Raw genomic sequence first — 109,766 nt, 5'->3', positions numbered from 1 at the left:
GTCCTTGAAGGACTTCACCCAGTCGCGGGCAGCCGAGGCGCCCTCCCCGTCGGTGTAGAACTCCAGGGCGGGCAGTTGTGGGTCGCCGGCCGTGATGGCCATGGTGAGCGCGCGGATCATGTCGGCGTTGTCCCGCAGGACCGCGTCCTTCTCGGGGTCTCCGGCCCGCTCCGGAGCGAAGGTGAGGGTCACGTCCGACGGGAGCTCGATTTTCGGGCGGCCCGTCCTGGCCCGTGGGGGCGGCGGTGGGGGCGTCGGGTTTGCTCTGCTCGTGTCCGCGCCCGCGATCTTGTCGTTGTCCGCGGGCGTGCCGTCGTCCGGGCCGCCGCAAGCGGTCAGTATCAGGGCCGTGGAAGCGGTGAAAGTGGCCATGACGAGGCGGGCAGGGCGGCGGTCCACGGGGGCTCCTGGGGGCGTGGGGGCGCTAGAGCGGGGCCACGCTATCCATCGGGGCGGGGGCTCCTGGGACGTTGTGAGGGCGTCGGAGCCGCCCCCGTGGGGCGTGCGCGGTGGCTCACGGGGGCTCCACCGGGGACGGAGCCGTTCCGGTGGGCGGCAACCGCCCCTGGCATACGCCGAGACTCATCATCAATACGTGTGATGAGCCGAGTGGACGCCGCTCATCCCCCTGCCGCGGGTCCACTGCCCCGCGCCCCGCCCACCCTCGACGGAGTCTCAGCCGACCTCGTTCTCCGCGACCGCCCGGCCCCTCACCGTCACGTCGCCGCCGTAGAACAGGCCGGTGAAGACGGGGCTGTAGGTCATCTGCACCTCGACCTCGACCTGCTGCGGATTGGCCCGTACGCAGTGCGTGTTGGCGACGTCCGCGCCCTTGAGGCCGGCCTCCTCGACGTAGGCCTTGACCCGGGCACCGCAGTTCTCGAAGTTGATGGGCGCGCCCTTGGCGCCCTCGTAGATGTCTTCGAGTTCGAGGTCCTGCGCGGCGTACCGCGCGGCCTGTTCCGCGATGTCCGCGGCCCGCTCCCGCTTGGAGATGGAGAGCCCGCCGTCGATGACGAACGCGGCCAGGGCGATGAAGACGAGCGCGAAGATGATGACCGCGCCGGCGCCCGAGCCCCGGTCGTCGAGGCGTGCGCGGCGGGACGCGATCCAGTCCCGTACGACGGGGTGAGGTGTCACGCCGACCTCCGGTACGGGTCGAGCGGCGAGCTGAAGGAGGCTTCGAGCCGGGTCGGGATGTCGAGACCGAGCATGGCGAGGCCCCTGACCTCGCAGCTGACCTCGACGGTGAAGAACGGGTCGACCTTCTCGTCGAAGCCGTCGCTCTTCTGGACGACGGAGACCGGGCCCGAGCAGACGTCGGCCAGGTCCGCCCGCGCGGCCTTGCGTGCCTCGGAGAGCGCGGTGCCGTGGTTCTTCTGGATCGAGCCCGCGCGCGCCGCGTCGCGCGCCGCGCCGTCGATGGCGCCGCGGCCGTCGACGAGCTGGCCGAAGGCGACGAGGACCAGGATGAAGAGGATCATCACCGGCGCGAGGATCACCACTTCGACGGTGGACAGACCACGATCGTCCCGCAGGCCGTGATCGTCTCGCAGGCCGCGGTCATCCCGCAGCCCGCGACCGTCCCGCACGCCGCGGTTATCCCGCAGGCCGTGACCGCCCCGCAGGCCGCGATCGTCCCGCACACCACGGTCATCCCGCAGCCCACGACCATCCCGTCCCCGTCGCACAGCCGCCCCCACCGAGCGGGCCACCCGCGCCCACTCCAGCGGCAACCCCGCCGTGCGACCCCAGCCCGCCGTCCCGCGCGGTCCCGCCTCCGCGTCCCGTATGTTCCGCATCAGTCGGCGTCCTCCACGAACCGTTCCACCGGTCCCGACGACCGTGCGTGCACCGTCAGATCGAGTCCCGGGAAGACCGTGGGGACCCTGGCCGTGATGTCCACGCCCACCGTGTCCTGCTCAGGCTGGATGGTCTTCACGTCCGGGCCGAGCACCAGCTTCGGGCCGAGCTGGCGGATGTACGCGTCGGCCACGTCGTTGGCCTCGCCCCGCCATCCGCCGGGGTTCTCGTCGGCCGTGGCCCGGGCCTTGCGCGCGCCCGCCTGCGCCGCCGCCTGGGCGACGTGATCCGCGAAGAAGTACAGCGCGAACTGCACCGTCGCGAAGATCATGAAGAAGAGCACCGGGGTGAGCAGCACGAACTCGATCGCGGTCATGCCGGATTCGCCGCGGGTGGAGGCGGCCTCCACCCTGCGGCGTACGAATCCACGCATTCCCCGCACTCGAACCCCGTCGCCCTTCACGATGCCGCGAGCTGCCCGTCGTCAGTGATCAGTGGTTAGTGATCAGTGATCAGTAGTCAGTGGTCAGTTACCTGTACTCAGGTGCCGGACGTCGGTCGTCCGGGCCGGCCCGGCGTCAGCAGGTGCTGCCGGCGTCCGCACCCTCGATGCAGTCGCTCACCTTGTCGGCACCGCCCTTCAGGGCGGCGTTGATGACGGCCGCCACGACCCCCACGATCGCCACCACGACCGCGGAGATGATCACCCACTCCACCGCGGACGCGCCGCGGTCCAGTTCGCCGGAGCGGGCCCGCTGGACGCGGCCCTTCAGGAAGGTCACGAGGAAGTCGACAGCCGGGTGACCGAAGTTCCGTCCGTTCATGATGAGTTGTCCTCTCATAAGTGGTGGGGGGAGGAGGCGCCGGGCCCCGTTCTGCCGGCGCCGTCGTCTGGGGGGCTCGCCGCACCTGGATCAGGCGCGGCGCCGCTAGACCTGGAACACGCGCATCGCCGCCGGGAAGATGAGGAAGACCAGAAAGCCCGCGCACAGCAGGAGCTGCGCGACCAGCATCGACTGGGATTTCTCGCCCGCGCTGCCCTCGATCTCGGCCAGTTCGCGGTGGCGCATCGTCTCCGCGCGGGAGGCGAGCGACTCGCGCACCTTCGCGCCGTCGTCCGCGACCAGCGCCAGGGACGCCGACAGGTCCTTCAGCTCTTCCACGCCCAGTTCCTCGCCGAGCGAGCCGAGGGCCTGCCACTGGCTGACGCCGGTGATGCGGGCGTCGGCCAGCGCGCTGCGGATGCGTTGTGTCGCCCATCCGTCGGAGACTTCCGCCGCCGCCATGAGCGCCTCGGGCAGACCGCGGCCGCCCGCGAGGCTCATCGACACCAGGTCCAGATAGGCGCCGATGACGCGGCGCAGGTCGCGCCGCTTCTCCGCCGCGTCCCTGCGTACTTCCAGGTCGGGCAGGAAGAAGAAGAGCGCGCCGAACATCAGCGCGAGCCACACCGGGATGATCGGGCTGCGGCCGACGCCGAGCGTGTAGATGACGGCGAAGAGGAATGGGCCGAAGAACACGCCCGCCGCGGCCAGCAGCACCTTCGTCGCCAGGAACTTCTCCCAGCTGCGGTCGAGGACCGCCAGGTCCGCCCGGAGCGAGCGCTGCTCCCAGCCCTGCTGGAGGTAGAAATCGGCGACCCGCGCGCCCACCCGCGAGCGCATCGTGCCGAAGCGGCCGGGGCTCTCGGTGTCCGCGATCGCCCGGTGCGACTCGTACGCCGCGCCGCGCGCCCGCATCGCGTCGATGCGGGCGACCGTCGCGACGGCGCTGCGCTTGGACGGCATCAGGGCGCGTACGAGGACGAAGACGCCGAGGCCGAGGATGGCGCCGATCAGTACCGGCATGGTCAGGTTCATCGCCGTACCCCCTCGGACGGGTTGGTGTAGCCCGGCAGGACCTGCTGGGCCGCGCCCGGCCTGCCGAACTGCGGCGCCTGCCGCGGGTCACCCGCCACGGGCGCGCCGCCGGGACCCCGGGGACGTACGAACTGCACGCCCGGCTCGTCCCTGACCAGGAAGCGGTCCGGCGTCTCGACCGTCGACAGCTTCCGCAGCCACCAGAAGCCCAGCGCGAACAGGGCGCAGACCATGGCGAGGACGAGCTGGCCGACGGGCGTGCCGTACGGCTCGACGAACTCGCGGTTGAAGATGGAAAGGCCGAGGACGAACGCGATCGAGACGGCCACCACGATCTGCACCGAGCGGCGGGTCGAGGCGCGCTGCGCCATGACGCGCTGGCGCATGTCGACCTCCTCGCGCGCCGACTTGGCGAGCGCGCCGAGGACCTGGCGCAGGCCGGGGCCGCGCAGCTTGGCGTTGAGGATGAGCGCCGCGACGATGATGTCCGCCGAGGCGTCGTCGATCTCGTCGGCCAGCACCTGGAGGGCCTCGGGGAGCGGGGTGCGCGCACGGAGACGGTCCACGAGCGCGTCCAGGTGGGGGCGGAGCACCGGGGCGGCGGCCCGCGCGGAGGCGGGGATCGCCTGCTCCAGGCCGACGGCTCCCGCGATGGTGTCGCGCAGCGACTCCGTCCAGGCGGCGAGCGCCTCGACGCGCTTCATCTGCGCGCGTTCCTCCGCCGCGCCGCCGAAGAGCTTGTCCCAGAAGAAGACGAGGATGCCGGAGGCGAGTCCGGCCACCGCCCAGCGGGTGAGGAGCAGGACGACGAGGCCGACGCCGATCGCCGCCGAGCCGCGCCGGCCGATGAAGCGGATCAGTTCGTTGGCGCGCTCGCTCGCCCTGTGCTTCTCGTGCTCGGGCTTGACCGGCATGCCGCGCAGGGCGACGGCGAGCAGCGCGAGGCCGCCGCCGGCGGCGACACCGCAGGCCAGCGCGTACAGGACGGGCAGCGAGAAGAGGCCGCCCATGGAGCCGAGTGCGTTCATGTCGTGCTCACCCCCATTGCCCGGCGGGGCGGTAGCCGAACGCGGCCAGGTCGTCCATGCAGGCGATCGGCGCGTGCGCGACGACGCGGCCGTCGGGGGCCTCCGCGAAGACCTCGCTGGACAGGACGCGGCCGTCGACGCCGTTGACCTCGCGGATCGAGGTCACCATGCGCTGGAGCTTGCCGCCGGACTGGTAGTTGTTGCGCCGCTGGATGAAGACGACGAAGTTGACCGCGCCCGCGACCAGCATCTGGCTCGCCTCGATGGGCAGGCGTTCGGAGGCCTGGAGGGCGTACGTGGAAATACGGTTGAAGACCTCGCTGGAGCTGTTGGCGTGGATCGTGGAGAGCGAACCGTCGTTGCCCTGCGACATCGCGTTCAGCATCGTCACGATCTCGTCGCCGAGGACCTCGCCGACGATGACGCGGGAGGGGTTCATGCGCAGCGAGCGGCGGACCAGCTCCGCCATCGAGATCTCGCCCTGGCCCTCGGAGTTGGGCAGGCGCTCCTCGAAGGCGACGACGTTCGGGTGGAGGTCGGCGAACTGGTCGAGGCCGAGCTCCAGGGCGCGCTCGACGGTCACCAGGCGCTCGTGCGGCGGGATCTCGTTGGCGAGCGCGCGCAGGAGCGTGGTCTTTCCGGCGTTGGTCGCGCCCGCGATCATGATGTTCTTGCGGGCCCGGACCGCGCAGGCGAGGAAGTGGCCGATCTCCGGCGTCAGCGTGCCGTTGCCCACCAGGTCCGACATGAAGACCTTGCCCATACGGGCGCGGCGGATGGAGAGCGCGGGGCGCCGCGTGACGTCCATGACCGCCGACAGACGCGAACCGTCGGGCAGGCGCAGGTCGAGCTGCGGGTTGGCGGAGTCGAAGGGACGCGACGACAGGCCGGAGTACGCGCCGAGGACCTGGATGAGCTCGACGAGCTCCTCGTCGGTCTCGGCGACGGGGTCGGCCTTGGTCTCGCGGCCGTCGGCGTATCCGACGAAGACCTGGTCGCAGCCGTTGATGTCGATGTTCTCGACCTCGGGGTCGTCGAGCAGCGGCTGCAGCCGTCCGACGCCGAAGAGCGCGGCGTGCACGGCGGCCGCGTACTGCTCCTCGGTCTCCGCGTCGAGGGGGGTGCGCCCGGCGTTGATCTCCGCGCGCGCGTACTCCTCCAGGATCTGCGCGATGACGGCGCGGGCGTAGTGCCGCTCGTCCTCGCCCGACATCGGGGTGACGCCGGAGACCTGGTCGATGCGGCGCTGCTCGGCGATGCGGTCACCGGCCTCCTGCCGGAACCGCTTGACGAGCTGGTGATCGACGGCTGTGCTCATCGGCCCGTCCCCGGCTGCTGGGCCACGGGGTTGGTCCAGGCGGCGCCGTACTGCTGGTACAGGTCGACGGTCACCTTGCGGGCGGAGCGGATGAGCAGCGACTTGTCGAGGCGGCCGCGCCTGCGCCCGGCCAGCTGGTCGGCGCCCGCCGGGTCGTCGGCGAGGGTGCCCACGACGCGGGCGCCGGTCTGCGCGGCCATCAGCATGTCGTTGACCTGGTGGACGAGTTTCGCGGAGGTCGCGGGGTCCGCGATCAGGAGGACGCCGATGAGGGGCTGGGCCAGCGAGGCGGCGCCGCGCGAGCCGCCGTGCAGCTTGGCCGCGAGGGCGGCGGCGCGGTCCCGGACGCGGGCGATGGCCTCGGGTTCGGTGCGCGAGACGAGCAGGACGAGGGCGGCCTGCGGGAACAGCTCGACGGCCGGGGTGTCGCCGCTGATCCGGCCGCAGTCCGCTATGACGTCGGCGGGCGCGTGCGGCGAGTCGGCGAGCTGCGAGAAGGCACGGCCGAGCGTCGGCCAGAGACCGGCGAGTCCGGCGGCCTGCTCGGCGATGCCGAGCCCGACGAGGACCTCGAGGCCGCCGCTCAACGGCTGGGTGTGGTCCCAGAGTTGGTCGGGCACGAGGCCGCGGCGGGCGGTCGCGGCGATGGAGAGCATGCCGGTGTTGGGGTTGAGCGGGCCGCCGTGCGCGGCGGCACTGCGGTAGACCAGGTCACCGCCGGCGGGGTCGGTCTCCGCCACCAGGACGCGGCGCGGCCAGACGGCGGCGAGCGCGACGGCGGCGGTGGTGACGCCGGGAGAGCCCTTGTCGGCTGCGAGGGCGATGAGCGCCATGTCTCTTCTACTCGCTTCTAGTTGCCGTCGGACGGGACGCGGACGATGACGACCTTGCCCTCGGAAGCGGCGCTGGCGAGGGCCGCGACCTCTTCCTGCGGGACGAGCAGGGTGATGTTCTGGTTGCCGGTGCTCACGGTGGCGTCGCTCTTGGAGATGACCTTGCTGACCTGGGCGTTGGCGACCAGGGGCGTGCCGCCGGTGGAGCCGCCGTTGCCGGACGAGCCCTTGCCGGTGGAGGTGCCGGAGAGGACGGGGTAGGCGGCGACGGTGTCGTGGGCCTTCAGGTCGGAGGGGTACTGGCCCTCCTTCAGGGAGAGGCCGACGGAGGCCTTGCCCGCGGGGAGTTCGGCCTTCTTGCCGAACATCTCGCCGACGACGACGGTGCCCTTGTAGAGGGTGCTCTTGGCCTTGAGGGCCTTGAGCGCGCCGATCTGCTCCTTCTTGACGAAGTGGGCGCCGCTGTCGTCGTTGACCATCACGGTCGTGTAGTTGCCGTTCTTGAGGGCCTCTCCTGCGGGCAGGTCGGCGGTGAGCTTGACGACCTCGATCCGGTCACCGGCGCGCAGCACGAGCACGGTGGCGCCGAGGGCGCCGACGAGGATGAGGAGGACGGCGAGTGCGGCGAGGGCCGGTTTGCGCTCGCGAGGCGGCGAGGGAAGTCGTTCACCGACGCCTGGCTGAACCGGCGCGGCAGAACGGTTGTTGCCCGCCCCCGTACGCTCCTGGATCTTCACGCAACTGCTCCCCGCACACCCAAGAAGATTCGGTCAATTTCGATCATTTGTGACACTTTCGCCCCTCTCGCCCTTCTCAGGCGGGGTATTCAGCCCCAGGGTCAGTGTCAAGCCATCGCACCGTATCAGCAGCACATAAGCCCCTCAAGGCGCGTTAAAGATCGCGAAGCTCACACCTCTCATCGTTATCCACGCGCAATCCGCACCCTCTGGTTCCGATGCCGTCCCCGGATCTCGCGGAGACGCAATCGTGTGCGCAAGCGAATAGGCATGCTTTGCACAACTGCCCGCGGGCAGACCGCTGATGGCTTCTTCCACACGGTCCCCACACGGACGGCACGAGGCCTCACCGGACGCGTGCCATGATCCGTCGGCCACAGGGTGGACGCCGGCGGGGGCCGGGCCGGTTCCCGTCCATACGCCTCACCTGCCCCACGCCTCACGAAGGGAATCGGCTCCCCCATGAGCACCCCCACCGAACGCCCGCCACTCCTCCCCATGACCCACGCAACTCTCGCCTCCGACCCGCGCCTTCTCGCGGCCGTACGGGAGACCGGCGCGCGGCACGGCTTCGACTACACCGACGACGCGGCGACGGCGGCCCTCCTGGCGGAACGCCGGAAGGTCTTGCGCCGGGTGGCCAACAGCACCCCGGGATGGCTCGGCGCGCTCCTCGTCGTCGCGGGTGTCTGCTGGCCGCTGTTCTCCCCCACGGTGCCCGCCCTGGCCGGCCGGCCACGGGCCGTGCTGTTCGGCCCTGCGGTTCCGCTCCTCGCCCTGGGGGCGTGGCTCTGGGTGGTCGTACGGCGGCGCTGGAAGCGGGAGTTGCTCCACCCGCTGCTCGCGGGATACCGCGAGGTGATCGGCCTCGCGCGGGCGCACGGGGTGCCGGTGACCCACGTACCGGACTGGCTGGTGGGCCGGTCGGAGAACGGCAGCGGGGAGGGGGTGGCGCCGATCCCGGCGTATGAGGCGTACGAGGGGGCGGGGCCGGTGGCGTACGCGCCGGGCGCGGGGCCGGTGCCGGCGCCGGTGCCGTACGCGCCGGGCGCGGAGGGTGCCCCACCCCTCCACGGACCGACCCCCGGCGTACCGGTCAAAACCGCCATGATCTCCGCATACGAGGCGCGGGCGGACGAGGGTGGCTGGCATGACGAGGCGGGCTGCCTGATGGTGTTCGCGGGGGTGATCGGTGTGGGGTGGGGTGCCACACAGGACGCTCCGGCCGGGTATCTGGCGGGCCTGCTGATCCTGCCGGCGATCGTCACGTGGGTGGCCGGTCACCGCCAAGGCAAGGAGAAGCGGAGGCTGCGCGAGGAAGCGGTCGCGTACGTACGGGCGCTCGCGGCGGCACAGGCGGCGGGAGCGCGCGTACCGGAACTCTCCCCCGTACTACAGAAGTTGCTCGCCGAAGAAACCGAGGACTCCACGGGGTGAACCAGCCCCGCGCAATTCCCCTCTCTCTTTCCGGCGCGAGGGGAACCGGGCGAGTTCGTTGAACCGCTGGGCAAATGCCGTACGGCTCGGCGGTGTTGACGCATCCTGGTCCGGACCTTTCGCGCCCAGGTATCCCTGAAGAACGAACCAGGCATCCCTGAAGAACGAACCGGATATTCCTGACGCACGAAAGAGAAACAACCCCCCATGAGTGCCAAGAGAATCCCCACCCGCGCCCGCAGGACCTCCGCGGCCGCGGCCCTCGGCGCGACGACCGCCGCGCTCGCGATGGTCGCCACCTCCGCGCCGGCCGCCCACGCGATCATCGGCGGCACCGCGGTGCCGAACGACGCCTACCCCTTCATGACGGCCGTCATGGAGAAGGGCCCGGGCAGCGCACGCGACCGCCAGTTCTGCGGCGCGAGCCTCGTCACGCCGGACACCGTCGTGACCGCGGCGCACTGCCTGGTCGACGACGCGGGCAAGCCCGTCAAGCCGAAGAGCCTCCAGGTCGCGGTCGGCCGCACCGTGCTCTCCGCCAGGCAGGGCCAGATACGCGACATCGCCAAGGGCGGCGTGGTCGTGCACCCGCGCTACCTCAAGGGCAAGGAGGCGTACGACGTCGCCTTCCTCAAGCTGGCGAAGCCCGTCCGCGGCATCGTCCCCGTCGCCCTCCCCACGCAGGGCACCGACGCGCTGATCCGCCCGGGCCAGAAGGCGACAGTCGCGGGCTGGGGCAACACCGACACGGAGATGACCCACACGCCGGACCGCCTGCGCGAGGTGAAGGTCCCGATCCTCTCCCACGCGGAGTGCCGCACGAGCTACAAGGAGTACGACGCGAAGGTCAACTTCTGCGCCGGCGTGGAGACGAAGGACTCCTGCCAGGGCGACAGCGGCGGCCCGATCTTCCGCAAGGTGCCGGGCCGCGAGGCCCCGATCCTGATCGGCGTCGTCTCGTACGGCGACGGCTGCGGGGCGCAGGGCGCACCAGGCGTCTACACGTCGCTGAGCTCGGCGGAGCTGTGGAAGACGCTGGACGAGTCGCCGGCAGGCAAGAAGGTCAAGCGGGCGATGAACCGCCGCTGACGGCAGGGTGATTCCGGGGGCGGCCCGGAGGCGTGAGGTCCCACACCTCCGGGCCGTCTTCCCGGGACGGACAATCGGTCCCGGGCCGCCCTCCCGGGACGGACAATCGGGTCCCGGGCCGCCCTCCCGGGACGGACAATCGGGTCCCGGGCCGCCCTCCCGGGGACGACGACCCGGTTCAGCGAATGCCCTCGATGAGTTTCTCCAGTGCCTCGTCACCCGTATCCGCGAGCAGCGTGACACTGTCCATGCCGATGTAGACCTTGCCGTCCGGCGCGATCCCCAGATAGCTGTTGCGGCGGTCGGCTTCACCGACGGGATACAGATACGCGCCCGCTTCCTCGCTGAGCACGTCGAAGATCTCGTCATCCCATTCGGCCGCGAGAGGGTCGAGCCGGAAGCCCATGCGAGCCATCGTCCGCCCCGGGCCCCGCTCCTCGCACGCCAGACCGCCGAACTCGGCGAGGAAGAGCCGTGCCGCCTCGTGGATCTCGAAACCGCCGTGTTCGCGCAGGACTCTCTCCCACCCGGCCGTGGGCACGGTTCGCCCGGGCTGCCAGCCGGCCGCCCGCAGGACGCGGTCGGACTCCGCGGACCAACGCCCGGGTGATTCATGCAGGTTCTTCGCCAACGACTGCTTCAGTGCTCCAGTGCTCCAGTGACCGTATGCGGAAGCGAAGTCACTGGCCGCCCTCCTCGAAGCGGAACGTGGAGGTCACCGCGTCGAAGATGTCGAAGAAGGAGTCCGCGAGGCCGAGGATCTGGCTGCTGCCCGAGACCAGGGCGACCTTGCCCTCCTGGCCCGGGACCGGGATGAAGGTCTGCATCAGGACGACGCGGATCGTGCGCTCGTCGCCGTCCACGGAGATGTCCTCGATGCCGTGGGTGCGGGCCGCGAGGCCGACGCCCGGGATGTCGACCGTGGTCACCTTCCGCCACGCGTCGCCCTCCCGCCTGGCCTCGCGCACGCCGAGCTGGGCGACGATGCGCTCCGGGTCGGTGGGGAGCACGTCGCCGTCCGGGGTGCGGGCGCCGACCAGGGAGACGGTGACCGAGCCGGTGACCGGCGTATCGCCGCCGAAGCTCTCCGCCATGCAGCCGCAGTACAGCGCGCCGGACTGCCAGGCGTCCTTCGCCGCCTTGCGCAGGAACGTCTCGAAGGTCTCCCGGTGCGGGGCCAGCTCCGGACGGGCGCGGACGCGGTCGTTGATCATCTGCCGGATGGCGGCGTCGCGCGACTCGGGCCGCACGTCGAACTCCCACCACGTCTCCGGCACCTTGATGCTGAATCCGCCGCGCGCGATGGTCTGCGGTGGTGTGTAGCGGGCCATGGCTGGCACTCTCCCCGTCCCGTTCCCGGTGCTTCTCCGGTCTCCCGGCCGCCCGGTCCCCGGGCCGCCCGCAAGCCTACGGGGCCTACTCCCCGGTGACTCCGTCGATCCGCTCCCTGAGCAGGTCGGCGTGGCCGTTGTGGCGGGCGTACTCCTCGATCATGTGCGTGAGGACGTAACGGAGCGAGTACGTCTCGTCGCGGAAGTCGACCGTGAAGTCGAGGGAGTCCAGGGCGTCCACGATGGCACGGGAACGGGCACACTCCGCGTGCCAGATCTCGAACGCCTCGTCAGGATCGGCGTCCGCCACGTCGAAGTCGGCGTGCTCACCGGGGACGCGCCCCTGCCAGTTGGCCTTGAGGGCCTCACGGTTCAGGACATTGCGGAACCAACTGCGCTCGACCTCGGCCAGATGCCGCACCAACCCGAGCAGCGACATCTCGGAGGGCGGCACGGCCCGCTCCTTGAGCTGATCGCCGGTGAGCCCGGCGCACTTCATGGCGAGGGTCTCGCGCTGGTACTGAAGAAACCCGGTAAGCGACGCCCGCTCGCCGGCGGCGGAGTGTGGGGGGTGAGTGCGGTGGGGGGTGGGGGGTTGAGGGTTGGTCTGAGGTTGGGAGTGGGGCTGGGGAGCACGGGAGTCTTTGTCGGGCATCGGGCCATGATGGCGAGTACGGGCGCGGATTCGCACGTAATTACGAGTGTGGCGTGGCGTCCATCCCCGCTGCACGTCCCCAGGGCCGACGACTTGGGTGGTGGCCCGGCGCGGTTTCGACCGTCAACCGGTGCACCGAGACCGGTCCGGCGACCGGGGCCAGCAGTAACCACCCCGCCCCCGCGGCTCACAGGCCTCACGAATATCGTGAATATCGTTGGCCAGGCCACGCATATCCGAGCACCACCGTGAGTGCCCGGGTATCGCGGGCGGGCCACCGGAACACCGCATGCGGCGCCGCGACCGCCCCGGCGGAGCGCCGGCCACCGAACTCCCCTGAGGAACTGGAACACGACATGAGCGACCTCCGGCTCGACGGCACTGTCTTCGAGGACCTCAAGAGAACGTTCTCCGGAGTCAGCGACCGCATGGACGCCGCCCGCCGGACCCTCAAGGGAACCGACGGTTCGGTCGTCGGTGCCGAGAAGCTCATCGAGGACGTCCACGAGTTCGCGGACGAGTGGGGATACGGCGTCAAGCAGCTCGGGAAGCACACCCAGGGCGCCGTCAAGATGATCAACAAGATCGACGAGGAGTTCAGCAAGCTGGACCAGGCACTGGCCGAGTCGCTCAAGTCGGCCCACGAGAAGGGCAAATGACGTGACGGGCAAGCGTCCTGCCTTTCCCCACATCGGCTGGGACCCGACCCCTGGTGACGTGGAGGACACACGCGACCTGGCGAAGAAACTCGGCGGCCTCGCGTCCGAGCTGGGGGCGGCGGCCCGCGACCTGGAGCGAATAGAGTGCGGCGCCTGGAAGGGCAAGGCCGCACTCGCCTTCTCCGAGTACATCGGTGAGGACGTCACCCCGCTCATCCGCAAGAGCCACGAGTCCTTCGACAAGGCCTCGCGCGCGCTGCACCGGTGGTCCCGGGAGCTGAAGGATTTCCAGGACGAGGCCGACCGGCTGGAGAAGCGGGCCGGCGAGAAGCTGGAAGCGCGGTCGGAGGCGAAGCTCGGCACCAAGGAAATGGGCAAGGCCTCGGGGGAGGTCACCACGGTCATCGCCGATGTCCATGCCCTGGAGGACCGCTACCGCAAGGCAGCCGGGGCGATCAGCAAGGAGCTCGACAAGGCGGGTGACATCGCACCGAACGAGCCCGGCTTCTGGGACAAGCTCGGCAAGTCCCTCGCGGACGCCTGGGACGCCACCGGCGAGTGGATCCATGACCACGCCGACGTGATCAAACTGGTCGGCGACCTGCTCAGCGACCTCAGCGGCGTGCTGGGCATGATCGCGATCATCGCCGCGCCCTTCGAGCCGATAGGCGCGATCTTCGCCACGGCCGCGGTACTGACCAGCGGACTGGCCCTCGCCACGCATCTCGTCGCCAAGGCGGCGGGGGCGGACGTGAGCTGGGTCTCCGTCGGATTCGACGCACTGGGGTCTCTGCCGGGCATCGGCGCCTTCAGCAAGGGTGTCAAGGTCGCGGACGGAGGCGTGGCGGCTGCCCGGGCGGCTCGGCTCGGCAAGGGCTTCAAGGGGGTGACCACGTTGGAGAGGAACATCGTCGGCGTGGGTGACAACGTCGCCGGCGCGGTGAGCCGGACCATCAAGGGCAGGAAGATCGGTCTCGGCGGCCTGAAGGCAGGGGGTCACATCTCGACCGAGGGCGGCCTCATGAACCGTATGAGCCTCGTCGCCGAACAGACCGTCCGCAACGGGCAATGGATCGGGACCCGCGGCATTCCGGGACTGAAGAACATCGACTCGATGAGCAACCTGGGGCGCGGCATCGACGCCGCGATCAAGATCGCGCCGAAGGCGTTCACCATTCCTGGCCACATCGGAGAGATGACCAGCCCCGGTGACCGCCTCCAGCAATCCGCGGCAGCGCACTGAGAGGGAACGAGAGCTGTGGACTGGTATCCGCTCCAGGACGAAGAACTGCTGCTGCGAGTCAATGCCTCCTTCGCCACCGGACGAGCACCGGCGGTCGCGGGACTCCGGTCTTTCCGCGACACCGGACGCCGGGACATCGAGGAACGGCTGATCGCCGGAGGGTGGCCGCCGGGCCCCGGATTCAGTCCTCGGGGAAAAGCGGACAGAGCGGGCGTGCGCCTGCTCGACGTGGTCCTGCTGGGTCTCCCCCGCCTGCTCAACATGGCGGCGAACGCCGCCGCTCCCAGCGGCGCCCCCTTCGGAGACCCTCAAGGCCCGGGAAAACCGCGGGAACCGGAGAACGAGGTGGACGACTTTCCCGTCATCTGGGCATCCCCGGGCACCGTCGCGCTCTCTCTGCCCTGGCAGCTGGACCCGGCGCGACAGCCCGAGGGATACCGCACCGAGCTCGTGCTGACCGACCGCCGACTGGTGATCCTCGGTGTCGAGTCAGGGGCCGGCCTGGCGCCCGCCCGGGAACTGTGGGAACTGCCGCGGACGCAGGTGGCCGACGCCGAGCGGATGCAGTTCTCCGAAAGGGCGTCCGACGTCAGGATCCGCTTCGTGGACGGCTCCTGGACGCGGCTGAAGACCGGTGACGCCGCCAGACTCACGGACCTGCTTCGCGACGAGCCCGAAAGGCGGAACCGATGAGCGACCTGGCTCAGTTGATCAGCGACCGGGCGGCACGGATCATCCCGCCCGTGGACTTCGTCGTGCCGGACGGGTTCCACGCCCTGCCGGTGGACGCGTCGGCCGAGGAACGATCCGCCGCGGCCCAGGAATTCGTACGTGAGCTCTATCCCGCTGGAGACGCCGAGCTCTGGGAATCCGCGGCTCCGTACTACGAGCACGTCACGGCGGCCATGGCCACGGCCGGACTCGCCTTCTCCGCACTGGGCATCTTCGGCCTGGAGGACGGCCCGGAGGGAGAAGGGGTCACCCATTGCTCTCTCACCGTGGCCTTCCTCCAGTCCGGTCACAGGGACACCGAGGTGGCCGCTCAGGGCACCCTGGCGACCCTGGCCAACGACCCCTTGAACGACGCACGCCGACTCGACCTGCCATGCGGCCCGGCGATCTCCTGCGTCACACTGCGCGAACTCCCCCTGGACGTACAGCAGGACCCGCCGCCCGACGAACAGCCCCGACTCGTCATCGGTCAGATACAGGTCTACGTTCCCTTCCCCACGGGCGCCTACATGGCGGTCTTCACACTCGACACCGCGTCGATGCGGTACTGGGGCCAGTTCTGCGACATGGTCACGGCCATCCTCCAGACAGTGGATTTCACGTCCGAGGAAACGGCGTAGCACGGCTGGGCCGCCTGCTCCTTCACCCCCTGGACGGCGCGCGGCCTGTCTCACCCGCCGGTCCGGCCCGGCGGAAGGTGGCGCACGGCGGCCAAGGTTTGAATCAGCTGTCCAAGCTGCGGCACGGCGCAAGAAAGCCGCCGCCGAGGTGCGCGATGCCGAGATGCCGAGATGCCCCAGACCAGCGCAGAGGAAAAGGCCGATGCGCTCGGAGACGCGGAGCTCGGCAAGCAGATCAAGGAGAGCCCATGACGGCCGAAACCTCGAGCCCCGAGGGCCGTGACCACCAGCGGGTCCGGCGTCTGCGACTTGGCGTGGTCGCCTTTCGAGTGATCTTTGTGCTGGGCCTGGCCCGCATGTTCGCGCCGTTCCTCACGGAAGATCTCACCGGGGAGGCATGGCTGCCGCCCGCAACCTGGGAATGGACCCTGTGTGCGCTCTCTCCGGTGATCCTGATCTGTCTGGCCCGGCGCCCCGAGGACTGGGCGAAGCTCGCCGACGAGCGCAGCATGATCAAGTGGGCGCTCGTGATCTACCTCTTCTACGCCTTGCTGGTCGCCATCGGCAAGGGGCATCTGTCGCTCTGGATCGCCGTGGTCGTCAGCCTCTCCGGTTTCGCCGGTATGGCGCATCTCAATCACAAGGAGGGCGCCGGTGAAGGCTGAAGACCTCCGGTCGACGCCCGGCCACGCCGCAGGACAGGGTCGGCCCGTACAAGCGCGAGTTGGCCCGTCGGTTCCGGTCCGCCGTCGCCCATGCTCAGAAAAGGAAGGCCCTGGACCTCTACCTGCCCGTCAGGCCCATGGGCGATTCCGTCCTCGGAGCGTCCATCCTTGTGACCGAATCCGTCGCCCCCGGACCCCGCGGTGAATGTCGCGGGCAGGCCGAACCGACCGAAGTGGCCGTTCAACTGCTCTCCCGGGACGAAGTGGAGGGTGCCGAGCTGAGCTCAGGCGAGAGCGACGGTGCGCTCGCCGTGCGCCGTGAACACGTCGCGGGAGCCTCGCCGGATAAGGGGGCGGAACTCCCTTCCCGCCGCGTGGAATACATGGTGTCCGTACCGGGCGATCCGGACCGGTGGCTGATTGCCGCGTTCTCCACGGTCGGCGGTGGGAGCCCTCGGGACGAACTGGCAGAGGCCCTCGTCGAGTGGTTCGACGCCGTGATGGCCAACTTCCGCTGGAGCCGCGAATGACCGCCGAGGCGAGGGAGTACTTCTGGAGCATCATCGACATCGGTGACGTCGATCCCGACCCTTGGGTCATCGTCCCGCCGAGGGCCGGCCTCAGTGCTCCGTTCGACTGTGGAACGACATCGGAGCCTGGTCCCGTGAGACTGCCGAGGAATTGTGGGAGGAGTACGGCCTCGAACCCGGGCCCGGTGGCGTCGACTTCGTCGCCGGCACGCTGGAGCGCACCGCCGAGGCGCTGGCCCCGCCCGGCTCGGACCACTGGCTCTTCCTCCACCTCGACCACCCGGCCGACGTGCCGCTCCCGGTCTGCGCGGCGATCGGCCCCGCCGCGGGGCCGCGCGACGAGACCCTCCGTGCCCTCACCGAGGCCGACGACGGGAACGCGGTCGAACCACCGGTCGTCAAGACGTTCAAGTCCGACAAGCTCGGCAAGGGCATGACCACCTTCCGCTACATCCCGCAGGAGGACTCCCCCCACCTGCTGGCCTGCGTGCGCTACGCGTGGCAGGTCGAGGAACACGGTGCGGACGTCGTCATCTGGGCCGCGTCGGAGGACATCGCCCACGTCATGCGTGCGGCGGAAGACCTGGACGCACTCGCGCGGGCGCTCGGGGTCTGGGCTCCGTGACCCCGGGACCGGCGTTCGCACCATGACCGACGAGGCGCTCGGCCGCTGGCCCGGGGGCTCGCGATCGAACTCGCGGTGGGGAGGGTCTTCCGGGCGCACGGGGACATCGACGTACTGCGCCTGCGCCGCGATCAGCCCGCCGCGCAGGAGGCCGTGATGCGCCTGCCCACCAGCCACTCCAACCTCTCGTCACAACACGATGACGGTCCTTGAAGATGCGGTGAGTTGCCCCGGTATTGCCCCTGGAGAACCAGCAGCCCCCTGGATAACGTCGGTTCGTTGGAGAGACCCCCTACGCCCCACCGGGAGCCGACCGTGAACCGCCGCACCATGCCCGTCACCGCCGCGCTCGCCGCGACCGCAGCCCTGCTGCTGACAGCCTGCGGCAGTGGGGACGACGACAAGTCCAAGGACCACGACAAGATCGCCGGAGCAGATCAGGGGGAGGCGAAGAAGTCGGAGTCGCCCAGCGAACCCGCCTCCGGCAAGGCCGAACGTCCGAAGATCACTCTGCCCAAGGACGACATCCTCGTCTTCGAGGGCGGCAAGACGGGTGATGCGAAGAAGGACGCGGTCCTGGCGGACAACGCCGAGCGCCACCGTGCCATCGACGCCGCCATCATCAAGGGCGACCCCTCCGCAGAGGCGGTCCAGTTCTATTCGGAGGGTGACGCCGCCGCGAGTGCCGTCTCGTGGATCAAGTCGGTGGTGGACGACGGCTACTCGGTCACAGGGACGGTCCGTTTCTACGACCGCAAGGTGAACTTCCGCGCCGACGGGACCGCTCGGCTCACGTACTGCAGCGACGAGAGCAAGTGGTTCGGCAAGGACCGCAAGACCAACAAGCCCGAAAAGACGCCGGTGACCAAGAAGTCCTACGTCTTCTACGACGCCAGCCTCAAGCAGGGTTCCAATGGCGTGTGGAAGACCACCGCCGTCTCTTCGAAGAGGGGAGCAAGCCAGTGCCAGCCGTGAGAGGGCGCCTGAAGGGTGCCGCACTCGTGTGCGCCGCCGTCGGGATAGCGGTCGTCCCCGGTCATGCCTACGCGGACGGACCCGGCGGAGGGTCCGAGGGCAATGTCGAGCAGTCGGGCGAAAAGAAGAACGAAGAGATCGCCTCTGTGGTCCGCTTCGATCTGTCCCGCAACGGCTCCGGCCCCTCCAGCGGCCCCATGACGGTCCAGTCGTCCGACTGGACTCCCCCGCCGTGCTGGTACGAGCCCAAGTACACGCCGGAGCAGCTCAAGGCCGATCACATGAAGACGAAGAACCTCCCGCACGCCAGCGGGCTCGGGGAGGCGGTGCAAGCCTTCGAGAAGCACTACGTCGACGGCCACCCGTACAAGAACTACAACATGGCCAAAAAGGGCAAGGGCATGTTCTGGGACCGAGCCGCGCTCCCCTACGAGGAGGGAGGCGACATCTTCGCCTGCAACAAGCCGCCCTTCTGGGTCGACAACGGCGAGCCCCCTCAGGTCGAGAACGCGATCACCCCCGAGATCCTCGCCGAACTCGCCTACGCGAAGATCAAGATCCCCGGCACCAAGGTCACTCTCGCCCCCGAGAACGTCACCAAGGTGAATCTCCACACCTGGGCCTGGCTCGACAAGGCGAAGTTCAAGCCCGTCTCCGTCACCGCGTCCCTCAACGCCGGCGGCCAGAACATCTCGGCCACCACGACGGCCACGCCCCAGTCGCTCAGGATCGAACCGGGCACGGACGCCGCGGAGGTCCATCCCGCCTCCGGCGACTGCACGATCAACGAGGACGGCAGCATCGGTTCTCCGTACGTCCGCGGCAATGCCAAGAAGACCCCGCCGTGCGGCGTGACATACCTCCGCTCGTCCGGCGACGGAACGTATGAACTCAAGGCGACGATCACGTGGAAGGTCCGCTGGATGGGCACCGGTGTTCCGGGCGGTGAACTGCCCGAGGGAACGTTCGGCACCACTCAGGACATCACCGTCGAGGAAGTACAGTCCATCAACCGCTGAGGTCACCCGACGGCCGACCTTGCCGTCGGGCCCTGCACGGGTGAGCAGGCCGGGCGAGCTCGGCCTGCTCACTGGGCGCGGCGCACCTCGGAGCCGGCATCAAACTGGAGCAGTGAGAAACGGTCGTGACGTGGCCTCAGGAGTCTCAGGTCACCCACCCGAGCGATCCCGCCATCGCGTCGCACAGTCTCTCCATGGGGCCCACCATTCCGGTGAGCGGCGACGCGAAGGACAGCACCAGGTAGCCGACTCCGCCCGGCATGTGGACGTGGATGTCCAGGCTGGTGGGGCCGTGGACGCGTACCGCCGGGCCCGCGGGGAGGTCCACCACCGTGATCTCGCGGCGGGGGCCCTCCTCCGGCTGCCTCAGTTCGAGCCATGCCGCGTACTCGTGGGGGTCGGCCGGGGTCTTGCCCAGCGGTATCAGCGACACCAGGAGCGAGGCGGGCATGCCACCGTCCCGCGAGGTCGTCAGGAGGTAGAACTCCATGGCACCGCGCGTACGACCGGTCTCCGCGGTGTTGCGCAGCGTGGACCAGACCTTGCGCGTGAGTTCCGCGGCGACGCCCCGCCCCTCCGCCTGGCGGTCCACGAAGGTCTTGAGCTGTCTCCGCCACCGGTCTTGTGTGAGGTCGATGCGGAACCAGTCCCGGGGGATCAGCAGTCGGTAGTCCCTGGGTGCCTCCGTACGGCTCGAAGGGCCGGGCTCGGCCGTCTCGGTCTGCGGTATGTCCGTCACCCCGGCATCACCACGGGAGCCTTCTCGTCGTCGAAGAAGCGCACGCTCTTCACGATGCCGGCGAACATGGCGGAGAAGGTGTCCCAGCCCTCGGGGGTCGGGGTTCCCATCTCCAGCACCACGGCGGTCCCGTTCTTCACGGGTATCTGGACCTGGATGAACGAGGTCGTGATGGGTTCGGGCTGTCCCGACTGGGTGAGCGCGCCGTCGACCATGGCCGTCCGGCTGCCGATACAGGTCACCGCCGGGCCGCACGGCAGCATGACCTCACCGACCTCGCCGATGTCCAGGTGCCGCATCGTGGTGGCGAGGAAGCCCACGGGGTTCTTCCCTGCCCGTTCGTCCAGGTCGGCCGTGCTGACGTTGACCGTGGCGGTGCAGCGCACCCCTTCGACCTCGGTCGTGACGAAGCCGGCGTACTGGATGCCCGCTTCGATGAAGTCGTCGTAGTTCAGCGCGCACATGACAGCCCATTGGGTCTGTACGTCCTCGTCGGCCCCGGGCAGCGACGTCGCGGCGAAGGCGAGCAGTTGGTCGGCGAGGTCGTCCAGGTCCTCGGCCTCGAAGGGCAGCTCCAGGAAACCCTCGGGCATGACCCAGCGGACCTCCAGGCCGTCGCTGCCCATGAGGCTGTGGTTCTCGTCGACTTCGACAATGTCAGTGGCCATCCGGACCTTCATTCTCGGAGTGCCCGTGTTCGTCCACCTCGGGATGGAACGTCGCCGCGAAGGGATACGGGCCGTAATGCGGATAGTGGGCCGGGACTTCGGCACCGCCCCGGCGGGCCAGGTGCGCGATTTCCCGGTAACGGTGCGCTCGGGCCCGCACGTTCTGGCGGACCGGGTCACCCCAGTGCGCGAGGGCGCTGCGTACGAAGAGGAACAGTTGGGCAGCGAGGACGGCACCCGCGACCGCAAGGTAGACCGTGCGGGCGGGGGAGGACTCCCAGTACCGGGCGACGCCGCCCCAGTAGATGACCGCCCCGAAGCCGACGACGGCGAGTGGCATTCCGTGCACGAGGCCGGCCTTGAACAGGGCCTCCTCGTCCTCGTGCCGTGCGCGCAGCATCGTCAGCACCGCCCGGTCGTCCAGGAAGTCGAACCGGAGTTCTTCCCCGGCGGTCCGGGCGGCACGTCTCGCCTCGGGTACGGAGGCGATCACGTCCGCACCGACCAGGGTCACGACGTCTCCGCCTCGTCGCCCGATGAACTGCCGGTCGCCGAGTCCCCTGTGCTGCTCGTCCTCCATGGGGCGCTCCTCGGCCGTCAGGCTGCCAGGGCCGCGTTGAACGGCTTGGGCGAGGGGCGGGGCGACGGGCTTGGGGTGGGCATGGGTGCCGGCTTCTTGGCCGGCTCCTGGTAGCCGGTCTTCTCACCGTTCTCGCCGTGGAACATCCTGTTCAGGGCGCTCGCCAGACCGGCTCCCTTGATGGCGGCGGTGACCTTCTTGCCGTCCAGGAGATCCTTGCGCGCCGTGCGTCCGAGGATCTTGTTGGCCGTCTTGACCGCGACGCCGTTCAGGAAGTTGTGTCCGACACCGTCCAGGGCGCGCAGACCGCCGAAGCGCACGGCCTTCAGCTTCGACAACCCCTTGAGCCCCTTGACCAGCTTGAATCCCTTCAGGGCACCGAGCCCGGGGAGCACGCCCAGCAGATCGCTTCCCAGCTTCATGAAGTCGAGTTTCCCGCCGCGCGCCACCATGTCGTACGCATGGCCGGCGAGGGCTGCGGCACTGGTGATCACGGCGAGCGTCGCGAAGATCGGCACGAGGAACTGGAGCGGCGGGACAAACGCGCATATCACCGCGAGCACGGACAGTACGGCTGATATGTTCGAGAGAGCATCGGCCCAGTCCGCGAGGAAGTTCATGAAACCGCCGGGATCGCGTACGTCGTCATGGTGCACGACGTTCTTGATGTGCTTGGCGGCCTTGTCCCCCGCGTCGTCGTAGATCTCCCTCGCGTCCTTCACCAGTTTCCGCGCACCGCCGATACGGCGCAGGGATTCCGCCTTCTTCTCGACCCAGCGGTCGTACTCCTCCTTGTCCTTCGCGGGAATGTTGTTCATGGGGTACTTGTCGGTGAACTTCTTCACCTCACGCTCGGCGACATCGTGGTCGGCCTTGGCGTCGCGATAGTCGCTCAGCGCCTTGTCGGCCTTCCGCTGCGCCCTGCGCATCTCGCTGGCGAACTCATCCGAACTTCCCTCGCGCACCTGCTCGCCGATGGCCTTGGCCGCCTCGTCGTAGCGCTCGTACGACTTCTTGAGCTTGTCCGCGGTGCCGCCCGCCATCTCGTGGAAGCCCCGCCCGGCCTCGCTGTCCCAGCCCTCCACCGAGGCGAGGGCCTTGATGACCCGGGACTGCTCATCGATCATGTCGGCCATCTTGCGCAACTTGCGACCGAGTTCGGCCACTTCCTCCGGGTCGCCCGGCGTCGGGTCGTCATGCCACAGCGGGGGCCAGTCGCTGTCCGTCCTGCTCATTTCTTCCCCTTGCTCTGCGCCTTGGCTTCCCTGATCGCCTTGGCCAACTCATGATCGATCTCGTCGTACGTCTTGGCGGCGGTCGACGTGAACTCGGCCAGCTTCTCGAGCTCCTTCATGAGCTTCTTCCTGGTCTTCTTCCAGGTGTCCCCGAATTCCGAGAACGCGTCCTTCAGGCCGCCGTGCCCGACCGCCTGCCCGTACTCGTCGGCAGGATTTCCGTTGCGTTCGAACTCATCGTGAATCTTGCCCAGGTCCCGCGAACACTTCTTGATGGCGGCGAGATCCGCTTTTATGTGGTCCCCCACGAGGACCACCCCCCTTCTGACTGCTTTCGGCAAAGCGCCCGACAGAATCGGCCGCGCCGTCCGAATACCTCTTCTCGGCTGCCACCCGGCACCCGATACGCTCACGACTGCAGCAAGCCTGTTCCGTTCCGACGAGGAGGGTCTTGACGTGACATCCAGGGGCGACCAACGCGTGATCACCGAGCGGCTCGGTGTCCGGGCCGAGGCGGCGGGCTGGTGCACCATCGACAAGATCCCGCCCCCGCCGGCCGAGGTCCTGCGGGCCGCCGGCGAACCGCAGTTGCGGCCCGCGACCATGCCCCCGCTCGCCATGCTCGGCACGGCACTGGCCGTACCGCTCATGCCGATCGTCGCGCTGCTCTCCCTGCTGGACCGGCTGCGCGAGCTGACCGAGAGCACCGGCGGCGACAACCGCAGGGCGCGCGAGGACGAGCAGCGGTGCAAGCTGCTCGTCGCCGAGCAGGGGCTCGACCGCGTCTTCGACGGCAACTGGAGTGGAGAAGCCGGACAGTTCCTGCTGCACTGGTACAGCCACTCCCCTCACCATCAGCGCCTCGTCGTCGCGACCGAGACCGAGATCGTCCTCGCGGCCCCGCCGCGGCGCGTCTCCACAGGACGGGAGAAGCGCATGGAGGTCGTCGCGCGCCTGCCCCTTGAGCAGGCCACCCTTGTCGACCCGTTCCACGGCGAGTTCCGGACGCAGTTGCTGCTGTTGAAGTTCCGTGACGGATCCTGGATACGCCTCACGACCGAGGAGTTCCGCAGTGAACTCCACATGTACGCGATTCGTCAGCCCTCGGACGGCAACTGACCTGCATCGAAACGAGGTTGGCCCTCGTGGGCCACCTCATCGACGGTGCATGCCCGACGGCCGTCGGGCGGGGGTGGCGGAGGTTTATCTCCGGCACTCCCCACTCCGCCGGCATCGCGCAGCTTCGGTTACTTGCGCGCGGCCTTGCCCAGTTCGTCGTCGATCTGCTCGAACTTGTCGGCGGCGTTGGTCAGGTAGTCGCCCATGCCGTCGAGGCCGTCCAGGGTGTCCTTCGCGCCCTTGACGAACTCGTCGAAGTTCTCGTCGAACGCCTTCGACGAGCTCTTCGTGACGTAGCCCGTCTCGACGAGGTTCGCGATGTACTTCCGCAGGCCGTCGAGCTTCTCCTTGAGCTTGTCCTTCTCCTTGACCACGTGCTTGGCCGCGTCTCGCATGTCCTGATATGTGACATCAAGGTCCTTGGCCATGAGGCTCTCTCCTATTCAACTGGCCGCAGGGCCAACCCCCGTGGCTCCCGTTACGCGGATGGTGCGATCTTCCGCTCTTGCGCCAGCAGCTTACGGGTGGGGCGGATGTGATCACAGTCCGGTTGAGTCACAGCTCTGCTATGAGCGACTGCGAAGCGGCGCGTGCGGTTTCGCGAAGCGGCGCGTGCGGTTTCGCGGTGCGGGCGGGTGCGGGACGGTACGGGCCGTTGCCGGTGGGAAGGGGGGAGCGGATATCGTCAGGCGCATTGTTCAGCTCCGGGGAGGACGATCGTGCGCCTGACTCTGACCGTCGTCGATCCGTTCGGCGGGGGCTCCGCCGACGTGGTTCTCGACGCCGATCCCGAGTCCACCGTGCGGGACATCGCGGTGGAACTGGCCCGGCAGGTCGGCCACAGCGGGGCGCAGATCATCCCCATCGGACAGGGGCAGCACGCCCCGGGCGGCGGCGCCCCGGTGATCTACGTGGACGGCTACGCCGTCGATCCCGCCGCCACCGTCGTCACCTCGCCACTGCGCGAGGGCGTCGTCGTCAGCCTCGACGACCCGGCCGGCTGTCTGCCGGGCGAGCCCTCCGGTCTGGTCGAGCTGCGCGTCGCGGGCGGTACCGCGGCCGGCTCCGTGCACCGGCTCGGGGTCGGGCGGTACGACATCGGCAGCGGGCCCGCCTCGTACATACGTATCGACGATCCGGAGATGCCGGCCCGCGCCCTGACGTTGTCAGTTGCAACGGACGGCACCTGCCGGGCCACCCTGCACGGGGACGAGAAGGACAAGGCGGGGGTGACCCTCGACGGCGCACCCTTCGGCGAGGAGAAGGAGGAGCCCGAGCCCCTTCCCGCGGTGCCGCCCGAGGGAGAGACCAAGAAGGCGAGGAAGGCCCGCGAGAAGCGGGAGAAGCAGGAGCGGAGCGAGCGCAAGGAGAGGGCCAGGGCGGCTCGGGCCAAGGGGCGGCTCGATACCGTCGACTGGCCGCTCGGCGCGCAGATCGCCCTCGGCAACACCCTCCTCGAACTCGTCCGTTACACGCCCCCGAACGCCGCGCTCAAGTGGTCCGAGGACGGCGCGGGCCTCGACTACAACCGGCCGCCGCGGCTGCGCCCGCCCGAGCGGCAGACCACCTTCCGGCTGCCCACCCCGCCGCGGGAGTTCGAGGCGCGGCCGCTGCCGTGGTTGATGGCGCTGTTCCCGCTGGTCGGTGCCGTCGTGGCGGCGATGATCTTCGGGCGCTGGTACTACCTGATCATGGCGGGGCTCAGCCCGATCATGCTCTTCGGCAACTACTTCATGGACAAGAAGCACGGGCGCAAGTCCCATGCGAAGCAGATCAAGGAGTACAAGGAGACCAAGGCGCGGATCGAGAAGGACGCCCGGGACGCGCTGATCGCCGAGCGGCTCGACCGGCGCAACGCCGTCCCCGACCCCGCCGCCGTCCTCGCCCTCGGCACCGGCCCCCGCACCCGGCTCTGGGAGCGGCGCCGCACCGACGCCGATCACCTGCTCCTGCGCTTCGGCACCGGGCAGCTCCCCTCCGAGGTTGTGCTCGACGACCCGGAGATGGACGACCACCGGCGGCAGGTGACGTGGAAGATCGAGGACGCCCCGGTCGCGCTGCCGTTGAAGGGGCTCGGGGTCATCGGCATCGCCGGGCCCGGCGATTCGGCCGCCGCCCTCGGCCGCTGGGCCGTCGCGCAGACCGCGACGCTGCACAGCCCGATGGACGTGCAGTTCTACGTGCTGACCGAGAACACCGCCAAGGAGAACTGGGACTGGGTGCGGTGGCTGCCGCACGCCCGGCCCTCGGGCGGCCAGGACGTCAACGTCCTCATCGGCACGGACGCCGAGACCGTCGGCGCCCGCATCGGCGAGCTGACCCAGATCCTCGACGCCCGCGCCAAGGCCATGGAGGAGAACAAGAGCCAGGGCGCCAATTTCTCCGATCCGGACATCGTCGTGGTCTGGGACGGCTCGCGGCGGCTGCGGTCGCTGCCGGGCGTCGTACGGCTGCTCCGCGAGGGCCCGGCCGTGCACATGTACGCCCTCTGCCTCGACACCGAGGAGCGGTTCCTGCCCGGCGAGTGCCAGGCCTTCGTGGTCGCCGAGCCGAAGCCGGACCCCGACGCGTACGCGGCCGGGTCGGCACCCCTCGGCGTACCGCACGCGCCCGCCCCGCCGCAGCAGGCCCCCGGCGGCTTCCCCTCCTTCCAGGCCTGGCACACCACCGCGCCCGACACCCACCGCGCGAGCGCCCCACGGGAGCTGCGGCTGCGCGTGGAGATGACGGGCGCGGAGCGGCTGCGCGACGTACGGCCCGACTTCGTGACCCCCGCCTGGTGCCTGCGCCTGGCGCGGGCGGTGTCGCCGCTGCGCGACATCAGCGGGGAGACCGAGGACTCGGCGCTGCCCGCCTCCAGCCGGCTCCTCGACGTACTGCAGCTGGAGCCGCCGACGTCCGGCGCGATCACCGCGCGCTGGCAGGCGGGCGGGCAGTCGACGATGGCCGTCATCGGTGAGTCGTACGACGGGCCGTTCGGCATCGACATGCGCAAGGACGGCCCGCACGGTCTGATCGCGGGTACGACCGGTTCCGGTAAGTCGGAGCTGCTGCAGACGATCGTGGCCGCGCTCGCCGTGGCCAATACGCCGGAGAACATGACCTTCGTCCTCGTCGACTACAAGGGCGGCTCCGCGTTCAAGGACTGCGTGAAGCTGCCGCACACCGTCGGCATGGTCACCGACCTCGACGCGCACCTCGTCGAGCGCGCCCTTGAGTCGCTCGGCGCCGAGCTGAAGCGGCGCGAGCACATCCTCGCCGACGCCGACGCCAAGGACATCGAGGACTACCAGGACCTGGTGCGGCGCGATCCCTCGCACCCGCCGGTGCCCCGACTCCTCATCGTCATCGACGAGTTCGCCTCCATGGTGCGCGACCTGCCCGACTTCGTGACGGGGCTCGTGAACATCGCGCAGCGCGGCCGTTCGCTCGGCATCCACCTGCTGCTCGCCACGCAGCGGCCGAGCGGTGTCGTCTCCCCCGAGATCCGCGCCAACACCAACCTCCGCATCGCGCTGCGCGTCACCGACGGCGGCGAGTCCAGCGACGTCATCGACTCCCCCGAGGCCGGGCACATCTCCAAGAACACCCCGGGTCGCGCGTACGTGCGTCTCGGGCACGCCTCCCTCGTGCCGTTCCAGTCGGGCCGGGTCGGTGGCCGCAGGCCGGGCGCCGCGGACCCGACCGTGCTCGCGCCCTGGGTGGACGCCCTGGACTGGTCGGCGCTCGGCCGCGCCTCGCTGGTGAAGCCGAAGGCCGAGGCCCGCGAGGAGGAGGAGATCACCGACCTGAAGGTCCTGGTCGACGAGATCATCGAGGCCAACCGGGTCATGGGGATCCCCGCCCAGCACAGCCCGTGGCTGCCCGCGCTCGGCGAGACCGTCCTGCTCGACGAGATCCCGGCACCGGCGCCGCGCACCACGCCCGGTTCGCTCGCGCCGGCCGCGTTCGGCGTCGAGGACCTCCCGGCCGACCAGGCGCGCCGCCCGGTCGTCGTGGACTTCGCGACCTTCGGCCACCTGATGATCGGCGGCGCGCCGCGCTCCGGCCGCTCGCAGGTCCTGCGGACCATCGCGGGCTCCCTGGCGCGCACGCACTCCTGCGCCGACGTCCATCTGTACGGCATCGACTGCGGCAACGGCGCGCTGAACGCGCTGACCCGGCTGCCGCACTGCGGCGCCGTCGTCGGCCGCAACCAGACCGAGCGCGTGGTGCGCCTCATCAACCGCCTCAAGTCCGAACTCACGCGCCGCCAGGACCTGCTCGCCGACAAGGGGTACGCGGACATCGGCGAGCAGCGGGCCGACGCGGCCGAGGACGAGCGGCTGCCGCACGTCGTCGTGCTGCTCGACCGCTGGGAGGGCTGGCTGCCCACGCTCGGCGAGGTCGACCACGGCTCCCTGACGGACGAGGTCACCACGATCATGCGGGAGGGCGCGAGCGTCGGCATCCACATGGTCATGACGGGTGACCGGCAGATCCTGGTGGGCCGCATCTCCTCCCTCACCGAGGACAAGTACGGCCTGCGCCTCGCGGACCGCTCCGACTTCTCGATGCTCGGCATCCCGGCCCGCAAGGTCCCCGAGGAGATCGCGCCGGGCCGCGCCTTCAGGAACGAGAGCGGCACGGAGACCCAGTTCGCGCTGCTCTCCGAGGACTCCACGGGTCAGGGGCAGGCGGCGGCCATCGCGGCGATCGGCGAGCGGGCGGCGGCGCGCGACGCCGATGTGCCGCGCCACCGGCGCCCGTTCCGCGTCGACACCCTGCCGAGCCGCATCACGTTCGACGAGGCGTGGGAGCTGCGCGACCCGGACGCCTCGCGCTCCAAGCTGTGGGCGCTGGTCGGCATCGGCGGCGACGAGGTCATGGGGTACGGGCCCGACCTGGCGCAGGGCGTGCCGGCGTTCGTCATCGCGGGCCCCGCGAAGTCGGGTCGCTCGACGGTCCTGATGAACATGGCGCGTTCCTTCCGCGCGCAGGGCGTACGGCTGATCGTCGCCGCCCCGCGCCAGTCGCCGCTGCGCGAACTGGAGGGCGCCGAGGGTGTGTTGAAGGTGTTCACCGGTGACGACATCGACGAGGACGAGTTCGAGGAGCTCCTCGACGAGGCGGACGCGTCCCGGGAGGACCCGGTGGTGGTGCTCATCGACGACGCCGAGATGCTGGAGGACGCCGACGCGGCGAGCCAGTTCAAGCGGATCATCCAGCGCGGTGCCGACGAGGGGCTCGCGCTGGTCCTCGCCGGTGACGAGGAGGACGTCTGCAGCGGCTTCTCGGGCTGGCAGGTCGACGCGAAGAAGGGCCGCCGCGGCATTCTGCTCTCGCCGCAGGACAGCTCCAGCGGCGATCTGATCGGGCTCCGGATCTCGCGCAGCGTGGTGGGCGGTCCGGTGGCACCGGGCAAGGGCATGCTGCACCTCGGCAACGGTGAACTCGCCACGCTGACGACCCCGTTGTAGGGCCGAAGCGGGGGAAGGGGGGAGGCCATGGGCGGTTCATCGCGCAGGCCACGGCGGCGCGCCGCCGGGCCGTCGCTGACGTACGCGCACGTGCCCGGGGCGCGGGGCTCCGGCCGGCCGGGGAAGCGGGCGGAGAAGGGCGAGCGGGGCAACCGGCTCTTCGGGACGCTGGTGTTCCTCGCCGTCCTCGTCTCCGTCGTGCTGTTCGCGCTGGGGGACATGGCCTGGGGTGCGACGCTGTGGGGCGAGGTGGCCCCCGGCTGGCCCGGCGGCGGCTACGGCTTCGCGATCACCGTCGGGCTGCTCTTCCCGCCCGCCGTGGCCGGGATCGTCGCGCCGCTGATGCGGGCCAAGTGGCGGAAGCGGAAGGCCCGTTCGGCGGGCTGGGCCCTCGCCGCGCTCCCGGGCACGGCCCTGACGTGCCTGCTCCTGCTGGTCTGCTTCGCGGCGGCCAGGCCCCGGCTCCGCCGCAGGGGCCCGGAGTGCTTCGCGCACGGCGAGCCCTGCTGGGTCCACGAGAGGTACCCCTACCTGTTGCTGCCGGGGATCGCGGCGGCCGTGTTCTGCGCGGTGGTGGGCGGCCGTCTCATCCACCTGTACGTCGTGCGGCGCCGCGCGCGGCTCACTCCACCGGAGCCAGCCGCGCCCGCGGATTCCCCGCCCCGGGATCGTCCGACGTATACGTGAGGTGCTCGCCGGCCGGCCGCAGGTAGACCGTGTGGGCCGTCTGCGAGCACTGGCCGCCGTTGTCCTTCGCCCCCTCGGCCGTCGCCACGAGGACCTTTTTCCCCGCCGACTTGAGGGTGAGGACGTCGGTGCAGGTGTTGTCGATCGGGTCGCGCTGCACGACCGTGCCGAGCCGCTGTCCCGGCTTCGCCTGGCGCACGGTGACGGTGAACGTGCCGAGGGGGATCGTGCCGCCGCTCGCGTCGGCCTTGCCGCGCCACGTGCCGAGGTAGGCCTCGGGCACCCCGCGCCCGGTGCCGGCGCCGGGAGAGTCCATGTCGGCCGAGGGGGTGGGCGAGAGGGCGGAGGAGGGCGGCTTGCCGGCGCCGGCCGACGAATCGTCGTCGTGCCCCCGCAGCAGCCCGAGGACGAAGACCGTGCCGACGGTGGCGGCGGCCATCGCTCCCGCCACGGCGAGCGCGACCGTACAACTGACCCTGCGCCCGCGCCCGTTCGCGCCTTCGGGCGTGGAGGTGGCGGCCACGGAGACGGAGAATCTGCCGGGCGGCCGGGTCTCCGCGGACGCCTCGGAGCGGGGCACCGGCACGGAAGGCCTCGAAGGTTCCGAAGGTGCAGGTGAATCCGGAGGCGAGGCGGGCGGCGGCGTGCGGCCCGCGAACCCGGCGGGCACGGCGTACGAGGGGTCGGGCGGCCCGAACGACCCCTCGACGGACGGCGTGTGGAACGCCACGGGCCCGGAGGGCGCGTCCGCCGCCACCGCCCCGGCGGCGGCGCCCGCTCCCGCCCCCGTGTCCAGGTCGAGCAGCCGCACCGCGCTCCGGCTGACCCGCTCCACCACGGGCCCCGGCAGCCAGCCGGCCGCGACGAGCCCGGCCGCGCCGTGCGGGGCGAGCCGGCGCGCCAGCTCCTCGGGGGCGGGCCGCGCGGCCGCTTCCTTGGCGAGGCAGGCGGCCGCGAGCTCCCTCAACTCCCCGCCGAGCGCGCCGAGGTCGGGCTCCTCGTGGACGACCTTGTAGAGCAGTGCCGCCGACGAGTCGCCGGGGAAGGGGGAGGCGCCCGTCGCCCCGTACACCAGGACCGCGCCGAGCGAGAAGACGTCCGCGGCGCCCGTGACGCCCCGGCCGAGGATCTGCTCGGGCGCCATGTAGCCGGGTGAGCCGACGGAGGCGCCGGTGGCGGTGAGCGAGGCGGTGCCGTCGGTGGCCCGCGCGATGCCGAAGTCGATCAGGCGCGGCCCGTCGAGGGTGAGCAGCACGTTCGACGGCTTCACGTCGCGGTGGACGAGGCCGAGGCCGTGCACGTGCGCCAGCGCCTCGGCGAGGCCCGCGCCCAGGACGCGTACGGAGTGCTCGGGCAGGACGCCGCCGTCCCGTACCGCCTCCGTGAGCGAGGGGCCCGCCGCGTACCCCGTGGCGACCCACGGCACGGACGCGTCGGGGTCGGCGTCCAGGACGGGCGCCGTCCAGTCGCCGCCCACCCGGCGCGCCGCGTCGACCTCCCGGCGGAAGCGGGCGCGGAACTCTTCGTCGAGCGCGAAGTGCGGATGCACGATCTTGACCGCGACGGTACGGCCGCCCTCGCTGCGCCCCAGATAGACCCGGCCCATGCCGCCCGAGCCCAGCCGGCCGAGCAGCCGGTAGGGACCGATCGCGGTGGGTTCGCCGGCTTCGAGCGGATGCATGACCTTGGCCTCCCCCAGGCGTGCCGCCTGACACCTCGCGCGCCTCAGCACCGGGTTCAGCGTAGTGCGGAAGCCGACGGGGGAACGTCCTCGGCCGAATCCCCCTCTTCATCCCCGTATCGACCGTATTGCTCGCCTACGTCCCCGCTCCGAGGTCCCCATGCACCGCCGCCGCCCGCCCCGCACCGCCCTCGCCGCGACCGCCGCGGCCCTGGCCCCGGCCCTGCTCCTGTCGGCCTGTTCGTCCGGCAAGGGCGAGCCGGTGGACTTCGACGGCCCGAAGCCCTCGGGCGCCACCCGGCAGGCGAAGGGCGCGGCGGCGGACAAGACGCTGCTGCCGACGGGGCCCAAGGCGTCCTTCACGACGGAGAACACCCTGGAGGACGGCACCAGGATCGGCGTGACGACGCTGAAGGGAAAGAAGTCCGGATTCACCGGCAAGGTATGGGTCTGGGCGCCGAAGCAGTACTTCGACCCGAAGTACGCGAACAGCGGCTTCCCGGTACTGATAGCGCTGCCCGGCGGCAACGGCTATCCCACCAATTACTGGATGGGGACCGACCTCAAGCTGGAGAGCAGCATCGCCCGGTGGTCGCGGGAAGGGAAGAGCCTGCCGTTCATCGTGGTGATGCCCGTACTCAATCCGGACGCAAAGCACTATTACGACGGCAGCGATATCCCGGGACAGCCCAGAATGGGCACCTGGATGACGGACGACGTCCCCGATTTCGTCAAGGCCAATTTCCGTACCTTCAGGTCCCGTGACGGCTGGGCCTTCATGGGCTCCTCGTCCGGTGGCTTCGTCGGCCTCAAGTCGGTCCTGAAGCATCCGGAGAAGTTCCGCGCCGTGATCGCGAGCGGCCCGGACACCGTCCCGGACTCCCCGCTCTGGGCCGGCCACGAGAAGGAGCGCAGGGCCAACGACCCGGAGCGCCTCGCCCGGCTCCTCGCCCGGCGCGGCGGCCCGGAGGTCGACATCGCCTTCCAGATCGGCACGGAGGAATCCGGCCGGGCCAACCTGCGGTCCTTCATCGAGAAGTACGGGAAGGGCCCCGTGAAGACGCGGCTCAACGTCATCCAGGGCGGCGGCCACAACGCCCGTTCCTACGTGCCCGCCATGGCCGACGGCCCCATCCAGTGGATCAGCGGACACATGCAGGCGCCCATCCCGAACGGCTGAACCGGCTACGGCTGGAGGAGCTCCACCCGTACGTCAGACGGGAAACCCGTCGTCGGACCGACCCGGCGGGCGAACTCGGTGACGCCCTCCAGCTGCTCGGCGCCGAAGCGGAAGTCGAGCGTCGTGAAGTACCGCTCCAGGACACCGGCGTCGAAGGACTCCCAGCGCGCGGCCTGCTCGGCGACCTTCGTCACCTCCGCGAGGGAGAGGTCGCGGGAGGAGAGGAACGCCTTGTGCACCTCGCGCACCACGTCCGGCTCACGCGTCGCGTACTCGCGCCGGGCCGCCCAGACGGCGAAGACGAACGGCAGGCCCGTCCACTCCTTCCACATCTGCCCGAGGTCGTACACGTCCAGGCCGAGCCGGGGCCCGTCGAGCAGGTTGGCGCGCAGCGCCGCGTCGCCGATGAGCACGGCGGCGTCCGCCTCCTGCATCATCAGCCCCAGGTCGGGCGGGCACGTGTAGTAGTCGGGCCGGACGCCGTACCGCTCGGCGAGGAGCAGCTGGGCGAGCCGTACGGAGGTCCGCGAGGTCGAGCCGAGCGCCACCCGGGCGCCGTCGAGCCGGTCCAGCGGCACCTGCGAGACGATCACGCAGGACATGACGGGGCCGTCGCAGCCGACCGCGAGGTCGGGGAAGGCGACGAGGTCGCCGGCGTTCTTCAGGAACTCCACGAGGGTGACCGGCGCGATGTCGAGCTCGCCCCTGACCAGCTGCTCGCTGAGCTTCTCGGGGGTGTCCTTGGTCAGCTCGAAGTCGAGGAGGGTCCCGGTCCGCGCGAGGCCCCAGTACAGGGGCAGGCAGTTCAGGAACTGGATGTGACCGACGCGCGGCCGGGGAATGCGGCGGGAGCCGTGCGGCTGTTCGGCGCCCGCCCCCGCGGAGGCGTCCAGGGGAGAATTGTCCACATCGGGGAGGCTAGCCCCCTTGCGGTACGGTGCGGGCGCCGGGGCGCACGGGGGCCCACCGTCAACCCCGTCCGGGGCCCCGTCAAACCTCCGGGTGACGTGATCTTGCCCCCTATTGCATTCCCCGGTCTGCGTGCTAAGCTCGCCGCAAGTTGCAGTTTGGTTTCCCTTGCAGTACAGAGCCTGCGGAGCATGTGACCCCGCAGGCTCTCGTCGTTTTCAGACTTATGCAGTTGTTTAAACAATCGCTGGTTCTGGAGCAGGGCAACCCTTTGGCCCAAGGAGGGCTTATGGCTACCGGAACCGTGAAGTGGTTCAACGCTGAAAAGGGCTTTGGCTTCATTGCCCAGGAAGGCGGCGGCCCGGACGTCTTCGTCCACTACTCCGCGATCAACGCGAACGGCTTCCGCTCCCTCGAGGAGAACCAGGCCGTTTCCTTCGACGTGACGCAGGGTCCGAAGGGCCCGCAGGCGGAGAACGTCACCCCGATGTAATCGGGCGCCTCACGCGAGTGGGGCGTGTGGTTGCTCCGGTGACCAGATCCGGAGATGGATAGCAGTACCCAAGGAGCCCTGCTCCTCCGTTTCGGCGGGGGAGGCGGGGCTCCTGCCTTTTTCTGGCCCCTGGGCCTTGTGGGGGGGGTGGGGGCGGGGTTGGTTCCGGGGGCTTTGTGTGGTTTCGCCGGGTGGCCGGTTGTGGGGGTTGAGCGCGCAGTTCCCCGCGCCCCTGGAGAGCGCCCCTTCGGGGCGGCTCTCCCCCTCAGCCGGTCTATACGTGCTGCATGATCATGACGAAGGTCGTGGTCGGTTCCAGGGCCTCGTAGGAGTGGGGGACATCGCCTCGGTACGACATGTAGTCGCCGGGGGACAGTTCCACCGTCTCGTTCTGCGGGCCCGCCAGGAGGCGGCCCGTGCTGATGACCAGGTGCTCCACCGTGCCGGGGATGTGCGGGTCGGACTCGCGCGCGGGGCCGGGCTCCAGCGCGCCGTGGTAGATGTCGCGCCGCACCCCGGTCGGGCCCGCCGAGAGCAGCGTGCCCGCGTACGAGGAGTTCTCGGCGAGCATCGTCGGACCCTCGCCCGCGCGGATCACCGTCACCGCGGGCGCGGGTGACTCCACGAGGACGCTGAACGGCACGCCGAGCGCGACGGCCAGCGCCCAGAGCGTCTCGATGCCGGGGTTGCCGGTGGCCGCCTCCAGCTGGGAGAGCGTCGACTTCGCGATGCCGGCGCGCTTGGCCAGCTCGGAGAGGGAGAGCCCGGCCCTGGTGCGCTCGCGGCGCAGGGCCGCCGCGACCCATTCGCGCGGCATGCGGGACCCGTCGGTCATCTGTGCTTCTCCTCGCCCTCTCCCCGTGATCTTTGCGTTCGGTAGAGCGGGCCGATCGTTCGGCTTGACGAACGGGGCCCGCTCTGCCCATCCTACGACCCATGCGTTCGCCACACCGAACAGATGACCCGCCCGGCCGAACGGAAGGGGAATCCGGCGGCCTCGTCCGCCTCACCGACCTACCGCCCGGCGTGCTGCGCGACATCGCACTCGTCTGGCTCGCCGACGCCGTAGTCGGAATCTCGTTCGGCGCCATCGCCGTCGCGGGCGGGCTGCCCCTGTGGGTGCCGGTCCTCATGTCGCTGCTCGTCTACGCGGGCTCCGCCCAGTTCAGCGCCGTCGGCATCCTCACCGCGGGCGGCGGCCCGGTCGCCGCCGCCGCGACCGGGCTGCTGCTCAACTCCCGTACGGCGGCGTTCAGTCTCGCCCTCGCCGACGACCTCGGCCGGTCCTGGCCGGCCCGGCTGATCGGCGCGCACCTCGTCACGGACGAGACCGCCGCGTTCGTCCTCGCCCAGCGGGGCCGCGCCCAGCGCAAGGCCGCGTTCTGGATATCGGGGATCGGGCTGTTCGTCGCGTGGAACCTCAGCGTGCTCGGCGGCGCCCTCGCCGGTTCCGCCCTCGGCGACACCGACCGGTTCGGGCTCGACGCCGCCTTCCCCGCGGTGCTGCTCGCCCTCGTGCTGCCCGCGCTGCGCGGTGACAGCGCGGCGCGGCGGGCCTCCGCCGCCGGTGCCGTCGTCGCGGTCGCCGCCGCGCCGCTGCTCCCCGCGGGCGTACCGGTGCTGCTCGCCCTCCTCGGGCTGCTCGCGGCGCGGCGCGGGCCCCGCCGCCCCCGTCCCGCCTCGTCGAGGAGTGCCTCGTGAACGCCACGCTCGCCTGTGTCCTCACCCTCGCCGCGGGCACGTACGCCTTCCGGCTGGCCGGACCCGTCCTGCACGGGCGTGTGGAACTCCCGGCGCGGGTGCAGGAGTTGCTGACGGTGGGCGCGACGGTGCTGCTCGTCGCGCTGCTCGCCACCGGGGCGCTCACCGAGGGCCAGGGCTTCGCGGGGTGGGCCAGGCCCGCCGGGGTGCTGGCCGGCGGGGTGCTCGCCTGGCGCAGGGCGCCGTTCGCCGTGGTCGTGGTGGGCGCGGCGGCGACTACGGCGCTGTTGCGGCTCGCGGGGCTGCCGTAGCGTCCGGCTCCGGTGCCGTGTCCCTCTCGTACAACTCCTCGACCACGGCCGCGTACCGCTCCGTCACCGCCTTCCTGCGCACCTTCAGGCTCGGCGTGAGGAGTCCGTCCTCGACCGTGAAATCCTCGTCCAGGACGGCGAAGGCGCGGATGCGGGCGGGGCGCGAGACCGTGGCGTTGGCGGCGTCCACGGCCTGTCTGACCAGGGCGCGCACGCGCGGGTCGCGGGAGACGGGGCCGGTCAGCTCCACCCCTTCGCGCGCCGCCCAGCCCCTCACCTCCTCCACGTCGAGGGTGACGAGCGCGACCGGATAGGGGCGGTGGTCGCCGACCATCACGGCGCGGGAGACGAACCGCGAGCCCTGGATGGCGAGTTCGCTCAGCGAAGGGGTGAGGTTCTTGCCGCCCGAGGTGATGATGAGGTCCTTCTTGCGGCCCGTGATGGTGAGGTAGCCGTCCTCGTCCAGTGCGCCGAGGTCTCCCGTGTGCAGCCAGCCCTCCGCGTCGAGGGCCTCCCGGGTGGCCCCGGGGTTGCCGTGGTAGCCGGGGAAGACCATGGCGCCGCGGGCGAGGACCTCGCCGTCGTCGGCGATGCGCAGCTCCACGCCGTCCACGGGCCTGCCGACGGTCCCGTACCGCACGGCGCCCGGGTGGTTGAGGGTGAGGACGCCCGCGGACTCCGTCATCCCGTACCCCTCGTAGACCGCGATGCCGCAGGCCCGCAGGAAGTCCACGGTGTCGGGCGCGATGGGCGCGCCGCCGGTGAGCGCCCACCTGACGCGCCCGCCCAGCGCCTGCCTGACCAGGCCGTAGAGCCTCTTGTCGGCCTCTTCGTACGCGGCGCGCAGCTCCTCGGGCAGGGCTCCGTCGGCGGCGAGGACGCCGATGCGCACCGCCTCCTCGAACCGTTCGCGGCCGCCCTCCTCGGCCTCGGCGAGGGACAGCACCACCGACCGCACCTTCTCGAAGAGCCGCGGCACGGACGGCAGATGCGTGGGCCGCGCCTCGGCCAGCTCCCCGACGACGTCCTCGACGCGTCCGCCGAAGAAGGTGAGCGTGGCGCCGCCGACGAGCGTCGTGAACTCGATGAGCTGGGCGAGGAGATGGGCGAGCGGCAGGTAGAGGTAGGTCGAGTCGCCGGGGCCGCCGTCGACCAGCGGCACGGTCGCGCCCTGCACGGCCAGCAGGTTGCCGTGCGTGAGCAGGCAGCCCTTGGGCGGGCCCGTGGTGCCCGAGGTGTAGATGATGGTGGCCAGGTCGCCGCTCTCGCGGGCCGCAGCCCGGGCCAACAGCTCTTCCTCCGGGCCAAGTTCGTCCGGCTCGCGCGTCATGAGGGTCACGTGCCGCACTCCCGGGAACCGCCCGCGCAGCCGCTCGATCTTCGCCGCCTGCTCCTCGTCCTCGCAGATCACCACCGACGCCCCCGAGTCGGCCACGACCCACGCCACCTCCTCGTCGCCCGCCGTCGGGTAGACCGGCACCACGACCGCGCCCACCGCCAGCACGCCGAAGTGCGTGACGGTCCACTCGGGCCGGGTCTCGGCGAGGACCGCCACCCGGTCGTCCGGGCGCACGCCGAGTGCCAGCAGGGCCCGGCCCACCCGGCGGGCGGCGTCCCGCAGCCCGGTGTACGACAGCTCCGTCCACGCCCCCTCGCGCCGGAACCGCAGGGCGGGCAGCGTGCCGTGGCGCTGGGCCGCCCACTCGGTCAACAGGGCCAGGGTGCCGGGCAGTTCGGCCCGCTCCGGCGGGTCCTTCCGCGTCTGCTGCATGGGTACGACGCTAGGGAGCGGGCCCGGCCGCCGGGATGACGGAAAACGTCAGCACCACTGACCCGGGCGCTCACGCGGTGTTCTGGCCCGGCCCCACCGGCGCTAACGTCGTGGCATGGCCAGGCGGACGATCACCGTGCACCATGTGCGGGCCGTGCTGCGCGGCGCCGAACGGCGCGGCGTCGACACCGTGCCGCTGCTGCGGGGGGCGCAGATCCCGCCCCTGCTCCTCGGCGACGACCGGGCCAGGGTCACCGAGCCTCAGTTCGCCCGGCTCTTCCGTGAGCTGTACCGCGTCACCCAGGACGAGTTCCTCGGCCTCGGCGCCGCCGTCAGCAGACCCGGCACGTTCGCGATGATGTGCCGGGCCTCACTGGGCTGCCACGACCTCGGCGCCGCCGTGCGCCGCGGCACCACCTTCTACGGCCTGTTCCCCGGCGGACCCGACCTCGTCCTCGAACGGCACCCGGGCGAGGCGGTGTTCGGCGTCCGCAACGACCTGGAACAGGACTACTTCCTCGCCGAGTGCCTCGTCATCATCTGGCACCGCCTGTGCAGCTGGCTGATCGGCCGCCGCATCCCGCTGCGCTGGGCCGCGTTCGGCCATCCGCCGCCCCCGCACAAGGACGAGTACGAGCTGCTCTTCGGCTGCCCGGTGCGGTTCGGCGCCGGACGCACCGGAGCCGGGTTCGATCCGCACTGGCTGGACGCGCCGCTGATCAGGGACGAGGACGCGCTGGACGAGATGCTGCGCCGGGCACCGTTCGAGCTGCTCAGCCGCCGCGAGTACGGCACGACCGTCGCCGAGCAGGTGCGCCGCGCACTCGCCCACGCACTGCGCTCGTCGCCGCGCATGCCCTCGCTCGGCGAGATCGCGGCACGGCTCGCGGTGAGCCCGGCGACGCTGCGCCGCCGTCTCGCCCAGGAGTCCACGTCGTACCAGCGGCTGAAGGACGCGGTGCGGCGCGACGCGGCGATCGCCGGCCTCGCCGAGGGCCACGAGCCGATCGCGGAGCTCGCCGCGCGGCTCGGCTTCTCCGAGGACACCGCCTTCCACCGGGCGTTCCGGCGGTGGACGGGGACGACGCCGGGCGCCTACCGGACGGAGACCGAACGGCCGTCGGGCCCGCCGCTCTACGGCTCCTCGCCCTCCCCCGCACCGTCGGGTCCGCCCCCATCGGCCGCAGGGGTCCCGGACGCCGGGGTGGCGGACCCCGCGCCCCACGGCTGAGCCCCCGCCTCCCCCACCAACGCGCCGTTGACCAGGGCGCCGTCGGCCTCCGCCGTCTCCCCCGCGAGCCTGCCGAGCCGCCTGCTGGTGCGGCCGAGCGCGATGAGCACCGTGATCAGCGAGGCCGGCTGTCCCTCGATGCGCCGCGTGTACCGGACCGCCTCCTCGTAGGCGACATGCGCCTGCGCCAGCATGTCCTGCGCGGCGTAGGCGTCGCCCATGTCCTTGAGCACGGACGCGTACCAGCCGGGGTCGGTCTCGCCGTCGATGAGCGCGAGCACCGCCTGGCAGGCGGCCACCCCGTCCGCGTGGGCGCCCTCGTCGCCCAGGTTCCCCAACTCCTCGTACGTGAGGGCCATGTTGTGCAGCACCGCGGCCCGCCGCTCGATGTCCTCGATCTTCGTCGCCTCGACGGCAAGCCGGTCGAGTACGTCCCGCGCCTCGGCCCGCTCGCCCATCGTCACCAGGGTGGTGGCGAGCGCGGTCATCGTGGTGGCGAGGTCGCTCGGATTGCCGGCCCGCTGCTTGTACGAGACGGCCTGCCGGTAGTGCTCGACGGCCTCCTCGAGGTCGTGGGCGTCGCGGTAGGTGTCGGCGATGTCGTGCAGGATGATGCCGTAGACCCCCGGCGACTCGTCCGGGTCCGTCAGACCGCGGGCCTCGTGGAAGCAGGCGAGCGCCTGCTCCAGGCCGGCGGGCCGCGGCTGGCTGGTCTCTTCCGGCATGGCGGTCCTCCGTTCGAAGGTCGGGTGGTGGAGTCCCGCTCTCGTCCACTCGCGCTCTCGTCCACTCGTGCCAGAGCCCGCGGCTCCCCCTCTGGGAACGTAGCGCCGGGGCGGCGGCCTGAACACCTGCGAGCCGCGGTCAACGAAGGTGAGCGTCCCGGTCAGCCCGTAACGCACATGCGGCTCACTACGGTCTTCCGCGTACCCCTCCACCCCTCAGGACAGTTGGGAGTGCCGCATGCACATACGCACCGGCCCCGGAGCGTGGGCCGTGGCCGCCGCGCTCGGCCTGTCGGCCGTCACCCCGCTCGCCGCGGCGCACGCCGACGACAGCGACGGCGCCGCGCCCCCCGGCTCCATCGTCAGCTCCGAGCCGAGCAGCTTCCACCCGCTGCCGGGCCAGCCGACGAACACCAGGGCCTGGAAGATCCACTACCGGTCGACCACGGCCACCGGCGAACCCAACACCGTCTCCGGCACGGTCATCGTGCCCCAGGACGGCAGGAAGGGACCGCGCCCCCTGATCACGTACGCCGTCGGCACCGTCGGCGTCGCCGACCGCTGCGCGCCCAGCGCCGGCTTCCCCACCGGCACCGCCGTGGAGGCCAACCTCATCCAGCAGCTCACCCTGCGCGGCTGGGCCGTCGCCGTCACCGACTACGAGGGCCTCGGCACCCCCGGCGACCACACCTACACGGTGGGCCGCGCCGAGGGCCAGGCCATGCTGGACGCCGCGCGCGCCGCGATCCGGCTCCCCGAGGCGGGCCTCGGCAAGGACACGCCGGTCGGCATCATGGGGTACTCGCAGGGCGGCCAGGCCTCGTCGTGGGCGGCCGAGCTGCACGGCTCGTACGCGCCCGACCTCGACGTGAAGGGCACGGCGACCGGCGGGATACCCGGCGACCTGCTGAAGGTCGCGAAGTTAAACGACGGCTCGTACGGCTCCGGCCTGATCTTCATGGCGGCGATCGGCCAGAACGCGGCCTTCCCCGAACTGAACCTCGACTCCTACCTCAACCCGGTCGGCAAGGCGCTCGTCGGCGCCATGAAGAACAGCTGCGTCGCGGACGGCGCCGTGCTCGGCTCCTTCAAGACGATCGCGTCGATGACGACGAAGAACCCCCTCGACCGGCCCGACTGGCAGCGGCGGCTGGACGAGTCGCGCGTCGGCACGGTCCGGCCGGACGCGCCCGTCTACCAGTACCACGCGCTCGCCGACGAGCTCATCCCGTACGGCGTCGGCAAACAGGTCCGCGAGGACTGGTGCGCGAAGGGCGCGGACGTGGAGTGGCACACGGTGCCCGTCGGCGAGCACGTCAGCGGCGTGATCACCCAGTCGCCGTTCGCCGCGCAGTGGCTCGCGGACCGGTTCGCGGGCAAGCCGGCGCACGGCAACTGCTGAACTCCGCCCCGCCGTAGAAAAGAAGTGGGCAGCGCCAGGACATCCCCCTAGGATCTTGAGGTTGGCAGGGATCCCTTCCTGCAGTGCTTCGAGAACCGGGGGGATTTCTCGTCATGCTGATCACATCCACGGCCCTGGCCATGCTGGCCCTGTTCGCCCTGGCGTTGAAGGCGTCCGACACGGTGCCGCACCGCCTCCCGGCGGAGCCGGACGCCGACGCGGAGGGCCCCGGACACGGAGCCGCCCGATGACCGCACCGCTGACACCCCCGCCGGGCGATCCCTCCCTGGCCGACCCCGCGCCGGGCCCCGACTTCATCACCCCCGTCGACCGTGTCTTCGTCCGCGCCCACCTGGGCCTGCCGGAGATCGACCCCGCCGCGTGGACGCTGACGGTGGAGGGCCTGGTGGAGCGGCCCCTGCGCCTGGACCTGACCGCGCTTCTGGCCCTCCCCGCACGTCAACTCACCGCCGTCCACGAGTGCTTCGGCAGCCCGCTGCGCCCCGACACCCCGACGCGCGCGGTGACGAACGTGGAGTGGACGGGCCTGCCCCTGGCCACGCTCCTGGACCGCGCGGCGCCGCTGCCCACCGCCCGGCACGTGGTCTTCGAGGGCGCCGACACCGGCACCTACCGCGACGAGGACGGCCTCTCGTACGTCAAGGACCTCCCCCTGGAGACGGCGCACCGCACCGTGTTCCTGGCCCACGGCATGAACGGCGCACCGCTGCGCCCCCGGCACGGCCATCCGCTGCGGGCCGTGGTCCCCCGTATGTTCGGCACCAACTCGGTGAAGTGGCTGACCCGGATCGTCCTGACCGACGAACGCCCGCGGCACATGTTCACCACGACCCTCTACACACGGACCGTGCCCGGCAGCGACGTGCCGCGGCCGGTGCGCGAGGTGGACGTCAACAGCAAGATCCTCTCGCCCGCCGACGGCGCCGAACTGCGGGGCTCCACCGTGACGTTCAGGGGCCGCACCTGGTCCACGACGGAAGTCGTCCGCCTCGAACTCTCCGTCGACGGCGGCCCGTGGGAGACCGCCGCCCTCGACACCCTCGGCGCCGAGCCGACCTGGCAGGGCTTCTCGCTGCGCCGCTCGCTGCCGCCGGGCCCGCACACCGTCCGCTCCCGCGCGACGGACGCGGCGGGCCGCACCCAGCCGCCGCCCGGCTCTCGCAACTCCGTCCACGAGGTCGCCTTCACGGTCGGCTAGGCGGCCCGCCGGTCACGCGGCAGCAGCCACGCCGCGAGGGCGGTGGTGGCGCAGAGGGTGAGGCCCACCACCACGAGACCGGTGCGCATCCCCGGGAGCGAGAACCCGGCGGCGCCCGTGCCGGCGCCGCCCGCGAGCAGCCCGCCGAACAGGGCCACCGACATCGCACCGCCGGTCTGGCGCAGGGAGTTGAGGAGCCCGGAGGCCGTGCCCGCGCGCTCGCCCGGAACGCTGTCCATCAGCTGGGCGGTCAGCGCGGGGACGGCGAAGGCGCCACCGAGACCGGTCGGCACCAGCAGGAGAAGGACGAGCCACAGCGGCGTACCGGCGTCCAGCGGGACCAGCACGAACATGGCGAGGGCGAGAACCGCCTGCCCCAGCACGATGACCCGGCGCCGCCCGAACCGCTCGGCGGCGCGCGGCGAGACGAGATTGGTCCCGGTGATGAAGACGGCGAGCGGCACGAACATCAGCCCCGCCGCCACGCCCGACATGCCGCGCAGCTGCTGGTAGTAGAGGCCGAGGAGGAACGTCACGCCGTAGAAACCGGCGTTCACCGCGAAGCCCACCGCGAGCGCCACCCCCACCTGCCGCTGCCGCAGCAGCCCGAGCGGCACCATCGGCGCGGCATGCCGCTTCTCGACGGCACGGAAGGCGACCCCGGAACCGGCGGCCACGGCGAAGGCCGCCAGCACGGGCGGACTCGTCCACCCCAGGTGCCCGCCCTCGATGACCGCGAACGCGAGCCCCGCGAGCGTGAGGACGGCGGTCGCCTGACCGCCCAGGTCGAGCGGCGCGGGACGCCGCGGTGAGCGGGCAGTACGGGCCAGCAGGGCGAGGATCAGCGCGCCCACGGGCAGGTTGAGCAGGAAGACGGAACGCCACCCCGCGCTCTCCGTGAGCACCCCGCCGAGCACCGGCCCCACCGCGACGGCCGCGGAGCCGCCGACCGTCCACAGCGCGATGGCGCGGGCCCGGCGGCGCGGGTCGTCGTACGCCTGCCGGATCAGCGCGAGCGAGGCGGGCATCACCACGGCGGCGCCCGCGCCCTGCGCGACCCGGGCGGCGATCAGCGTCCCGATGCCCGGCGCGAGCGCGCACGCCAGCGACGCGGCGGTGAAGAGCCCCACGCCCCACACGTAGGCCTGCCGCGCCCCCGCCCGGTCGGCGAGCGCCCCGGCGGAGAGCATCAGCGCCGCGAACATGAGGGTGTACGCGTCCACGACCCACTGCAGCCCCGCCATGCCGCCGTGCAGATCGGCACGGATGTCGGGCAGCGCAATGTTCACGGCGGTGACGTCGATGGTGATGACGGTGAAGCCGAGCAGAGCGGCGAGGAGAGCGAGGCCGGGCGAGCCCTGCCGCCCATGAGGCAGAGCCCGAGACCGAACGGGCCGGGAAACGAGAACGCCGGCAGACATGAAACTCCTACGGTGGACACGCCGCGGAGCGGCGAAGAGTACGACCCCGCGACGGTGCGGAGCACGGGTGGGCGGGTGGGAAAAAACCGCCGCGGAGCGGCGAAGCCCTGGCCGCGGAGCGGCGAAGAGAGACGGCACAAACGGCAGACGGCAACGCCCCGTGCGGGCGGCATCCCCACCGAAACCGCGGCCGGTGACACGCACCACCTGGGCCCCGGCGGCCGAGCCGCCCGCAACAACACCCACTCTCCGCCGCCGCCCCGCGAAGTGGCAGGCCGCGCCTCACCGGGGTCCCGCGTTCCTGGCCCTGACACGGCCCCCCACGCCCGGCACCGGCCAGGGACAATGGCCGGATGACGGACAGCACAGCGAGCACGGCCGCCCCAGCGGCCGCACCCGCACCCGCCCCCACCCCGCCCACCGGCACGGAACTGGGCAGGTACCTCCGTGCCCGCCGCGCCAGGGTGACCCCGGCCGAGGCGGGCCTGCCCGCGGGCACGGGCCTGCGCCGGACGCCGGGCCTGCGCCGCGAGGAGCTGGCCACCCTGGCCGGGGTGAGCGTCGACTACTACACGCGTCTGGAGCGCGGCCGGGAGACGAACCCCTCCCCGCCCGTCATCGACGCCCTCGCGCGCGCCCTGCGCCTGACCGGTGAGGCCCACGACCGGCTGCGCGACCTGGCGGAGCTGGCCTCGGGCCGCCTGACGGAGCCGCACCCCACGGCCGACCACACGGTCCGCGAGTCCACGCTGCGCACGCTGGAGGCGCTGGCCCCGCTGCCCGCGTACGTGGTGAGCAGGCACAGTTACATGCTGGCCGCCAACTCCCCAGGCAAGGCACTCCTCCCCGGCCTGTGGGAGTGGCCCGAGGAGCGGCGCAACGTCCTGCGCTACCTCTTCCTGCACCCGGTGGGCCGCGTGCTCTACCGCCCCTGGGAGGAGACGGTCGCGAAGTCGGTGTCGCACCTGCGCGCGATCAGCGGTACCGACACGGACTCGCCCCAGCTGACCAACCTGGTCGGTGAACTCCTCCTGAAATCACCGGACTTCGCCCGCATCTGGGAGCGGTACGACGTGAGTGAGCGCGGTGGCGGCACCAAGACGTTCGAGCACCCGAAGGTCGGCCCGATGACCCTCACGTACGAAGTGATGACGCTGGCGCGGACGGGCGGTCAGCGCATGGTGGTCTACCAGGCCCCGCCCGGCACGCCGGACGAGTCGGCGATGCTCGCACTGACCTGACGGCACACACGCGGGGGCCGCCTACTCCGCCGCGCACGAGCTGCCGTTGGCGGGCGTCTCCCCGTACAGCAGGAACCCGTCCACCTTGTCCTGCACGCACTTGGAGCCGAGGTAACCGGTGTGTCCGTCGCCCTTGTTGTCCAGGACGACGGCCTGCGGGCCGAGCCGGCGCGCGGTCTCCTCCGTCCAGCGGTACGGCGTGGCCGGGTCGCCCCGCGTACCGACGAGCAGCAGCTTCGGCGACTTCACGTCGCGTACGTCGTCCCGGATGTAGCGGGTCCCGGGGGGCCGGCCGAAGCAGAGAAGCACCGGCATCAGCATCGATTTGCCGAAGACGGGCGACGCCTCCTCGAACTCCTTCTGGAGCCTGCCGACTTCCTTCTCTATGTGTGCGGCGTCGGGCCGGTCGGGGTCGTCGGCGCAGTTCACGGCCATGAGCGCGGCGGTCATGTTGTCCGGAGGCACCTCACCCCCGGCCATGTCCCGGCCCGGCAGCCCGCGCCCCGGCACGCCCCGCCCGGGCACCACCCCGCCGGGAAGGCCGCCGCTCATCCGGATCAGCGCCCGCGGGTCACCGTCCGCGAGGAGCGCGCCGAGCGCCTGTGAGAGCGCCGGCCAGGCCTGCCTGCTGTACAGGGCCTGGCTGAGGACGCCGACGACGTCCTGGCCGGTGAACTTCTGGCCCTCCATGGACCGCAGCGGCATCCGGTCCATGTCCTGGATGAGCTTGACCACGCTCTGCCGCGCGGTGCGCGAGTCGGTGCCGAAGACGCAGCCGGCGTTCCCGGTGCACCAGGTGAGGAAGTTGTCGAGAGCCGTCTGGCGTCCCTCGGCGGTCACGAGGGACTGCGCGGCGACGGGTTCGGTGAGCGTGTCCACGCCGTCGAGCGTCATCCGCCCGACCTTCCCGGGGAACTGGGCGGCGTAGACGGCGCCCAGCCGCGTGCCGTAGGAGAAGCCCAGGTAGTTGAGTTTCTTGTCGCCGAGGGCCTGGCGCATGACGTCCAGGTCGCGGGAGACGTTGACCGTCCCCATGTGCGGCAGCACGGGACCGGACTTCGCCTCGCACTCCTTGGCGACCTTCCGCAGCTCCTTCAGTACGGCGGCCGGGTCGTCCGACCCCTCGGCGGTGGGGTCGGCCTGACCGGAGGGGTCGCCACAGCTGACGGGCTCGCTCAGGCCGACGCCACGCGGGTCGAAGGAGACGATGTCGTACTCCTTGCTGAGGAAGCCGAACTCCTTCTGCGAACCGGCGAGCGCGGCGACGCCCGGCCCGCCGGGTCCGCCGAAGTTCAGCAGCAGGGAGCCGCGCGGCTTGCCGCTCGCGCTGGACTTCAACCGGATCATCGCGACGTCGACGGTCCCGGCGGCGGGCTTCGCGTAGTCGATCGGGACGGTCACGTGCCCGCACCGGAAGTCCTTGGCACCGCCGGTGGCCTCGGCCACGGCCTCGGTGCCGCCCTTGCACGCGGCCCACTTGATCTTCTGCGTGTAGTACCGCGACAGATCGGGCCGGCCGCGGCCGTCCGCGTCGGCGGCGGTGGTGGCCGAAGCCACGGCCGGCACGCCCGCTCCCACGACGACCAGCACCGTGACACCGGCGATTGCACAGGCTCCACGCACGGCAACCTCCCAGGCTGTTGCCCCTCGCTCACCCTAAGGGCGGTCCGCGCCCCTCGCCCGTTCAGCGCAAGGTCACCGTACGCACACACCCATAACCCTGCGTACATACCCTTCGGTCAGTCCCGCTCCAGGATCGCGGTGACCCCCTGCCCGCCCGCCGCGCAGACGGAGATCAGCCCCCGCCCGGGCCGCCCCCGCTCGGCGAGGAGCTTGGCGAGGGTGGCGACGATCCGCGCCCCGGTCGCCGCGAACGGGTGGCCTGTGGCGAGCGACGACCCGGCGGCGTTCAGCCGCGCCCGGTCGACGATGCCGAGCCCCTGCTTCTCCCAGGCGGCGAGCGTCGCGAGCACCTGCGAGGCGAACGCCTCGTGCACCTCCACGAAGTCGAAGTCACCGAGCCGGAGCCCGGCCCGCTCCAGCATCCGGGGCACGGCGTACGCGGGGGCCATCAGCAGCCCGTCGTCACCCTCCGCGACGTCCCCGTGGACGAAGTCCACCGCGGCGCTCTCGCAGGCGACGAGGTGCGCCAGGGGTTCGAGCCCCCGGGCGGCGGCCCACTCCTCACCGGCCAGCAGCGTGACGGCGGCGCCGTCCGTCAGCGGGGTGGAGTTTCCCGCGGTCATGGTGGCGCCGGGCGCCCCGGTGCCGAAGACGGGCTTCAGCCGGGCGAGCTTCTCCACGCTCGAACCGGGCCGCAGGTTCTGATCCCTGGCGAGCCCGCGGAACGGCACCACGAGGTCGTCCAGGAACCCCCGCTCGTACGCCGCCGCGAGCCGCTGGTGGCTGAGCGCCGCCAGCTCGTCCTGCGCCTCGCGCGTGATGCCCCACTTCCGCGCGGTCACCGCCGCGTGCTCGCCCATGGAGAGGCCGGTGCGGGGCTCGGCGTTGCGCGGGACGTCCGGTACGAGGTGGCGGGGCCGCACCCGTCCCAGGGCGCGCAGCCTGCCGCCCACCGAGCCGGCCCGCCGGGCCGCGAGCAGGATGCGCCGCAGCTCGTCGTTGACGCCGAGGGGCGCGTCGCTCGCGGTGTCGGCCCCTCCGGCGATCCCCGACTCGATCTGCCCGAGCATGACCTTGTTGGCGACGGCGACGACGGCCTGGAGCCCGGTGCCGCAGGCCTGCTGGAGATCGTACGCGGGGGTCCGCGGGTCGAGTCCCGACCCGAGCACGACCTCCCGGGCCAGGTTGAAGTCCCGGCTGTGCTTGAGGACGGCCCCGGCGACGAACTCGCCCACGTCCCCCCGCCCCCGCAGGCCGAACCGCTCCACCAGTCCCTCCACGGCGGCGGTCAGCATCTCCTGGTTCGAGGCGGTGGCGTACGGCCCGTCCGAGCGGGCGAAAGGAATACGGCTGCCGCCCACGACGGCGACGCGGCGCACAGAGGGAAGACTCATGTCTCGACCAGCTCCTGACCCTTGAGTAACCTTACTCGGAAGTAAATTTACGACCGAGCTGGGAGTTGGACAATGGCCGACCGCTACCTGACCTTCACCGCCACCGCGCCCGGCCGCTTCCTCACCCGCCGCCTGGGACTGCCCCAGCCGACCCAATTGCGCCGCCACACACCCGAACACCCCACCCTGGGCGGCGAATTGCTCCTGCTCACGGCGGCCCCCTCCCCCTACTCCGAAGACCTCCCGACACTCCTGAGGTCGGCGGGCCACATCCTCGCGCCAACTCCCGTCCGCCCCACGGCAGTTGTCCTCGACGCCACTGCCGTGACCGACACCGCGACCCTTGCCGAGGTACACGCGGCACTGCACCCGGTCGTGCGCACCGTGGCGGAGAACGGCCGCGTCGTACTCATCGGCTCCCCACCGGACCCCGCGGACCACCACCAGGCCGCCGCGCAACAAGCCCTCGAAGGGTTCGTACGCTCCCTCGCCAAGGAACTCGGCCGGGGCCGCACCGCCACACTCGTCCGGGTCACCGGCCCCATCGCCACCGCCGAATCGACCCTGCGCTTCCTCCTCTCCCCCAAGTCGGCCTACGTCACCGGCCAGGTCATCGAGACCGGCCCCGCCGAGACGGTGGCCGCCCCCGCCGACCGGGACCGGCCCCTCGCGGGCCGCACCGCCCTGGTCACCGGCGCGGCACGCGGCATAGGCGCGGCCGTCGCGGAGGTCCTCACCCGCGACGGCGCCGAGGTCACCCTGCTCGACGTCCCCGCCGCCCGCCAGGACCTGACCCGCACCGCGGACCGCCTCGGCGGCACGGCGCTCCCCCTCGACGTCACGGCACCCGGCGCCGGCGACCGCATCCTCGCGGCGCTGCCCGGCGGCGGCCTCGACATCCTCGTCCACAACGCGGGCATCACCCGCGACCGCAGACTCGCCAACATGCCGCGCGACCGCTGGACCCCGGTCCTCGACGTCAACCTCACCGCGGTCCTGACCATCACGGACACCCTCCTCAAGGCGGGCGCCCTCGCCCCCGGCGGCCGCATCGTCGCCACGTCGTCGATCGCCGGGATCGCCGGCAACGCGGGCCAGACGAACTACGCGGCCGGCAAGGCGGGCATCATCGGCCTCGTCCGCTCGCTCGGGCCGCGGGCGCTCGCGGAGTACGGGGTGACGGTGAACGCGGTGGCCCCCGGCTTCATCGAGACCAAGATGACGGCGGCGGTCCCTCTCCTCATCCGCGAGGCGGGCCGCCGCATGAACTCCCTGGCGCAGGGGGGCCTGCCGGTGGACGTGGCGGAAACGGTGTCCTGGCTGAGCCAGGGCGGGGTCAACGCCCAGACGGTCCGCGTCTGCGGCCAGAGCCTCCTCGGAGCGTGACCGCTGCCCGCGGGGGGTGACCGTCTCCACACAGCCCCCCGCACCACACCAACAACCCCGCCGCTCCGCGGCGGTTCCCCCACCCACCCACCCGTTTGCCCCGCACCGCAGGGCGGGAGTAGGAACCTTCACCCCGCCACGCAGACCGAAGCGGTCACCGCAGGGCGGGGCGGGCGTTACCCCGCACTGCGGGGCGGGAGTTGGGGAAGGAGCGGGCGGGGCGCACGTTTTCGTGCCACTCAAGGGCAGGGCGGACGCACCCCGCCACGCGCAAGACCGACGCAGGGCCGGGGTGGACGTTCACCCCTGGCACGTACGGCCGCAGCACGGGCCGGGAGGGAGCGACTCCCGCCGGGCCGCACCCGCGTACGAGACGGGAGGGGACGTGGGGGTTTGTGCGAACGGAGCACCGAGCAGACGCTGGCGCCTTTGTTCGTGCAGCGCGGCGCAGGGATGGCGAGTACGCACACACCCCCGCGGCCCCGACCCCGACACCGGCCCCAGGCGCCTACGCCCACTGGGCCGCACTCGCGCACGAGACGCAAGGGGACGTGGGGGTATGTGCGCACGGAGCACCGAGCACACTGTGCCGCCTTTGTTCGTGCAGCGCGGCGCAGGGATGGCGAGTACGCACACACCCCCGCGGCCCCGACCCCGACACCGGCCCTAGGCGCCTACGCCCACCGGGCCGCAGGCGCGTAGCACCCCCGCGGCCCCGCACCCACAACCGAACCCCACGCGACCCGGCCCCACGAAAGGAACCCATGCAGGCCCCTCTCCCCGTCCTCCTCCTCCGTGCCGCCGTCCTCTCGCCCCTCAAGCGGCCCGACCCCTCCCGTTTCCCCGCCCCCGCCCCCCACACCCGCCTCACCACCACACCCGCCATCGACACCCGCCACCTCGCCGCGTACAACGCCCTCTGCGGGTTCCCCGGCGGGCCCGGCGCGCCGTTGCCGGTCACCTACCCCCACGTCCTCGCGTTCCCGACGGCCATGCGCCTGATGGCCGCCCGCGACTTCCCGCTCCCCCTCCTCGGCCTCGTGCACACCTCCATCGAGATCACCCAGCACCGCCCCCTCCACCCCACGGACGAGCTGGAACTCTCCGTACGCACCGAGAAGTTGGCCCCCCACCGCCGCGGCACCGAAGCCACGCTCCTCACCGAGGCCACCACCCGGGCCGGCGAGCCCCTCTGGGAGTCCCGCAGCACCTACCTCGCCCGGCACGGCGGCCACGCCCGCCCGGGCAACCCCTCCCCCCGCCACGAAATCCCCGCCCCCGTAACCACCTGGCAGCTCGGCTCAGACCTCGGTCGCCGTTACGCCGCCGTCAGCGGCGACCGCAACCCCATCCACCTGTACCCGCTCACCGCCCGCCCCTTCGGCTTCCGGCGCGCCATCGCCCACGGCATGTGGACCCTCGCCCGCTGCCTCGCCGCAGCACAGGACTTCCAGAAGAGCCACGGCTTCGTCCACATCACCGCAGAGTTCAAGACCCCCGTCCTCCTGCCCTCCACCGTGACGTACTCCCACACCCACACCGCCTTCGAACTCCGCTCCCCCACAGGCAAACCACACCTCACCGGCGAGATCCGCCCCCTCACCCCGGAGCCCAGCGGCGGCCCTCCATCAGGCCCCCCAGCCCCGCCCACGCGAAGTTCATGAGTGTCGCCGCCGCCTCCTTGGCGGAGACCGAGGCGTCCGTGTTGGCCCACCCGGCCAGCGACTCGGCCGCGCCGACCAGCGCCTGGGCGAGCCCCGCGACCTCGCGGTCCGGCAGGGACGGATCACCGTGCGCCGACCGCGCCGCGTCCGCGATCAGTGTCGTGACGAAGGCGACGATCTCCTCCCGCATCGCGGCGACCTCCGCCGCGAACGGTTCCCCCTGCGTCCGCGCCTGGCTGTGCAGCACGGCCCACCCGTCGGGCCGCTCGGCGGTGTGCGTGAAGAACGCGCGCAGCCCGTCCCAGAGCTGCCGGTCGGCGGGCGCCCCCGCGCCCGCGGCCCCGCTCGCCCCGTCCCGCACCGCGGCGACGAGCGCCGCCGCCTCCCGGCGGATGCACGCGCTGAACAGCTCTTCCTTGGAGTTCAGATACAGGTACACGAGCGGCTTGGAGACCCCGGCGAGCTCCGCGATCTCGTCCATCGAGGCGGCCCGGTACCCCCGCTGCCCGAACGTCCGTACCGCCGCGTCCAGCATCTGCTGCTCACGCACGGCCCGCGGCATCCGTTTCTGCCGCCGCTTCACGCCCGTCTCGCCCACCCCGGCCCCCGCCTCTCCACGCTGTCCGTTCACACGTCAGCGTACGGTCAACGGGCGCCGGGGCACGATTACCGGAAACGACAGGACCCCGCCCCGAAATCACTTCGGGGCGGGGCCTGTTCGGCAGGTGCCGCGGCGGGCGGCGGCAGGCGGCGGGCGGGGCCGTCAGGCCGCCGCTGCCACCGGGCGCGACGAGGACGGCACCTCGTCGGCCGTGTCGTAGTCGTCCAGCGGCGACGCCGACGCGTTCTCGTACGCCTCGCGGTCGAGGATGTTCTCGCGGGCGGCGACGATCACCGGGACCAGCGCCTGGCCCGCGACGTTCGTCGCGGTGCGCATCATGTCGAGGACGGGGTCGATGGCGAGGAGCAGGCCCACGCCCTCCATCGGCAGGCCGAGCGTCGACAGGGTCAGGGTCAGCATGACCGTGGCGCCCGTCAGGCCCGCCGTGGCCGCGGAACCGACGACCGAGACGAAGGCGATGAGCACGTACTCCTTGATGCCCATGTGCACGTCGAAGATCTGCGCGACGAAGATCGAGGCGATGGCCGGGTAGATCGCGGCGCAGCCGTCCATCTTCGTGGTGGCGCCGAAGGGCACCGCGAAGGAGGTGTACTCCTTCGGGACGCCGAGGCGCTCGGTGACCTTCTGGGTGATCGGCATGGTGCCGACAGAGGAGCGGGAGACGAAGGCCAGCTGGATCGCGGGCCAGGCGCCCTTGAAGAACTGGAGCGGGTTGACCTTGGCGACGGACGCGAGCAGCAGCGGGTAGACGCCGAACAGCACGAGCGCGCAGCCGATGTAGATGTCGGCGGTGAACGTCGCGTACTTGCTGATGAGGTTCCAGCCGTAGTCCGCGATGGCGAAGCCGATGAGGCCGACGGTGCCGATCGGGGAGAGCTTGATGACCCACCACAGGGCCTTCTGGAGGAGGGCGAGGACGGACTCGCTCAGCTCCAGGATGGGCTGCGCCTTGTCGCCGATCTTCAGGACGGCGACGCCGGCGACGGCGGCCATGAAGACGATCTGCAGGACGTTGAGCTGGGTGAACGGCGTGACCACGTCGGTCGGGATGATTCCGGTGAGGAAGTCGATCCAGGAGCCCGCGTGGTCGGGGGCCTTGCCGTCCTTCGGGGTGAGGCCGGTGCCGGAGCCGGGGTTGGTGATCAGGCCGATGGCGAGGCCGATGGCGACCGCGATCAGCGACGTGATCATGAACCAGAGCAGCGTGCGGGTGGCGAGACGCGCGGCGTTGTTGACCTTCCGCAGGTTGGTGATCGACACCAGGATGGCGAAGAAGACGAGCGGGGCGACCGCCAGCTTCAGGAGGCCGATGAAGGTGTCGCCGACCTTGGAGAGGGTGGTGACGAGCCAGTCGACGTCCTGGTCGCGGGCGATCCAGCCGAGGAGGACGCCGAGGACCAGGCCGCCGAGGATCTGCGCCCAGAAGGGCATCTTGAGGTACTTCGTTATCCGGAAGCGGGACTCGGGCTTCTCGGGCCGGCCGGTCTTGTCGGCGGGCGTCGCGGAATTCGCGGACACGGACACACTCCGGTGGGGAAAGTCAGGGGGAGGGGGACATACGGGAGCGGCGACCGCGAAGGGTCAGCGGGGGCCGCTGCTGCGGGGGTCACGTTCAGATGTGACAGGCCGCGGACATGCAGCGGCAGAGGTCGACATGCAGGCGCGCCACGAGCGGGACGCTCATGGCGTGGTGGTGCGCTGCTGCTGTCTTCATGTCGAACACGTTAACACTTGTACTTTGAGATCATCAAAGGTCTTGTTTGAGATAGACGGAAGGGTTGCCCCCGCATCGGTGACGGAGGGTGCGCCCCAACTCGCCCGCGACGCACGGAACCCCGGTTCCGGAGCCGTACGCTCCGGAACCGGGGTTCCGTGAAGTGTGTGACGAAGCTTACGAGCCCTGCGCCTGCGCGTTGCCCTTCGACCGGGAGCGGGCGGCGTCGTCCGCCTCGTCCTCCTGGGTGCGGTTCGCCTCCAGGTTGGCCTTGGCCCGGTCCACCCGGGCGACGACGTCGGCGGAGGCGCGGTCGCGCTCCTTGCGCAGCGCGACGAAGCTGATGGGCGCGGAGACGACCAGCGAGAGCAGCAGCACCCAGAGCAGGTTCGAGTCGCCGAGGCCGCGCGGCAGGATCTCGGTGTAGACAAGGCCCCAGACGACCAAGAAGCAACCCACGAAGATCCCGAGGCGCATCAGCGTGTAGCGGAGCATGTCAATCCACTCTTCCGTTCCGAAATGGGCCCGAGCTGGACGAGCCTCTCCAGTGAAGCACGGGAGGGGCCGCGTCCGGTAAGGGGGTGCCCCGTCGGCCCCCTCTCCAGAGAGGAGTCGGCCTGCCTCCCTAGAGGAGCGGCAGCAGCATCGTGATGTCGTCCCGGTCGTCGCCGGGGGCGACCCGGATGGCGCCGGGCACCCGCCCGACCTCCTTGTATCCGCAGGACGCGTAGAAGCGGTCGAGGCCCGTCCCGCCCCGGCAGGTGAGCCGGATCGCCTCGATGCCCTCCAGGCCGCGGGCGGCCCGCGCGGCGGCGGCCATCAGGTCGCGGCCGTACCCCTTGCCCTGGTGGCGCGGGTGGACCATCACCACGTACAGCCAGATCCAGTGCTTCATCAGGCGGTGCTGGTTGTGGGCGAGGAAGGCGGTCGCGGCGACCCTGCCCTCCTCGTCGTGGCCGACGAGGAGCCGGGTGCGCCCCTCGCTCAGCTCCGTGAGCCGCTTGACCCACTCCGGGCGTATGTCGTCGACGGTCACGGGCGGTACGAAGCCGACGGCCCCGCCGGCGTTGGACACGTCGGCCCAGAGGGTGAGGACGCCGTCGCGGAGGTCGGGGTCGATCGCCGGGTCCAGCGTAAAGGTAAGAGGCATAGATGCAGATTAACCATTACCGCTCGCACGCCTCAACCACTTTCCGCAGGCCGGACGACGCGACGAGCCCCGGCCGTGGCGGCCGGGGCTCGTCGTGGTGCGGTACGGGCGTCAGACCCGCATCGCCTGCGGGGTCTCCCGCAGCAGCGGGTCGGGGCCCTCGTACTCGCGGATCGCCTCGTAGCGCGTGTTCCGCTCGACCGGGCGGAAGCCCGCCTCGCGGATCAGATCGAGGAGGTCCTCACGGGTCAGCTTGTTCGGCGTGCCGAAGTTGTCCGCGTCATGCGTGATCTTGTACTCGACGACCGAGCCGTCCATGTCGTCCGCGCCGTGCTGCAGCGCGAGCTGCGTGGTCTGCAGGCCGTGCATGACCCAGAAGACCTTGACGTGCGGGACGTTGTCGAAGAGGAGGCGCGAGACCGCGAAGGTCTTCAGGGCCTCGGCGCCGGAGGCCATGGTCGTGCGCGCCTGGAGGCGGTTCCTGACCTTGCCGTCCTTCATGTCGACGAAGTCGTGCTGGTAGCGCAGCGGGATGAAGACCTGGAACCCGCCGGTCTCGTCCTGGAGTTCGCGCAGGCGCAGCACGTGGTCGACGCGGTGGCGCGGCTCCTCGATGTGGCCGTACAGCATCGTGCACGGGGTCTTCAGACCCTTCTCGTGCGCGAGGCGGTGGATGCGCGACCAGTCCTCCCAGTGGGTGCGGTGGTCGACGATGTGCTGCCGCACCTCCCAGTCGAAGATCTCCGCGCCGCCGCCGGTGAGGGACTCCAGACCGGCCTCGATCAGCTCGTCGAGGATGTCGGATGCCGACATCCCCGAGATCGTCTCGAAGTGGTGGATCTCGGTGGCGGTGAAGGCCTTCAGGGAGACGTTCGGGAGCGCCTTCTTCAGCTCGCTCAGCGAACGCGGGTAGTAGCGCCACGGCAGGTTCGGGTGGAGGCCGTTGACGATGTGCAGCTCGGTGAGGTTCTCGCCCTCCATCGCCTTGGCGAGGCGGACGGCCTCCTCGATGCGCATCGTGTACGCGTCCTTCTCGCCCGGCTTCCGCTGGAACGAGCAGTACGCGCACGACGCGGTGCACACGTTGGTCATGTTGAGGTGGCGGTTGACGTTGAAGTGCACGACGTCGCCGTTCTTGCGCGTGCGCACCTCGTGGGCGAGGCCGCCGAGCCAGGCCAGGTCGTCCGACTCGTAGAGCGCGATGCCGTCCTCGCGGGACAGCCGCTCCCCGTCCCGGACCTTCTGCTCAAGATCGCGCTTGAGACCTGCGTCCATGCCCTCGCCCTTACCTCTCCAGCAACCCGCGGCCTACGGCCTGCGCCCTACACGAACTCCCGCCAACCGTACGCCCCCGCGTCTCACTCCTCCTCGGGGAGTTCGCCGACGCGGTTCTCCCACTTGGTGGAGAGCACGATCGTCGTCCGCGTACGGGAGACGCCGCGGGTGCCGCTGAGCCGGCGGATCGTCTTCTCCAGGCCGTCCACGTCGGTGGCCCTGACCTTGAGCATGTACGAGTCGTCGCCCGCGATGAACCAGCAGTCCTCGATCTCGTGCAGGTCCTTCAGGCGCCGCGCCACGTCCTCGTGGTCGGCGGCGTCGGAGAGCGAGATGCCGATGAGGGCGATGACACCGAGTCCGAGCGAGGCGGAGTCGACGGTCGCGCGGTACCCCGTGATGACACCGGCCGCTTCGAGACGGTTGATCCGGTCCGTGACGCTGGGCCCGGAGAGGCCCACGAGCCGCCCGAGTTCGGCGTACGAGGCGCGGCCGTTCTCCCGCAGGGCCTGGATGAGCTGCCTGTCCACGGCGTCCATAGGTGCGATGCCTTTCATTATTCAGCGATACCGCGAGTCTATGTGTAGAATCTAAGGCGTAACAGGGTCTAGCCCCTGCGAATCTTTCTCAATCTCAGCCGATCAACGACGATCCTTCAGGAGTGAGTCACCGTGTACTCGATCGAGATGGCCTACGCCCGCATGCGCGAGCTCCAGGACATGGCCAACCGCTCGCGTGCCCACAAGACCGCCGCGCCGAAGGCCCGCGCGAAGCGCGCGACCAAGAAGCGCTAACCCCCCTGGGAGCCGGAGCCGAGCTCTCCCTCCCACCGGCGGTACAGGCTGTGCGGCACCCGTGCCGCGTCAAGCACCCGCCCGGCGACGAAGTCCACCAGATCCTGGATGTGCGTCGCCCCCGCGTAGAACGCCGGAGAGGCGGGCAGCACGATCGCGCCCGCCTCGTCCAGGCTCACCAGATGTTTCAGCGTCTGGCCGTTGAGCGGCGTCTCGCGCACGCAGACCACGAGCCGCCTGCCCTCCTTGAGCGTCACGCTCGCCGAGCGCTGCAGCAGGTCCTTCGAGAGCCCCAGCGCCACCCCGGCCACACACGCCGTGGACGCGGGCACGATCAGCATCCCCTTCGTCGCGTACGACCCCGAGGACGGCCCCGCCGCCAGGTCACCGGCGGCCCAGTACCGCACGTCGGACACGTCGGCGTCGAAGACGCCCGGCTTGCCGTCCGCGCCGCGGCCCAGCCACAGCCGCAGGTCGCCTTGCCAGTGCGCGTCCCGGAACGCGATGCCCGTCTCGTCGAGCAGCGTCAGCCGCGAGGCCCGCGAGACGACGAGGTCCACGCTCTCCCCCGCCGCGAGCAGCGCGCGCAGCACGGCCGCGGCATACGGGGTCCCCGAGGCGCCCGACACCCCCACGATCCAAGGCCTACGCTGCGTATCTCCTGGGTTCACGCTGTGAAGCCTATCCGTCGGTGTGTCAGACAGTGAGCCCGCGTACGAGCAGGTCGAGCAGCGCGCACACGAACAGGGCGATCCCGATGAAACCGTTCACCTGGAAGAAGGCGCGGTTGAGCCGGGACAGGTCGTGCGGCTTCACGATCGAGTGCTCGTAGACGAAGGCACCAACGACGATCGCGAGGCCCAGCCAGAAGAACACGCCCGCGCCGGTGGACGCCGCGTACCAGACGAAGAGCGCCGTGGTCACCAGGTGACAGCCGCGCGCGCCCCGGATCGCGGCCGGGATGCCGAACCGCGCGGGCACCGACTTCACGCCGACCTCGCGGTCGGTCTCCACGTCCTGGCAGGCATAGATCAGGTCGAAGCCGCCGATCCAGACGCCGACCGCGAGCCCGAGGATCACCGCCTGGCCCGACCACTCGCCCGTGACCGCGATCCACGCGCCGACCGGGCCCATCGCCTGGGCCAGGCCGAGGATCGCCTGCGGGAAGTTCGTGAACCGCTTGCCGTACGGGTAGACCACCATCGGGATCACCGCGACGGGCGCGAGGGCCAGGCAGAGCGGGTTGAGCAGCGCGGCGGAGGCGAGGAAGACGACGAGCGCGATCAGCGCGCCGGTCCACGCGGACTTCACCGAGACCGCGCCGGTGACCAGCTCGCGGTGGGCGGTGCGCGGATTGCGGGCGTCGATCTCACGGTCGATGATCCGGTTCGCCGCCATGGCGAAGGTGCGCAGGCCCACCATGCAGACGGTGACCAGGAGCAGGCGTCCCCAGTGGATGTTCCCGTCGAGGCGGAACATCGCGGTCAGCGCGGCGATGTAGGCGAAGGGCAGCGCGAAGACCGAGTGCTCGATCATCACGAGGCGCAGGAATGCCTTGGTGCGCCCCGGCTGCGGGAGCGCGGCTGATGCTGAACTCACGAGAGTCCGTACTCCTTCCAGCGACGGTCGACCTTCGCCGCCGTCTCCGGGTCGGACTCGACCATGTTCGGCCAGCCGCCGTCCCGTGTGTAGCCCTCCTCGGGCAGCTTCTTCGTGGCGTCGATGCCCGCCTTGCCGCCCCAGAACTGCTGGTACGAGGCGTGGTCGAGGTGGTCGACGGGGCCCTCGACGACGGTGAGGTCGCGGGCGTAGTCGGTGTTGCCGAGCGCGCGCCAGGACACCTCGTGCAGGTCGTGCACGTCGCAGTCCTTGTCCACCACGACGATCAGCTTCGTCAGGGACATCATGTGCGCACCCCAGATGGCGTGCATCACCTTCTGCGCGTGCTTCGGGTACTTCTTGTCGATCGAGACGATCGCGCAGTTGTGGAAGCCGCCCGACTCCGGCAGGTGGTAGTCGACGATGTCCGGGACGATCACCTTGAGGAGGGGCAGGAAGAAGCGCTCGGTGGCGCGGCCCAGCGGACCGTCCTCGGTCGGCGGGCGGCCGACCACGATGGACTGGAGCAGCGGGCGCTTCCGCATCGTCACGCAGTCGATCTTCAGCGCAGGGAACGGCTCCTGCGGCGTGTAGAAGCCGGTGTGGTCGCCGAAGGGACCCTCCGGAAGCATCTCGCCCGGCTCGAGCCAGCCCTCGATGACGACCTCGGCGTGCGCGGGCACCTGGAGCGGGACCGTCTTGCAGTCCACCATCTCCACCCGCTTGCCCTGGATGAACCCGGCCAGCATGTACTCGTCCATGTCGCCGGGGAGCGGCGCCGTGGAGGCGTACGTGACGGCCGGCGGGCAGCCGAAGGCGATCGCCACGGGCAGCTTCTCGCCGCGGCGCGCCGCCACCTGGTAGTGGTTGCGGCTGTCCTTGTGGATCTGCCAGTGCATGCCGATGGTGCGCTTGTCGTGGCGCTGGAGGCGGTACAGGCCGAGGTTGCGCACCCCGGTGTCCGGGTCCTTGGTGTGGGTCAGGCCCAGGTTGAAGAAGGAGCCGCCGTCCTCGGGCCAGGTGAAGAGCGCGGGCAGCTGCTCCAGGTCCACGTCGTCACCGGTGAGAACGACCTCCTGGACCGGAGCCTCCTTCACCTTCTTCGGCGGTACGTGCGTCATCGCGCCCAGCTTGCCGAACGCCTCGCGGACCCCGACGAAGCCGTGCGGCAGCTCCGGCTTGAGCAGGCCGCCGATCTTCTCGCTGATCTCGCCGTACGACTTCAGGCCGAGCGCCTTGAGCAGGCGGCGGTCGGTGCCGTACACGTTCATGGCCAGGGGCATCGAGGAGCCCTTGACGTTCTCGAAGAGGAGCGCGGGGCCGCCGGCCTTCTGCACCCGGTCGGTGATCTCACCGATCTCCAGGTACGGGTCGACCTCGGCCTTGATGCGCTTGAGATCGCCCTCGCGGTCCAGTGCCCGGAGCAGGGAGCGAAGATCGTCGTAAGCCATGCGTTCCAGTATCCGGCACCGGCTACCCTGGCCCCGTCACCGGGGGCTCGCACGCCTCCCGCCGCCACCGCTTGGGGGATTGCGCCACCATGCTCAGGTATCTGCCGTTCCTGCTGGTCCTGGCGGTGTGGATCTATGCCTTCATCGATGTCCTGAACACTCCGGAGAAGGAGGTCAGGCATCTGCCCAAGGTGGTGTGGGTCATCATCGTGCTGCTCTTCGGCGAGGTGCTGCTCGGCCCCGTCGCCTGGCTCGTCACCGGCAAGGTCCGCCACGCGCCCGGCGCGGGCGGCGGCGCCGGCGGGCGGGGCCGCGGGGGCAGCACCCGGTGGGTGGCGCCCGACGACAACCCCGAGTTCCTGAAGTCGCTGCGGAACGAGGACCCGGACGAGAAGCGGCGGGACAAGGGCGACGAGGGCTGACCAGCGGCCCGTGTGGGCACGATGGCAGGCATGAGCAGCGCACCCCGCATTCCGACGGTCGACCTGCGGCCGTGGCTCTCCGGCGACCCCGAGGCCCGCGCGCGGACGGCCCGCACCGTCGATCAGGCCCTGCGCACCGCCGGGTTCCTCCTGGTGACCGGGCACGGCGTCGACCCGGCGCTGCGCGCGGCCATCAGGGAGTCGGCGCGCGGCTTCTTCCGGCTGCCCGCCGGGACCAAGCGGCCGTACGCGGCCCGGGTGGGCGGGCGCGGCTGGCTCGGGCCCGGCGCCGAGGCCAACAGCTACGCGGAGGGCACGGCCGCTCCCCCCGACCTGAAGGAGTCGCTCTCCTTCGCGGCGGACGAGCCGACGGGTGACCCGGCCGTGGACGCCGAGTGGTTCCTGCCGAACATCTGGCCCGCCGAGGCCCCCGGGCTGCGGGGCCCGGTCGAGGCGTATCTGGGGCGGATGCGGGCGCTCTCCGACCTCCTCCTCGAACTGCTCGGGGTCGCGCTCGGCGAGGGCGAGGAGTTCTTCACCCGCCACACGGGCCACCCCACCTGGGGCTTCAACATCAACTGGTATCCGGGGCGGGAGACGGTGGGCGAGCCGGAGCCGGGCCAGTTCCGCATCGGCCCGCACACCGACTTCGGCACCGTGACGGTCCTGGACCGGCAGGCCGGCCGGGGCGGGCTCCAGGTCTTCACGGACGAGGGCGGCTGGGAGGACGCGCCCTTCGATCCGGCGGCGCTGACGGTCAACATCGGGGACCTGATGGCGCGCTGGACCGACGGGCGCTGGCAGCCGGGCCGCCACCGCGTCCTGCCGCCGCCCGCCGAACTCCCCGCCGAGGAGCTGATGTCACTCGTGTACTTCTACGAGTGCGACCCCGGCACGGACGTGCGCGGGATGGACTCGCACGTGTACCTGCGGGGCCAGCTGGACGCGATCACGGTGGCGCCCGGCGAGGGGTGACGCGGGTCAGACCCCGGCGTACGAGTGCTTGCCGGTGACGAAGATGTTCACGCCGTAGTAGTTGAACAGCCAGCAGCCGAAGGCGATCAGGGCCAGGTAGGCGGCCTTGCGGCCCTTCCAGCCAGCCGTCGCGCGGGCGTGCAGGTATCCGGCGTACGCGACCCAGGTGATGAAGGACCAGACCTCCTTGGGGTCCCAGCCCCAGTAGCGGCCCCACGCGTCGCCCGCCCAGATCGCGCCCGCGATGATCGTGAACGTCCACAGCGGGAAGATCGCGGCGTTCAGGCGGTACGAGAACTTGTCGAGGGAGGCCGCCGAGGGCAGCCGCTCCAGGACGGAGGTGGCGAACCTGCCGGGGCGTCCGCCGTTCACGAGCTTCGTCTCGTAGCTGTCCCTGAAGAGGTAGAGCAGCGTGCCGACGCCGCCGACGTAGAAGACGGCGCCGCAGAAGATCGCGGTGGAGACGTGGATCCACAGCCAGTACGAGTGCAGGGCCGGGACCAGCTGGTCGCTGGAGGTGTACAGGACGGTGACGGCGAGACCGAGGTCGAGCAGGACCGTCGTGACCAGCGGGAGACCGAGCCAGGCGATGTTCTTCTTCAGCGCGAGCAGCACCAGGTACACGGCGACGGCGACGGTGGAGAAGGTGATGCTGAACTCGTACATGTTGCCCCACGGCGCCCGCTGCACCGACAGGGCGCGGGTGAGCACGCCGCCGAACTCCAGCAGGAAGGCGAGCACCGTGAGCGAGACGGCGATGCGGCCGTAGAGGTCGCCCTTCTCGTCGCCGGCCGAGGCGCCGGGCCCGTCCGGCACGTCACGCGTGCCGGCGACGGACCGGGTGACGACCTTGGGCCGCTCCAGGGTGGCGGTGCCGCCGCCCTTGGCCTGGGCGGTGATGGCGGGCGCGGCGGCCGCGGCCGTCTTGCTCGGCGTGAGGGCCGCCGCGGTGCGGGCGACCTTGCTGCGGCTGCCGAAGAGCCACTCCGCCATGTGCGCGAAGAACGCCAGGAGGTAGACGGCCATCGCGGAGTAGATCAGCACATTGCTGATGTGTGCGAGATTCTCGTTGGGCTCGGCGGCCAGGGTGGTGGCGAGATTCACTTCTCAGCCCCTTCGGCAGGTACGGCATCGGGGTCGGAGTCGGAAACGGCTTCCTCGTCCGGGTCTGGGCCGGGCGCGGTCGGCGCCTTGTCGTGCAGGTCGGCGGCGAGCCGGGAGAGTTCCTCGGGAACCTTCGCCGACTCGCTGCGGCCGAGGCCCGCCATCTCCACGACGGTGACACCGTCGGCGCCCCTGACCGCCCGCACCCACACGCGGCGGCGCTGGATGAACAGCGACCCCGCGAGACCGGCGACGGCGGCGATGGCGCCGCCCAGCGCCCAGCCGGTGCCGGGCTGCTGGGAGATCTGGAAGGTCGCCCACTCCTTGAGGTTCTTCTCGAAGGTGATCGACCCGGCACCGTTCGGGAGCTTCATGGTCTCGCCGGGGCGCAGCCGCTGCTTGAGCAGCTGGCCGTCGGCGTCCTTGAACTTCGTCATCTTGCGGGTGTCCAGCTGGTACACGTTCTGCGGGACGCCCGCGTTGACGCCCAGGCTGCCGTGGTACGCGGAGAGCGCGAGCACCGGGTACTCGGCGGCGGGGAACTGGGAGAACATCTGCCCCTTGCCCACGCCCGCGAAGGTCGGCACGAAGAAGGCGTTGAAACCGAGCTGGTCCCACTTGCCGTTCTTGTCGCGGTAGCCGTCCATGACCTTGATGGCGCCGGTGGCGGTGCCGTTCTGGTCGATGGGCAGCACCGGCACCGAGGCCCGGTAGACGACCTTGCCCTTGCCGTCCCGGACGGTGACGGCGGGCGCGAAGCCGTGGCCGATGAGGTAGACCTTCGAGCCGTCGACCTCAAGCGGCTTGTTGACCTCGATGGACTTCTTCTTCTCGGCGCCGTCGGGGCCCTCGGAGTAGGTGACGTCCGCGCGGTAGGTGCGGGGCGTGCCGCGGTTGGGGCCGGACTTCTCGTACGTGCCGACGAAATTGTCGAGCTTGAAGCTGAACGGGGCCAGGTTCTCGGTGTCGAAGAGGCTGCCGGACTTGAAGTCGTCGTACTGGCTGAGGGTGTTGGCGAAGCCGTCACCCTCCATGATCAGCTTGCCGCCCTCGGACTTGAGGAGCTGTCCGGCGGCGAAGGCGATCAGCATCACGATCAGCGCGATGTGGAACAGCAGGTTGCCGGCCTCGCGCAGGTACCCCTTCTCACCGGCGACGGAGGCGCCCGCGCCGGAGCCCGCGGTGTGCGCGCGGAAGCGCCGCTGCTTGAGCAGGGCGAGCGCGGCCTCGTGCACCTGCTCGGGCTCGGCCTCGGTGCGCCACGTCGTGTAGGCGGGCAGCCGGGTCAGCTTCTTGGGGGCGCCCGGCGGGCGGCCGCGCAGCTGGCCGACGAACTGCCAGGTGCGGGGCACGATGCAGCCGATGAGGGAGACGAAGAGCAGGATGTAGATCGCGGAGAACCACACCGAGCTGTAGACGTCGAAGAGCTGGAACTTGTCGTAGAGGGGCCCGAGCGTGGTGTGCCGGGCCATGAAGTCCTGGACCTTGAGCTCGTCGACGTTGTTCTGCGGGATCAGCGAACCCGGGATCGCGCCGAGGGAGAGCAGCAGGAGCAGGATCAGCGCGACCCGCATCGAGGTCAGCTGCCGCCAGAACCAGCGGGCCCAGCCGAGGACGCCGATGGCGGGCATGTTGGGCGGCTCTTCGCGTTCCCGCGGGGCGGTCGACAGTTTGGCGCCCGCGGCGTCGAAGTCGTTCCGGTCCTCGGCGGTCTCGGTCGTGCCGCCGCGGGCTTCGGTCTTGCTCATGGATTCAGATCCCCACCGTGTAGCCGCTGGACCAGACCTGCATCTGCTGCACGATGCTGTCCCACACGCCGGTGACGAGGAGCAGCCCGGTCGCGATCATCATGACGCCGCCGATGCGCATCACCCAGACGTAGTGCCGCTTCACCCAGCCGAAGGCGCCGAGCGCCTTGCGGAAGGCGACGGCCGCGAGGATGAACGGGACGCCGAGTCCCAGACAGTACGCCACGCTCAGCAGCGCGCCGCGTCCCGCGCTCGCCTGGTCGAGGGAGAGCACACTGACGGCGGCGAGCGTGGGGCCGACGCAGGGCGCCCAGCCGACGGCGAACAGGGCGCCCAGTATCGGGGCGCCCGCGAGGCCGACGGCGGGCTTCTTGTGGAACCGGAACTCCCGCTGGGAGACCTTGGGCATGAGCCCCATGAAGAAGAACCCGAGCAGGATCATCACCGCGCCGAGCACCCGCGTGACGATGCTCTGGTTCTCCTGCAGGGTCCGCCCGAACTCGCCGAAGAGCGCCCCGTACGAGACGAAGACGACGGTGAAGCCGAGCACGAAGAGCCCGGAGCCCGCCACCATCCGGCCCCGCTTGGCCTCGGCCATGTCCTGGCCGCTGACCCCGGTGACGTACGACAGATAGCCGGGCACGAGCGGGAGCACGCACGGCGAGAAGAAGGAGACGAGACCGCCGAGCAGGGCGATGGGCAGCGCGAGCAGGAGCGCGCCGCTCATCACGGTCTGGTTCGGTCCGCTGATGGCGGCGAGGGTGGTCATCACTTCTCCGCGAGGACCGGGTCGATCATCTTGCGCAGCTTCTCTTCGTTCAGCGGCTGCTGGGAGCGGGCCGCGATCTTCCCCTCACGGTCGATGACGAGCGTGGAGGGGATGAAGTTCGGGTTGAGCGAGCCCTTGGGGAAGCGCAGCATCAGCTTGCCCGTCGGGTCGTGCAGGCTCGGGTAGGGCACCTTGTGCTCCTTCTCGAACTGGATCGCCGGGCCGCGCTCGGGGTCGCGGGTGTTGATGCCGACGAACTCGACGCCCTTGGACCTGGTCTCCTCGGCGACCTTCACGAAGTGCGGCACTTCGGCGCGGCACGGCGCGCACCAGGAGCCCCAGACGTTGAGGACGACGATCTTGCCCTTGTAATCCTCGGCGATGTTCAGCTTCTTGCCGTCGAGGGTCTCTCCGTCGAGCGAGGGACTCGCCTTGCGGTCGCCCTTCTTGACGGTGGCGATGCCATCGGAGCCGGCGACGAAATTGGTGTTTCCGGAACCGCCCGACATGCCGCCGGAACTGCAGGCGGACAGCGCCAGCGCGGCGACCGCGGCTCCTGCGGTGAGCAGGGCGGCACGGCTGCGACGTCGATTGCTGCTATCGATGCGGTGTTGTGGGGCACGGCAGGCAACACTCATGTGAAAAGTTTCGCATGTCCGTATCAGGGATCTTCCGCGCCCCCTCCACAGACGGGATCGCCCTCTTCAGACGCGCGTATGGCCCTCTCAGGAGCTCCGGAGAGGGCCATACGGGAAGGGCCGGGCGAGGCTAGCGGAAACTCTTCCAGCCGCCCGCAGGCTGCTGGCCGACCTCCAGGCCCTGGAGCTTGGCGAGCACCTTCGGGTCCTGGACGTCGAGCCAGTCGACGAACTGGCGGAAGGAGACGAGACGCACGTCCTTCTTGCCGGCGATGTGCTTGAGGGCCTCCTCGACGGCGTCCATGTAGATGCCGCCGTTCCACTCCTCGAAGTGGTTGCCGATGAAGAACGGCGCGCGGTTGCTCTCATAGGCGCGCTCGAAGCCGGCTATGTAGGCCTCGGTGGCCTGCTTGCGCCAGCCCGGGTAGTTGGCCGGCGGCGCCTTCGTGGAGTTCTTCGACTGGTTGGCGAGGATGTTGTAGTCCATCGACAGGACCTCGAAGGAGTGCCCGGGGAAGGGAATGCCCTGGAGCGGCAGGTCCCAGACGCCCATCTTCTTCTGGGGCCAGCGCTGGCGGCCGCCGGGCGAGGACGCGTCGTAGCGCCAGCCGAGCTTCTTGGCGGTCGGCAGCAGATTGTTCTGGCCGAGCAGACAGGGCGTGCGGCCGCCGACGAGTTCCTTCTCGTAGTCGAAGGGCAGCGACGGCAGATCGGTCCAGCCGGTGTTGGTGCGCCACTTCTTCACAAAGGACTTCGCCTGGTCGATCTCGTCCTGCCATTGCGCGGACGTCCAGTTGGCGACCGAACCCGTGCCCGCGCAGAAGTGCCCGTTGAAGTGCGTGCCGATTTCATGGCCCTCGAGCCAGGCCTGGCGTACGTACTTCAGCGTGTCCTTGATGTGACCGTCGGTGAGATAACCGATGTCGGAAGCGCCGACCGCGTTGTTCGGCGGCCGGTACAGACGCTTCTTCGATTCCGGCAGCAGATAAAGGCCGGAGAGGAAGAACGTCATGTGCGCGTCGTGGTCCTCGGCCAGCTTCAGAAAGCGCGGGAACAGTCCGTTCCCGACCTCGCCCGCACCGTCCCAGGAGAAGATCACGAACTGCGGGGGCGTCTCGCCGGGCTCCAGCGGAACGGGCTTGCCCGGCTGGCGGGGCTGCTTGCCGGTATAGGCGGTCGAGCCGTCGCCGATCGGCTTCGCCGGGTGCTTGCCGGCCCCGTCCTTGCCGTCACCGGCCTTTCCCGCGGGCCCGGACGAATCGCCGTCGCCGCCCGAGCCGCACGCCGCGAGCCCGAAAGCGGCGGCCGCGCCGGCTCCGAGTCCGAGCATTCCCCTGCGGCTGATGTCGCGCATTCCATCCCCATTCGTCGCGCCCCTGGGTCCCCTTCCTGCCGTATGTGCCGGACAAGAGGGACAACCCGTTAGAGGGCGCGACGAACACCGGGGTTCCGGGGTGGCCGCAATTATTTGAACGACTTACCTGAAAGGGACATAGAGTCGCCGCGTGATTACCCCACGTCGATCACCCGCGGGGTTTTCACGGATTATCAGGCCCCGAATGCCTTGCTGTTGCCCTTATTCCTGCCCTTGACGGGCTTGGCACCGGCGAGGAGATGTGCGGGGACGAGATCGCGGGCCGGCTCGCTGTAACCCACCGAGACGATCTTGTCGCCGCGGTAGGTGAACGTCGTCAGCGACGCCAGCGTGCACTGCCGCTTGCGCGGGTCGTGCCACAGCCGCCGCTTCTCCACGAAGCTGCGCACGATCCAGATCGGCAGCTGGTGGCTGACGCACACGGCCTCGTGGCCGCGGGCCGCGTCCTTCGCCGCCTCCAGGGCGCCCATCATCCGTACGACCTGCTCGATGTACGGCTCGCCCCAGGACGGCTTGAAGGGGTTGACGAGGTGCTTCCAGTTCTCGGGGTTCTTCAGGGCGCCGTCGCCCACCCCGAAGGTCTTGCCCTGGAAGACGTTGTCCGCCTCGATGAGGCGTCCGTCGGTGGCCAGGTCCAGGCCGTGCGCCTTGGCGATCGGCGTGGCCGTCTCCTGGGCGCGGTCCAGCGGCGAGGCGACGACGTGTGTGATGTCGCGCCGCGAGAGGTGCTCGGCGACGCGGTCGGCCATCTGCCGGCCGAGCTCGGAGAGGTGGTAGTCGGGGAGGCGCCCGTACAGAATTCCGTCCGGGTTGTGCACCTCGCCGTGGCGCATCAGGTGGACGACGGTCAGCTCGTCGCCCGTGGCCGTGCCGCTCATGCGGAGACCTCCGTGGCTTCCGCGGCCGCGCGCGCGGCGGCCGGCAGGGCGGCGGCGACGCGCTCGATCGCCCGCTCGTCGTGGGCGGTGGAGACGAACCAGGACTCGAAGGCCGACGGCGGCAGATAGACGCCCTGCGACAGCATCGAGTGGAAGAAGGCGGTGAAGCGGAACGACTCCTGCGCCTTGGCGTCCTCGTAGTTCCGCACCTCGCGGTCGGTGAAGAAGACGGAGAACATGTTCGACGCGTTCTGCAGGCGGTGGGCGACGCCCTCCTTGGTGAGCGCCTCGGTCACCAGCGAGCGCAGCCGCTCGGAGACGGCGTCGACCTCGGCGTACGCCGCGTCGTCCAGGAGCCGCAGCTGGGCGAGGCCCGCCGCCGTCGCCACCGGGTTCCCGGAGAGCGTGCCCGCCTGGTAGACGGGGCCGGCCGGGGCGAGGTGCGCCATCACGTCGGCGCGGCCGCCGAAGGCCGCCGCCGGGAAGCCGCCGCCCATGACCTTGCCGAAGGTCATCAGGTCGGGCCGCACGCCGTCCACGCCGTACCAGCCGGCCTTCGACGTACGGAAGCCGGTCATCACCTCGTCGGAGATGTACAGGGCGCCGTTCTTGCCGCAGGCGTCCTTGAGGCCCTCGTTGAAGCCGGGGCGGGGCGGGACGACGCCCATGTTCCCCGGGGACGCCTCGGTGATGACGCACGCGATCTCACCGGGGTACTTGTGGAAGGCCTCGTGCACCGCTTCCAGGTCGTTGTACGGGACGACGATGGTGTCGCCCGCCTGGGCGCCGGTGACGCCGGGGGTGTCGGGCAGGCCGAAGGTGGCCACGCCCGAACCCGCCGAGGCGAGCAGGGCGTCCACGTGGCCGTGGTAGCAGCCGGCGAACTTGATGACCTTGGCGCGGCCGGTGAAGCCGCGGGCCAGCCGGATGGCGGACATGGTCGCCTCGGTGCCGCTGGAGACGAGCCGCACCTGCTCGACGGGGTCGACGCGGGCGACGATCTCCTCGGCGAGCGCGACCTCGCCCTCACCGGGCGTACCGAAGGAGGTGCCGCGCGAGACGGCCTCCTGCACGGCGGCGATCACCTCGGGGTGGGAGTGCCCGAGGATCATCGGGCCCCACGAACACACGAGGTCGACGTACTCGCGGCCGTCGGCGTCAGTCAGGTACGGACCGGCACCGGACACCATGAAACGGGGCGTACCACCCACAGCGCGGAACGCGCGCACGGGAGAGTTCACACCGCCGGGCGTCACGGCCGCCGCACGGTCGAAGAGAGTCTGCGAAACTGGGGCGCTATACGGGAAGCTCACACGAGCCATGGTGTCAGAGCGTCCGGACATCCTGCGGACAGGTGTTTCACTCCACGTTTTAGAGGGTGACCGTGGGGGAGGTCACTGACACGATGATCGGGTTGCGTGGCGGGGGCCGCGAGGCCTAGAAAAGACAGGGCCGTGCCGCCCTGGAAAAGCAGTCGGGTGGAGATATGCATCGCGGTGGCGGACTGGGCGAGGGGACCGACGGCCTGGGCCCCCGGCGTGCCCGGCGGGGCAAGCACCGGCGCGAGGCGGCGGCAGCGGAACCGGCTCCGGCGCCCGACCAGGCCCGCGGCGGGCCCGACGGGTTCGGAGAGTCCCGGCGGGACCGGGTGACCAGCAGGAGTGGCGGGGTGGGGGTGACGTACAAGTACTTCGGAGCCCCGGACGGCGCGACCGCCGCCCGCGTACCGATCTCGATGCGGCCCGAGGAGCTCGGCGGTGACGAGCTCGGCATGGGCGGGATGTTCACGAAGATCAAGCCGGAGACGATGGCCGCGATGGTCCTCACCGGCATCGAGGGCATACCCCTGCACAAGGTCCCCCCGCTGGAGCTGGTCGTCCTCCACCCCGACTACGCCGTGGTGAAGCTCCCGATGACCGTCGTCGACCCGCTGCGCGGCATCGGCGAGGAGTCGGTGGGCGCCGCGGCGTTCATCTGGTCCACCGTCCCCGACCGCGGCGGCCCGCGCGACGCGTTCAACGTCTACCAACTGCTGCACGAGTGGCAGGATTTCAGCCACCGGCTGCACGACGCGGGGCATCAGGCGTACTGCCTGGTGTGGCCCTGAACCACTGCTCGCCCGGGTCGTACGGGACGACGACGTGACGAAGTGCCGGTGGTCTTCGCGGCGGGGCAGGAGACCCGGGCCCAGCGTTTGGTTCTAGTGCCCGGCCCTAGCGACCGGCGCTCTCCCGGCGCCAGTTCGGGTCGCGTCCCGTCGTCGCGAGCAGCCGGTCGAAGGCGGAGGCGTCCGGCGCCACCGGTACCGCCTCGCCGAAGACGCCCATCTTCCGGGCCATCGGCGCCATGCCCTCGACCGCGTCGGCGAGCCGCCGCACGACGACGTCCGCCGGCCGGTACTCCTGCCCGGTGGCGCCGGCCAGGTCCCATGCGTGCACGGTCAGGTCGAGCAGCACCATGTCGGCGACGGTCCCGGCGGGCATGTCCATCGCGCCGGTCGTGCCCTCGTCGGCACCCGGCTCGCCCCAGGCGCGGACGAGCTTCTCCGCCTCGGCGAGGAGGCGCTCGCGCCAGTCGCCGCCCCCGGCCACGTAGTCGGGGGTCGTGGAGAAGTCCGAGTCACGCTTGGCGGCCAGCTCCTGGAACTGGACGACGACGTGGAAGAGGTGGTTGACCAGCGCGCTCACGTCGTAGTCGGCGCACGGGGTGGGGTCGCCGAGGCGGTCGTCGGGGAGGGCCCGGACGACGGGCGCGGCGCGCCGGACGGCCACGGCGAGCAGCTCGCTGACCCTGGGGGCCGGGGTGTGTTCGCCGGCGCCCGCAGGTGTGCCCTCGACGGCGCCTTCGGGGTTGTGTGAAGTGTCCATGGGGCGACCGTACGAAGGGCGGGCCGCCCGCGGCTTGAAGAAACGCGACACCGCGCCGACCGACACCGCGCCGAGGGGCTCCGCCTCCCCGCCCGCCCTACGATCCCCTCATGCCGGACGCAGCCCCGGGCCCAGGCGCGGGCCCCGCCCCAGACCCAGCCCCAGACGCAGGTCCAGAGGCCGGGGCGGCCGGGCCGCGCCGCGACACCCGGGGCATCGTGGACGCGGCCGGGCTCTTCGCCAGGGTCCGCTTCCGCCGCCACGCGCCCACGGCGGCGCTGCGCCCGTACCTGGAGCACTACTGGCTGATCGACTGGGACCTCCCCGAGCCCTACGCCTCCCACGTGGTGCCGCACCCGTCCGTGAACGTGGTCTTCCAGTCGTACGCGCCGCACGGCCCCCACACGCCCGATTCCGGGCGGCACCGCTTCGGCGAGGTCGCGGGCATCGGACTCGGTCTCTTCAGCACGAAGCTGGAGGGGCGCGGGCGGGTGTGCGGGGTGCAGTTCCGGCCGGGCGCCTTCCGCCCCTTCGCGCCGGACCGTCCCGTGTCGGAGTGGACGGGCCGCCGGCTCCCGCTCGACGAGGTCTTCCCGTACACCGCCGAAGAAGCGGCGAGCGCCGTGCGGGCGGTCCTCACCCCCGACGACGAGCACGCGCGCGTGGCGGCACTGGACGCCTTCCTGCTCGGCCTGCGCCCCGCGCCGGACCCGCGGGCCGACCTCGCGACGGCCCTCGTCGAACGCATCCGCGCGGACCGCTCGATCCGGCGCGTGGACGCGTTCGCGCGCGCGGAGGGCATGTCGGTGCGGGCGCTCCAGCGGCTCTTCCACGCGTACGTGGGCGTTGGGCCGAAGTGGATCATCCTGCGGTACCGCATCCACGAGGCCCTGGAGCGGGCCGAGTCGGCGCGGGACGTGGACTGGGCCGACCTCGCGGCCACGCTCGGCTACGCCGACCAGGCCCATCTCGTACGGGACTTCACGGCGACGGTGGGCGTGCCGCCGACCGCGTACGGGCCGCACTGAGGGCTTCGGGCCCCGCGGCCACGGCGTCCGCGTGGCGGCGTCCCGGCCGCGATGTCGGACCCTCCGCCTACCGTGCACGCATGGAGCGATCACAGGCACCACAGACGCGGCTCGAACCCTGGTCGGACGAAGGTGGCCTCGCGCTGCTCCTCGGCCTCAACACCCCCGAGATGACGGCCCACTTGGGCGGCCCCGAGTCGCCCGAGAAGGTGGCCGACCGCCACCGCCGCTATCTGGACCTCGACGGCAAGGGCCAGATGTTCCGCATCACCGTGGACGGCAGGACGGCGGGTTCGATCGGGTACTGGGAGACGACCTGGCAGGGCGCGACGGTCTGGGAGACGGGGTGGGGCGTGCTCCCCGCGTTCCAGGGGATGGGTGTCGCCGCGGGTGCGGCGCGGCTGGTGATCGAGGCGGCGAGGGCGGCGGGCGGCCACGCCCACCTGCACGCCTTTCCGGCGACGGACCACGGCGCGTCGAACGCGGTGTGCCGCAAGGCGGGGTTCACGCTCCGCGGCGAGGCGACGATCGAGTACCCGAAGGGCAACTGGCATCCCTGCAACGACTGGCGCGTCACCTTGAGTTGAGGCGGGCGCCTCTCACCGCCGCCCCTCCCCCTCGCCCCGAATCGCCTTGACAGCTTCGGGGCCCGTCCCTCACATTTACCTGCGTCACGCAGATGATGCGCGACGCAGGCATTAAGCATTGCTCCCTCCCCATCCCCGAAGGACCCCTCCATGCCCACGGACACCGCACCCACCACGGACGCCCCCGGCGCCCCGTCCAGAGCGCCGGGCCTTTCCGCCCGGAGACGGTGGGCCGTCCTCGCCGTCGTGCTCGCCGCCGACGTCCTCGACCTCGTCGACGCCACGATCACCAACATCGCCGCCCCCGCCATCTCCGAGGAGCTCGGCGGCGGCTCCGCGCTCGTCCAGTGGCTCGGCGCCTCCTACGCGCTGGCCCTCGGCACCCTCCTCGTCGTCGGCGGGCGGCTCGGCGACAAGTACGGGCGGCGGCGCCTCTTCCTGCTCGGCCTCGCGGGCTTCACGCTCGCCTCACTCGCCTGCGGCCTCGCCCCCATCCCCGCGGCCCTGGTCGTCGCCCGCCTGACACAGGGCGCGTTCGGCGCCCTCGTCATCCCGCAGGGCTTCGGCATCCTCGGCGCCACCTGGCCCCGCGAGCACATCGGCAAGGCCTTCAGCCTCTTCGGCCCCGTCATGGGGCTCTCCGCCGTCGGCGGTCCCGTGCTCGCCGGCTTCCTCGTCGACGCCGACCTCGGCGGCCTCGGCTGGCGCCCCATGTTCCTCATCAACCTCGTGCTCGGCGGCGCCGCGCTCCTCGCCGCCGTCCGCCTCCTGCCGAAGGACGGCGGCGACCCCGGCACCTCCGTCGACGGGCTCGGCTCCGCGCTCCTCGGCTGCGCGATGCTCGGCCTGCTCTCCGGCCTCATCGAGGGTTCCGCCCACGGCTGGACGGCCGTCCCCGGGCTGCTCGCCGCCGCCGGGCTCCTCGCCTTCGCCCTCTTCTGCCGCCGCCAGGCCACGGCCGAAAACCCGCTCATCCGGCCCTCGTTGCTGCGCAACCGCGGCTTCACCTCGGGCCTGACCCTCGGCGTCGTCTTCTTCGCCGCCGTCTCCGGACTGCTCTACGTCATCTCGCTCTTCCTGCAGCGCGGCCTCGGCCTGTCGCCCTCCGGCACCGCGCTCGGCCTGCTCCCGCTCTCCGCCGGCATCGTCGTCGCCTCGATCGCCTGCCACCGGCTCATCGGCAGGTTCGGCCGCGCCCTCGTCCTCGCCGGCCTGCTCATCACGCTCGCCGGCACCGGTGCCCTGCTCGCCCTGACCGCCGCCTCGGGCACGGACACCGGCAGGCCGGCCCTCGCCCTGCCCCTGCTCGTCATCGGCGCGGGCATGGGCACCTGCTTCGGCACCGTCTACGACGTCACGGTCGGCGACATCGCCCCGGCGGAGGCGGGCAGCGCCGGCGGTTCGCTCGGCGCGGTGCAGCAACTCGCCAACGCCCTCGGCGCCGCCGCGGTCACCACCGTCTTCTTCAAGACCGCGGACGGCGGCGCCGGACACGCCATGACCGTCAGCCTGGCCGTCGTCGCGGGCCTCACGCTGCTGTGCTGCCCCCTCGTACGCCTGCTGCCACGCGAGGCCCCGGACGGGCACCACCCCTGAGACCACCACCGACGCGCCGGACCGGTCGCGTCAGCCGTCGAGCTCTCCGCCCCTGATCCGCTCCACCTGCGCCCCGCTGAACTCCACGGTGCGCCTCATGTGGCCGATGAGCAGGGCCAGTTCGTCGTCGTCGAGCCCCTCGAAGAGCTCGTACCAGCCGCCGCTCAGCTTCCCCCACATGCGCCCGAACTCGGCCACCTTCTCCGGCACCGTCGCCACGAGCACCCGTCGCCGGTCGGCGGCGTCCCGTTCGCGTACGACATAGCCCGCCTTCTCCAGGCGGTCGACGAGCCGGGTCGCCGATCCCGTCGTCAGGCCGGTCAGCTCCGCGACGCGGCCGGTGGTGACCGGGCCGTTCTCCAGACCGAGCAGGTTCAGGCACTGCACGTCGGTGGGGTGCAGCCCCAGGTGGTCGGCGACGGCCTGGTTGAAGAGGGCGTACGAGGCCATGTAGCGGCGCGACTCGACGGACAGCTCACCGAGCAGCAGCCCGCGCCTGGCCCCCTCGGCCCGCCCGCTCCCGGCCGCACCCCTGCTGTTCTCGTCGCTCTTCCCGGTGTTCCTGGGACTCGCCATGTCGGGGCACGCTCCTCCGAGAGGCCCTGAGGCCGGTAGCTGCGCGGAACAGCAATCGTACGACGCACGTATTCCGGCGGCCGCGTGCCACCCTGTCGACCATGGTCGTCACCCGCTCCGCCGCCCTCTTCCTCCTCGCCGCCCTCTTCGAGATCGGGGGCGCCTGGCTCGTCTGGCAGGGCGTGCGCGAGCACAGGGGCTGGGCGTGGATCGGCGCGGGCGTCATCGCCCTCGGCATCTACGGCTTCGTGGCCACGCTCCAGCCGGACGCCGAGTTCGGCCGCATCCTCGCCGCGTACGGCGGCGTCTTCGTCGCCGGGTCCCTCGCCTGGGGCGTGGTCGCGGACGGCTACCGCCCCGACCGCTGGGACGTGACGGGCGCCCTGATCTGCCTCGCCGGCATGGCCGTGATCATGTACGCCCCGCGGGGCCGCTGAACGGCCCGCCTATTCTGACGGGAAGACCGGCGGAGCCCGCCGCGTTGTTCCCACCACCAGCCACGTCTGCCCGAGGAGCGCACATGACCGCCGCCGCCCACCGCATCGCGATCGTCACCGGCGCGAGCAGCGGCATCGGCGCCGCCACCGCCCGCGGTCTCGCCACCGCCGGGTACCGCGTCGTCCTCACCGCCCGCCGCAAGGACCGCATCGAGGCGCTCGCCGCGGAGCTGACCGAGGCCGGGCACGACGCGGTGGCGTACGCGCTCGACGTCACCGACCGCGCCGCCGTGGACACCTTCGCGACGGCCTTCAAGAAGGTCGCGGTCCTGGTGAACAACGCGGGCGGCGCGCTCGGCGCGGACCCCGTGGCCGCCAGCGACCCCGCCGACTGGCGCCAGATGTACGAGACGAACGTCATCGGCACGCTGAACGTCACGCAGGCCCTGCTGCCCGCGCTCACCGCGAGCGGCGACGGCACGGTCGTGGTCCTCTCCTCCACCGCGGGCCACGGGACGTACGAGGGAGGCGGCGGGTATGTCGCCGCCAAGCACGCCGAGCACGTCCTCGCCGAGACCCTCCGCCTGGAGATCGTCGGCACCCCGGTCCGCGTCATCGAGGTCGCCCCCGGCATGGTCAAGACGGACGAGTTCGCGCTGACCCGCTTCGGCGGCGACGCCGAGAAGGCCGCGAAGGTCTACGCGGGCGTCGCCGAGCCGCTCACCGCCGACGACGTGGCGGACACGATCACCTGGGCGGTGACCCGTCCCCCGCACGTCAACATCGACCTCCTGGTGGTCCGCCCGCGCGCCCAGGCCTCCAACACCAAGGTGCACCGGGAAGCGTGACGATGACGCTCCCGGGCGACGACCCCGGCACCCCCGCCTACTCCGCCGACTCCAGCGACCCGCTCGAACGCCTCACGCACGAGCACGAGTCCCGCCGCCTCGCCGAGGAGAAGAAGAACGAACGCATGGTGTGGTGGTACCTCGCGTACTTCCTCTTCGGCATCCACCTCGTGGCGTTCGTCATGATCTACGCGGTCACCCACGCCAAGTAGGCGCGGGGCCGGCCGGAGAGGCGGCGGCGGGCCGTCCTCAGCCCTTCACGCAGATGACCTGCTTCAGCTTCGCCACGACCTCCACGAGGTCGCGCTGCTCGTCGATGACCTGCTCGATCGGCTTGTACGCGGCGGGGATCTCGTCCACCACGCCGGAGTCCTTGCGGCACTCCACGCCCCGCGTCTGCTCCTCCAGGTCCCGCGTCGAGAAGCGGCGCTTCGCGGCGTTCCGGCTCATCCGGCGGCCGGCGCCGTGCGAGGCCGAGTTGAAGGACGCCGTGTTGCCGAGGCCCTTCACGATGTACGAACCGGTCCCCATGGAGCCGGGGATGATGCCGAACTCCCCCGACCCGGCGCGGATCGCTCCCTTGCGGGTGACCAGCAGGTCCATGCCGTCGTACCGCTCCTCGCTGACGTAGTTGTGGTGGCAGGAGATCTCCTGCTCGAACGTCGGCCGGGCCTTCTTGAACTCCTTGCGGATGACGTCCTTGAAGAGCGCCATCATGATCGCGCGGTTGTTCTTCGCGTACTCCTGGGCCCAGAAGAGGTCGTTGCGGTACGAGGCCATCTGCGGGGTGTCCGCGACGAAGACCGCGAGGTCGCGGTCGACGAGGTCCTGGTTGTGCGGGAGCCGCTGCGCCACGCCGATGTGGTGGTCGGCCAGCTCCTTGCCGATGTTGCGGGAGCCGGAGTGCAGCATCAGCCAGACCGATCCCGACTCGTCCAGACAGAACTCGACGAAGTGGTTGCCGGCTCCGAGCGTGCCCATCTGCTTGGTGGCGCGTTCGCGACGGAACCTGACCGCCTCCGCGACACCCTCGAACCGCCCCCAGAAGTCCTCCCAGCCCGCCGTCGCCAGGCCGTGGAAGCGTCCCGGGTCCACCGGGTCGTCGTGCATGCCGCGCCCCACCGGGATCGCCTGCTCGATCTTCGACCGCAGCCGTGAGAGGTCACCCGGAAGGTCGTTCGCGGTCAGCGACGTCTTGACCGCCGACATGCCGCAGCCGATGTCGACGCCGACCGCCGCCGGGCAGACCGCGCCCCGCATGGCGATCACCGAGCCGACCGTCGCGCCCTTGCCGTAGTGCACGTCCGGCATGACGGCCAGGCCCTTGATCCAGGGCAGCGTCGCCACGTTCCGCAGCTGCTGCATGGCCGAGTCCTCGACCGTGGCCGGATCCGTCCAGAGCCGGATCGGTACCTTTGCCCCGGGCACCTCTACATACGACATAACATCCTCATTCCCCCGTAATCCACTACAAGCCTAGAAGCGCAAATACCGGAGCCAAGGTCAACGAAAAGGGTGACGGACCGGCGTCCACGGCAGTGCGTGCGATACACATTGTCTCCACCGGTCGCCCACCAGCGGCAACCCAATATCCAGGCACAGCCAGGCGAGAGGAGCCATCACGGTGCAGCGGAAGGCCAAGGCCTGTCTCCCCGGTGTCGCCGCCCTCCTCGCGGTGATCCTGACCGGCTGCACCAGCGGGTCGGGCCTCGGCGACGACAGCGACGACTCCAAGCCGGGCAGCGGCGGCAGCTCCACCGCCCCGGCCCAGCCCGGCAAGTACCGCACGCTCCCCGAGCCCTGCGGCGAGGTCGACCACGGCACCCTCGACGCGATGCTGCCCGGCATCCCGGAGATCGCCGACACCGAGCAGCGCGAGAAGGCGTACGAGGGGACGCCGACGGTGACGTACGACACCGACCGGCGCGTGGGCTGCAACTGGAAGGTCGAGTCGTCCGGCGCCTCCCACCACCTCCTCGTCGACTTCGAGCGGGTCGTCTCGTACGACGGGACCGTCAGCGACGACGCCCGCGCCGCGGAGGTCTACGCGTCGAAGCTGAAGGAGGCGGGGCTCCCCGTGCCCGCCGGCTCCTCGTCCCGCGACGAGGACGACGGCGACGACTCCACGGAGGGGTCCGGCGACTCCGCGTCCGGCGACACGGCGCAGGGCGGCAAGAAGGGCAGAGCGGACGACGGCAAGGGCAGGGACGAGGACGGAGACAAGGACAAGGGCTCGAAGAGTGGCGAGGACGACGTCGAGGCGGACGGCACCGGCGCCTCCGAGCCCGCCACCCCGCCCCCGGGGCTCGAACCCCGCACCCTCTCCGACCTGGGCGACGAGGCCTTCCTCGACGACGCCCTGACCACCGCCGCGTCGGCCTCCCGTCACCGCACCGTGACTGTGGTGTTCCGCACGTCCAACGTCATCGTGACCATCGAGTACGACGAGCAGCCCGGCCGCCGCACGGATGTCCCCGACAGCAAGGAAATGCAGGACAAGGCCCAGGATCTGGCCGACAGCCTGGCCGGCGAGTTCGACGAGTAGCCCCCGGCCGGCGCGGGCACGGACGGGCGTCCCGCTCCCCCGAAGCGGACCGCCCGTCGCCCCATGCGCGTACCGTGGCCCCTCGGACCCGACGACGTCACGAGACGAACTGGACGTCACGAGACGAACAGAGTGAAGGAACCATGCACCGACCTGCACAGCGAAAGCGACAGCTCCGCAGCCGCCTCCTCGTCTGCGCGGCCGCCGTACCGGTGATCCTCGTCGCCGGCTGCTCCTCCGACTCCGGCTCCGACTCCGGATCCGACAAGGCCGGCAAGGGCTCGGGCACGAAGTCCTCGGCTCCGGCCAAGGGCGGCGACAAGGCCGCGAGCGTGGAGAAGGCCGCCTACGCCAAGCTCCCCGAGCCCTGCGAGGTCCTGTCGAAGAAGACGCTCGAGGACCTGGTGCCCAAGGCGAGGGACAAGTCGGGCAAGGCCGGCACGTCCAGCGACACGGCGCTGCGCGGCAGCTGCTCCTGGGACAGTCTCGACAACAACGGCGTGGACGGCTCGCAGTTCCGCTGGCTGCGCGTCTCGCAGCTGCGCTTCGAGTCGGACGCCTCGCTGGGCAGCGGCGCGCAGCGCGCGCAGGACAACTTCGCCAAGCAGGTCGAGGACGCCAAGGCGACCAAGGACGCCAAGGGCGTCAAGACGGAGCCGGTGCAGGGCGTCGGCGAGCAGGCGACGCTGGTGCGGTACGACCTGAAGAAGGACAAGGACACCTTCAAGCAGCAGACGTTCGTGGCGCGCGTGGAGAACGTGGTCATCACGGTCGACTACAACGGCGCGGGCCTCGCCGGCGACGACTCCCCTGACGCGGGCAAGCTGTCGAAGGACGCGCAGAAGGCGGCGAAGGAGGCCGTGGACGCGGTCGTCTCCGCCAACAACGGTGGCGGCAAGGCGTCTTCGGGTGCGAGCGGCAAGCCGAAGGGCGACGACGCGAAGACCGAGGACTCCAAGAAGGACGACTCGAAGAAGGACGACTCCAAGTCCGACGACTCGAAGTCCGACGACTCCAAGGACAAGAAGAAGGACACCAGCAGCAAGTCCTGACCCGGCGAGGGCGGCGCCGACCGGCGCCCCCGGCAGGCGAGTTGACGGAGCCCGGCCCCCGGTGGGCCGGGCTCCCGGCGTACCGCCCCACGGCCTTGTGCACGCATGTGCCAGGCTGTCGCTCGCAACAAGCCGACACAGGCCTTGAACAGGGAGGGGTTCGCGGGTGGCCGCGATGCAGCTGACACGCACGCACCGGATACTCATCGGAGTGGTCGTCTCCGGAGCGGTCGTCATCGCCGGGATCGGCTTCGCCGGGTCCTACGCGGCCGTGCGCGAACTCGCCGAGGAGAAGGGCTTCGGCGACTTCTCGGCGGTCTTCCCCATCGGCGTCGACGCGGGCATCTGCGTCCTGCTCGCCCTCGACCTCCTGCTGACCTGGCTGCGCATCCCCTTCCCGCTGCTGCGGCAGACGGCGTGGCTCCTCACGGCGGCGACGATCGCCTTCAACGCCGCCTCCAGCTGGGGCGATCCGCTCGGCGTCGCCATGCACGCGGTGATCCCGGTGCTGTTCGTGGTCGCCGTCGAGGCGGCCCGGCACGCGGTGGGCCGGATCGCGGACATCACCGCCGACAAGCACATGGAGGGCGTGCGCCTCACCCGCTGGCTGCTCTCCCCCGTCCCCACCTTCAAGCTGTGGCGCCGCATGAAGCTGTGGGAGCTGCGCAGCTACGAGCAGGTCATCAAGCTCGAACAGGAACGCCTCGTCTACCAGGCGCGCCTGCAGGCCCGGTTCGGCCGTGCCTGGCGCCGCAAGGCGCCGGTCGAGTCGCTGATGCCGCTGCGCCTGGCGCGCTTCGGCGTCCCGCTCGCCGAGACCGCCCCCGCCGGGCTCGCCGCGGCGGGCATCGAACCGGTGCTGCTGCCGCCCGCCCCGGCCCCGGCGGCGCAGACCGCCGAGGAGCCCCGGCAGCAGCTGACGGCCGCGCCCGCACCCGATCCCGAGCCCGCCGAGCCCGCCGAGCCCGAGGCCCCGGAGGACCCGGCGCCCGGCCCCCAGGAGGAGACCCTCCCGGTGGGCAACCACGCGAGCCCCTGGTTCGCGGCACACAACGCCAGTTACGCCCCCGTCGCCCCGTACGACGAGTGGTACGCGGAGCAGGAGCGGCAGCAGGCGACGCCGCCCGGGGAGCAGCAGCCCCCGCAGGCGTACGAGCAGGAGCACCCCCATGTGCCCGAGGGCGGCGCGCCGCCCGGCCCGACCGACGAGGACCTGTACCAGGTGTTCCGTCAGTCGATAGACGGCGAGGGCATGCCGACGCCGGGCACCTTCGCGGCGAACGCGGAGGCGGCCTACGGCCTGCGCCTCCAGTCCCGCGAGCTGAACAACTACATGGACCGCTTCTCGGCCCGCCTGGAGAACGAGTTCGTGGAAGACCACATCGCGTAGAGCAGCCGCTTTCGGTGCGCGGGACCGTCAGGTGCGGGACTTGTGCCGGTGCTTCGACGTCTCCCCGTAGAGGGCGAGCGCCGCTCCCGCCACGAAGAGCGCGGCGTACAGCGGTGTGGGCAGGTCCCACCACTTGTGCAGCATGCCCCAGGGGCCGTCGCCGAACGTCCGTCCCGCGACGCCCAGGGCGCCCTGGATTCCGACGATCCAGCCGACGATGCCGATGATTTCTCTCATACGTCCATGATCGGCGGCGGTTCCGGGGCGCGCGTCCTGCCTCCGGCCGAATCCGCGGTAGTCCGAAGGATGCACCGCGCACGGCGAAGGCCCCGTTCCTGCTGGAACGGGGCCTTCGCCGTGTCATCGGGTCCGCCGGGCGGACCCTAGGCGGCGAGCAGCTTGCGGACCCGGTCCGCCCCCACCGCGAGCAGCAGCGTAGGCAGGCGCGGGCCGGTCTCGCGGGTGACGAGGAGGCGGTACAGCAGCGCGAAGAACGTGCGCTGCGCCACCTTGATCTCGGCCGGGAGCTCCTTCGCCGTCGCGTCCGCCGAGAAGCCCGCCTGCACCTTCGGCACGCCGTACACGAGGTGGGTGAGGCCGTCGAGGGACCAGTGCGAGTCCAGGCCCTCCAGGAGGAGGCGGAGCGAGTCGCGGGCCGCGTCGTCCAGCGAGGCGAGCAGCTCCGTGTCCGGCTCGGAGCGGACGATGGTGCGGGCCTCGGCCGGGACCTGGGTGGTGATCCAGTTCTCGGCGCGGTCCAGGCGCGGCCGGGTCTCGTCCAGGGACGTGATCGGGTCGGACGGGTCGAGGTCGCGCAGGATGCGCAGCGTCTGGTCCTCGGCGCCGGCGGTGATGTCGGCGACGGAGGCCAGCGTGCGGTACGGCAGCGGGCGCGGGGTCCGCGGCAGCTCACCGGCGGCGGTGCGCACGGCGCGGGAGTGCGCGGCGGCGTCGGCGGGCAGCACGGAGCCGTCGGCGACCTTGGCCTCCAGCTTGTCCCACTCGTCGTAGAGCCGCTGGATCTCCTGGTCGAAGGCGATCTTGAAGGACTGGTTGGGCCTGCGGCGCGCGTACAGCCAGCGCAGCAGCGGCGCCTCCATGATCTTCAGGGCGTCGGCCGGGGTCGGCACGCCGCCCTTGGAGGAGGACATCTTCGCCATGCCGGAGATGCCCACGAAGGCATACATGGGGCCGATGGGCTGCACGCCGTCGAAGATCTGCCGGACGATCTGGCCGCCGACGACGAACGACGAGCCGGGCGAGGAGTGGTCCACGCCGGACGGCTCGAAGATGACGCCCTCGTACGCCCAGCGCATCGGCCAGTCGACCTTCCAGACCAGCTTGCCGCGGTTGAACTCGCTGAGCCGGACCGTCTCGCCGAAGCCGCACGCCGTGCAGGTGTAGACGAGCTCGGTGGTCTCGTCGTCGTACGAGACGACCGTCGTCAGGTCCTTCTCGCACTGCCCGCAGTAGGGCTTGTACGGGAAGTATCCGCCGGTGCCGCCGCTGCCGTCGTCCTCGCTCGCCGCGCCGGAGCCCTCCGCGGCCTCCAGCTCGGCCTCGTCGACGGGCTTCTGCTGCTGCTTGCCCTTGCCCTTGCCCTGCTGCCCGGCCTTGGCGGGGTCCTTCTTGGTGCGGTACTGGTCGAGGATGGCGTCGATGTCGCCGCGGTGCCTCATCGCGTGCAGGATCTGCTCGCGGTAGGCCCCCGAGGTGTACTGCTCGGTCTGGCTGATGCCGTCGTACTCGACGCCGAGCTCGGCGAGCGCCTCGGTCATCGCGGCCTTGAAGTGCTCGGCCCAGTTCGGGTACGCGGAGCCGGCCGGGGCCGGGACGGAGGTCAGCGGCTTGCCGATGTGCTCCGCCCAGGAGTCGTCGATGCCCGCGACGCCCGCCGGGACCTTGCGGTACCGGTCGTAGTCGTCCCAGGAGATCAGGTGGCGGACCTCGTACCCGCGGCGGCGGATCTCGTCGGCGACGAGGTGCGGGGTCATGACCTCGCGGAGGTTGCCGAGGTGGATCGGGCCCGAGGGGGAGAGACCGGAGGCGACGACGACGGGTTTGCCCGGGGCACGACGCTCCGACTCGGCGATGACCTCGTCCGCGTAGCGGGAGACCCAGTCGGTGGTATCGGTGCTCTGAGCTGCCACGATCGGCACGTCCTCTTGTTTCCTCGAAGTTCCTGGAATCCGGCGTACGCCATTGTCCCAGACGGCGGGACCCGGTCCGGGGTTGCGCCCGGCCGTCTTTATGGAGGAGAAACCGCCGTCGGGCTCATGGGACACTCGAAGGGCACCTTCACGCACTCCATTTACGCGGATCGCGGACCCACGCGGATCCCGCGGACTCACGAGAACGGAAGCTCATGGCCCCGGTCACGTCCCTCACCGCCTCCGTCCACCAGCGCCTCGCGGACGCCCTCTCGGCTGCCCTGCCGGAGGCCGGTTCCGCGGACCCGCTGCTGCGACGCAGCGACCGGGCGGACTTCCAGGCCAACGGCATCCTGGCGCTCGCGAAGAAGCTGAAGGGCAACCCCCGCGAGCTGGCCACGCAGGTCGTCGCGGGGATCACCGCCCCCGACCTGATCAAGGACATCGAGGTCTCGGGCCCCGGCTTCCTCAACATCACGGTCACCGACGCCGCGATCACCGAGAACCTCGCGGCGCGGGCGGCCGACGGCGACCGGCTCGGCGTGCCGTTCGTGGAGCGGCCCGGCACGACGGTGATCGACTGGGCCCAGCCGAACGTGGCCAAGGAGATGCACGTCGGCCACCTGCGGAACTCCGTCATCGGAAACTCCGTGGTGAAGATCCTCGAGTTCACCGGGGAGAACGTGATCAGCCGCCACCACATCGGCGACTGGGGCACGCAGTTCGGCATGCTCGTGCAGTATCTGACCGAGCACCCCACCGAGCTCGACCACGGCGACGACGCCGACGGCGAGGCCGCCATGTCCACCCTCAACCGCGTCTACAAGGCCTCGAAGGTGCTCTTCGACTCCGACGAGGGCTTCAAGGCGCGGGCCCGGCGCCGGGTGGTGGACCTGCAGGCCGGCGACCCGGAGACGCTCGCGATCTGGCAGCGGTTCGTCGACGAGTCGAAGATCTACTTCTACTCCGTCTTCGACAAGCTGGACGTGGCCATCCGCGACGAGGACATCGTCGGCGAGTCCGGCTACAACGACATGCTGGCGGAGACCTGCCGCATGCTGGAGGAGTCCGGCGTCGCCGTCCGCTCCAACGGCGCGCTCTGCGTCTTCTTCGACGACGTGAAGGGCCCGGACGGCAATCCGTCGCCGCTGATCGTGCAGAAGTCCGACGGCGGCTTCGGGTACGCGGCCACCGACCTCTCGGCCATCCGCGACCGGGTCTTCAACCTGAAGGCGGACACCCTGCTCTACGTCGTGGACGTACGGCAGTCGCTGCACTTCAAGATGGTCTTCGAGACGGCCCGCAGGGCGGGCTGGCTCACGGACGACGTCAAGGCGGTGCAGCTCGGCTTCGGCACGGTCCTCGGCAAGGACGGCAAGCCGTTCAAGACGCGTGAGGGCGAGACGGTGCGCCTGATCGACCTCCTGGACGAGGCGATCGAGCGGGCGACGGCGGTCGTGCGCGAGAAGAACAACGAGAAGATCGCCCTCACCGAGGAAGAGATCGTCGAGAACGGCAAGCAGATCGGCATCGGCGCCGTGAAGTACGCCGACCTGTCGACGTCGGCGGCGCGGGACTACAAGTTCGACCTGGACCAGATGGTCTCGCTCAACGGCGACACGTCGGTCTACCTCCAGTACGCGTACGCCCGCATCAGGTCGATCCTGCGGCTGCGCGGCGACGCCGCCCCGGCGGCCCACCCCGAGCTGGAGCTCGTCCCGGCCGAGCGGGCGCTCGGCCTGCACCTGGACCAGTTCGCGGCCGTGGTCGCCGAGGCCGCCGAGGAGTACGCCCCGCACAAGCTGGCCGCGTACCTCTACCAGCTGGCGTCGCTGTACACGACGTTCTACGCCGAGTGCCCGGTCCTGAAGGCGGACACCCCGGCGCAGGTCGAGAACCGCCTGTTCCTGTGCGACATCACGGCGCGGACGCTGCACCAGGGCATGGCGCTGATGGGCATCAGGACGCCCGAGCGCCTCTGAGGCCGCTTCCGGGGGTGGCGGCCGCTACCCCCGGAGCGCGTTCCCCAGCCGCCGCAGTCCCTCGGCGATCTCGTCGGGGGACTGCGTCACGAAGCAGAGCCGCAGGGTGGAGCGGTCCGGCTCACCCGCGAAGAACGGCGCCCCCGGCACGTACGCCACGTCGTGCGTGACGACACTGCGCAGCAGCTCCGTCGTGTCGTACCCCTCGGGCAGCTTCGCCCACACGAACATGCCGCCCTCCGGCCGGATCCAGCCGGACCCCTCCGGCAGCGCCCCGCCGAGCCCGGCGAGCATCGCGTCGCGGCGCTCGCGGTAGATCCCGGCGACACGGGCGACGTGCGCGTCCAGGTCCCGGTCGGCGAGGTAGCGCGCGGCGGCGAGCTGGTTGACGGTCGGCGTGTGCAGGTCCGCGGCCTGCTTGGCGACGACGCAGGCCCGCAGCAGCGCGGCGGGCGCGCGCAGCCAGCCGAGGCGCAGACCGGGCGCCATGACCTTGGAGAAACTGCCGAGGAGTACGGTGCGGTCCGCCGCCCCCGGATACGTGGCGATCCACGGGACGCGCTCGCCCTCGAAGCGCAGCTCGCCGTACGGGTCGTCCTCGACGATCCACACCCCGCGCCGCCCGGCGACCTCGGCGACCGCCGCGCGCCGCTGGGCGGGCAGGGTGCGGCCGGTCGGGTTCTGGAAGGTGGGGACGGTGTAGAGCAGCTTGGGGCGGTGCAGGGCGACGAGTTCGTCGAGGGCGGCCGGGTCGATGCCCGCCGCGTCGCAGGGCACGGGCACCACGCGCGCGCCCGCGAGGGCGAAGGCCTGAAGTGCCGCCAGATAACAGGGGTTCTCGACGAGGACGGTGTCGCCGGGCTCGATCAGCGCGGTCGCGAGGAGCGAGAGGGCCTGCTGCGATCCGGTGGTGACCAGGATGTCGTCGGCGCCGGTCGGCAGTCCGCGGGCGGCGGCGCGCGCGGCTATCGCGGTACGCAGCGCGGGCTCGCCCTCGGTCGTCGAGTACTGCAGCGCCCGCTCGGGCGTCTCGGCGAGCACCGCGCGGAAGGCGGCCGCGATGCCCTCGCCGTCGAAGAGGCCGGGGGCGGGCAACCCGCCCGCGAAGTTGATGACTTCGGGCCGGGCGGTGACCGCGAGGATGTCCCGTACCGGCGAGCCGCCGACCGCGGCGGCGCGCGCGGCGAACGGCGGCAGGGGGGCGGCGGTACGGGCTGGCTCGGTGACGGTCACGGCGACGGCTCCTTCGGCTCGGATGGCTCTGCCCGCACCCTAAGCACGTGTTTGCCCTCTACACGTGCCGTTCCGGGATGCGGACGGGACCGTACCGGTACCGCCGTCACTCCGGGGACCGCCCTCACTCCAGGGACCACCGTCACGACATGGGCTCAGCCGTCCTGCAGTTGCCGCTCCCACTTCACCGCGCCGGGCGGCCAGCCGTAGGTGGGGCGTCCCGCCTTGCCGCTCGTGCGGAACGGCTTGCTCTGGTCGTCGATGCGGGCCACACCGTGCCGTTTGCCGCTGGACCACCGCAGTTCGAGGTACCAGCGGACGTCGTGCGACGCGACACCGGCGTTGATGTAGAAGACCTCGGGGTCGTTCTCGCTGACCTTGTACGGGAAGTCGCGCTGGCCCGCCCTGGGGGTGACGCGGGGCGCCGCGTCGTCGAGGTCGACGCCGAAGGACTTGGTGGAGACGTCGCCGCCGCAGCCGGTCGCCAGCTGGAAGTTGTTCCAGGCCAGCGGCGCGCTGGTGCTCTGCACGCGGACGTCCATGCCCTCGAGGACGACCGTCTCCTTGCCGAGGCCCTGCACGGTGACTTCGATGTACTGGCTGCCGGACGCGACGGCGCCGAGGTCGCCGACCCAGCTGGAGGTGTCCTGCGGGGCGGCGGGCGGCTGCGGCACCTCGGCGGCCTTGCGGTTGACGAGGAAGTCCCTGCCGCAGGGGTCGTCGTAGGCGTACGGCCTGGTGCGCGTGCTCACCATGTCGAAGTTGCCCTGCGCGCCACCGGACGCGGGCCCCTTGCCGCTCCGGGCGGAGTCGGGCACCGGACCGCCCTTCTTCGAGGGCGAGTTGGAGGGGGCCCCGCTGCTCTTGGCGTCGCTCTTGTCCTTGTCCTTGTCCTCGCCCTTGCGCTTGTCCTTGCTCTCGGCCGCGCTCCGTGACGCGGACGGGGCGCCGCTCGGACCCGACGAGACGGCCTTCTCGGCGCTGCTCTTGTGCCCGTCGTCCCCGGCACCGTTCATCGCGAGGGCGATGGAGCCGATCCCGACGACGGCGGCGACGGCGGCCGCGAGGACGAGGGTCTGCCGCTTGCGCGAGGGACGGGGCGCGTCATCGGAGCCGGACTCAGGGTCGGAGTCGGAGTCGGCCGGCGCCGAGTCCGAAGGGGCTTGAGCCGCAGGGCCGTTGGGGCTGTCGGGTCGTGACGCGCCGGACGTGGGCGCCTGCTTGGCGGGGGCGGGAGATTCCGTCTTGCGGCCGCGGTCCGCGTCGGCCAGGATCCACCGCCGGTGGACCTCCACCAGCTCCTCCGGCGCCGCCTTGCAGAGGCGCGCGAACCGTTCCAGCGGGGCGAACTCGGTGGGCACCGCGTCGCCGTTGCAGTAGCGGTGCAAGGTGGACGTACTCATGTGGAGCCGCTTGGCCAGCACCCCATAGCTGTGCCCCGACCGCTCCTTGAGCTCCCGAAGCAGCTCCGCGAGCGACGCCATCTCTGCCCTCCCCCATTCCAGTCAGTCGTTCCAGGGCGGTGCCGTATGCCCTGGCCAGAGCCGTTACGAACGTTCCGGCGTCCCCAACTCCCCCGCGCCCGTGGCGGCTGGGACGGTGCACCGCACAGGCTGTCGTCATCCAAGCATGCCGTTCACGGCACTCGTCACGAAGGATCAGCCATGTTCCGCACCAGTACCGTTACGAACACCCGTCACGCCCTCGCACTCCGCGCGGCCGCGGCCACCGTGATCACCCTCGGCACCTTCTCCCTGACGGCCTGCGCGGACGGCACCGGCACCCGGGACGAGGGCGCGGCGACGTTCGCGGCACGGACGGCTGCCCAGCACAGCACGGAGTCGCCGCCCGCCACCAACCGGCGCACCGCGGGTGGCGGGAAACCGGTCACCTGCACCGGCGCGCGGGTCGAGGTGAAGGTCACCGAGGTCCCGCGCCCCGTGAACCACCTCCTGATCACCGTCACGAACACCGGCACCACCCCCTGTCACGCCTACGGCGCCCCCTACCTCCGCTTCGACGACGCGCAGGCCCCCGCCGGCACCGACACCGGCACGGTGCCGCAGGCGGTCGTCACGATGGAGCCCGGCGGGTCGGCGTACGCGGGCGTCACGACGTCGGCGGCCGACGGCGGCGGGAGGCACGGCCGCACCGCGCACCGGCTCGGCGTCCTCTTCGCCGCCCGGTCGACGCACGGCAGCGTCGGCAGGGAGGCGGTCGCGAAGCTGCCCGCGGGCGGCGTCCACGTGGACGACACGGTCACGACCACCTACTGGCAGACGTCGCCGGAGGCCGCGCTGACCCGGTGACCGCGCACGCCCTGCCGGCCCGGGAAAGGGCACGGTCCCGGCGAGACGCAGGTCACATTCGGCCCTGTCACATCTGACGGCGGTCGCTCCGTCGTAGTGGTGTAGGACCGACCACGTACAGGGAGCGCATCATGGACACCCGACTGAACCTCTTCACCAGCCCCAGCCTGGGCAAGGCACTGAAGCACCTGGTCGCGGTGGGGAAGGTCGTCTCGGAAACGGGGCTGCCGGCCGCGACACAGGCCCTGGTCGAGATCCGCGCCAGCCAGATCAACGGCTGCGGTTTCTGCCTCGACATGCACACCAAGGAAGCCGCCGCCGCGGGCGAGACCGCCACGCGCCTCCACCTGATCGCCGGGTGGCGCGAGGCCACGGTCTTCACCGAGGCCGAGCGTGCGGCGCTGGAGCTGGCCGAGCAGGGCACCCGCATCGCCGACACGGCCGGCGGGGTCCCGGACGAGGTCTGGAAGAACGCCGCCAAGCACTTCGACGAGGAGCAGCTCGCCGGCCTGGTGACGCTGATCGCCCTCATCAACACCTTCAACCGGCTGAACGTCATCACCCAGCAGCCCGCCGGCGACTACCGGCCGGGCCAGTTCGCGTAACACCCCCGCGGCACGGGGGAGTTCCGGCCGGCACACGCACCTTCTGGTGAGTACCGCACAAAATAGTCGGTACTTGTCGGCCCGGTGGAGCCGGACGAGGATCGAACGCGTACCCGACGCGACGCCCTCGAAGGAGCTCCCCCATGCCCGAAACCGCCGCCGACTCCCCCGTCACCGTCCTCGGCCTCGGCCTGATGGGCACCGCCCTGGCCGCTGCCCTCGTCAAGGCCGGACACCCGACGACGGTGTGGAACCGGACGAGGTCGAGAACCGGGCCGCTGGTGGCCCAGGGCGCGACCCCCGCCGAGACCGTGCCGGAGGCCGTCACCGCCTCCGACCTGGTCATCGTCTGCCTCACCGGCAACGACGCCGTGCGCGGCCTCCTGGAGCCCGCGGCCGGCGCGCTCGCGGGCCGCACCGTCGTCAACCTCACCAACGGAAGCCCGGGCCAGGCACGGGAGTTGGCGCGGTGGGCGGCGGCGCACGGCATCACGTACCTCGACGGCGGCATCATGGCCGTCCCCCAGATGATCGCGACACCCGGCGCGTACATCCTCTACAGCGGCACCGACGAGACGGCCTTCGAGCGGCACCGGCCCGCGCTGGCCGCGCTCGCCGCCCCGAGGTGGGTCGGCGAGGACCCCGGCAGCGCCGCCCTCTACGACCTGTCGCTGCTCACGGGCATGTACGGCATGGTCATCGGCGTCGCCCAGGCCTACGCCCTCATGGGCAGCGCGGGCGTCCCGGCCCGCGACTTCGCGCCGCTGCTCGAGGAGTGGGTGGTGGCGATGACGGAGGGGATCGTCCCGGGCACCGCCGAGGCCCTGGACTCCGGCCGGCACCTGACGGACGTCTCGAACCTCGCCATGAACCGCGAGGCGTTCCGGAACTTCACGGCCACCTTCACCGAACAGGGCCTGCGCACCGACCTGTTCGACCCGCTGCAGGCGCTGCTGGACCGCGCCGTCGAGGAGGGCCACGGAGCGGACGGCCTCTCCCGGCTGCCGCTGCTCCTCAGGAAGGACTGAGAAGGGCCGGGGAGAGCGTCCCTAGGGGACCAGCACGACCTTGCCCGTCGTCTCCCGCCGCTCCATGGCGGCGTGCGCCTCGGCCGCCCGCTCCAGCGGGAACACCTGGAAGTCGGGGACCAACCGGCCCTCGGCGGCGGCCTCCAGGGCAGCGCGCTCGTACGCGGGACCGTTCCCGGGGTTCTCGAGCAGGTGCGCCAGCGCGTTGGTGACGGTGATGCCGCGCTCGGCGAGCAGGGCCGGCTCTGGCTCGAAGGCGTCCTGCGACGACCAGCCGATGACGACATACCGGCCGCCGTCGGCGAGCAACTCGAAGGCGGCCGCGCCCTTTTCGCCGCTGACCCCGTCGAGCACGGCGGTGACCCGCCGCCCGCCGAGCCGCTCGGCGACCTCGCGTTCCCAGCCCGGCCGGTCGTAGTCGACGGCGATGTCGGCGCCGAGCGCACGGACGGCCCCGGTCTTGGCGGGGCCGCCGGCCGCACCGATCACCGTGGCGCCGAGCCCGCGTGCGTACTGGACGACGAGCCGCCCCACGCCCCCGGCGGCGGACGTCACCAACACCACGTCGTCGGCGCGGAGTCGGGCCACCGCGAGCAGGCCCATGGTGGTGGCCCCGGTCATCACCATGGTCACCGCGGCCTCGTGGCCGAGCCCGTCGGGGACGACATGCAGCCGCGCGACGTCGGCGACGGTCAGTTCGGCGTATCCGCCGGGGGCCGAGCGGGAGACGACCACGGAACGCCCGAGCCACTCGGCTCCGACGTCCGGGCCCACGGACTCCACCGTCCCGGCGACCTCGCCGCCGAAGACCGCGGGCAGTTCGGGGAGCGGGGGCGCCATGCCGGACGCCTCGCCCCTGCGCAGGACGGTCTCGATGAAGTGAACTCCCGCCGCGCGCACGGCGATCCGCACCTGGCCCGGCCCCGCGACGGGGTCGGGCAGGGTCTCAGGACGCAGATTGCCGGCGGGGCCGAACTCATGCAGGACGACAGCGCGCATGGGGTGCTCCTCGGAACGTGTGGACGAACGTCGATGCACCCCACCGTTCATCCTCGACCAAGGTTGAGGTCAAGGGCGTCCGGGCCGTCCCGTCCGGCCGCTCAGAGCTGCCGCGCGACCTCGGTCGCCCAGTACGTGAGGATCATGTTGGCGCCCGCGCGCTTGATCCCCGTCAGGGACTCCATGATCGCCTTGTCCCGGTCGATCCAGCCCCGCTCGGCGGCCGCCTCGATCATCGCGTACTCGCCGCTGATCTGGTACGCGGCCACCGGCACGGCCACCTCGGCGGCGACCTTCGCGAGGATGTCGAGGTAGGGGCCCGCGGGCTTCACCATCACCATGTCGGCGCCCTCCTCCAGGTCGAGCGCGAGCTCCCGCAGGGACTCGCGGCTGTTGGCCGGGTCCTGCTGGTAGGTCTTGCGGTCCCCCTTGAGGGACGAGCCGACGGCCTCGCGGAAGGGGCCGTAGAAGGCAGAGGAGTACTTCGCGGTGTACGCGAGGATCGACACGTCCTCGTGGCCGGTCTGGTCCAACGCGTCGCGGATGACCCCGATCTGACCGTCCATCATGCCGCTCGGGCCCACCACGTGGGCGCCCGCGTCGGCCTGCACCTGCGCCATCTCCGCGTACCGCTCCAGGGTCGCGTCGTTGTCGACCCGGCCCTCGGAGTCGAGCACACCGCAGTGCCCGTGGTCCGTGGTCTCGTCGAGGCAGAGGTCCGACATGACGATGAGGTCGTCGCCGACCTCGGCCCGCACGTCACGGATGGCCACCTGCAGGATGCCCTCGGGGTCCGTACCGGCCGTGCCCTGGGCGTCCTTCTTCGACTCCTCCGGCACACCGAACAGCATGATCCCGGAGACCCCGGCCTCGAGCGCGTCGACCGCGGCCTTCTTCAGGCTGTCCCGGGTGTGCTGGAAGACGCCGGGCATCGCCCCGATCTCCACCGGCGCCGAGGCCCCTTCGAGCACGAACGCGGGCAGGATCAGATCGGCGGGGTGCAGCCGCGTCTCGGCCACCATGCGCCGCATCGCGGGAGTGGTCCGCAGCCGCCGGGGCCGCGCACCGGGGAAGGATCCGTACTTGGTCACTGTCTCTCTCACCTCACGAAAGGTTCTGGTCCCGGCTGAAGGTTCTCAGCCGGGACCAGGGAAATTCAGCCCGTCCGGCGTTTGAGGACGAACTCGGCGAAGCCGGTGATCGACGGTGCGGGACCGCTCAGGGCGCGGTGCGTCGCCGGCGCGAACCGGGCCGGCGCTCACTGGGCCGGGTGACGGGGTCACCCGCCTCCAGCGCCGCCGCACGACGCGCCGTACCGAACTGCGCCAGGGCCTCGGCCAGCTTGTGCACCGACGGCTCGGGAGCCATCACGTCCACCCGCAGCCCGTGCTCCTCCGCGGTCTTCGCGGTGGCGGGGCCGATGCACGCGATCACGGTCACGTTGTGCGGCTTGCCGGCGATGCCGACGAGGTTCCGCACGGTCGACGACGAGGTGAACAGGACCGCGTCGAAGCCGCCGCCCTTGATCGCCTCCCGCGTCTCCGCCGGCGGCGGCGACGCCCGCACGGTCCGGTAGGCCGTGACGTCGTCCACCTCCCACCCGAGATCGATGAGCCCGGCGACCAGCGTCTCCGTGGCGATGTCGGCCCGCGGCAGGAACACCCGGTCGATCGGGTCGAAGACCGGGTCGTACGGCGGCCAGTCCTCCAGGAGACCGGCGGCCGACTGCTCACCGCTGGGCACCAGGTCCGGCTTCACGCCGAAGGCGATCAGCGCGGCGGCGGTCTGCTCGCCGACGGCCGCGACCTTGATCCCGGCGAAGGCCCGCGCGTCGAGCCCGTACTCCTCGAACTTCTCCCGCACCGCCTTGACGGCGTTGACGGAGGTGAAGGCGATCCACTCGTACCGCCCCGTCACCAGGCCCTTGACCGCGCGCTCCATCTGCTGGGGCGTGCGCGGCGGCTCCACCGCGATGGTCGGCACCTCGTGCGGCACGGCGCCGTAGGAGCGCAGCTGGTCGGAGAGCGAGGCCGCCTGCTCCTTCGTGCGCGGCACGAGCACCCGCCACCCGAAGAGCGGCTTCGACTCGAACCACGACAGCTGGTCGCGCTGGGCGGCGGAGGAACGCTCGCCGACCACGGCTATGACGGGCTGGCCGCCGTCCGGCGAGGGCAGCACCTTCGCCTGCTTGAGCACCTGCGCGATGCTGCCGAGCGTCGCGGTCCAGGTGCGCTGGCGCGTCGTCGTACCGGCCGCGGTCACCGTCATCGGGGTGTCCGGCTTGCGGCCCGCGGCCACCAGCTCACCGGCGGCCGCCGCCACGGAGTCGAGCGCCGTCGAGACCACGACGGTCCCGTCGGAGGCGCCGACCTCGCCCCAGCAGCGGTCGGACGCGGTCCGGGCGTCGACGAAACGGACGTCGGTCCCCTGCGCGTCCCGCAGCGGCACACCCGCGTACGCGGGCACACCGACGGCCGCGGCGATGCCCGGCACGACCTCGAAGGGGATGCCCTCGGCGGCGCAGGCGAGCATCTCCTCGGCCGCGTACGTGTCCAGGCCCGGGTCGCCGCTGACCGCACGCACGACCCGCCTGCCGCCCTTCGCGGCCTCCATGACAAGATTGGCGGCAGCTCGGAACGGCGTCGCGTCGGCGGTCATTGACGTGTCGTCAGCCGGTGGCTGGGGTGTGTCCACACCTCCCCTGGCATGCACGCGGACGACGTCGAGCACATCCGGCTCGGCGATCAGCACATCCGCTCGGGCCAGCGCCTCGACGGCGCGCAGGGTCAGCAGTCCCGGATCTCCGGGTCCGGCACCGAGAAAGGTGACGTGCCCGTGTGCGGGAAGGCCGGGAAGGTTCGAGGTGGGGCTCAAAGTGCTCGCTCCCCCATCAGACCGGCCGCGCCCTTGGCGAGCATCTCGGCAGCGAGTTCGCGGCCCAGCGCCATGGCCTGGGTCTCCGTCTCGGGCACGGGACCGGTGGTGGACAGCTGCACCAGCGTCGAGCCGTCGGTCGTACCGACGACGCCGCGCAGGCGCATTTCCTTGACAATCTGCCCGTCGGCCAAGAGGTCGGCCAACGCGCCAACGGGCGCGCTGCAGCCGGCTTCCAGGGCGGCGAGCAGGGACCGCTCGGCGGTGACGGCGGCCCGGGTGTACGGGTCGTCGAGCTCGGCGAGCGCGGCGGCGAGTGACGCGTTGTGCGCGGCACACTCGATCGCCAGTGCCCCCTGGCCGGGGGCGGGCAGAACGGTGTCGACCGACAGGAGCTCGGTCACCTCGTCGGCCCTGCCGACGCGGTTGAGTCCGGCGGCGGCGAGCACGACGGCGTCGAGCTCCCCCTTGTGCACGTATCCGATGCGGGTGTCGACGTTCCCGCGGATCGGCACGGTCTCGATGGTCATGCCGTGGCTGCGCGCGTAGGCGTTCAGCTGCGCCATGCGGCGCGGCGAGCCGGTGCCGATGCGGGGAACCCCCGCCGGGGAGCCGGCCGCCAGCTCCGCGAAGGTCAGCCCGTCGCGGGCGACGAGCGCGTCACGGGGGTCCTCGCGCACGGGCACGGCGGCGAGGGTGAGCTCGGCGGGCTGCGCGGTGGGCAGGTCCTTGAGCGAGTGGACGGCGAAGTCCACCTCGTCGCGGGCCAGGGCCTCGCGCAGCGCGGCGACGAAGACGCCGGTGCCACCGATCTGCGCGAGGTGCTCGCGCGAGGTGTCGCCGTACGTCGTGATCTCCACCAGCTCGACGGGTCGTCCCGTCAGCTCCCTGACTGCCTCGGCCACTTGCCCGGACTGGGCCATGGCCAGCCTGCTGCGCCTGGTCCCGAGCCTGAGGGCCTTCTCGGTCATGCCCGGCCTCGATTCGGGTCGTCGTTCTCGTTGTTCAAGTGGTCAGCCCGGCTGACCGCCGCGACCGTCTGCGGGTCGAGGTCGAAAAGTGTGCGCAGCGCGTCCGCGTACCCGGCGCCGCCGGGCTCGCTCGCCAGCTGCTTGACCCGCACCGTGGGCGCGTGCAGCAGCTTGTCGACGACGCGGCGCACGGTCTGCGTGATCTCCGCGCGCTGTTTGTCCGCCAGGTCCGGCAGCCGTCCGTCGAGCCGGGCGATCTCGCTCGCCACCACGTCGGCGGCCATGGTGCGCAGGGCGACCACGGTCGGCGTGATGTGCGCGGCGCGCTGCGCGGCGCCGAAGGCGGCGACCTCGTCGGAGACGATGCCGCGGACCTGCTCGACGTCGTTGGCCATGGGCGCGTCGGCCGAGGCCTCGGCGAGCGACTCGATGTCCACGAGCCGTACGCCGGGGATGCGGTGCGCGGCGGCGTCGATGTCGCGGGGCATGGCGAGGTCGAGGAGGGCGAGCACGGCCGGACGGGCCGCGCCGGCCGACGGCGTGGGCCTGCGGCGCTCCGGGAGGCGGCCGGTGACGCGGGCGGCGGCCGACAGCGCGGCGATCGCCTCGGCCTCGGCGCGCGGGTCGGCGGGCCGCTCCTCGCGGCGCTCGGCCGGGGCGTTGTCCACCCAGGCCGCGTGCTGCTCCAGGGCGGTCGCGTCCATCCCGGCGACGGCCTCCTCACCGGCGACGGAGAAGCCGCGCGGCGCGGAGAGATCGACGGGGCAGCCCTCGTCGGCGACGGTGGCCGTCCGGGCGCCCTGGCCCGCCGAGCCGTTCCTGGCCTGCGCGGGCACGTCGCCGGTCCGGGAGTCCACCGGGGGCACGCGCCCCTCGACGGCGGCGGTGACGGCCTCCGCGGTCAGCACCAGACCGGTCGCCCCCGTGCAGGAGACGGCCACGTCGGCACGTGTCAGTTCGTCCGCCACGGCGTCCATGGGGACGGCGCGGGCGCGCACGTCGCCGCCGGACTCGCCGAGGATCTCGGCGAGGCGCTCCGCGCGCTCCAGCGTGCGGTTGGCGACCACGATCTCGGCCACGCCGGCCCGCGCGAGCGTCGCCGCGGCCAGTGAGGACATGGAGCCCGCGCCGATGACCACGGCCCGCTTGCCCGCGGCCCAGGCGTCGACCGGCTCGCGCGCGGCGAGCTGTTCGAGGCCGAAGGTCACGAGGGACTGCCCGGCCCGGTCGATGCCGGTCTCGGAGTGCGCGCGCTTGCCGACCCGGAGGGCCTGCTGGAAGAGGTCGTTGAGGAGCTTGCCCGCGGTGTGCAGCTCCTGCGCGCGCGCCAGGGCGTCCTTGATCTGTCCGAGGATCTGCCCCTCGCCGACGACCATCGAGTCAAGCCCGCACGCCACCGAGAACAGGTGGTGGACGGCACGGTCCTCGTAGTGGACGTACAGATAGGGGGTGAGCTCCTCCAGGCCGACGCCGCTGTGCTGGGCGAGCAGCGTGGACAGCTCGGCGACGCCCGCGTGGAACTTGTCCACGTCGGCGTAGAGCTCGATGCGGTTGCAGGTGGCGAGCACGGCCGCCTCGGCGGCGGGCTCGGCGGCGAGGGTGTCCTGCAGGAGCTTGGCCTGCGCGTCCGCGGCGAGCGCGGCGCGTTCCAGGACGCTCACCGGGGCGCTGCGGTGACTCAGCCCCACGACCAGGAGACTCATGCCGGCATCACGGCGGGGACGTCCCCGTCGGGTCCCTTCCGCTGCTGCTTGGCGGAGACGGGCGGGACGGGCCCCTCGGGGGCGGCGTCCTCGCCGGCCTTGCGCTGCTCGTGGAAGGCGAGGATCTGCAGCTCGATGGAGAGGTCGACCTTGCGCACGTCGACGCCGTCCGGCACGGAGAGGACCGTCGGCGCGAAGTTCAGGATGGAGGTCACGCCGGCGGCGACGAGTCGCTCGCAGACCTGCTGGGCGGCGCCGGCCGGGGTGGAGATGACACCGATGGAGACGCCGTTCTCCTCGATGATCTTCTCGAGGTCGTCGGTGTGCTGCACCGGCATGCCCGCGACGGGCGTGCCCGCCATGGCCGGGTCGGCGTCGATCAGCGCGGCGACGCGGAAGCCGCGCGAGGCGAACCCGCCGTAGTTGGCGAGCGCGGCGCCGAGGTTGCCGATGCCGACGATGACGACGGGCCAGTCCTGGGTCAGCCCGAGCTCACGGGAGATCTGGTAGACGAGGTACTCGACGTCGTAGCCGACGCCGCGCGTTCCGTAGGAGCCCAGGTACGAGAAGTCCTTGCGCAGCTTCGCGGAGTTGACCCCCGCGGCGGCCGCGAGCTCCTCGGAGGAGACCGTGGGCACCGAGCGCTCCGACAGTGCGGTGAGGGCTCGGAGGTACAGCGGAAGCCTGGCGACGGTGGCCTCGGGAATCCCTCGGCTGCGGGTCGCCGGTCGGTGAGTTCGGCCAGTTGCCACGGTGCTCCTGCGGGTAGAGCGGGGCTGCAGGCGGTCACTCGTCCCCAGACCGCCCCGTCGAAAGCAGGCTATGTCTTTGTGAACGCGTGCACAAAGATGGTGTCCGATTTGCCCGGCCAACGTGACCGGGGTCACGCGCCCCCGGCGCGCGATCGTGGAACCCGCGCGCGGGCAGTCTCGTTCCTCGTCAACGGGGGGCAAAACCGCACACTCTCCTCACGATCATCGCCCCCGAGACCAAAACCGCCCCAAAGGGTAATCGACTTTCCGGGCGGTTTGGACTGGTCGGTCAGTAGGTGCTGCCCCTATCCGGTCAGCTCCCGGCGCAGGCGATCTTCGTCCACCCGCCAGAAGGTGTGCTGCTCACCGTCGACGAGCACGACGGGAATCTGCTCCCAGTAGGCCCGGTGCAGCTCCTCGTCCTGCGTGATGTCCTTCTTCTCCCAGGGCGTGCCCACCTCCCCGCAGACCTTCTCGATCACCGACTGTGCGTCATCGCACAGATGGCACCCCGGCTTCCCGATCAGGGTGACCAGCCGCTCCTGCGGCTTCCTCTTCTCCGTACGACCGCCGTTACGACGAAAAATCGGGCTCATGCCCACCATTCTCGCCCCGCCGGGACGACCGCCCCGACGGTACGGACACCGGGAGTTCACGGGCCCGAATCGTCCCGACTCCGGAACCACCGAACAGACTGGCTATGCTCACGACATGGCCGCTCTCGGATGGCTCACCCCCCGTAGGCGCTCCGCCACGGCGCGGAGCGTGTTGGCAGGCGAGGCCTCGGCTGAGGCAGCGCGCAAGTCCTCCCAGGAGCTGGAGGAGCTCGAAGGCCTGGCGGCGAGGACCGCGGCCGACGAGGAGCCGACGGAACCGGAGTTCCCCGTCGTCGGCGACGACAAGGCCGCCGCCTTCTTCGACCTCGACAACACCGTGATGCAGGGCGCCGCGATCTTCCACTTCGGCCGCGGCCTGTACAAGCGGAAGTTCTTCGAGCGCCAGGAACTGTTCCGGTTCGCCTGGCAGCAGGCGTGGTTCAGGCTCGCCGGCGTCGAGGACCCCGAGCACATGCAGGACGCCCGCGACAGCGCCCTGTCCATCGTCAAGGGCCACCGGGTCGCCGAGCTGATGTCCATCGGCGAGGAGATCTACGACGAGTACATGGCCGAGCGCATCTGGCCGGGCACCCGCGCCCTCGCCCAGGCCCACCTGGACGCGGGCCAGAAGGTCTGGCTGGTCACCGCGGCCCCCGTGGAGATCGCCACGGTCATCGCCCGCCGCCTCGGCCTGACCGGCGCCCTCGGCACCGTCGCCGAGTCCATCGGCGGCGTCTACACCGGGAGGCTTGTCGGCGAACCCCTGCACGGCCCCGCGAAGGCCGAGGCCGTCCGCGCCCTGGCCGCCGCCGAGGGCCTGGACCTCGGCCGCTGCGCCGCGTACAGCGACTCGCACAACGACATCCCGATGCTCTCCCTCGTCGGGCACCCGTACGCGATCAACCCCGACGCCAAACTGCGCAGGCACGCGCGGGAACGGGACTGGCGGCTGCGGGACTACCGCACCGGCCGCAAGGCCGCGAAGGTCGGCATCCCGGCCGCCGCCGGGGTCGGCGCGCTCGCGGGCGGCGCCGCGGCCGCCGTCGCCCTGCACCGCAGGCGCCGCTGACCCGCCGCCCGCACCCGCACGCACCGACACCCGCAAGCACCGGCACCCGCACGCCCCGGCACGGACCACCCGTGCCGGGGCGTCGTGCGTCGCGCGGCCCGAGCATTCCGTCGGTCCTACCCCGCCCCACCGCTCGCCAGTCACGCCGGTAGCACTCGGCCACAACACGCCTCATGCCGACACGGAATGTGAACCCGATCGATCAACAATCGGTCACTCTCCGGCACTTGAAGGGGCGTCAATCAGTAACAGAAGCGACGTAATCGATGATTTGAGCAACTGGGTGTAGCGCTGCCTGTACGAAGCGTTATTCTCCTCAGACGCATAAGGGACCCCACACGTCGCTACGACGGGTGAACGGTCCCGCACTGCACGTGATGGAAGCTCTGCCTCTGGGAGTCCCGTGTACCCACACGTCGGGGTTGACGCCTCGGGCCTGGCTACGCTGCGCGCAACGGTCATCGACCGCTTGCGCGGCTTCGTCCCCACCGCGTACGCCGTCCCCGCCGTCCCCGCCCTCGCCGTCCCCGCACCCGCCGGGCCGTGCTATGCCCTGGCGAACGGCGGTGCGGCAGTCAGCAGACGGGCCCGTTCCGGCGCCGCTGCCGCCACCTCTGCCCCCACCCCCCGCCGTCCCGCCGCGGACAGCGACAGCGCGCGCATGATGGACCTCGTCGAACGCGCGCAGGCCGGCGAGTCCGACGCCTTCGGCCGCCTCTACGACCAGTACAGCGACACGGTCTACCGCTACATCTACTACCGCGTGGGCGGCAAGGCGACCGCCGAGGACCTCACCAGTGAGACCTTTCTGCGCGCGCTGCGCCGCATCGGGACCTTCACCTGGCAGGGCCGCGACTTCGGCGCCTGGCTGGTCACGATCGCCCGCAACCTGGTCGCCGACCACTTCAAATCGAGCCGTTTCCGCCTCGAAGTGACCACCGGTGAAATGCTCGACGCCAACGAGGTCGAGCGCAGCCCCGAGGACTCCGTCCTGGAGTCCCTCTCGAACGCGGCGCTCCTCGAAGCCGTCCGCCGCCTCAACCCCCAGCAGCAGGAGTGCGTGACCCTGCGCTTCCTGCAGGGCCTCTCCGTCGCCGAGACCGCGCGGGTCATGGGCAAGAACGAGGGCGCGATCAAGACCCTCCAGTACCGCGCGGTGCGCACCCTCGCGCGCCTCCTGCCCGACGACGTCCGCTGACCCCTGCCGCCCGCCCCTGCCGCCCGTCCCCGCCGCCCGTTCCCTGCCGGCAGCCCCCTGTCGACAGCCCTCCGCCGACAAGGCCCACACCCCCGCCGTCATGCTCCGTAACCCTCAACTCACCTTCCGTGGCGGCCAGATGGTCGCCGCGGACTTGTCGCGGTCCGATCATCTTTCGTCCGTAACCCAAGTGCCGCGACGCTCGTTGTGCGGGATGCAGGCTCCCTGTGGTCGCTCCCTGGCCGGCTCCGCTCACTCGAACGTGTGGAAATGGTCAGGACATGCAACCCTCAGGACCCCCTGGGGAGTCGACCGTCTTGACGAGAGGAGGTGCCGCCAGTGATCGCGAACGTATCGGCCCACCGGCGGGCGAACGCCTTCGCCCAGGCCCTGGAGGAGCATTCCGACCAGGGCCCGGCGGCCGAGCAGTCCGAGGACTCCGCGCCCACATCCGCACCCGCGGCCGCATCCGTGGAGTCCCCCGAAACCACCGCGGCCCGTTCCGATCCGACCGAACAGGGCCGCATGCTGGCCCTGGCGGACGGTCTCGACGCGCTGCCCAAGCCCGCCCTCGACCCCGAGGTCAAGGTCGTCCAGCGCGCCCAGCTCGTGGCCGCCATGGAAGCCATGCTTCTCGAGGGCAGAAGTCCGTCGGTGCCCGAGCAGCGGTCCCGCAAGGGTGCCCACCGAGCGAGCGCCCTCGGGAAGTTGCGGCCGCGCTCCCGCCTCTCCAAGGGCATCGCGGCGGGCGGCCTCACCGTCGGCGTCGCCGCGGGCGCGTTCGGCGGTGTCGCCGCCGCCAGCTCCGACGCCCTGCCCGGCGACTCCCTCTACGGCCTCAAACGCGGCATGGAGGACTTCAAACTGGGTCTGGCCGACGACGACACCGACCGCGGCCAGATCTACCTCGACCACGCGTCGACCCGGCTGAACGAGGCACGCAGACTCATGGAGCGGGGCCGCTCAGGCACCCTGGACCACGAGTCCCTCGGCGAGGTCAGACGGGCCCTCTCCGGCATGCGGCACGACGCCGCCGAGGGCCACCGGCTGCTCCTCGAGGCCTACGAGCGCGACGGCTCCCTGGGCCCCATCCAGGCGCTGTCCGCGTTCTCCCGGTCGCACCGCGAGGCCTGGAGCGACCTCCAGGACCGCCTCCCCGTCCAACTGGGCGACGTGGGCGCCGAGGTGAGTTCCGTCTTCGACGCCATAGACGAAGAGGTGGACCCGCTCCGCTCGCTGCTGCCCCGTCCCCCCGAGCAGGGCGGGTCGACCGGCCGGGCGCCCCAGAGCCCCAGCGGCTCCGACAGCTCCGGCGACCGCCCCTCCCACCCCTCGGGCGGCGGCGCCTCGCACCGGGACGGCACGGGCCACGACAGCAGGCCCAAGCCGACCACGTCGCACAGCAAGGACGACGGTCTGCTCGGCGGCACCACGGGCGGCCTGCTGGACCCGCCCACCGAGAAGAAGAAGACCACCCCGGCCCCCGCGGACGGCAAGAGCAAGCCCGGTCAGGACACCTCCCCGGCCAAGCCGGACGTCACCCTGCCCCCGCTCCTCCCCGGCCTGCTCCCGGAGCTCGGCGTGGACGGCGAGGACGTGAAGTAGTCCCTGGCAGTACGGGTTCGGGGGCGCCCTCCTGGTGAGGAGAGCGCCCCCGAATCCGTATGCGCGCCCGCGGAAGGGCAGCGGACCCCGGCCCGCCCGGCGGAACCTAGAAGAACACCGACCGCCGCTGCACCAGCAGCTTGTACAGCGAGTGCTGGATCTGCTCCCGCACCTGGTCCGTCAGGTTGAACATCAGCATCGGATCCTCGGCCGCCTCCGGCGGGTACCCGTCCGTCGGGATCGGCTCCCCGAACTGGATCGTCCACTTCGTCGGCAGCGGCACCGCGCCCAGCGGCCCGAGCCACGGGAACGTCGGCGTGATGGGGAAGTACGGGAAGCCGAGCACCCGCGCCAGCGTCTTCGCGTTGCCGATCATCGGGTAGATCTCCTCGGCCCCGACGATCGAGCACGGCACGATCGGCGAGCCCGTCCGCAGCGCCGTCGAGACGAAGCCGCCCCGGCCGAACCGCTGGAGCTTGTAGCGCTCGCTGAACGGCTTCCCGATGCCCTTGAACCCCTCCGGCATCACCCCGACCAGCTCGCCCCGCCCGAGCAGCCGCTCGGCGTCCTCGGCGCAGGCCAGGGTGTGCCCGGCCTTGCGGGCCAGTTCGTTGACGACCGGCAGCATGAAGACCAGGTCGGCGGCGAGGAGCCGCAGGTGCCGGCCCTGCGGATGGTTGTCGTGCACCGCGACCTGCATCATCAGTCCGTCCAGCGGCAGCGTCCCGGAGTGGTTGGCGACGATCAGCGCCCCGCCGTCGGCGGGGATGTTCTCGATGCCCTTCACCTCCACCCGGAAGTACTTCTCGTAGACGGGCCTGAGCAGCGACATCAGGACCTGGTCGGTGAGTTCCTCGTCGTAACCGAAGTCGTCGACCTCGTACTCACCGGTCAGGCGGCGCCGCAGGAAGGCCAGGCCGCCCGCGACGCGCCGGTCCAGGGCGCCACCGGCGCGCGGCCGCGGACCGGTCTCCTCCGGGCCTCCGCGGGCCGTACGTGGCTCCGCGCTCCGCGCCCCGTCGGGCTGCTGTCCGGCCTGCGGCCCGGTCCGCGGCCCGTCCTGCTGCTGCCCGGGCAGCGCCTTGACCCCGGCCACCGGGTCGCCCTGGCGCCGGGGCGCGGGCCTGCGGCGCGGAGGGCGCTGGGCGCCGCCGCGCGGCCGGTCGTCGTCGAACGGAATGACTTTGGCGTCCGCCATCGTTGACGCTCTCCTCAGTTGGCGCTCTGGTCGCCGCCCGCGAGGGGCAGCGCGGCGATCCGGTCGACTGCCCTCGCGAGGGCACTGGGCGGCAGCAGTCCGGGCCCCCGGCTGCGTACGAAGTCCGCGAACGTCTCTGCCGTCGTGTACTTCGGCCTGAACCCCAGTGTCTCGCGCATCTGCCGGGTCGCCACGACCCGGCCGTGGGTGAGCAGCCGGATCTGCTCGGGCGAGAAATCGGTCATGCCGACCGTGCGCAGCGCGGAGCCGACCCAGGTGACGGCCGGAAGGAGCACCGGGACCGTGGGGCGTCCGAGCCGCCGTGAACACTGCGAGAGCAGCAGCTGACCGTCGCCCGCAATGTTGAAGGTGCCGCTGTTGAGGGTGCCCCGCTCCGGTTCGCGCGAGGCGAGCCGCAGCACGTCGACGGCGTCGTCCTCGTGGACGAACTGCAGACGGGGGTCGTAGCCGAACACGGTCGGCAGGACCGGCAGCGAGAAGTACTCGGCGAGCGGGGAGTCCGCTGCGGGCCCGAGGATGTTGGCGAAGCGCAGCACGCACACCGCGACGTCCGGCCGGCGCCGCGCGAAGCCGCGCACGTATCCCTCGACCTCGACGGTGTCCTTGGCGAAGCCGCCGCTCGGCAGCGACTTGGGCGGCGTGGTCTCGGTGAACACCGCGGGGTCCTTGGGCGCAGAGCCGTACACGCTGGTGCTCGACTTCACCACGAGCCGCCGCACCGTCGGCGACTTCTGGCAGGCCCCGAGGAGCTGCATGGTGCCGATGACGTTGGTCTCCTTGACCGAGCCCCGGCTGCCCCGGCCGCCGCGGCCGAGCGCGGTGGCCGTGACGTCCATGTGGACCACCGTGTCCACGCCGTGTTCGGCGAGCACCCTGGCGATCGTGGGCTGGCGGATGTCGGCCCGGACGAAGTCGGCGCCGCCCAGATGGTGCTCGGGAGGGATCGCGTCGACGGCGACCACCCGGTCGACGTCGGGGTCACGCTGGATGCGCCGGACGAACCGTCCGCCCAGCTGCCGGGCCACTCCGGTCACGAGCACGACCTTGCCCAAGATCAGCGCCTGCCTTTCCCCAACCCTCGCCGCGCCACGTCGGCTGTCCCGGCCCACGCTAGCGGGTGGACGTTTCGCTGTGATGACCGTGCGCCCAGAGACGGCCGAAAACACCGAAGCCCTCCCGCCGGATGACGGGAGGGCTTCGGAGACACGCTGTGCAGCGGCCGCTTACTTCTTGTTGCGACGCTGAACGCGAGTGCGCTTCAGCAGCTTGCGGTGCTTCTTCTTGGCCATCCGCTTACGCCGCTTCTTGATAACAGAGCCCACGACTACCCTCGCTCACTTCTCTTCACTCGGTGCGGGGCAGCAGACTGGGCCCACACGACCTACGTCGGCCTAGCCTACCCGTCCCCGCGTGAGGGACGTAATCGAGGGGCCACGACCCCTGCGCGACGGGCCCTTCAGCCCCTCGCTCAGCCTGCTTCGACCCCCACATAGGACTCGCGGAGGTACTCGTGAACCGCCTGCTCCGGGACCCGGAAGGACCTTCCGACCCGGATGGCGGGCAGATGACCGCTGTGCACCAGCCGGTACACGGTCATCTTGGACACTCGCATCACCGAGGCGACTTCCGCCACGGTCAGAAACTGAACCTCGTTCAGCGGCCTCTGGTCTGCAGCCATGACACCCCACCTGAACCTTCCGCACATGACGGGCACCGGCTTCCCCTTCCGGTGACTCTTCGTCGCTATGCGCTCACTCCCCAGACTAGGGGCGGATGATGCGAGTGGGGAAGAGGAGCAGCCATCGGCCGCCTACTGTGACAGACACGCTCGATTGAGTACATAGCGAGTAAGCGGTCGGTAGTAATCAGACCGCACAGCGTCATCAAGCGGAACGACGACGGACACCCGCCCCTCGGCCTCTCCGACGAACAGCGCGGGATCATCCGTATCCGCCAGACCGATCGCCTCGAACCCCAGCTGACCTGCTCCGCAGACCCATCCGTGGTCTCCGACGACCAGGCCGGGAAGCGGTCCGCCGGCCTCCGCCGCGGCATCCAGGGCCGCCCGAATCGGGAGCGGCGAGTGGGTGTGTGCGCCGGTCTCACTCCCGGTGGGACGCGCGCCGGGTTCGCGCACCAGCGCGACTCCTTGTACGTAGTCAAGGTTGTACGTGCGTAGGCCGAACCGGGTCGTTATGTCGACACTGTTGCCCTGCGCCGGGGTGAGGACAGGGCATCCCGCCGTCGACAAGGCGTCCGCCAACGTGGCGTAGAAACCGAGCAGGCGGTGCGGGTGACCGGTGCCGAAGAGTACCGGGATGCGGCGCCGGGCGGCGTCCTGGAGCCGTTCCGCGAAGGCGTCGAGCGCCCGCAGGGTCCGCTCCGGATCGATGACGTCGGCCCCCGAGGTCAGCTCCGGATCGGCGGACACCCCGCACTTGTCCGCCATCAGCCGCAGCAGGTCGCCGGGGTCCCAGCTCCACTCGGGGTCCAGCCCCAGCATTATGCGCGGGTCGCGGGCCGCGAAGAGCCGATAGCTCCGCAGGCTCTGTTCCCGCGAGGTGGCCACGGGCCCGGCAAGCCGGGCCGCCAGCAGATGCGCACGCAGCGCGCCGGTGATCAACACGCTGCCGATGCTGGCGCATCGACCATCCCTGAACCCCAAAAACCCCGGAAAACCCCCACAGTTGGGCTAACGCGGGCACAATCAGCCCCCAACACCGCGCCGAACCCCCGCGGGCGCCCCTAGGGCAGCATTCCCCGCAGCGGAAACACCGCCCGGCGAGTGGCGAGCACCGCCTGGTCGAGGCGGTCCGCCGGGTCGTACCCCGCTTCCCACCCCGACCACTCCACCGGCCACCGCCCGTCCGTCATCCGCCCCGGCGCCAACTGCCGTGTCCGCGCGAAGACTTCCTGCCGCCAGGCCTCGGGGATCTGCGCCGTCGGCTCGACCGGGCGGCCCGCGGCGATGGCGACGAGATGGGTCCACGACCGCGGCACCACGTCCACCACCGCATAACCCCCGCCGCCCAGGGCGACCCACCGCCCCTCGGCATGCTCATGGGCCAGCTCGTGGCAGGCGACCTGCACGGCCCGCTGGGCATCCAGCGATACGGCGAGGTGGGCGAGGGGGTCCTCGAAGTGCGTGTCCGCCCCGTGCTGCGACACCAGGACCTGCGGCCGGAAGTCGGCGATCAGCTCGGGCACCACCGCGTGGAAGGCGCGGAGCCACCCTGCGTCACCCGTCCCGGCCGGCAGCGCGACGTTCACGGAGGACCCCTCGGCCGCGCCGTCCGCCCCCGTCTCCTCGGGCCACCCGGTCTGCGGGAAGAGCGTCCGGGGATGCTCGTGGAGCGAGATCGTCAGTACCCTCGGGTCCTCCCAGAAGGCGGCCTGCACCCCGTCGCCGTGGTGCACGTCGACGTCCACGTACGCGACGCGCTCGGCGCCCAGCTCCAGGAGGCGGGCGACGGCCAGCGCCGCGTCGTTGTAGACGCAGAACCCGGAGGCGGCCCCCGGCATCGCGTGGTGCAGCCCGCCCGCGAAGTTCACCGCGTGCAGCGCTTCCCCGCGCCACACCGCCTCGGCCGCGCCGACGGACTGCCCGGCGATCAGCGCCGACACGTCGTGCATGCCGGGGAAGGCCGGGTCGTCCTCCGTGCCGAGCCCGTACTCCCCGCGCGCGGACTCCGGATCGGCGGAGGCGGCCTTGACCGCGTCCACGTAATCCCCGCGGTGCACGAGCCGCAGCGTCGAATCACCGGCGCGCTTGGCCGCGACCACGTCCAGCTCCCGGTCGAGCCCGAAGGCGCCGACCAGACTTCGGGTCAGCCCGAGCCTGACCGGGTCCATCGGGTGACCCGGGCCGAAGTCATAGCCCGTTACTGCCTCGTCCCACATCAGCTGTGCGCGGCCGCTCATGCCCGTCACCGTACCGGTCCGCTTCGGGGGCGAAGGAGCGGGCGTACAGCAAGGTCAGGAGGACCAACACCAGAGGAACGACCATGGCCCCCCGGTAGTTCCACGCGTCCCCGAGCCCGCCCACCAACGGCGAACCGATCAGAAAGCCCACATAGTTGAAGATATTGAGTCGCGCGACGGCCGCGTCCGAAGCCCCCGGGAACAGCCTGCCCGCCGCGGCGAACGTCTGCGGGACGATCACGCACAACCCAAGACCCAGCACCGTGAACCCCCCGATCCCGACCCACGCCCCGGGCGCCACCGCCACCACCGCGAACCCCAGCGCGGCCACCACCGATCCGGCCCGCACCACGGCCACGGCCCCGAACCGCCGCACCCCCAGATCCCCGAGCCCGCGCCCCACCAGCGTCATGACCATGTAGACGTTGTACGGAACGGTGGAGACCTCCTCCGAACTCCCCAGCACGTCCTGCAGATACTTGGCGCTCCAGTTGGAGACGGTCGAGTCCCCGATGTACGCGAACGTCATCACCAGGCAGAGCGGCAGCAGCACCTTGAAGACGACGCTCCCGCCCTCCCCCACCGCCCCGGAACCCGCGCTCCCCTTCGCGGCCCCCGCGTCGACGTACCACCGGCTGCCGACCAGCACCGCCGGCAACAGCACCACCACGACCGGCAGATACGAGACGAAGAGCGACAGGTCCCAGTGCGCCCCCGCCCAGGCCAGCGAGGCCCCCACGATCCCGCCCAGGCTGTACGCGGCGTGGAACCCGAGCATGATGCTGCGCCCGTAGGCCCGTTGCAGACTCACCCCGAGCATGTTCATGGACGCGTCGAGCGCCCCCACCGCGAGCCCGAACGCGCCCAGCGCCACGGCCGCCTGCCACAGCGCGTCGCCCGCACCCACCCCCAGCAGCGCCAGCAGCACCACGGGCTGGGACCACCTGAGCACCGCACTCGGCGGCACCCGCTTGACCAGCTGCTCGGTGCACACGCTGCCGACACCGGCCAGAATCGGCACCGCCGCGAGGAAGACGGGCAGCAGCCCGTCGGATATCCCGTAGCGATCCTGGATCGCCGGGATCCGCGTCACCAGCAGGGCAAAGGTCACTCCCTGCACCAGGAAGGCGAACGCCAGCATGGCCCTGCCGCGCCGCAGCTTTTCGGTCATGGCTGCAGAGCGTAGGGCCCCCGGCTACCCATGGGTAGATGGATCACTCAACCAATTTCAGCACTCCTCGACGGCCTCACGGACCATCTTCTCCATCGGCTCGACGACCAGCCCGCCGCTGACGACCACGGTCCCCACGATCGTCACCATCGCGATCACGCCGCCCAGCCACACCATGGTGTCGACGGGCATGGTGTAGGCCCCCACGACCCGCAGCAGCGCCTCACCGAAGAGCGCAAGACCCCATACGGCCGAGAACATGCGCTCCAGGCGCGCGAACCGCCCCCGCGCGGCACTCAGCCGCTCCCACGCCGCGGTCCGCGCCACGTCCCCCTTGGTCACCCAAGGCTTGAGCCCCGCCGTCATCAACGGCCGCCCCGCCACCACCGAGAGCAGCACCACGAGCCCGACGGTCCCCGTGATCCCGCTGTCCTTGGCGAGCATCAGCCGCGGATCACCGGCGACCAGGCTCAGCAGCAGCCCGACGACATTGGCGGCGAGGATCAGCGCCGCGAGCCCGTTGACCCGCCGCTCCTTGACCAGCCCCCACACCGTCCGCCCGGCCGGCAGCACGCTGCTCCAGGCCAGCGCCCCCATGGTGCCCATCCCGAACCCCTTGCTGAGCAGGTAGTACGAGGCGGTGGGCGCCAGCGCGTCCAGCACCAGCGGCTTCAACGACTCGATACGCGCCTTGCGGGCGTCACCGGGAACGGCGGGAGTGACGGGAGCGTCGGAGGCGGCGGGGGTGGCGGCGGCCGGCGCGGGGCTCTCGGCAGGGGCCTCGATGGCGAGCTGAGTCATGATCGTGTCCTCCGTCGTGGGGCTGCGTTCGCCCGGTTCCGCCGCGTTCCTTCGCGACCCCCTCAGCTTCGCCGCAGGACCCCGCCCACCGACAGAAACGATCATCCGGACCTGGCAGTGACAAATGTCAGGTCGCCCCCGCCGCTCACGTCATACGAGCAGGCCAACCAAGTCCCGCATGTCCCCGAAGAGTTCGGTGGCGCCCGTGAGCCGCTCCGCCGGCGTCATGGCGGTGAACCCGAGGACATCCATCCCGGCGGCGACCGCGGCCCGGACGCCCAGCGGACTGTCCTCCACGACGACACACCTATCGGGAGCGACCCCCATGCGCTCGGCGGCATGAAGAAACAGATCGGGCGCCGGCTTCCCCCGCCCCACATCCTGCGAGCTGAAGATCCGCCCCTCGTCGAACCACTTGTCGAGCCCGGCCTTGCGGTGCCCGACCCGAATCCGCTCATGGCTTCCGGAGGAGGCGAGACAGTACTCCACCCCGTCCTTGGCCAGCCGCTCCAGTACGTCCACGACCCCGGCCACGGGCTCCAGCTCCCGCTCGAAAGCCGCGAACACCCGCGCGTGAAAGACGTCGTCGAACTCCGCCGGCAGCCGCTCCCCACTGCGCTCCAGAACCAGATCGTGTACGCGGTGGACGGCACCCCCCATGTAGTCGCGCAGGGAGTCCTCGTACGTGGTCGGGTGCCCCAGCTCGGTCAGATAGCCGGCGAGGATGGTGTTGGAGATCGGCTCGCTGTCCACGAGCACGCCGTCATTGTCGAAGATGACCAGGTCGTAGCGCATATCCCGACCCTAAGCCGTCACCGAAAGCCCTGGAACGCAGAAAACCCCCGCACCGAAAGGTGCGGGGGTTTTCTCCAAAAGGAGTTCGGCGGCGTCCTACTCTCCCACAGGGTCCCCCCTGCAGTACCATCGGCGCTATGAGGCTTAGCTTCCGGGTTCGGAATGTAACCGGGCGTTTCCCTCACGCTATGACCACCGAAACACTATGAAACTGTCAACCGCACCATGCGTGACCTGCATGGGGTTGTTCGTGGTTTCAGAACCAACACAGTGGACGCGAGCAACTGAGGACAAGCCCTCGGCCTATTAGTACCAGTCACCTCCACCCGTTACCGGGCTTCCAGATCT

General features: G+C 71.2%; 111 protein-coding genes and 1 rRNA gene (1 of these 112 running past the window's edge). 45 read left to right on the top strand and 67 right to left on the bottom strand.

Going from position 1 to position 109,766, the window contains the following annotated elements; translation table 11 throughout:
• From ACZ7DY_RS05595 to ACZ7DY_RS05550, 10 genes are all read right to left on the bottom strand, one after another.
• Positions 1 to 399 carry the 5' portion of a hypothetical protein gene (locus ACZ7DY_RS05595; protein WP_471130520.1) on the bottom strand. It extends 261 nt beyond the left edge of the window, so the window shows 399 of its 660 coding nt (coding positions 1–399); it begins with the start codon at positions 397 to 399; its stop codon lies off the left edge, out of view.
• Between the two features lie 276 nt (positions 400 to 675).
• Positions 676 to 1,140 carry a TadE/TadG family type IV pilus assembly protein gene (locus ACZ7DY_RS05590; RefSeq protein WP_471130518.1) on the bottom strand — a complete coding sequence of 155 codons (465 nt, stop codon included), beginning with the start codon at positions 1,138 to 1,140 and terminating at the stop codon, positions 676 to 678.
• Positions 1,137 to 1,574, bottom strand: a complete 438-nt coding sequence (locus ACZ7DY_RS05585; protein ID WP_471132316.1) for a TadE/TadG family type IV pilus assembly protein — start codon at positions 1,572 to 1,574, stop codon at positions 1,137 to 1,139. The genes ACZ7DY_RS05590 and ACZ7DY_RS05585 overlap by 4 nt, the downstream gene beginning before the upstream one ends.
• Positions 1,575 to 1,801: 227 nt before the next feature.
• Entirely contained in the window at positions 1,802 to 2,236 is a 435-nt protein-coding gene (locus ACZ7DY_RS05580) for a TadE family protein (protein ID WP_471130515.1), read from the bottom strand.
• 145 nt (positions 2,237 to 2,381) lie between these two features.
• The gene (locus tag ACZ7DY_RS05575; RefSeq protein ID WP_471130512.1) at positions 2,382 to 2,627 is read right to left on the bottom strand and encodes a hypothetical protein; all 246 of its coding nucleotides are present in this window, start codon (positions 2,625 to 2,627) and stop codon (positions 2,382 to 2,384) included.
• Between the two features lie 105 nt (positions 2,628 to 2,732).
• On the bottom strand, positions 2,733 to 3,662 hold the full coding sequence (locus ACZ7DY_RS05570) for a type II secretion system F family protein (RefSeq protein WP_471130510.1): 930 nt from the start codon (positions 3,660 to 3,662) through the stop codon (positions 2,733 to 2,735).
• Positions 3,659 to 4,690 carry a type II secretion system F family protein gene (locus ACZ7DY_RS05565; protein ID WP_471130507.1) on the bottom strand — a complete coding sequence of 344 codons (1,032 nt, stop codon included), beginning with the start codon at positions 4,688 to 4,690 and terminating at the stop codon, positions 3,659 to 3,661. Before ACZ7DY_RS05565 ends, ACZ7DY_RS05570 begins: the two co-directional genes overlap by 4 nt.
• Positions 4,691 to 4,697: 7 nt before the next feature.
• Positions 4,698 to 6,008, bottom strand: coding sequence for a CpaF family protein (locus ACZ7DY_RS05560; RefSeq protein ID WP_471130505.1), 1,311 nt, complete (start codon positions 6,006 to 6,008; stop codon positions 4,698 to 4,700).
• Entirely contained in the window at positions 6,005 to 6,841 is an 837-nt protein-coding gene (locus ACZ7DY_RS05555; protein ID WP_471130503.1) for a hypothetical protein, read from the bottom strand. The genes ACZ7DY_RS05560 and ACZ7DY_RS05555 overlap by 4 nt, the downstream gene beginning before the upstream one ends.
• A gap of 17 nt (positions 6,842 to 6,858) precedes the next feature.
• Positions 6,859 to 7,578 carry a hypothetical protein gene (locus tag ACZ7DY_RS05550; protein WP_471130500.1) on the bottom strand — a complete coding sequence of 240 codons (720 nt, stop codon included), beginning with the start codon at positions 7,576 to 7,578 and terminating at the stop codon, positions 6,859 to 6,861.
• Positions 7,579 to 8,076: 498 nt separating this feature from the next.
• Here ACZ7DY_RS05550 and ACZ7DY_RS05545 point away from each other — a divergent pair, with 498 nt between their 5' ends.
• Together ACZ7DY_RS05545 and ACZ7DY_RS05540 are read left to right on the top strand one after the other, a co-directional pair.
• Positions 8,077 to 9,015, top strand: coding sequence for a hypothetical protein (locus ACZ7DY_RS05545; protein WP_471130498.1), 939 nt, complete (start codon positions 8,077 to 8,079; stop codon positions 9,013 to 9,015).
• 207 nt (positions 9,016 to 9,222) lie between these two features.
• Complete coding sequence (locus tag ACZ7DY_RS05540; RefSeq protein WP_471130496.1) at positions 9,223 to 10,104, top strand: S1 family peptidase; 882 nt, start codon at positions 9,223 to 9,225, stop codon at positions 10,102 to 10,104.
• A 178-nt stretch (positions 10,105 to 10,282) separates the two neighbouring features.
• Here the strand turns inward: ACZ7DY_RS05540 and ACZ7DY_RS05535 are convergent, their stop codons facing one another.
• The 3 genes from ACZ7DY_RS05535 to ACZ7DY_RS05525 form a co-directional block, all read right to left on the bottom strand.
• The gene (locus ACZ7DY_RS05535; protein WP_471130493.1) at positions 10,283 to 10,735 is read right to left on the bottom strand and encodes an SUKH-3 domain-containing protein; all 453 of its coding nucleotides are present in this window, start codon (positions 10,733 to 10,735) and stop codon (positions 10,283 to 10,285) included.
• A gap of 49 nt (positions 10,736 to 10,784) precedes the next feature.
• On the bottom strand, positions 10,785 to 11,435 hold the full coding sequence (locus ACZ7DY_RS05530; RefSeq protein ID WP_471130491.1) for a hypothetical protein: 651 nt from the start codon (positions 11,433 to 11,435) through the stop codon (positions 10,785 to 10,787).
• Between the two features lie 85 nt (positions 11,436 to 11,520).
• The gene (locus ACZ7DY_RS05525) at positions 11,521 to 12,090 is read right to left on the bottom strand and encodes a DinB family protein (RefSeq protein WP_471130488.1); all 570 of its coding nucleotides are present in this window, start codon (positions 12,088 to 12,090) and stop codon (positions 11,521 to 11,523) included.
• A gap of 356 nt (positions 12,091 to 12,446) precedes the next feature.
• Here ACZ7DY_RS05525 and ACZ7DY_RS05520 point away from each other — a divergent pair, with 356 nt between their 5' ends.
• The 9 genes from ACZ7DY_RS05520 (at position 12,447) to ACZ7DY_RS05480 (ending at position 19,158) form a co-directional block, all read left to right on the top strand.
• Positions 12,447 to 12,749: a hypothetical protein gene (locus ACZ7DY_RS05520; RefSeq protein ID WP_471130487.1), complete on the top strand. Its 303-nt coding sequence runs from the start codon at positions 12,447 to 12,449 to the stop codon at positions 12,747 to 12,749.
• A 58-nt stretch (positions 12,750 to 12,807) separates the two neighbouring features.
• The gene (locus tag ACZ7DY_RS05515; RefSeq protein ID WP_471130485.1) at positions 12,808 to 13,992 is read left to right on the top strand and encodes an enoyl-CoA hydratase/isomerase family protein; all 1,185 of its coding nucleotides are present in this window, start codon (positions 12,808 to 12,810) and stop codon (positions 13,990 to 13,992) included.
• Positions 13,993 to 14,007: 15 nt separating this feature from the next.
• Positions 14,008 to 14,685 (top strand): hypothetical protein, encoded by a 678-nt coding sequence (locus ACZ7DY_RS05510; RefSeq protein ID WP_471130482.1) that lies wholly within the window; start codon positions 14,008 to 14,010, stop codon positions 14,683 to 14,685.
• A complete protein-coding gene (locus ACZ7DY_RS05505; protein WP_471130480.1) occupies positions 14,682 to 15,344 on the top strand; it encodes a hypothetical protein in 663 nt (220 codons plus the stop codon). Before ACZ7DY_RS05510 ends, ACZ7DY_RS05505 begins: the two co-directional genes overlap by 4 nt.
• Positions 15,345 to 15,592: 248 nt before the next feature.
• A complete protein-coding gene (locus ACZ7DY_RS05500; protein WP_471130477.1) occupies positions 15,593 to 16,009 on the top strand; it encodes a hypothetical protein in 417 nt (138 codons plus the stop codon).
• A gap of 170 nt (positions 16,010 to 16,179) precedes the next feature.
• Complete coding sequence (locus ACZ7DY_RS05495) at positions 16,180 to 16,539, top strand: hypothetical protein (RefSeq protein WP_471130474.1); 360 nt, start codon at positions 16,180 to 16,182, stop codon at positions 16,537 to 16,539.
• A gap of 151 nt (positions 16,540 to 16,690) precedes the next feature.
• Positions 16,691 to 17,164 (top strand): hypothetical protein, encoded by a 474-nt coding sequence (locus ACZ7DY_RS05490; RefSeq protein WP_471130473.1) that lies wholly within the window; start codon positions 16,691 to 16,693, stop codon positions 17,162 to 17,164.
• Positions 17,165 to 17,479: 315 nt separating this feature from the next.
• Positions 17,480 to 18,139: a hypothetical protein gene (locus ACZ7DY_RS05485; protein WP_471130471.1), complete on the top strand. Its 660-nt coding sequence runs from the start codon at positions 17,480 to 17,482 to the stop codon at positions 18,137 to 18,139.
• Entirely contained in the window at positions 18,127 to 19,158 is a 1,032-nt protein-coding gene (locus ACZ7DY_RS05480; protein WP_471130470.1) for a hypothetical protein, read from the top strand. The genes ACZ7DY_RS05485 and ACZ7DY_RS05480 overlap by 13 nt, the downstream gene beginning before the upstream one ends.
• 145 nt (positions 19,159 to 19,303) lie before the next feature.
• Here the strand turns inward: ACZ7DY_RS05480 and ACZ7DY_RS05475 are convergent, their stop codons facing one another.
• From ACZ7DY_RS05475 to ACZ7DY_RS05455, 5 genes are read right to left on the bottom strand one after another with little or no spacing between them, the layout of a single operon-like run.
• Positions 19,304 to 19,897 carry a hypothetical protein gene (locus ACZ7DY_RS05475; protein ID WP_471130469.1) on the bottom strand — a complete coding sequence of 198 codons (594 nt, stop codon included), beginning with the start codon at positions 19,895 to 19,897 and terminating at the stop codon, positions 19,304 to 19,306.
• Entirely contained in the window at positions 19,894 to 20,565 is a 672-nt protein-coding gene (locus ACZ7DY_RS05470) for a hypothetical protein (protein WP_471130467.1), read from the bottom strand. The genes ACZ7DY_RS05475 and ACZ7DY_RS05470 overlap by 4 nt, the downstream gene beginning before the upstream one ends.
• Positions 20,555 to 21,145, bottom strand: a complete 591-nt coding sequence (locus ACZ7DY_RS05465; protein ID WP_471130464.1) for a hypothetical protein — start codon at positions 21,143 to 21,145, stop codon at positions 20,555 to 20,557. Before ACZ7DY_RS05465 ends, ACZ7DY_RS05470 begins: the two co-directional genes overlap by 11 nt.
• A gap of 17 nt (positions 21,146 to 21,162) precedes the next feature.
• The gene (locus ACZ7DY_RS05460) at positions 21,163 to 22,380 is read right to left on the bottom strand and encodes a putative T7SS-secreted protein (protein WP_471130461.1); all 1,218 of its coding nucleotides are present in this window, start codon (positions 22,378 to 22,380) and stop codon (positions 21,163 to 21,165) included.
• Positions 22,377 to 22,688, bottom strand: coding sequence for a WXG100 family type VII secretion target (locus ACZ7DY_RS05455; RefSeq protein WP_471130458.1), 312 nt, complete (start codon positions 22,686 to 22,688; stop codon positions 22,377 to 22,379). Before ACZ7DY_RS05455 ends, ACZ7DY_RS05460 begins: the two co-directional genes overlap by 4 nt.
• A gap of 148 nt (positions 22,689 to 22,836) precedes the next feature.
• On the opposite strand from ACZ7DY_RS05455, the gene ACZ7DY_RS05450 reads away from it, so the two are divergent.
• A complete protein-coding gene (locus ACZ7DY_RS05450) occupies positions 22,837 to 23,499 on the top strand; it encodes a hypothetical protein (RefSeq protein WP_471130456.1) in 663 nt (220 codons plus the stop codon).
• Between the two features lie 128 nt (positions 23,500 to 23,627).
• Here ACZ7DY_RS05450 and ACZ7DY_RS05445 read toward each other — a convergent pair whose 3' ends face one another.
• Entirely contained in the window at positions 23,628 to 23,927 is a 300-nt protein-coding gene (locus tag ACZ7DY_RS05445) for a WXG100 family type VII secretion target (RefSeq protein ID WP_471130453.1), read from the bottom strand.
• 291 nt (positions 23,928 to 24,218) lie between these two features.
• Here ACZ7DY_RS05445 and ACZ7DY_RS05440 point away from each other — a divergent pair, with 291 nt between their 5' ends.
• The gene (locus ACZ7DY_RS05440) at positions 24,219 to 28,958 is read left to right on the top strand and encodes an FtsK/SpoIIIE domain-containing protein (RefSeq protein WP_471130450.1); all 4,740 of its coding nucleotides are present in this window, start codon (positions 24,219 to 24,221) and stop codon (positions 28,956 to 28,958) included.
• A 27-nt stretch (positions 28,959 to 28,985) separates the two neighbouring features.
• Positions 28,986 to 29,645 (top strand): hypothetical protein, encoded by a 660-nt coding sequence (locus tag ACZ7DY_RS05435; RefSeq protein WP_471130447.1) that lies wholly within the window; start codon positions 28,986 to 28,988, stop codon positions 29,643 to 29,645.
• Here the strand turns inward: ACZ7DY_RS05435 and ACZ7DY_RS05430 are convergent.
• Complete coding sequence (locus ACZ7DY_RS05430) at positions 29,581 to 31,326, bottom strand: protein kinase domain-containing protein (RefSeq protein WP_471130444.1); 1,746 nt, start codon at positions 31,324 to 31,326, stop codon at positions 29,581 to 29,583. The two genes, ACZ7DY_RS05435 and ACZ7DY_RS05430, sit on opposite strands and share 65 nt — an antisense overlap.
• A 160-nt stretch (positions 31,327 to 31,486) precedes the next feature.
• Between ACZ7DY_RS05430 and ACZ7DY_RS05425 the strand changes: the two genes are divergently transcribed.
• Positions 31,487 to 32,506, top strand: a complete 1,020-nt coding sequence (locus ACZ7DY_RS05425; protein WP_471130441.1) for an alpha/beta hydrolase — start codon at positions 31,487 to 31,489, stop codon at positions 32,504 to 32,506.
• A gap of 5 nt (positions 32,507 to 32,511) precedes the next feature.
• Here the strand turns inward: ACZ7DY_RS05425 and ACZ7DY_RS05420 are convergent, their stop codons facing one another.
• Positions 32,512 to 33,399, bottom strand: coding sequence for a menaquinone biosynthetic enzyme MqnA/MqnD family protein (locus tag ACZ7DY_RS05420; RefSeq protein ID WP_471132313.1), 888 nt, complete (start codon positions 33,397 to 33,399; stop codon positions 32,512 to 32,514).
• A 305-nt stretch (positions 33,400 to 33,704) separates the two neighbouring features.
• Here ACZ7DY_RS05420 and ACZ7DY_RS05415 point away from each other — a divergent pair, with 305 nt between their 5' ends.
• Positions 33,705 to 33,908 carry a cold-shock protein gene (locus tag ACZ7DY_RS05415; RefSeq protein ID WP_006138897.1) on the top strand — a complete coding sequence of 68 codons (204 nt, stop codon included), beginning with the start codon at positions 33,705 to 33,707 and terminating at the stop codon, positions 33,906 to 33,908.
• 274 nt (positions 33,909 to 34,182) lie between these two features.
• On the opposite strand, the gene ACZ7DY_RS05410 is transcribed toward ACZ7DY_RS05415, so the two are convergent.
• Positions 34,183 to 34,743: a helix-turn-helix domain-containing protein gene (locus ACZ7DY_RS05410; RefSeq protein WP_471130439.1), complete on the bottom strand. Its 561-nt coding sequence runs from the start codon at positions 34,741 to 34,743 to the stop codon at positions 34,183 to 34,185.
• A 101-nt stretch (positions 34,744 to 34,844) separates the two neighbouring features.
• Here ACZ7DY_RS05410 and ACZ7DY_RS05405 point away from each other — a divergent pair, with 101 nt between their 5' ends.
• Together ACZ7DY_RS05405 and ACZ7DY_RS05400 are read left to right on the top strand one after the other, a co-directional pair.
• Positions 34,845 to 35,609 carry an AzlC family ABC transporter permease gene (locus tag ACZ7DY_RS05405; RefSeq protein ID WP_471130436.1) on the top strand — a complete coding sequence of 255 codons (765 nt, stop codon included), beginning with the start codon at positions 34,845 to 34,847 and terminating at the stop codon, positions 35,607 to 35,609.
• Positions 35,606 to 35,920 (top strand): AzlD domain-containing protein, encoded by a 315-nt coding sequence (locus tag ACZ7DY_RS05400; RefSeq protein WP_471130433.1) that lies wholly within the window; start codon positions 35,606 to 35,608, stop codon positions 35,918 to 35,920. The genes ACZ7DY_RS05405 and ACZ7DY_RS05400 overlap by 4 nt, the downstream gene beginning before the upstream one ends.
• On the opposite strand, the gene ACZ7DY_RS05395 is transcribed toward ACZ7DY_RS05400, so the two are convergent.
• Positions 35,886 to 37,691: an AMP-dependent synthetase/ligase gene (locus tag ACZ7DY_RS05395; protein ID WP_471130430.1), complete on the bottom strand. Its 1,806-nt coding sequence runs from the start codon at positions 37,689 to 37,691 to the stop codon at positions 35,886 to 35,888. The two genes, ACZ7DY_RS05400 and ACZ7DY_RS05395, sit on opposite strands and share 35 nt — an antisense overlap.
• Before the next feature lie 115 nt (positions 37,692 to 37,806).
• Here ACZ7DY_RS05395 and ACZ7DY_RS05390 point away from each other — a divergent pair, with 115 nt between their 5' ends.
• The gene (locus ACZ7DY_RS05390; protein WP_471130427.1) at positions 37,807 to 38,922 is read left to right on the top strand and encodes an AraC family transcriptional regulator ligand-binding domain-containing protein; all 1,116 of its coding nucleotides are present in this window, start codon (positions 37,807 to 37,809) and stop codon (positions 38,920 to 38,922) included.
• On the opposite strand, the gene ACZ7DY_RS05385 is transcribed toward ACZ7DY_RS05390, so the two are convergent.
• On the bottom strand, positions 38,826 to 39,647 hold the full coding sequence (locus ACZ7DY_RS05385; protein ID WP_471130424.1) for a tetratricopeptide repeat protein: 822 nt from the start codon (positions 39,645 to 39,647) through the stop codon (positions 38,826 to 38,828). The genes ACZ7DY_RS05390 and ACZ7DY_RS05385 overlap by 97 nt on opposite strands.
• 238 nt (positions 39,648 to 39,885) lie before the next feature.
• Between ACZ7DY_RS05385 and ACZ7DY_RS05380 the strand changes: the two genes are divergently transcribed.
• From ACZ7DY_RS05380 to ACZ7DY_RS05370, 3 genes are all read left to right on the top strand, one after another.
• Positions 39,886 to 41,049, top strand: a complete 1,164-nt coding sequence (locus ACZ7DY_RS05380; protein WP_471130421.1) for a lipase family protein — start codon at positions 39,886 to 39,888, stop codon at positions 41,047 to 41,049.
• Between the two features lie 113 nt (positions 41,050 to 41,162).
• Positions 41,163 to 41,300 (top strand): hypothetical protein, encoded by a 138-nt coding sequence (locus ACZ7DY_RS05375; protein WP_471130419.1) that lies wholly within the window; start codon positions 41,163 to 41,165, stop codon positions 41,298 to 41,300.
• The gene (locus tag ACZ7DY_RS05370) at positions 41,297 to 42,268 is read left to right on the top strand and encodes a molybdopterin-dependent oxidoreductase (RefSeq protein ID WP_471130416.1); all 972 of its coding nucleotides are present in this window, start codon (positions 41,297 to 41,299) and stop codon (positions 42,266 to 42,268) included. Before ACZ7DY_RS05375 ends, ACZ7DY_RS05370 begins: the two co-directional genes overlap by 4 nt.
• Here the strand turns inward: ACZ7DY_RS05370 and ACZ7DY_RS05365 are convergent.
• Positions 42,265 to 43,689 carry an MFS transporter gene (locus tag ACZ7DY_RS05365; protein WP_471130413.1) on the bottom strand — a complete coding sequence of 475 codons (1,425 nt, stop codon included), beginning with the start codon at positions 43,687 to 43,689 and terminating at the stop codon, positions 42,265 to 42,267. The genes ACZ7DY_RS05370 and ACZ7DY_RS05365 overlap by 4 nt on opposite strands.
• Positions 43,690 to 44,042: 353 nt before the next feature.
• Here ACZ7DY_RS05365 and ACZ7DY_RS05360 point away from each other — a divergent pair, with 353 nt between their 5' ends.
• Positions 44,043 to 44,930, top strand: coding sequence for a helix-turn-helix transcriptional regulator (locus ACZ7DY_RS05360; protein ID WP_471130410.1), 888 nt, complete (start codon positions 44,043 to 44,045; stop codon positions 44,928 to 44,930).
• A gap of 21 nt (positions 44,931 to 44,951) precedes the next feature.
• On the opposite strand, the gene ACZ7DY_RS05355 is transcribed toward ACZ7DY_RS05360, so the two are convergent.
• Together ACZ7DY_RS05355 and ACZ7DY_RS05350 are read right to left on the bottom strand one after the other, a co-directional pair.
• Positions 44,952 to 46,553 carry an alpha/beta hydrolase gene (locus ACZ7DY_RS05355; protein ID WP_471130407.1) on the bottom strand — a complete coding sequence of 534 codons (1,602 nt, stop codon included), beginning with the start codon at positions 46,551 to 46,553 and terminating at the stop codon, positions 44,952 to 44,954.
• 116 nt (positions 46,554 to 46,669) lie between these two features.
• A complete protein-coding gene (locus tag ACZ7DY_RS05350) occupies positions 46,670 to 47,947 on the bottom strand; it encodes an acetyl-CoA C-acetyltransferase (RefSeq protein ID WP_471130405.1) in 1,278 nt (425 codons plus the stop codon).
• Positions 47,948 to 48,019: 72 nt separating this feature from the next.
• On the opposite strand from ACZ7DY_RS05350, the gene ACZ7DY_RS05345 reads away from it, so the two are divergent.
• Complete coding sequence (locus tag ACZ7DY_RS05345) at positions 48,020 to 49,333, top strand: 3-oxoacyl-ACP reductase (protein ID WP_471130403.1); 1,314 nt, start codon at positions 48,020 to 48,022, stop codon at positions 49,331 to 49,333.
• 764 nt (positions 49,334 to 50,097) lie between these two features.
• On the top strand, positions 50,098 to 50,997 hold the full coding sequence (locus tag ACZ7DY_RS05340; RefSeq protein ID WP_471130401.1) for a MaoC family dehydratase: 900 nt from the start codon (positions 50,098 to 50,100) through the stop codon (positions 50,995 to 50,997).
• On the opposite strand, the gene ACZ7DY_RS05335 is transcribed toward ACZ7DY_RS05340, so the two are convergent.
• The 6 genes from ACZ7DY_RS05335 to ACZ7DY_RS05310 all read right to left on the bottom strand — a co-directional run bounded on the left by ACZ7DY_RS05335 (position 50,933) and on the right by ACZ7DY_RS05310 (position 56,297).
• The gene (locus tag ACZ7DY_RS05335; protein ID WP_471132311.1) at positions 50,933 to 51,559 is read right to left on the bottom strand and encodes a TetR/AcrR family transcriptional regulator; all 627 of its coding nucleotides are present in this window, start codon (positions 51,557 to 51,559) and stop codon (positions 50,933 to 50,935) included. The genes ACZ7DY_RS05340 and ACZ7DY_RS05335 overlap by 65 nt on opposite strands.
• 201 nt (positions 51,560 to 51,760) lie before the next feature.
• Positions 51,761 to 53,137, bottom strand: a complete 1,377-nt coding sequence (locus ACZ7DY_RS05330; RefSeq protein ID WP_471130399.1) for a dicarboxylate/amino acid:cation symporter — start codon at positions 53,135 to 53,137, stop codon at positions 51,761 to 51,763.
• A gap of 373 nt (positions 53,138 to 53,510) precedes the next feature.
• The gene (locus ACZ7DY_RS05325; protein WP_471130397.1) at positions 53,511 to 53,828 is read right to left on the bottom strand and encodes a DUF4229 domain-containing protein; all 318 of its coding nucleotides are present in this window, start codon (positions 53,826 to 53,828) and stop codon (positions 53,511 to 53,513) included.
• A gap of 130 nt (positions 53,829 to 53,958) precedes the next feature.
• Positions 53,959 to 54,483 carry a GNAT family N-acetyltransferase gene (locus ACZ7DY_RS05320; RefSeq protein WP_471130394.1) on the bottom strand — a complete coding sequence of 175 codons (525 nt, stop codon included), beginning with the start codon at positions 54,481 to 54,483 and terminating at the stop codon, positions 53,959 to 53,961.
• 111 nt (positions 54,484 to 54,594) lie between these two features.
• Positions 54,595 to 55,758 (bottom strand): aminofutalosine synthase MqnE, encoded by a 1,164-nt coding sequence (mqnE, locus tag ACZ7DY_RS05315; RefSeq protein WP_468316923.1) that lies wholly within the window; start codon positions 55,756 to 55,758, stop codon positions 54,595 to 54,597.
• Positions 55,759 to 55,841: 83 nt separating this feature from the next.
• A complete protein-coding gene (locus ACZ7DY_RS05310) occupies positions 55,842 to 56,297 on the bottom strand; it encodes an Lrp/AsnC family transcriptional regulator (protein ID WP_389715098.1) in 456 nt (151 codons plus the stop codon).
• Between the two features lie 132 nt (positions 56,298 to 56,429).
• Between ACZ7DY_RS05310 and ACZ7DY_RS05305 the strand changes: the two genes are divergently transcribed.
• A complete protein-coding gene (locus tag ACZ7DY_RS05305; RefSeq protein ID WP_471132455.1) occupies positions 56,430 to 56,552 on the top strand; it encodes a hypothetical protein in 123 nt (40 codons plus the stop codon).
• On the opposite strand, the gene ACZ7DY_RS05300 is transcribed toward ACZ7DY_RS05305, so the two are convergent.
• From ACZ7DY_RS05300 to ACZ7DY_RS05290, 3 genes are read right to left on the bottom strand one after another with little or no spacing between them, the layout of a single operon-like run.
• A complete protein-coding gene (locus tag ACZ7DY_RS05300) occupies positions 56,549 to 57,223 on the bottom strand; it encodes a UbiX family flavin prenyltransferase (protein WP_471130392.1) in 675 nt (224 codons plus the stop codon). The two genes, ACZ7DY_RS05305 and ACZ7DY_RS05300, sit on opposite strands and share 4 nt — an antisense overlap.
• 25 nt (positions 57,224 to 57,248) lie before the next feature.
• On the bottom strand, positions 57,249 to 58,151 hold the full coding sequence (gene mqnP / locus ACZ7DY_RS05295; RefSeq protein WP_471130389.1) for a menaquinone biosynthesis prenyltransferase MqnP: 903 nt from the start codon (positions 58,149 to 58,151) through the stop codon (positions 57,249 to 57,251).
• The gene (locus ACZ7DY_RS05290) at positions 58,148 to 59,602 is read right to left on the bottom strand and encodes a menaquinone biosynthesis decarboxylase (RefSeq protein ID WP_471130387.1); all 1,455 of its coding nucleotides are present in this window, start codon (positions 59,600 to 59,602) and stop codon (positions 58,148 to 58,150) included. The genes mqnP and ACZ7DY_RS05290 overlap by 4 nt, the downstream gene beginning before the upstream one ends.
• Positions 59,603 to 59,691: 89 nt before the next feature.
• On the opposite strand from ACZ7DY_RS05290, the gene ACZ7DY_RS05285 reads away from it, so the two are divergent.
• Positions 59,692 to 60,024 (top strand): PLDc N-terminal domain-containing protein, encoded by a 333-nt coding sequence (locus tag ACZ7DY_RS05285; protein ID WP_471130385.1) that lies wholly within the window; start codon positions 59,692 to 59,694, stop codon positions 60,022 to 60,024.
• 30 nt (positions 60,025 to 60,054) lie between these two features.
• The gene (locus ACZ7DY_RS05280) at positions 60,055 to 60,999 is read left to right on the top strand and encodes an isopenicillin N synthase family dioxygenase (RefSeq protein WP_471130382.1); all 945 of its coding nucleotides are present in this window, start codon (positions 60,055 to 60,057) and stop codon (positions 60,997 to 60,999) included.
• Positions 61,000 to 61,005: 6 nt separating this feature from the next.
• On the opposite strand, the gene ccsB is transcribed toward ACZ7DY_RS05280, so the two are convergent.
• From ccsB to hemL, 7 genes are all read right to left on the bottom strand, one after another.
• Positions 61,006 to 62,103 carry a c-type cytochrome biogenesis protein CcsB gene (ccsB, locus tag ACZ7DY_RS05275; protein ID WP_471130380.1) on the bottom strand — a complete coding sequence of 366 codons (1,098 nt, stop codon included), beginning with the start codon at positions 62,101 to 62,103 and terminating at the stop codon, positions 61,006 to 61,008.
• The gene (resB, locus tag ACZ7DY_RS05270) at positions 62,100 to 63,851 is read right to left on the bottom strand and encodes a cytochrome c biogenesis protein ResB (RefSeq protein WP_471130377.1); all 1,752 of its coding nucleotides are present in this window, start codon (positions 63,849 to 63,851) and stop codon (positions 62,100 to 62,102) included. Before resB ends, ccsB begins: the two co-directional genes overlap by 4 nt.
• Positions 63,852 to 63,855: 4 nt before the next feature.
• Entirely contained in the window at positions 63,856 to 64,620 is a 765-nt protein-coding gene (locus ACZ7DY_RS05265) for a cytochrome c biogenesis CcdA family protein (protein WP_471130374.1), read from the bottom strand.
• Positions 64,620 to 65,258, bottom strand: coding sequence for a TlpA family protein disulfide reductase (locus ACZ7DY_RS05260; protein ID WP_471130371.1), 639 nt, complete (start codon positions 65,256 to 65,258; stop codon positions 64,620 to 64,622). The genes ACZ7DY_RS05265 and ACZ7DY_RS05260 overlap by 1 nt, the downstream gene beginning before the upstream one ends.
• 130 nt (positions 65,259 to 65,388) lie before the next feature.
• A complete protein-coding gene (locus ACZ7DY_RS05255; protein WP_471130368.1) occupies positions 65,389 to 66,612 on the bottom strand; it encodes a polysaccharide deacetylase family protein in 1,224 nt (407 codons plus the stop codon).
• A gap of 194 nt (positions 66,613 to 66,806) precedes the next feature.
• Positions 66,807 to 67,511, bottom strand: a complete 705-nt coding sequence (locus tag ACZ7DY_RS05250) for a histidine phosphatase family protein (RefSeq protein ID WP_471130366.1) — start codon at positions 67,509 to 67,511, stop codon at positions 66,807 to 66,809.
• On the bottom strand, positions 67,508 to 68,833 hold the full coding sequence (hemL, locus tag ACZ7DY_RS05245) for a glutamate-1-semialdehyde 2,1-aminomutase (RefSeq protein ID WP_471130364.1): 1,326 nt from the start codon (positions 68,831 to 68,833) through the stop codon (positions 67,508 to 67,510). The genes ACZ7DY_RS05250 and hemL overlap by 4 nt, the downstream gene beginning before the upstream one ends.
• Positions 68,834 to 69,180: 347 nt before the next feature.
• Here hemL and ACZ7DY_RS05240 point away from each other — a divergent pair, with 347 nt between their 5' ends.
• Positions 69,181 to 69,618 (top strand): hypothetical protein, encoded by a 438-nt coding sequence (locus ACZ7DY_RS05240; protein WP_016640275.1) that lies wholly within the window; start codon positions 69,181 to 69,183, stop codon positions 69,616 to 69,618.
• A 106-nt stretch (positions 69,619 to 69,724) separates the two neighbouring features.
• Here ACZ7DY_RS05240 and ACZ7DY_RS05235 read toward each other — a convergent pair whose 3' ends face one another.
• Positions 69,725 to 70,378 carry a TIGR03086 family metal-binding protein gene (locus tag ACZ7DY_RS05235; protein ID WP_471130360.1) on the bottom strand — a complete coding sequence of 218 codons (654 nt, stop codon included), beginning with the start codon at positions 70,376 to 70,378 and terminating at the stop codon, positions 69,725 to 69,727.
• Between the two features lie 110 nt (positions 70,379 to 70,488).
• Here ACZ7DY_RS05235 and ACZ7DY_RS05230 point away from each other — a divergent pair, with 110 nt between their 5' ends.
• From ACZ7DY_RS05230 to ACZ7DY_RS05220, 3 genes are all read left to right on the top strand, one after another.
• On the top strand, positions 70,489 to 71,406 hold the full coding sequence (locus tag ACZ7DY_RS05230; protein WP_471130357.1) for a DUF6597 domain-containing transcriptional factor: 918 nt from the start codon (positions 70,489 to 70,491) through the stop codon (positions 71,404 to 71,406).
• Positions 71,407 to 71,486: 80 nt separating this feature from the next.
• Positions 71,487 to 71,993 carry a GNAT family N-acetyltransferase gene (locus ACZ7DY_RS05225; RefSeq protein WP_471130354.1) on the top strand — a complete coding sequence of 169 codons (507 nt, stop codon included), beginning with the start codon at positions 71,487 to 71,489 and terminating at the stop codon, positions 71,991 to 71,993.
• Between the two features lie 150 nt (positions 71,994 to 72,143).
• Positions 72,144 to 73,589, top strand: a complete 1,446-nt coding sequence (locus ACZ7DY_RS05220) for an MFS transporter (protein WP_471130351.1) — start codon at positions 72,144 to 72,146, stop codon at positions 73,587 to 73,589.
• A 30-nt stretch (positions 73,590 to 73,619) separates the two neighbouring features.
• On the opposite strand, the gene ACZ7DY_RS05215 is transcribed toward ACZ7DY_RS05220, so the two are convergent.
• Positions 73,620 to 74,039 (bottom strand): MarR family winged helix-turn-helix transcriptional regulator, encoded by a 420-nt coding sequence (locus tag ACZ7DY_RS05215; protein ID WP_471132310.1) that lies wholly within the window; start codon positions 74,037 to 74,039, stop codon positions 73,620 to 73,622.
• A 227-nt stretch (positions 74,040 to 74,266) separates the two neighbouring features.
• Here ACZ7DY_RS05215 and ACZ7DY_RS05210 point away from each other — a divergent pair, with 227 nt between their 5' ends.
• The 3 genes from ACZ7DY_RS05210 (at position 74,267) to ACZ7DY_RS05200 (ending at position 75,662) form a co-directional block, all read left to right on the top strand.
• Positions 74,267 to 74,602, top strand: coding sequence for a YnfA family protein (locus ACZ7DY_RS05210; RefSeq protein WP_471130349.1), 336 nt, complete (start codon positions 74,267 to 74,269; stop codon positions 74,600 to 74,602).
• 83 nt (positions 74,603 to 74,685) lie between these two features.
• Complete coding sequence (locus ACZ7DY_RS05205) at positions 74,686 to 75,450, top strand: SDR family NAD(P)-dependent oxidoreductase (protein WP_471130346.1); 765 nt, start codon at positions 74,686 to 74,688, stop codon at positions 75,448 to 75,450.
• A 2-nt stretch (positions 75,451 to 75,452) separates the two neighbouring features.
• Positions 75,453 to 75,662 carry a hypothetical protein gene (locus tag ACZ7DY_RS05200; RefSeq protein ID WP_471132307.1) on the top strand — a complete coding sequence of 70 codons (210 nt, stop codon included), beginning with the start codon at positions 75,453 to 75,455 and terminating at the stop codon, positions 75,660 to 75,662.
• A gap of 37 nt (positions 75,663 to 75,699) precedes the next feature.
• Here the strand turns inward: ACZ7DY_RS05200 and ACZ7DY_RS05195 are convergent, their stop codons facing one another.
• Positions 75,700 to 76,893: an RtcB family protein gene (locus ACZ7DY_RS05195; protein ID WP_471130343.1), complete on the bottom strand. Its 1,194-nt coding sequence runs from the start codon at positions 76,891 to 76,893 to the stop codon at positions 75,700 to 75,702.
• Between the two features lie 181 nt (positions 76,894 to 77,074).
• Here ACZ7DY_RS05195 and ACZ7DY_RS05190 point away from each other — a divergent pair, with 181 nt between their 5' ends.
• The 3 genes from ACZ7DY_RS05190 to ACZ7DY_RS05180 all read left to right on the top strand — a co-directional run bounded on the left by ACZ7DY_RS05190 (position 77,075) and on the right by ACZ7DY_RS05180 (position 80,437).
• On the top strand, positions 77,075 to 77,995 hold the full coding sequence (locus tag ACZ7DY_RS05190; protein WP_471130341.1) for a DUF3558 domain-containing protein: 921 nt from the start codon (positions 77,075 to 77,077) through the stop codon (positions 77,993 to 77,995).
• A gap of 143 nt (positions 77,996 to 78,138) precedes the next feature.
• Positions 78,139 to 79,047 (top strand): DUF3558 family protein, encoded by a 909-nt coding sequence (locus tag ACZ7DY_RS05185; RefSeq protein ID WP_471130338.1) that lies wholly within the window; start codon positions 78,139 to 78,141, stop codon positions 79,045 to 79,047.
• 175 nt (positions 79,048 to 79,222) lie between these two features.
• Complete coding sequence (locus ACZ7DY_RS05180; RefSeq protein WP_471130335.1) at positions 79,223 to 80,437, top strand: DUF2637 domain-containing protein; 1,215 nt, start codon at positions 79,223 to 79,225, stop codon at positions 80,435 to 80,437.
• Positions 80,438 to 80,464: 27 nt separating this feature from the next.
• On the opposite strand, the gene ACZ7DY_RS05175 is transcribed toward ACZ7DY_RS05180, so the two are convergent.
• Positions 80,465 to 80,674, bottom strand: coding sequence for a hypothetical protein (locus ACZ7DY_RS05175; RefSeq protein WP_471130333.1), 210 nt, complete (start codon positions 80,672 to 80,674; stop codon positions 80,465 to 80,467).
• A gap of 146 nt (positions 80,675 to 80,820) precedes the next feature.
• Positions 80,821 to 82,596, bottom strand: a complete 1,776-nt coding sequence (gene lysS, locus ACZ7DY_RS05170) for a lysine--tRNA ligase (protein WP_471130330.1) — start codon at positions 82,594 to 82,596, stop codon at positions 80,821 to 80,823.
• Positions 82,597 to 82,802: 206 nt separating this feature from the next.
• On the opposite strand from lysS, the gene argS reads away from it, so the two are divergent.
• Positions 82,803 to 84,569: an arginine--tRNA ligase gene (argS, locus tag ACZ7DY_RS05165; protein ID WP_471130327.1), complete on the top strand. Its 1,767-nt coding sequence runs from the start codon at positions 82,803 to 82,805 to the stop codon at positions 84,567 to 84,569.
• A gap of 24 nt (positions 84,570 to 84,593) precedes the next feature.
• On the opposite strand, the gene ACZ7DY_RS05160 is transcribed toward argS, so the two are convergent.
• The gene (locus tag ACZ7DY_RS05160; protein WP_471130324.1) at positions 84,594 to 85,802 is read right to left on the bottom strand and encodes an aminotransferase-like domain-containing protein; all 1,209 of its coding nucleotides are present in this window, start codon (positions 85,800 to 85,802) and stop codon (positions 84,594 to 84,596) included.
• Positions 85,803 to 85,957: 155 nt separating this feature from the next.
• The gene (locus ACZ7DY_RS05155; RefSeq protein WP_471130321.1) at positions 85,958 to 87,286 is read right to left on the bottom strand and encodes a helix-turn-helix domain-containing protein; all 1,329 of its coding nucleotides are present in this window, start codon (positions 87,284 to 87,286) and stop codon (positions 85,958 to 85,960) included.
• 180 nt (positions 87,287 to 87,466) lie between these two features.
• Between ACZ7DY_RS05155 and ACZ7DY_RS05150 the strand changes: the two genes are divergently transcribed.
• From ACZ7DY_RS05150 to ACZ7DY_RS05140, 3 genes are all read left to right on the top strand, one after another.
• Entirely contained in the window at positions 87,467 to 88,111 is a 645-nt protein-coding gene (locus ACZ7DY_RS05150) for a DUF4232 domain-containing protein (RefSeq protein WP_471130318.1), read from the top strand.
• Positions 88,112 to 88,242: 131 nt separating this feature from the next.
• The gene (locus ACZ7DY_RS05145; RefSeq protein ID WP_471130315.1) at positions 88,243 to 88,716 is read left to right on the top strand and encodes a carboxymuconolactone decarboxylase family protein; all 474 of its coding nucleotides are present in this window, start codon (positions 88,243 to 88,245) and stop codon (positions 88,714 to 88,716) included.
• 143 nt (positions 88,717 to 88,859) lie between these two features.
• Complete coding sequence (locus ACZ7DY_RS05140) at positions 88,860 to 89,744, top strand: NAD(P)-dependent oxidoreductase (RefSeq protein ID WP_471130312.1); 885 nt, start codon at positions 88,860 to 88,862, stop codon at positions 89,742 to 89,744.
• Between the two features lie 21 nt (positions 89,745 to 89,765).
• Here ACZ7DY_RS05140 and ACZ7DY_RS05135 read toward each other — a convergent pair whose 3' ends face one another.
• From ACZ7DY_RS05135 to ACZ7DY_RS05105, 7 genes are all read right to left on the bottom strand, one after another.
• Positions 89,766 to 90,743 (bottom strand): zinc-binding dehydrogenase, encoded by a 978-nt coding sequence (locus tag ACZ7DY_RS05135; protein ID WP_471130309.1) that lies wholly within the window; start codon positions 90,741 to 90,743, stop codon positions 89,766 to 89,768.
• Positions 90,744 to 90,844: 101 nt separating this feature from the next.
• Positions 90,845 to 91,834, bottom strand: coding sequence for a porphobilinogen synthase (hemB, locus tag ACZ7DY_RS05130; RefSeq protein WP_471130306.1), 990 nt, complete (start codon positions 91,832 to 91,834; stop codon positions 90,845 to 90,847).
• A gap of 127 nt (positions 91,835 to 91,961) precedes the next feature.
• Positions 91,962 to 93,617 (bottom strand): bifunctional uroporphyrinogen-III C-methyltransferase/uroporphyrinogen-III synthase, encoded by a 1,656-nt coding sequence (locus ACZ7DY_RS05125; protein WP_471130304.1) that lies wholly within the window; start codon positions 93,615 to 93,617, stop codon positions 91,962 to 91,964.
• Positions 93,614 to 94,588 (bottom strand): hydroxymethylbilane synthase, encoded by a 975-nt coding sequence (gene hemC, locus ACZ7DY_RS05120; protein WP_471130301.1) that lies wholly within the window; start codon positions 94,586 to 94,588, stop codon positions 93,614 to 93,616. The genes ACZ7DY_RS05125 and hemC overlap by 4 nt, the downstream gene beginning before the upstream one ends.
• Positions 94,585 to 96,291 (bottom strand): glutamyl-tRNA reductase, encoded by a 1,707-nt coding sequence (locus ACZ7DY_RS05115; RefSeq protein WP_471130298.1) that lies wholly within the window; start codon positions 96,289 to 96,291, stop codon positions 94,585 to 94,587. The genes hemC and ACZ7DY_RS05115 overlap by 4 nt, the downstream gene beginning before the upstream one ends.
• Positions 96,288 to 97,043: a redox-sensing transcriptional repressor Rex gene (locus ACZ7DY_RS05110; protein ID WP_362996466.1), complete on the bottom strand. Its 756-nt coding sequence runs from the start codon at positions 97,041 to 97,043 to the stop codon at positions 96,288 to 96,290. Before ACZ7DY_RS05110 ends, ACZ7DY_RS05115 begins: the two co-directional genes overlap by 4 nt.
• 305 nt (positions 97,044 to 97,348) lie before the next feature.
• Entirely contained in the window at positions 97,349 to 97,648 is a 300-nt protein-coding gene (locus ACZ7DY_RS05105) for a glutaredoxin family protein (protein ID WP_471130294.1), read from the bottom strand.
• A gap of 106 nt (positions 97,649 to 97,754) precedes the next feature.
• Between ACZ7DY_RS05105 and ACZ7DY_RS05100 the strand changes: the two genes are divergently transcribed.
• The 3 genes from ACZ7DY_RS05100 to ACZ7DY_RS05090 all read left to right on the top strand — a co-directional run bounded on the left by ACZ7DY_RS05100 (position 97,755) and on the right by ACZ7DY_RS05090 (position 101,511).
• Positions 97,755 to 98,708, top strand: a complete 954-nt coding sequence (locus ACZ7DY_RS05100) for an HAD family hydrolase (protein ID WP_471130291.1) — start codon at positions 97,755 to 97,757, stop codon at positions 98,706 to 98,708.
• A gap of 403 nt (positions 98,709 to 99,111) precedes the next feature.
• Positions 99,112 to 99,906, top strand: coding sequence for an ECF subfamily RNA polymerase sigma factor, BldN family (locus ACZ7DY_RS05095; RefSeq protein ID WP_355820073.1), 795 nt, complete (start codon positions 99,112 to 99,114; stop codon positions 99,904 to 99,906).
• Positions 99,907 to 100,245: 339 nt separating this feature from the next.
• Complete coding sequence (locus ACZ7DY_RS05090; RefSeq protein WP_471130288.1) at positions 100,246 to 101,511, top strand: DUF5667 domain-containing protein; 1,266 nt, start codon at positions 100,246 to 100,248, stop codon at positions 101,509 to 101,511.
• 106 nt (positions 101,512 to 101,617) lie between these two features.
• Here ACZ7DY_RS05090 and ACZ7DY_RS05085 read toward each other — a convergent pair whose 3' ends face one another.
• The 10 genes from ACZ7DY_RS05085 to rrf all read right to left on the bottom strand — a co-directional run bounded on the left by ACZ7DY_RS05085 (position 101,618) and on the right by rrf (position 109,618).
• Complete coding sequence (locus ACZ7DY_RS05085) at positions 101,618 to 102,709, bottom strand: lysophospholipid acyltransferase family protein (RefSeq protein WP_471130285.1); 1,092 nt, start codon at positions 102,707 to 102,709, stop codon at positions 101,618 to 101,620.
• A gap of 14 nt (positions 102,710 to 102,723) precedes the next feature.
• Complete coding sequence (locus tag ACZ7DY_RS05080; RefSeq protein WP_471130282.1) at positions 102,724 to 103,782, bottom strand: NAD-dependent epimerase/dehydratase family protein; 1,059 nt, start codon at positions 103,780 to 103,782, stop codon at positions 102,724 to 102,726.
• 171 nt (positions 103,783 to 103,953) lie between these two features.
• On the bottom strand, positions 103,954 to 104,052 hold the full coding sequence (locus ACZ7DY_RS05075) for a 30S ribosomal protein bS22 (RefSeq protein WP_003948845.1): 99 nt from the start codon (positions 104,050 to 104,052) through the stop codon (positions 103,954 to 103,956).
• Positions 104,053 to 104,198: 146 nt separating this feature from the next.
• On the bottom strand, positions 104,199 to 104,408 hold the full coding sequence (locus tag ACZ7DY_RS05070; RefSeq protein WP_157869005.1) for a helix-turn-helix domain-containing protein: 210 nt from the start codon (positions 104,406 to 104,408) through the stop codon (positions 104,199 to 104,201).
• A gap of 132 nt (positions 104,409 to 104,540) precedes the next feature.
• Complete coding sequence (locus ACZ7DY_RS05065) at positions 104,541 to 105,356, bottom strand: phosphatase (protein WP_471130279.1); 816 nt, start codon at positions 105,354 to 105,356, stop codon at positions 104,541 to 104,543.
• Positions 105,357 to 105,475: 119 nt separating this feature from the next.
• Positions 105,476 to 106,651 carry an acetoin utilization protein AcuC gene (locus ACZ7DY_RS05060; protein ID WP_471130276.1) on the bottom strand — a complete coding sequence of 392 codons (1,176 nt, stop codon included), beginning with the start codon at positions 106,649 to 106,651 and terminating at the stop codon, positions 105,476 to 105,478.
• On the bottom strand, positions 106,602 to 107,822 hold the full coding sequence (locus ACZ7DY_RS05055; RefSeq protein ID WP_471130274.1) for an MFS transporter: 1,221 nt from the start codon (positions 107,820 to 107,822) through the stop codon (positions 106,602 to 106,604). The genes ACZ7DY_RS05060 and ACZ7DY_RS05055 overlap by 50 nt, the downstream gene beginning before the upstream one ends.
• 57 nt (positions 107,823 to 107,879) lie before the next feature.
• On the bottom strand, positions 107,880 to 108,623 hold the full coding sequence (locus tag ACZ7DY_RS05050) for a VC0807 family protein (RefSeq protein ID WP_471130272.1): 744 nt from the start codon (positions 108,621 to 108,623) through the stop codon (positions 107,880 to 107,882).
• 150 nt (positions 108,624 to 108,773) lie between these two features.
• Complete coding sequence (locus ACZ7DY_RS05045) at positions 108,774 to 109,418, bottom strand: HAD family hydrolase (RefSeq protein WP_471130269.1); 645 nt, start codon at positions 109,416 to 109,418, stop codon at positions 108,774 to 108,776.
• 83 nt (positions 109,419 to 109,501) lie between these two features.
• A 5S ribosomal RNA gene (gene rrf / locus ACZ7DY_RS05040) occupies positions 109,502 to 109,618 on the bottom strand.
• Positions 109,619 to 109,766: the final 148 nt, after the last annotated feature.

Source organism: Streptomyces sp. NPDC037013 (genome assembly GCF_055607265.1).
This window is presented reverse-complemented; position numbering and strand designations above follow the sequence as displayed.

What these genes read in the sequence shown, in the direction of transcription:
- ACZ7DY_RS05290 (WP_471130387.1), bottom strand. Translation starts at nt 59,602, where the DNA reads ATGGCTTACGACGATCTTCGCTCCCTGCTCCGGGCACTGGACCGCGAG.
- ACZ7DY_RS05580 (WP_471130515.1), bottom strand. Translation starts at nt 2,236, where the DNA reads ATGCGTGGATTCGTACGCCGCAGGGTGGAGGCCGCCTCCACCCGCGGC.
- ACZ7DY_RS05280 (WP_471130382.1), top strand. Translation starts at nt 60,055, where the DNA reads ATGAGCAGCGCACCCCGCATTCCGACGGTCGACCTGCGGCCGTGGCTC.
- argS (WP_471130327.1), top strand. Translation starts at nt 82,803, where the DNA reads ATGGCCCCGGTCACGTCCCTCACCGCCTCCGTCCACCAGCGCCTCGCG.
- ACZ7DY_RS05225 (WP_471130354.1), top strand. Translation starts at nt 71,487, where the DNA reads ATGGAGCGATCACAGGCACCACAGACGCGGCTCGAACCCTGGTCGGAC.
- ACZ7DY_RS05215 (WP_471132310.1), bottom strand. Translation starts at nt 74,039, where the DNA reads ATGGCCTCGTACGCCCTCTTCAACCAGGCCGTCGCCGACCACCTGGGG.
- ACZ7DY_RS05470 (WP_471130467.1), bottom strand. Translation starts at nt 20,565, where the DNA reads ATGGCCACTGACATTGTCGAAGTCGACGAGAACCACAGCCTCATGGGC.
- ACZ7DY_RS05175 (WP_471130333.1), bottom strand. Translation starts at nt 80,674, where the DNA reads ATGAGAGAAATCATCGGCATCGTCGGCTGGATCGTCGGAATCCAGGGC.
- ACZ7DY_RS05505 (WP_471130480.1), top strand. Translation starts at nt 14,682, where the DNA reads ATGAGCGACCTGGCTCAGTTGATCAGCGACCGGGCGGCACGGATCATC.
- ACZ7DY_RS05045 (WP_471130269.1), bottom strand. Translation starts at nt 109,418, where the DNA reads ATGCGCTACGACCTGGTCATCTTCGACAATGACGGCGTGCTCGTGGAC.
- ACZ7DY_RS05060 (WP_471130276.1), bottom strand. Translation starts at nt 106,651, where the DNA reads ATGAGCGGCCGCGCACAGCTGATGTGGGACGAGGCAGTAACGGGCTAT.
- ACZ7DY_RS05285 (WP_471130385.1), top strand. Translation starts at nt 59,692, where the DNA reads ATGCTCAGGTATCTGCCGTTCCTGCTGGTCCTGGCGGTGTGGATCTAT.
- ACZ7DY_RS05205 (WP_471130346.1), top strand. Translation starts at nt 74,686, where the DNA reads ATGACCGCCGCCGCCCACCGCATCGCGATCGTCACCGGCGCGAGCAGC.
- ACZ7DY_RS05235 (WP_471130360.1), bottom strand. Translation starts at nt 70,378, where the DNA reads ATGGACACTTCACACAACCCCGAAGGCGCCGTCGAGGGCACACCTGCG.
- ACZ7DY_RS05155 (WP_471130321.1), bottom strand. Translation starts at nt 87,286, where the DNA reads ATGGCGTCGCTCGCGGAGCTGCTTCGGGAGCTCAAGGAGCGGTCGGGG.
- ACZ7DY_RS05360 (WP_471130410.1), top strand. Translation starts at nt 44,043, where the DNA reads ATGACGGACAGCACAGCGAGCACGGCCGCCCCAGCGGCCGCACCCGCA.
- ACZ7DY_RS05460 (WP_471130461.1), bottom strand. Translation starts at nt 22,380, where the DNA reads ATGAGCAGGACGGACAGCGACTGGCCCCCGCTGTGGCATGACGACCCG.
- ACZ7DY_RS05325 (WP_471130397.1), bottom strand. Translation starts at nt 53,828, where the DNA reads ATGCTCCGCTACACGCTGATGCGCCTCGGGATCTTCGTGGGTTGCTTC.
- ACZ7DY_RS05345 (WP_471130403.1), top strand. Translation starts at nt 48,020, where the DNA reads ATGGCCGACCGCTACCTGACCTTCACCGCCACCGCGCCCGGCCGCTTC.
- ACZ7DY_RS05500 (WP_471130477.1), top strand. Translation starts at nt 15,593, where the DNA reads ATGACGGCCGAAACCTCGAGCCCCGAGGGCCGTGACCACCAGCGGGTC.
- ACZ7DY_RS05185 (WP_471130338.1), top strand. Translation starts at nt 78,139, where the DNA reads ATGCACCGACCTGCACAGCGAAAGCGACAGCTCCGCAGCCGCCTCCTC.
- ACZ7DY_RS05145 (WP_471130315.1), top strand. Translation starts at nt 88,243, where the DNA reads ATGGACACCCGACTGAACCTCTTCACCAGCCCCAGCCTGGGCAAGGCA.
- ACZ7DY_RS05520 (WP_471130487.1), top strand. Translation starts at nt 12,447, where the DNA reads ATGAGCGACCTCCGGCTCGACGGCACTGTCTTCGAGGACCTCAAGAGA.
- ACZ7DY_RS05210 (WP_471130349.1), top strand. Translation starts at nt 74,267, where the DNA reads ATGGTCGTCACCCGCTCCGCCGCCCTCTTCCTCCTCGCCGCCCTCTTC.
- ACZ7DY_RS05115 (WP_471130298.1), bottom strand. Translation starts at nt 96,291, where the DNA reads ATGAGTCTCCTGGTCGTGGGGCTGAGTCACCGCAGCGCCCCGGTGAGC.
- ACZ7DY_RS05410 (WP_471130439.1), bottom strand. Translation starts at nt 34,743, where the DNA reads ATGACCGACGGGTCCCGCATGCCGCGCGAATGGGTCGCGGCGGCCCTG.
- ACZ7DY_RS05140 (WP_471130312.1), top strand. Translation starts at nt 88,860, where the DNA reads ATGCCCGAAACCGCCGCCGACTCCCCCGTCACCGTCCTCGGCCTCGGC.
- ACZ7DY_RS05570 (WP_471130510.1), bottom strand. Translation starts at nt 3,662, where the DNA reads ATGAACCTGACCATGCCGGTACTGATCGGCGCCATCCTCGGCCTCGGC.
- ACZ7DY_RS05135 (WP_471130309.1), bottom strand. Translation starts at nt 90,743, where the DNA reads ATGCGCGCTGTCGTCCTGCATGAGTTCGGCCCCGCCGGCAATCTGCGT.
- hemL (WP_471130364.1), bottom strand. Translation starts at nt 68,833, where the DNA reads ATGGCTCGTGTGAGCTTCCCGTATAGCGCCCCAGTTTCGCAGACTCTC.
- ACZ7DY_RS05260 (WP_471130371.1), bottom strand. Translation starts at nt 65,258, where the DNA reads ATGAGTGTTGCCTGCCGTGCCCCACAACACCGCATCGATAGCAGCAAT.
- ACZ7DY_RS05350 (WP_471130405.1), bottom strand. Translation starts at nt 47,947, where the DNA reads ATGAGTCTTCCCTCTGTGCGCCGCGTCGCCGTCGTGGGCGGCAGCCGT.
- resB (WP_471130377.1), bottom strand. Translation starts at nt 63,851, where the DNA reads ATGAGCAAGACCGAAGCCCGCGGCGGCACGACCGAGACCGCCGAGGAC.
- ACZ7DY_RS05540 (WP_471130496.1), top strand. Translation starts at nt 9,223, where the DNA reads ATGAGTGCCAAGAGAATCCCCACCCGCGCCCGCAGGACCTCCGCGGCC.
- mqnE (WP_468316923.1), bottom strand. Translation starts at nt 55,758, where the DNA reads ATGGACGCAGGTCTCAAGCGCGATCTTGAGCAGAAGGTCCGGGACGGG.
- ACZ7DY_RS05530 (WP_471130491.1), bottom strand. Translation starts at nt 11,435, where the DNA reads ATGGCCCGCTACACACCACCGCAGACCATCGCGCGCGGCGGATTCAGC.
- ACZ7DY_RS05445 (WP_471130453.1), bottom strand. Translation starts at nt 23,927, where the DNA reads ATGGCCAAGGACCTTGATGTCACATATCAGGACATGCGAGACGCGGCC.
- ACZ7DY_RS05405 (WP_471130436.1), top strand. Translation starts at nt 34,845, where the DNA reads ATGCGTTCGCCACACCGAACAGATGACCCGCCCGGCCGAACGGAAGGG.
- ACZ7DY_RS05575 (WP_471130512.1), bottom strand. Translation starts at nt 2,627, where the DNA reads ATGAACGGACGGAACTTCGGTCACCCGGCTGTCGACTTCCTCGTGACC.
- ACZ7DY_RS05100 (WP_471130291.1), top strand. Translation starts at nt 97,755, where the DNA reads ATGGCCGCTCTCGGATGGCTCACCCCCCGTAGGCGCTCCGCCACGGCG.
- ACZ7DY_RS05050 (WP_471130272.1), bottom strand. Translation starts at nt 108,623, where the DNA reads ATGACTCAGCTCGCCATCGAGGCCCCTGCCGAGAGCCCCGCGCCGGCC.
- ACZ7DY_RS05365 (WP_471130413.1), bottom strand. Translation starts at nt 43,689, where the DNA reads ATGTCTGCCGGCGTTCTCGTTTCCCGGCCCGTTCGGTCTCGGGCTCTG.
- ACZ7DY_RS05335 (WP_471132311.1), bottom strand. Translation starts at nt 51,559, where the DNA reads ATGCCGCGGGCCGTGCGTGAGCAGCAGATGCTGGACGCGGCGGTACGG.
- ACZ7DY_RS05105 (WP_471130294.1), bottom strand. Translation starts at nt 97,648, where the DNA reads ATGGTGGGCATGAGCCCGATTTTTCGTCGTAACGGCGGTCGTACGGAG.
- ACZ7DY_RS05555 (WP_471130503.1), bottom strand. Translation starts at nt 6,841, where the DNA reads ATGGCGCTCATCGCCCTCGCAGCCGACAAGGGCTCTCCCGGCGTCACC.
- ACZ7DY_RS05340 (WP_471130401.1), top strand. Translation starts at nt 50,098, where the DNA reads ATGCAGGCCCCTCTCCCCGTCCTCCTCCTCCGTGCCGCCGTCCTCTCG.
- ACZ7DY_RS05250 (WP_471130366.1), bottom strand. Translation starts at nt 67,511, where the DNA reads ATGAGCGGCACGGCCACGGGCGACGAGCTGACCGTCGTCCACCTGATG.
- ACZ7DY_RS05200 (WP_471132307.1), top strand. Translation starts at nt 75,453, where the DNA reads ATGACGCTCCCGGGCGACGACCCCGGCACCCCCGCCTACTCCGCCGAC.
- ACZ7DY_RS05085 (WP_471130285.1), bottom strand. Translation starts at nt 102,709, where the DNA reads ATGGCGGACGCCAAAGTCATTCCGTTCGACGACGACCGGCCGCGCGGC.
- ACZ7DY_RS05565 (WP_471130507.1), bottom strand. Translation starts at nt 4,690, where the DNA reads ATGAACGCACTCGGCTCCATGGGCGGCCTCTTCTCGCTGCCCGTCCTG.
- ACZ7DY_RS05430 (WP_471130444.1), bottom strand. Translation starts at nt 31,326, where the DNA reads ATGCATCCGCTCGAAGCCGGCGAACCCACCGCGATCGGTCCCTACCGG.
- ACZ7DY_RS05525 (WP_471130488.1), bottom strand. Translation starts at nt 12,090, where the DNA reads ATGCCCGACAAAGACTCCCGTGCTCCCCAGCCCCACTCCCAACCTCAG.
- ACZ7DY_RS05265 (WP_471130374.1), bottom strand. Translation starts at nt 64,620, where the DNA reads ATGACCACCCTCGCCGCCATCAGCGGACCGAACCAGACCGTGATGAGC.
- ACZ7DY_RS05560 (WP_471130505.1), bottom strand. Translation starts at nt 6,008, where the DNA reads ATGAGCACAGCCGTCGATCACCAGCTCGTCAAGCGGTTCCGGCAGGAG.
- ACZ7DY_RS05150 (WP_471130318.1), top strand. Translation starts at nt 87,467, where the DNA reads ATGTTCCGCACCAGTACCGTTACGAACACCCGTCACGCCCTCGCACTC.
- ACZ7DY_RS05375 (WP_471130419.1), top strand. Translation starts at nt 41,163, where the DNA reads ATGCTGATCACATCCACGGCCCTGGCCATGCTGGCCCTGTTCGCCCTG.
- ACZ7DY_RS05310 (WP_389715098.1), bottom strand. Translation starts at nt 56,297, where the DNA reads ATGGACGCCGTGGACAGGCAGCTCATCCAGGCCCTGCGGGAGAACGGC.
- ACZ7DY_RS05395 (WP_471130430.1), bottom strand. Translation starts at nt 37,691, where the DNA reads ATGCAGCAGACGCGGAAGGACCCGCCGGAGCGGGCCGAACTGCCCGGC.
- ACZ7DY_RS05415 (WP_006138897.1), top strand. Translation starts at nt 33,705, where the DNA reads ATGGCTACCGGAACCGTGAAGTGGTTCAACGCTGAAAAGGGCTTTGGC.
- ACZ7DY_RS05055 (WP_471130274.1), bottom strand. Translation starts at nt 107,822, where the DNA reads ATGACCGAAAAGCTGCGGCGCGGCAGGGCCATGCTGGCGTTCGCCTTC.
- ACZ7DY_RS05435 (WP_471130447.1), top strand. Translation starts at nt 28,986, where the DNA reads ATGGGCGGTTCATCGCGCAGGCCACGGCGGCGCGCCGCCGGGCCGTCG.
- ACZ7DY_RS05195 (WP_471130343.1), bottom strand. Translation starts at nt 76,893, where the DNA reads ATGTCGTATGTAGAGGTGCCCGGGGCAAAGGTACCGATCCGGCTCTGG.
- ACZ7DY_RS05390 (WP_471130427.1), top strand. Translation starts at nt 37,807, where the DNA reads ATGGCCAGGCGGACGATCACCGTGCACCATGTGCGGGCCGTGCTGCGC.
- ACZ7DY_RS05180 (WP_471130335.1), top strand. Translation starts at nt 79,223, where the DNA reads ATGCAGCTGACACGCACGCACCGGATACTCATCGGAGTGGTCGTCTCC.
- ACZ7DY_RS05545 (WP_471130498.1), top strand. Translation starts at nt 8,077, where the DNA reads ATGACCCACGCAACTCTCGCCTCCGACCCGCGCCTTCTCGCGGCCGTA.
- ACZ7DY_RS05380 (WP_471130421.1), top strand. Translation starts at nt 39,886, where the DNA reads ATGCACATACGCACCGGCCCCGGAGCGTGGGCCGTGGCCGCCGCGCTC.
- ACZ7DY_RS05230 (WP_471130357.1), top strand. Translation starts at nt 70,489, where the DNA reads ATGCCGGACGCAGCCCCGGGCCCAGGCGCGGGCCCCGCCCCAGACCCA.
- ACZ7DY_RS05465 (WP_471130464.1), bottom strand. Translation starts at nt 21,145, where the DNA reads ATGGAGGACGAGCAGCACAGGGGACTCGGCGACCGGCAGTTCATCGGG.
- ACZ7DY_RS05425 (WP_471130441.1), top strand. Translation starts at nt 31,487, where the DNA reads ATGCACCGCCGCCGCCCGCCCCGCACCGCCCTCGCCGCGACCGCCGCG.
- ACZ7DY_RS05220 (WP_471130351.1), top strand. Translation starts at nt 72,144, where the DNA reads ATGCCCACGGACACCGCACCCACCACGGACGCCCCCGGCGCCCCGTCC.
- ACZ7DY_RS05070 (WP_157869005.1), bottom strand. Translation starts at nt 104,408, where the DNA reads ATGGCTGCAGACCAGAGGCCGCTGAACGAGGTTCAGTTTCTGACCGTG.
- hemC (WP_471130301.1), bottom strand. Translation starts at nt 94,588, where the DNA reads ATGACCGAGAAGGCCCTCAGGCTCGGGACCAGGCGCAGCAGGCTGGCC.
- ACZ7DY_RS05320 (WP_471130394.1), bottom strand. Translation starts at nt 54,483, where the DNA reads ATGCCTCTTACCTTTACGCTGGACCCGGCGATCGACCCCGACCTCCGC.
- ACZ7DY_RS05385 (WP_471130424.1), bottom strand. Translation starts at nt 39,647, where the DNA reads ATGCCGGAAGAGACCAGCCAGCCGCGGCCCGCCGGCCTGGAGCAGGCG.
- ACZ7DY_RS05370 (WP_471130416.1), top strand. Translation starts at nt 41,297, where the DNA reads ATGACCGCACCGCTGACACCCCCGCCGGGCGATCCCTCCCTGGCCGAC.
- ACZ7DY_RS05255 (WP_471130368.1), bottom strand. Translation starts at nt 66,612, where the DNA reads ATGCGCGACATCAGCCGCAGGGGAATGCTCGGACTCGGAGCCGGCGCG.